Origin of the sequence: Pseudomonas sp. CFBP 13710, assembly GCF_014842235.1 — a bacterium.
Lineage (GTDB): Bacteria > Pseudomonadota > Gammaproteobacteria > Pseudomonadales > Pseudomonadaceae > Aquipseudomonas > Aquipseudomonas baltica.
The window spans coordinates 337237-448470 of sequence record NZ_JACYVJ010000003.1 but is presented as its reverse complement, the minus strand read 5'-3'; the positions used below and the strand labels follow the sequence as shown (position 1 = coordinate 448470).

Below are 111234 nucleotides of genomic sequence, written 5' to 3'. Positions count from 1 at the left end.
AACCAGCACCAGGCTGCCGTCGGCACACAGCAGGCGTGCGACCTCGGCGGTGCGGCGCACGTGTTCCAGCCGGTCGTCGTCGCTCAGGCCCAGGTCCCGGCAGAGTCCGCGGCGCAGTTCGTCGCCATCGAGCACCAGGCAGTGATAGCCGAGGGCGGCAAGTGCCGCCTGGGTAGCCTTGGCGATGGTGGTCTTGCCGGCAGCGGGCAGGCCCGTCAGCCACAAGACCGTGGGCCGGGTGCCCAGGCGCCGCCAGGTTGGCGGTCGGGAGATGTCGGAAGAAGGGCTATCCATCGCGTGCTCCATGGCCGGCGAGTGCTTCCAGCACCCGCTTCTGAATATCATGCACGGCATGTTCGCTGAAACCGCTGCGAGCCGTGTCCACCACCAACCGGCCACCGCTGTAGCCGTAGCTATGCAGACCTTTCTGGACACTTTCGCACAAGGGCAGGTCCTCTTCACGCACCACCGCCACGAAATCGATCACTGCCTGTTCCAGAGGGTCGGGGTGTGGGCTCTGGGTGAACCACTGCACACGCTGCTCACAGCGCTGCGCGCCCGTTGGCACGTGGTGCAACAGGTTCATGTAGCCGCCCGGATAGACCTCGATGCACAGGTTCGGCCAGACGTACCAGGCACCGAATTCGCCGCTGCGGGGTGCGTCAGGGTTGGTTGCGTAGCCTTGCCGTGCACCCTGATCGTTGCTCAGGTGGGCATGGAAGCCCGGGTGGATGTCGATCCGGTAGCTGCTCAGATCCAGGGTCTGGTGCGACAGACTGGGGTGGCAGCCGGGACAGTGATAGCACTCCGAATAGTTTTCCACCGAGACCTTCCAGTTCGCCCGCAGCGCATAGGTATGGCTGTAGCTGTGGTGCAGCGACTCGGGCGCGGGCGCGAAACTGCGCAGTTGCGCTTCGAGCCCGGCGAGCTGGCTGGCCAGGGGTGGGGCGTGCGCGTCCAGATTGACGAAGACCAGGCCACACATCACTTCCAGGCGCACGCCGGCGAGGTGCGCGCGGGCGGGTTCGAAGCCTGCCACGTCACAACTGTGCCTCGCGCTCTGCAATCTGCCGGCGTGATCGTAGCGCCATGCATGGTAGGGGCAGGTGATCGCGCCACGCAGCTGTCCGCAGCCTTCGAGCAGGCGATGCGCACGGTGCTGGCAAACATTGTGGAACGCCCTGAGCTGGCCGTCCTGGCCGTGCAGCACCAGCACGCTTTGCTCGCCGATCTCGCACACCAGATAGGCACCTTCCACGGCCAGCCTGGAGACATGACAGGCGTACTGCCAGGTGCGGTAGAAAATCTGCTGCAGTTCCTGCCCGTAGTGATTCGGGTCGAAGTAGAAAGCCCCTGGCAGGTTGTGCGAGCGTCCTGCGTCGGGGTGGAAGTCACCGCTGTCCAGGGGCATGGTTGCGGGCCTTGGCAATGAGTCATTCATGAATGGCCACCGCCTCGCCCAGTGCGTTCGGGCACAGGGTCAGCCCAAGCCCCGGCGTGTCGTCCAGGCGGGCGATGCCGCGGCTCACGTGGACGCCGCCCAGGGCCGTGACGATGCTGTGATGGCGGCAGGCATTCCAGCTGGCGCGCAGGTATTGATTGGAGGTGGCCAGGGCCAGGTGCATGGCCGCGGTGTCGGCGATCTGGCTGCCGCCGACGTCTTCGATGTTCATCTGGATACCCTGCTGGATGCAGTAGTCGCGCAGCTGCCGAGCCTTGGTCAGCCCGCCGACACGGGCGATCTTCAGGCCGATGGCCTGGGCCGTATTCGCGGCGCTGGCGCGGTACAGGTCGCCAGCGCCGTGAATGCACTCGTCCAGGATCAGCGGCTGCCGCGTCAGGCTGCGGACATGCTGGCACTGTTCCAGGGTTTCGCAGGGCTGCTCGAAATGCACATCGCACTCCCTGACGGCGTTCATCACGGCCACCGCCTGTGCCGGCAGCCAGGCACGATTGGCGTCGAAGGTCAGCTGATCGCCGTTCATGCGCTCGGCGAGCAGGCTCTGGATTCGCGCCAGATCCGCCACCACGCCCGATCCGACCTTGCATGAATGGGTCCGATAGCCTTCGGCATGCGCCAGGTGCATGTCGGCGACCATTTGCCGGGGCGTGGCGGTGGGGATGCTGCTCTGCAGGGTCAGCTCGGCGTTCAGGCGCCCCCCCAGCAGGGCGTGTACCGGCAGGTTGCTGTGGCGCCCGAGAATGTCCCAGCAGGCCATGTCGATCGCTGTCTTGACGTAGGGGTGGCCAGGCAGTGCCTGGTCCATGACCTGGTTGATCGCATTCAGGTTGAGCGGGTTGCAGCCCAGCAGGTGAGGTGCCAGTTCGGCCAGCCCGGCACGCACGCCGAGGGCGAACGCCGGCAGGTACGAGGCGCCCCACGGGCAGCTTTCGCCGATTCCGAACAGCCCCTGGTCGGTTTCGATCACCACGATGGTGCTGTCCAGCGCGCTGTAGTGCAGGCGCCCGCCGGACAGCGCGTAGGGTTTGTCCAGCGGCAGGTCGACCTGGTAGATACGCAGGCGGGTGATCTTCATGATGCATGCCTCACGGGGTCGACGACGGTGGCGAGGTTCAGCTGATGCAGCATGGGCAGGTGCAGCGAGCCCATCAGTTCGGGGAGGTCACGCAGCAGCGCAAGGTTCGGCCTGTAGTGGTCGCGGTGATCATCCACCCAGCTGGCGCCGCAACTGCGGCTGACCACCTGCTCGAGCAGCGACGGCTCCAGGCCCATGGCGCGCCCCAGTTGCAATGCCTCCTGCCGGAGGTTGTGGTTGATCCAGGCCATGACCTCCAGCAGGCACTGGGCGTAGCGACCGCAGGCGGGATGGCTGAGCGGGTAGCGAAAGCGTTCCGGCAAGCTGGGCTTGCGCCGCCCGCGCGCGTCGATGACAAAGGTGCCGGGATGGCGATAGGTGCGGTCGGCGCCATAGGGGGAGGGCGCGGTGAAACCGTCGATCAGCAGGCGGCGCTGGTTTTCCGTTTCCATCAGCGCCACCACCTTGAGGTGGTTGGCATGGGCCGGATAACGTTTGCCGGCCTGGCGATAGCGCGTCTCGATCCAGCGACCCAGCCGCAGCTCGACATCGAGTTCGTCGGCCAGGGCCACGGTCAGGGCCATGTCCTTGACGGTGATCTCCAGGGTGCAGGCGTGGTCATAGCTGCCGTCGAGGAGCATCGGTGTGACCTGGTCGACGACGAAGCAATCGGCTCGCGAGTCCTTCGCCACGTTCCACAGCCAGCGCAGGTCCAGGCCCTGGTTCTGTGCCACCAGCAACAGCTCGCCCCACGCCAGCGTGGCGCCGTAGAACAACAGGTTGGTCAGTAGCTTGACCGACTGGCCGTGACCAATGGCGCCGACGTGAAGCGTGTGTTGGCCCATCGCGTCCAGCACCGGGCGCGCGATGTCGCACGCCGCTTGCTCGCCGCCGACATAGAAGCAGACGTTGTTGAAGTCCACGCCCATGTGCGAGAGGTTGCTGACCGGTGCTTCCAGGCTCATGACCCCGCGCTGCCCGGCCAGTCGGGCGATATCCAGCGTGTTGTGGTAGTCGGTGGTCGAGGTGTCAATCCATACCGCGCCACTGCCCAGAGCAGCCAGGGCGCCGCTGTGACCGAGCATCGTTTCGCGTACGTGCCTGGGCAGCGGCAGGCAGGTGATCAGCACGGCGGCGCCTTCGGCCGCAGCGGCGGGGGTCGCTGCCCAGTGCGCACCTTGGCTGCGTACCCAGCGCTCGCAACCGGGGTCATGGTCGTGGACGGTCACTGTGAAGCCGTTGTCGAGCAATGCGCGAACGAATGGGCGGCCCATGTTGCCTGCGCCGATAAAACCGATAGAGGGGGTCATCGAACCAATCCTTGTGTGTTCAAACCAGTTGGCGGGCCCTTCCAGCGCCCTGCTTGCGTACCCAGATCGAATCGAAGTTCTCCAGCATCACCTCGGCCGTGGAGAAGCTTGGCCCGCCGCCGATGGGTGCGATGATCGCGTCGATATCCGGGTAGATGAAAAACGCCAGTGACACCCGTGGGCTCGGCTGACGATGCAGGACCTGATGCGCGGTGCTGACCAGGCGCTCGTTGGTCCAGCGCTGCAGCATGTCGCCCAGATTGACCAGTACCGCGCCCTCCAGGCACGGCACGTCGACCCACTGGCCACGGCTGTAGATGCGCAGTGAAGGCTGCGGCAGGGGTTGCTGGATCAGCAGGGTGAGAAAGCCGTTGTCGGTATGTTTGCCGGCCGTTCCCGCCCCGGCTGGATAATATGAAGCGCGCTGGATCAGGGTTGGCTGACGGAAGTGCGCATCGAACGCCTGCGCTGGCAGCTGCAAGGCGCTGGTGATGGCTCGGCGCAGCTGGGGAAACACCTGTTCCATGACGTTGTCCTGCAGGGCGTAGGCGCAAGCGTTCAGACCAGGCGCGAGCTCGTCGTCGGGCAGCAGGCTCGGGCCGCTGAACGGCGCGCCACCGGGCCGGTCGATGCCCCAGTCCAGGTGCTGCTTGTTGTCCGGGCCTGCATCGGGATGCAGCGTTTCGCCATAGGCCCCGACGTAACCCCGTGCAGTGTGCGGGTAGCCGGGCTGGTGAGCATGGCCGAAGGGCTGCTTGACCGGCTCTGGCAGCGCGAAGAACGCCTCGGCGGCACTCAGGTAGCGCTCGATCAACGCGGCCGGAAGCCCGTGATCCACCAGATAGAAGAAGCCGTCGTCGGCGCACGCTGCGCTCAGTTGCGCAATTGCCCCAGGCTCACCTGCCGCCAGTTGCGCCAGGGAGATGACAGGAAGAACCGGCATGTCGTAGACCCCGTTCATGCGACGTACAAGGCCAGGTAGTGGGCGCGCGCATTTTGCAGGTAGCGGGCCGACATCCGGGCTTCGAGCACGACAAGTCCCTGCTCGCGCCCCAGGCTTTGCAACAAAGGCTCGAAGCCGGCGGTGTCGAAGTAAGTCTCGCGAACACTCAGCACCACCACGCCGCCAGACCGGGTCATGGCGACCAGGCCACGCAGTGCGGAGGCAGGCAGGTGCCCGGGAATGAAGGCGCCGCAGCAGACTACCGCGTCGAAGTGCCGAAGCAGGGCCGGTGGCAACGGCTGGGTCAGGTCTATCTGGCTGTGCAGATGCTGGTAGGCCCGGGAAGCCTGAGCCTGGTCGAGCATGGGCCGGGACAGGTCGCAGCCGCTGATCTGCCGATAGCCGCGCTCCTGCAGGGTGCGTCCGACCAGGCCGGTGCCGCAGCAGGCATCGAGCACGCGACTGTTGTGACCGAGGTTGCCTCGCTGAGCCACGGCATCGAGCAAGTCGACGACCATCGTCGGCCCGCAATAGGCTTCGGCCTCGACATCGGCGTCATAGTGACGAGCCCAGTGATCGTAATAGCGCTCCAGGTTGTGAATGCTCTGGTGCGACAGCGCAGCGGCGATCGAGCGGGTGCTCGAAGCCTCTGGCGGCAAGGCCGGGGGTAGGGCGGTCGTGGCTGTATTCATGGATAGCGCCTCGAAGGAAAACTGACGGTCGGTGTCGCTGTCCTAAGAGTTAGCAGCGCGCCAAGGCACGGTCAATCGAGGCGCAACAGGCTTGGTTTGAAAGGATATTTACACTCGGGTTCCCACGGTCCGCACTCACCGGCCTGTGCTCGAAGCCCTTGCCGATCGATAGCGACAAGCGCCCGATGAATGCGGGTGGGCAGGCGTGAAAATTCCTGTACAGGCGTTTTCCCGGGCCGGTTGTGCACGTCCTACCCACGATATTTTCGAGGGCCATGCCGACCTTTTAATCGTGTCTGGCAAACGGGATTTTCCAGCTGCGGGAGTGTCCCGTGGTGACCCCTTCGACGCTTTGCGCTAACATCGGCGGCGGCCCATGCTGCCCGCCGCTCGCTCCGCAAGGAAAGGTGAAAGCATTTTTGCATCCTCACGCCTTCATACCTCTCTTGATGGTCGAGGCCTGGCAACGCGAGCACCAGCATGCATCGACTCGGGAGCTGTCATGTTTTCAATCGAGCACGCCAAGCAGATGGCCAAGACGCTGCGCGTCGCGCTGCAGGCGCAGGGTCACGACGTATCGCATTCCACCGCTCTGGAAATGGTTGCCCGGCAGATGGGGCACAAGGACTGGAACACCGCTTCGGCCAGCCTGGCGCCGACTGCCTCAGTGGTGATCGGTTTCGACAAGGCTATCCCCATCCTGCGGATTTTCGACGAAGCCAAGGCGCGCGAGTTCTATCTGGACTTCCTGGGTTTCACGGTCGAGTTCGAGCACCGCTTCGAGGCCGACCTGCCGCTGTACCTGGGTGTCGAGCGGGGGAATCTGCAGCTGCATCTTTCCGAACACCACGGCGATTGCTCACCGGGCTCGACCGTGTTCGTGCCGATGCACGGTGTCGAAGCGTTGCGTGATGAGCTGCTGGCCAAGCGTTATGGCTACGGCCGTCCGCAGATCGTCGAGCAGGGCTGGGGGCGGCTGTTGGAGGTGTATGACCCCTTCGGTAACCGGATTCGATTCTGCGAGGGGTGATGAGGGCAGGGTCGGGGCGGCCGCGGTGGAGTCTTCGTGGCCGATGACCGCTTTCACAGGGAGCGTGTTTCCGCTGCTGTTCGGTAGGAGCGGTCCGTGGCCGCGAAACAGGCGCTGCGGACTTTTCTCGGGGCATTAAAAAGCCGGCTTATGGCCGGCTTCTCGTCGACGATCTTGCCTTACTTTTGGTAAGCCGCAACCGCCTGCAACTGATGACCAGCCTGGGCTGGTGAGGGCCAAAGAATACGCAGGGCCGCTCGCCTGTGCAAATCTCTTTTCGCCCGATACCTTTGCAGCGCCCATGAAAAACCCCGGCCATGGCCGGGGTTTTTCGTACAACGACGGCTCAGCCCTTGAACGCGGCGACCGACTTGGTGATTTCGGCGCGGGCGGCGTCTGCGTTGCCCCAGCCTTCGATCTTCACCCATTTGCCTTTTTCGAGATCCTTGTAGTTCTCGAAGAAGTGCTTGATCTGTTCCAGCAGCAGCGGCGGCAGATCGGTGTATTCCTTGACGTCGACATACAGCTGCGACAGCTTGTCGTGCGGTACGGCGATGACTTTGGCGTCGCCGCCGCCGTCGTCGGTCATGTGCAGGATGCCGACCGGACGGGCGCGGATGACCGCACCAGGCGTGACCGGGTAAGGCGTGACGACCAGCACGTCGAGGGGGTCGCCGTCGTCGGCCAGGGTGTTGGGGATGAAGCCGTAGTTGGCCGGGTAGAACATCGGCGTGGCCATGAAACGGTCGACGAACAGCGTGTCGCTGTCCTTGTCGATTTCGTATTTGATCGGCGCGTGGTTGGCCGGAATCTCGATGGCGACGTAGATGTCGTTCGGCAGGTCTTTGCCAGCCGGAATCTTGCTGTAGCTCATTGGGCGTTGCCCCCGTGGTTTGGGCCAGTCTGAAGGCCATGCAGGCCGAAAATGTGGGCGCGATTATAGGCACATTGCAGGGGCGCATGCCATATGCGCCGTGGGCCGCGTGACATCAGGCGGTGACCGCCGACGCGGCTTGCGCCGCTGCTACAGGGAATGGTTTTGCCATCAAGCACGGCGTTGGGGAATGGGATTGGATGTCGACGGCCGACGCGGCGTGGATGAACGCGGTCCCTGTAGCAGCGGCGCCAGCCGCGTCACGGCGTTACGCAGGTCGGGGGAGGGCCGAGAGCCGTTCGAGCGGATCCTGGCGGTAGAACAGGCGCAACTGCTCGTAGACCTGTGGGTAGGCCTGGTGCAGCAAATCCGGCGCGGTGAAGAAATACTCGCTGGTGACGGCGAAGAATTCCGCCGGGTTTTCCGCGGCATAGGGGTCGATGGCGGTTTGCGCATCAGGATTGGCATCGAGCTGGCGATCGAGGTCGTCGTAGGCGTCCTGCATGGTGCGGGCCCAGTCGCTCACGCGCATGTCGCCATGCAGTGGCGGCAGCCCATTGGCGTCGCCATTGAGCATGTCGAGCTTGTGCGCCAGTTCGTGGATGACCAGGTTGTAGCCGTCCCAGCCGCCGCTGGCTGCCACACCGGACCAGGCGAGAATCACCGGCCCCTGCTGCCAGGCCTCGCCACTGTGCTCGCCGTCCCATTGATGCTCCACGCCGCTGGGGTCGCGGTAGCGCTGCGGGCTGACGAAATCGTCGGCGTACAGGACGATCTCGTGGAAACCCTGGTACCAGTCTAGATCGCCCAGCTGCAGCAACGGCAGTTGCGCCTGTGCCGCCAGGTGCAGGCGCGCCCGGTCGTCGAGTTCGACGCCGGGCAGGCAGGTCAAGGTCTTGGCCTGCAGGAACAGCACGCAGGCCTCGCGCAAACGGAGGTCCTGCTGCGCATCGAGGCCGTCGAGGATCGGCAGGTCGGCACGCACCGCCTGCCACAGCGATTCATCGATACGGTGGCGGTCCAGGGTTCGCTGTCGCCGCCAGGCCTTGTACGACCACATGGGCTCAGCGCGTCGGTGCGGTGCGGGCCGTGCGGCTGCGCAGCAAGCCGACGATCATCGGCAGCAGCGAAATCAGAATGATCGCGACGATCAGCAGGGTCAGGTTCTGCTTGATGAACGGCATGTTGCCGAAGAAGTAACCCAGGGTCACCAGACCACCGACCCACAACACCGTGCCCAGCACACTGAAGCCCAGGAAGCGCGGGTAGTGCATCTTGCCAACGCCAGCCACGAACGGGGCGAAGGTGCGCAGGATCGGCAGGAACCGCGCCAGGGTTACCGTCTTGCCGCCGTGGCGGGCATAGAAGGCGTGAGTCTGGTCCAGGTAATCGCGGCGGAAGATCTTCGAGTCCGGGTTGCTGAACAGCTTGTCGCCCACGGTACGCCCGACGATGTAGTTGGTGCTGTCGCCAAGGATGGCGGCGGTCATCAACAGGCCAGCGAGCAGAAACGGGTCCATGCCGCCACCTGCCGCCACCGCGCCGGCGATGAACAGCAGCGAGTCGCCAGGCAGGAAAGGCATCACCACCAGGCCGGTTTCGCAGAAGATCACCAGGAACAGGATCGCGTAGACCCAGGTGCCGTACTGGGTCACCAGCATGTTGAGGTACACATCCAGGTGCAGGATGAGGTCGATGAAGCTGAATTCCATGGGAGGTACCTGTGCGGATCCGGTCGTGAAGAATCCGCGCAGTATACCGATGGGTGAGGCAGGTTTGTTGGGCAGGCTCGTCACGCCGGGCAAACCGACGAACGGTCGCGCGCCGGACGTGCGCAACATCCCGTGTTCGCAGCGGCAGGCGACGGACGCCGGAGCGTCCCTGCGCCCTTTGGGTCAGAAAAAGCCCAGTGGGTTGATGTCGTAGCTGACCAGCAGGTTCTTGGTCTGCTGGTAGTGGTCGAGCATCATCTTGTGCGTCTCGCGGCCCACACCGGATTTCTTGTAGCCACCGAACGCGGCGTGCGCCGGGTACAGGTGGTAGCAGTTGGTCCAGACACGCCCGGCCTTGATGCCGCGGCCCATGCGCCAGGCACGGTTGATGTCGCGGGTCCAGACGCCGGCGCCCAGGCCGAACTCGGTGTCATTGGCGATGGCCAGCGCTTCGGCTTCGTCCTTGAAGGTGGTGATGCTGACCACCGGGCCGAAGATTTCTTCCTGGAAGACACGCATCTTGTTGGTGCCCTTGAGCAGGGTCGGCTGGATGTAATAGCCGGTCGACAGGGCACCTTCGAGCTTCTGCACCTGGCCACCGGTCAGCAGCTCGGCGCCTTCGCTCTTGGCGATTTCCAGGTAGGACAGAATCTTGTCGAACTGTTGCTCCGACGCCTGGGCGCCGACCATGGTGTCGGTGTCCAGCGGGTCGCCGCGCTTGATCTGCTCGACTTTCTTCATGACTTCTTTCATGAAGGCCGGGTAGATGGATTCCTGCACCAGTGCGCGGGAAGGGCAGGTGCACACTTCGCCCTGGTTGAAAAAGGCCAGCACCAACCCTTCGGCGGCCTTTTCGATGAAGGTCTGCTCGGCCTGCATGATGTCTTCGAAAAAGATGTTCGGCGATTTGCCGCCCAGTTCCACGGTCGAGGGAATGATGTTCTCGGCGGCGCACTTCATGATGTGCGAGCCCACTGGCGTCGAACCGGTGAAGGCGATCTTGGCGATGCGCTTGCTGGTGGCCAGGGCCTCGCCCGCCTCCTTGCCGAATCCTTGGACCACGTTGAGTACGCCCGGCGGCAGCAGGTCACCGATCAGCTCCATCAGCACGGTGATGCCCAAGGGGGTCTGCTCGGCCGGCTTGAGCACCACGCAGTTGCCGGCGGCCAGGGCCGGGGCGAGCTTCCAGGCCGCCATCAGGATCGGGAAGTTCCACGGGATGATCTGCCCGACCACGCCCAGCGGTTCGTGGATATGGTAGGCCACGGTGTTGCCGTCGATCTCGGCAGCGCTGCCTTCCTGGGCACGCAGACAGCCGGCGAAGTAGCGGAAATGATCGGCCGCCAGCGGGATGTCGGCGTTCAGGGTTTCACGGATGGCCTTGCCGTTGTCCCAGGTTTCGGTGATGGCCAGGGTTTCCAGGTTTTGTTCGATACGGTCGGCGATCTTCAGCAGGACCAGCGAGCGGGCCTGCACCGAGGTCGCGCCCCAGGCATCGGCGGCGGCATGGGCGGCGTCCAGCGCCTTGTCTATATCCTTGGCGTTGGAGCGGGGGAATTCGGCGATGGGCTGGCCGTTCACCGGCGAGGTGGTGGTGAAGTAGTTGCCGTCCACCGGCGCGACGAATTCACCGCCGATATAGTTGCCGTATTTGGTCTTGAATTCGACCTTGGCGCCTTCGGTGCCCGGGTGTGCGTAACGCATGGGGTGTCTCCTGCTGTTGTGGTTCTGTGGAGGACGCGCCGTGGCGCCTGGTAAGCGTAGAACAAAGGCGAGCACGGCGCCTTGAAACACCTGTAAACAGCAGGCCGAAGAGGAGGGATCACCAATCAAAGGATGCGATTTTTCCTACCCTACGCTACCCTGCCTCGACGTTTTACGAGGCCAATCATGCACATTCACATTCTCGGTATCTGCGGCACCTTCATGGGCTCCCTGGCAGTGCTCGCCAAGGAACTGGGGCACCGTGTCACCGGTTCGGACGCCAATGTCTATCCGCCCATGAGTACCCAGCTGCAGGCTCAGGGCATCGAGCTGACCCAGGGTTACGACGCTGCCCAGCTGGAACCTGCGCCTGACCTGGTGGTGATCGGCAATGCCCTGTCGCGCGGCAACCCGGCGGTCGAGCATGTCCTGAACAAGGGCTTGCCCTATGTATCGGGGCCGCAGTGGCTGGCCGACCACGTGCTGCAGGGACGCTGGGTGCTGGCCGTGGCCGGTACCCACGGCAAGACCACCACCAGCAGCATGCTGGCCTGGGTGCTGGAGCATGCGGGCATGGCGCCCGGCTTCCTGATCGGCGGCGTGCCGCAGAATTTCGCGGTGTCGGCGCGCCTGGGGCAGACGCCGTTCTTCGTGGTCGAGGCAGACGAGTACGACAGTGCGTTCTTCGACAAGCGTTCCAAGTTCGTCCACTACCGTCCGCGCACGGCGATTCTCAACAACCTCGAATTCGATCATGCCGACATCTTCCCCGACCTGGCCGCCATCGAGCGCCAGTTCCACCACCTGATTCGAACCGTGCCCAGCGAGGGCCTGGTGATCCACCCCACCACCGAGCCGGCACTGGGCCGAGTGATCGAGATGGGTTGCTGGACACCGGTACAGACCACGGGGGAGAACGGCCAGTGGCAGGCAAACCTGCTCAGTGCGGATGGGTCGCGCTTCGAGGTTTCCTTCGAAGGTGTCGTGCAGGGCACCGTGGAGTGGCCGCTGACCGGCCAGCATAACGTGGCCAACGCCTTGGCAACGCTGGCTGCTGCCCGCCACGTGGGCGTGGTCGCGCCGTTGGGTATCGAGGCGCTGTGCGCGTTCAAGAGCGTCAAGCGGCGCATGGAGTGGGTGGCCGAAGTGCAGGGCGTTACCCTCTATGACGACTTTGCCCACCACCCCACGGCTATCGCCACTACCCTGGACGGCTTGCGCAAGCGCATTGGCGATGCAGCGTTGATCGCCGTGATCGAGCCGCGCTCCAACTCCATGAAGCTGGGCGCGCACCGCGACGGCCTGCCCGAGAGTGTCCGCGATGCCGATCAGGTCATCTGGTATGCGCCGCCCAACCTGGGCTGGGATCTGGCCGCCACGGCTGCCCAGTGCCCGGTTCCGGCCATCGTCGCCGATTCGCTGGAAGCCATCATCGAGCGGGTCAAGAGCCAGGCACGGCCAGGCACCCACGTGGTGATCATGAGCAACGGCGGTTTCGGCGGCCTGCATCTGAAACTGGCGGAGGCCCTCAAGTGAGCGGCCCGCAGCGGATCACCCTGGCCATGACCGGCGCGTCGGGCGCGCAGTACGGCTTGCGCCTGCTCGACTGCCTGGTGCGCGAAGACCGCGAGGTGCATTTCCTCATCTCCAAGGCCGCGCAACTGGTGCTGGCCACGGAAACGGACGTCAGCTTGCCGGCCAAGCCCCAGGCCATGCAGGCCTTTCTCAACGAGTACACCGGGGCGTCCGCCGGACAGATCCGCGTGTATGGCAAAGAAGACTGGATGTCGCCGGTGGCATCGGGCTCCGGCGCGCCCAGCGCCATGGTGGTGGTGCCGTGCTCGACCGGCACCCTGTCGGCCATCGCCAGCGGCGCCTGCAACAACCTCATCGAGCGCGCTGCCGATGTAACGCTCAAGGAACGTCGGCAGTTGATCCTGGTGCCGCGCGAGGCACCGTTCTCGACCATCCATCTGGAGAACATGCTCAAGCTGTCGCAGATGGGCGCGGTGATCCTGCCGGCAGCGCCGGGCTTCTATCACCAGCCGCAGACCATCGACGACCTGATCGACTTCGTCGTCGCACGGGTGCTCAACCTGCTGGATATTCCTCAGGACATGCTGCCGCGCTGGGGCGAGCACCACCACGGCAGCGACGACTGACGCGCCGGCTGCGGGCTATTTGCCCAGGCGCCGCAGCTCGTCCGATTCCACCACGCGCACGCCGTCCTGCTCTTCGAGCGCCAGGCGCCACAGGGCGCGCGCCAGTTGCAGCGCTTCGATGCCGTGGTACTTGCCCGGAATCAGCTTCGACAGAGGTCCGGCAATACGCTCGGCCAGGCGTGCTTCGACGCGGTCGCCGATCAGCACCGACGGCCGGGCGATGGTCAGTTGCGGCCAGCCCTGGGCACGCAGCGCCTGCTCGGTCTCACCCTTGACGCGGTTGTAGAACACCGAGGATTGCGGGTCGGCATCGATGGCGCTGATCAGCAGGAAGTGGCGTGCGCCCAGTTCGCGGGCGCGCTGGGCATAGGCGACGATGAGCTGGTGGTCGACTTCGCGAAACGCTTCTTGCGAACCGGCCTGCTTGATGGTCGTGCCCAGGCACGAGAAGGCGATGTCCACCGGGCCCTGCAGATCCGCCAGCAAGGCCAGCAGTGGCCCCACCGGGTTGTCCAGGTGCGCGTGCTCGGCCAGAGGGCGCCGGGTGGGAGCCAGGACCCGTTGCACGGTCGGCTCGGCGAGCAGGCGGTCGAGCAAATGCTCGCCGGTCAGGCCGGTGGCGCCGGCCAGAAGGATGTGCTGCGGCGTCAAGTACATGCAATGTCTCCCTTGATACAGGCAGCGTGAAGCAGATGCCCTATTGCTTGTTGTCAGGCGCGGCGGCGTCGAGCAGCGCCCGCTTGGCCTGTTGTTGGCGCAATCGCTGCCAATGCGCGAGGACCCCTTTGGGCGCCCAGATCTGCGGCTGCGAGGCTTCGTAATTATCGGCGATCTCCCGTTCGGCAACGTGCCGGCTGGCAAGTTCGAAAGCCTGCTGCAGGTCGTCCGTCTGGTTGAAGGCCTGGGCGAACAAGGCGTCGCCGAAATAGGTGAAGTCGGCTTCTTCGGAGCAGCCGAAAGACACCCGGTCGGCCCGCGAAGCGGTCATGACCAGGGTTTTCTCGTCCCTGAGCGCGGGGATGAATCCGCCCGAATAGCAAGCCGAGATGACCACCACCTTGTCGCGGCCCTTGAGCGGCGCCAGCACTGCGGCGAGTTCATCGGCCGGCAGGTCGCCCAACTGCAGGCGTGGCTGATCGAGCACCAGTTCATGTTCGCTGGTGCCGTGACTGGTCAGGTAGATGAACACCAGGTCTTCCGGGCCGCTGCGCGCGGCCAGCGTCTGCACGCTGCGGCTGAGGGTCTCGCGGCTGGCCATCAGCCGATCGGCCAGATGATCGCGGTGGTTGGCCAGGGTGATCTGTCCGACCGCGCCAAAACGACTGGCCAGCATGCCGGTGACGTAGTCGGCTTCGCGCATGAACACGCTTTGCTTGCCGTCGCCGGCCAGCGCCAGGCTGTAAAGCTCGATCGCTGCAGTGGACTGCGGGATTGCCGCGAGCGCTTGTTCCAGCAGTTGCCCCTGATTGAGCAGCCCCAGTTCCAGCGGATCGGGCAACAGATGACCTTGCGCATCACGGATACGCTGGCCATTGAGCCAATAGCCGACCTGGCTGCTGCCGTCCTTCAGGGTCAGGCTGCCCTGGCCCTGGTAGGTGTCGTTCTCGAAGGTGCCGCTGTAGATGCTGCCGTCGGCCAGCGCCAGCCAGCCCTTGCCACTGAAGCGCCAATCGGCGAACTCGCCCTTGTAGTGGCTGCCGTCGCTGGCGAACATCTCGCCCTTGCCGCTGAGTACGCCTTCCTTGAACGTGCCGATCCACACATCGCCTGCGGCGTTTTCGTAGCGGCCGCGACCATGCAGCTGGTTGAGGTGGAAGTTGCCGATGTACTGATCGCCGTCGGCATTGCTGAACGTGCCGTGCCCTTCGAGCAGGCCATTGACGAAGGTGCCGCTGAACTGGTTGCCTGCGGCATCGCTGCGGGTGCCTTCGCCATTGGGCTTGCCGTGGGCGAACCAGCCCTGGTACTGGCTGCCGTCGTCGAGTTCGATGTGCCCGGCGCCCGAATACTGGTCTTCCTTGAACCCGCCGCGGTACGCCACGCCGGCTTCCTTGAAGGTCCCTTCGCCCTGGCGCCGACCCTTGACGAAGCCGCCGGTGTAGGTGGTGCCGCGAGCGATCAGGGTGCCTTGGCCATGGAACAGGCCATGATCGAAGCCGCCGGTGTAGACCTCGCCGTTGCGCCCATGCCACTGGCCCTGACCCTGCCACTGGCCGTCCTTGAACTGCCCGGCGTAGCCGCTGCCATTGGGATAGTCGACACGCCCCTGACCCTGCAATAGCCCATTGACCACCTCTCCGCGGTAGCGACCGCCATCGGGCAGTCGCGCGTCGGGCGGCGACAGTGGCTCGCCATCTCCGCAAGCGGCGATCAACAACGAAAGGGCGAGGGGGGCGAGAGGGCGCATGACGGGGTCCGGGCGATTGAGGCGCCGAGTATGCCGCAGATGCAAGGGTGCACAACAGATGCAGGGCGCTTTTAAGGCCAGAGCCGGATGACTGTCGGATGGGTGTACCGTTACCGGGTCCGATCATGGGGGTGCGCCATCTTGCATCACCCTGGGGCATGCCTTGGGGGCTTATAATGCCTGGCTTGCGAAGGAGACCTGCAATGTTGCTACGCGGTTTGACCTGGCTGGTCCTGTTCCAGCTGCTGGGCACTGCCCTCAATCATCTGTTGCTGCCCGTGTTGCCCGGTCCGATCATCGGCCTGGTGCTGCTGCTCATCTACCTCATGGTACGTGGCGAGGTCGGCGAGCCCTTGGGCCTGGCGGCCAACAGCCTGCTGCGCTACCTGCCGCTGCTGCTGGTGCCACCTGCGGTGGGCGTGATGGTCTATGCCCAGCAGATCGCCGATGACTTCTGGGCCATCGTCGGCTCGCTGGTGATTTCCGTCACGGTCTCTACCGTGTTCGTCGGTTGGTTGATGCAGCGGTTGATTCGCAGGCGTCGGCATGATCACCCGGTGCAACCATGATGCTGGACTGGCAAGGCACCCTGCAGGCGGTCATCCACCATCCGCTGTTCGGCATCGGCATCACCCTGGGCGCCTACCAGTTGGTGCTCGCCGGCTACGAAAAAACCCGCTGGATCTTTCTGCAACCGGTGCTGCTGTCCATGTTGCTGCTGGTTGCGGTGCTGGTAGGCTGCGGGATCAGCTATGCCGAGTACCGCAAGAGCACCGAGATTCTCGGCATCCTGCTCGGCCCGGCGACCGTGGCCCTGGCGGTGCCACTGTTTCTCAACCTGCGGCGCATTCGCCAACTGCTTTGGCCTACCCTGATCACCTTGGGCCTGGGCGGGCTGTTCGCGACCGTGCTGTGCCTGTTGCTGGGTTGGGGTTTGGGCGCAGACCACATGATTCTGATGACCATGGCGCCCAAGTCGGTCACCTCGCCGATCGCCATGCTGGTGGCGGAGCAGATCGGCGGCGTCGCGGCGCTGGCGGCCGTGTTCGTGCTGATCACCGGCGTCATCGGCGGAATCTTCGGCCCCGGCCTGCTGTCTTTGCTGGGCATCGACCACCCGGCGGCGCGGGGCATGGCATTGGGCCTCAACGCGCATGCCGTGGGTACATCGCTGGCGTTGCAGGAAAGTGAGGAAACCGGTGCCTTCGCGGCGCTGGCCATGAGTCTGATGGGGGTGGGTACCGCCGTTTTCCTGCCACTGGCCATCAGCGTATTCGCGTGAGGACACAAGCCATGACATTGCCACTCTTTCCCCTCAATACCGTGCTGTTCCCCGGTTGCGTGCTGGATCTGCAGATTTTCGAAGCCCGCTACCTGGACATGATCGGTCGCTGCATGAAGCAGGGCGCCGGCTTTGGCGTGGTCGGCATCATGGCAGGACGCGAAGTGGGCCAGGCACCCAGCGAACACGCCGCAGTCGGCTGCGAAGCGCTGATCACCGATTTCCAGCAGCAAGACAACGGTCTGTTGGGTATCCGCGTGCAGGGCGCTCGGCGTTTCCGTGTCGAGGCCACCCATGTGCAACGCGATCAATTGCTGACAGCAGACGTGCAGTGGCTGGAAGATCAGGCCGAGCAGCCGCTGGCCGATACCCACGCCGACCTGCAGGCACTGTTGCTGGCCTTGGCCGAGCACCCGATGGTGGCGGCGCTGGGCATGACCGCCGGCGCTCAGGGCCAGCAGTCGCTGGGCAACCAGTTGGCCTATCTGCTGCCGTTCACCGAGCAGGAGAAAGAACAGCTGCTCGCCGAAAGCGACCCAGGCCTGCGCCTGGTGGCGATCCAGGCCCTGCTCGACAGCCTGCAGGGCGACGCCCTGGTCTGAGACGAACAGGCCTGGGACGAACAGGCCCAGCGCGCCGGGTGCGCCTGGTTACATGTAGCGATACCCTTCGAGTGCCGACGGCAGCCCGTGCACCGCAAAAAAGCCCAGCAGCAACGCGCACGCCGGTACCACCAGCCACCAGACACGCAACGGCATCGCCGGCAGCGGCTGGCGATATTCCACGGCCGCCAGGCACGAAGCGCAGACGAAGCAGGCCAGCATGCTGCCGGCAATGATGTCGGTCGGCCAATGCGCGCCCAGGTACACCCGCGACAACGCAATCGACAGCGCCGGAATGCTTGCCAGGATGACCCACACCAGGCGCATGCGCGGTGTCTGCCGACGCCCGGCGAGTATGGCCAGGCTCAGAAAGAAGGCAAAGGCTGCCGAGCTATGCCCGCTGGGCATGCTGAACGTGGTCAGCGGTTCGAGCAGCACGTCGGGCCGCTGCCGGGCGACCAGGTGTTTCAACGAGCCGTTGAGCAGCGCCGTGATCAGCATGGTCGCGCAGGCGAACAGCGCCTGACGCCATTGCCGGGTGATCAGCAGCAGCGCGGTGAGCAGTCCGGCCACCATGAACTGGGTGCGGAAATCACCGATGCGCGTGACCAGCACCACGAAGGTTTCCGCCGCCTCACTGCGATGCTCCTGGACCAGCGCCTTGAGGCCGTTGTCCAGCGCGCTCAGGTGCGGGAAGCCGAAGAACAGGGCAATCAGCATGATCAGCGAGGCGAGGGCAATGAGCAGCGTGCCGCGTCTGCGATCGCGCCAGGTGGCATGCAGGCTCAGGCCCATCAGCAGGGCGATGCAGGCCGCAACGATACCGGCCTGTGGCCAGAAGTCCTCGGGCAGCGGCAGGCGGAAAGCGGCGCCCGTCGCCCAGCCCGGCAGCAGATAGGCCACCGACCAACCGGCGGCCGCCACCAGGCTGACCAGGATGAAGCGCGGCAACGGCATTTCCAGCATGCCGGCGACCATGGGCAGCATCGGCCGCAGCGGGCCGATGAAGCGCCCGATCAGAAGGCTCGCCACGCCATAGCGATGGAAGTAGCCTTCTGCGGTTTCCAGCCATTGCGGGTGCGTGCGCAGCAGCGGCAGGCCACGGATGCTCTGTTGAAACCGTCGACCCAGGGCGTACGAGATGGCGTCGCCGAGAAGGCCGCCGGCATAGCCCAGCATCAGTGTCTCACTGAGCGACAACGCACCGTTGCCGGCCAGTACGGCCACAGCGAACAACACCACGGTGCCGGGTACGACGATGCCGGCGATCGCCAGGCATTCGATGCAGGCGATGGCGAAGATTGCCACCCCCAGCCACTGTGGATGCAGCGTCAGCCAGCCTGTCAGACTGTCCAGCCATTCGCCCATGAGTCAGGTTCCTTGAAAGATCGAGAAGTAATCGCGGCCGTCTGTCTGGCCGCGACGCAGGGGGTTGCGTGTGCAGAAACGGGCGTAGCCGGCATCCACGAAGCGGTACGGCAAGTGTTCGTCGCGACCCAGGGGAATACCCAGGCGGGTGGTCTGCAGGATGTGCGGGACATCGGCACCGACGTCGTCGACGAACAGTTGTTCAGTGTCGAAGCGCTGGGCGTCCCACACCGGTACCTTCAGCCCCAGGGCCTTGCACAGCAGGGTCTGCCCGGCGCACAGGCGCTGGGCCGGGCGCGGCAGGCCGCTGGCGTCGGGGTTGTTGAGCTGCATCCGGGCGAAGGCATCGTCGCCGGTGTGCGCGTCGAGCCAGGGGTAGGCGGACTTGATCAGTACCGCATTGCCCGGACCTTGCGCGCTGAAGTTCAGCGAGTCGCCGCCACGGGCGTAGTACATATAGATGTGCCCGCCTTCGAGGAACAGCGCGCGGCGTTTGTGGGTATAACCCAGCGATGCATGGCTGCCGCGATCCGTGACGTAATACGCCTCGGTTTCGATGATGCGCGCCGACAACCAGTACGGACCCTGACGGTGGCGGATCACCTTGCCCAGCAATGCACGGGCGAGGGATTGCGCGTCGGTGTCGAAAAAGGCATCGGGCAACGGGTTGAACATAACGGGGTCCATTCGGTGTCGCGGTGGATGATAGCAATTGCACATCGGTGAGGCCCGCGGACATATGTTTAAAGAGGTGTTTTCGACCATCCGCCCGTCACCGCTGTTAGTGGGCGTACGTGACAGCTATAATCAGCCGCTTTCCTCTTTGCCAAGACCACAGAGACCATGACCGAGTCCGTTCTTGACTACATGACCCGCCTGGGTCGCGCTGCCCGTGAAGCCTCGCGGGTCATTGGCCGTGCCAGCACCGCGCAGAAGAATCGCGCCCTGCAGGCGGCGGCCAGTGCCTTGGACAGCGCCCGTGCCGAACTGGTTGCCGCCAACGAGCAGGATTTGGCAGCCGGTCGCGCCAATGGCCTGGACGCGGCCATGCTCGAGCGCCTGGCGCTGACCCCTGCGCGCATCGACGGCATGATCGTCGGCCTGCGCCAGGTGGCCAGCCTGCCGGATCCGGTCGGGGCGATCCGCGACATGAGCTACCGGCCCTCGGGCATCCAGGTCGGCAAGATGCGCGTGCCGCTGGGTGTGGTCGGCATCATCTACGAGTCGCGGCCCAACGTGACCATCGACGCGGCCAGCCTGTGCCTGAAGTCGGGTAACGCCACCATTTTGCGTGGCGGCTCCGAGGCCATCCACTCCAATCGTGCCATCGCCACCTGCATCCAGCGCGGCCTCGCCGAAGCCGGCTTGCCCGCCGCCGTGGTACAGGTCGTGGACACCACCGACCGCGCCGCGGTCGGCGCGCTGATCAGCATGCCCGAGTACGTCGATATCATCGTGCCAAGGGGCGGGCGAGGGCTGATCGAGCGCGTCAGTCGTGATGCCAAGGTGCCGGTGATCAAGCACCTGGACGGCATCTGCCACGTGTTCGTCGACGCTGGCGCCGACCTGGCCAAGGCGCAACGCATCGCTTTCAACGCCAAGACCTATCGTTACGGCATCTGCGGCGCCATGGAAACGCTGCTGGTCGACCAGTCGGTGGCGGCGAGTTTCCTGCCGCCGATGGCGGCGCAGTTCCGCGAGAAAGGCGTCGAGCTGCGCGGTTGCCCGCGCACCCGCGACCTGATCGAAGCCGTACCGGCCAGCGAAGAAGACTGGAACACCGAGTACCTGGCCGCCATCCTGTCCATTCGGGTGGTCGACGGCCTGGACGAGGCCATCGAACACATCAACCAGCATGGCTCCCATCACACCGATGCGATCGTCACCGAGCAGCAGGGCCATGCCCGTCGCTTCGTTGCCGAAGTCGACTCCGCGTCCGTGATGGTCAACGCGCCGACCTGTTTCGCCGATGGTTTCGAATATGGCCTGGGTGCCGAGATCGGCATTTCCACCGACAAGATCCACGCCCGCGGCCCGGTGGGCCTCGAAGGCCTGACCTGCGAGAAGTACGTGGTGATCGGCGATGGCCAGTTGCGCGGCCAGGAGCCGGTCTGAGTTGACCGCACCGAACCGGCCCGGTCCCTACGCTGTACAATCGCGCACTGCACGTCGAATCGGCGTGCTGGGCGGTACCTTCGACCCGGTGCACATCGGTCATCTACGCGGCGCCGTGGAAGTGGTCGAGGCCCTGGGCCTGGACGATCTGCGATTGGTGCCCAGCGCCCGGCCGCCGCATCGCGACCAGCCGCAGGTATCGGCCGAGCAGCGTCTGGCCATGGTGCGGGCCGCAGTAGAGGGGCTGGCGCCCCTGACCGTGGATGACCGTGAACTGGCGCGCGACAAACCGTCGTACACCCTCGACACGCTGGTGTCGATGCGTGCCGAGCTCGACCCGCAGGACCAGTTGCTCCTGCTGCTGGGGTGGGATGCCTTTTGTGGCTTGCCCTCCTGGTACCGCTGGGAAGAACTGCTGCAACACTGCCACATCGTCGTGTTGCAGCGACCTGATGCGGACACCGAGCTGCCGGATGCCCTGCGCAACCTGGTGGCGGCGCGTTCCATCAGCGACCCGCAAGCCCTCAAGGGGGCCTGCGGGCAGATTACTTTCGTCTGGCAGGCACCGCTCGCGGTGTCGGCCACCCAGATCCGTCAACTGCTGGCCAGCGGCAAGTCGGTACGTTTCCTGGTGCCCGACGCAGTATTGGCCTACATCGAGGCGCACGGGCTGTACCGTGCGTCCAATTGAACTGAACGAGTTTTTTTATGAGCAATAAGCAAGCAATCCCCGCTGAAGAAATCGTCGAGCTGACCCAGCTCGCCCTCGAAGACGTCAAGGCTCAGGACATCCTGGTCATCGACGTGCGTGACAAGAACAGCATCACCGACTTCATGGTGATCGCCACCGGTACCTCCAACCGCCAGATCAGCGCCATGCGCGAAAAGGTGCGCGAGCTGGTCAAGGCCAAGGGCGTCAAGCCACTGGGCGAAGAAGGCGCGGGCGACAGCGACTGGGTGCTGCTGGACCTGGACACCGTCGTGGTGCACATGATGACCGCGGCCGCGCGCCAGTTCTACGACCTGGAACGCCTGTGGCAGGGCGCCGAGCAGAGCCGTGCCGCCAGCGCCGCGCACCACACCCCTGGCAACGAATAAGCCCGGGCCATGCGTCTGCGTCTGATCGCGGTGGGTTCGCGCATGCCCAAGTGGGTGGAAGAAGGCTGGCATGAGTATGCCAAGCGTCTGCCCGCCGAGCTGGCACTGGACCTGGTCGAAATTCCGCTCAATACCCGCGGCAAGAACGCTGACGTGGCCCGCTTTATCCGCCAGGAAGGCGAAGCGATGCTGGCCAAGGTCGGTCCGGGGGAGCGCATCGTTACCCTGGAAGTGCACGGCAAGCCCTGGAGCACCGAGCAGTTGGCGGTGGAACTGGATCGCTGGCGCCTGGACTCGCGCACGGTGAACTTCATGGTCGGTGGCCCCGAGGGGCTGGCGCCGGAAGTCTGCGCCCGTGCCGAGCAGCGCTGGTCGCTGTCGCCGCTGACCTTGCCTCACCCGCTGGTACGGATACTTATCGGTGAACAGCTGTATCGCGCCTGGACCGTGCTGTCCGGGCACCCTTATCACAAATAGGCCGTAAACCAGCCGATGTCCCAGCCGATTCGCCTCAAGGACCACGAGAAAGACGCGCGCACCGTGCGCAGCCGCGTCGTGGTCGGTGCAGCGGCCATCCTGGTTCTCATCTGCGTGCTGATCGCGCGCCTGTATTTCCTGCAGGTGATCCAGTACGAATATCACTCCACGCTTTCGGAGAACAATCGGGTGCATGTGCAGCCGATACCCCCCACCCGTGGGCTGATCTTCGACCGCAACGGCGTGGTCGTGGCCGACAACCGCCCCAGCTTCAGCCTGAGCATGACCCGCGAACGCTCCGGTGACTGGCGTCAGGTACTCGATACCATCGTCGAAGTGCTGGAGCTCAGCGACGAAGACCGGCAACTGTTCGAACGTCGCATGAAGCAGGGACGTCGACCGTTCGAGCCGGTACCGATCCTGTTCGAACTCAACGAAGAGCAGATCGCCCGGGTCGCGGTGAACCAGTTTCGCCTGCCGGGTGTGGAGGTGGTCGCGCAGTTGGTACGGCATTACCCGCAGGGGGCGCATTTCGCGCACTCGGTGGGCTATGTCGGGCGCATCAACGAGAAGGAGCTCAAGACCCTGGATCCGGTGGACTACAGCGGCACGCACCATATCGGCAAGACCGGCATCGAGCGCTTCTACGAGCCGGAACTGCACGGCACGGTGGGCTACGAGGAAGTCGAGACCAACGCTCGCGGTCGTGTGCTGCGGGTGCTCAAGCGCACCGATCCGAAACCGGGCAAGGACATCGTCCTGAGCCTGGACATCAAGTTGCAGGAAGCCGCCGAAGAGGCGCTGGGCGGCCGTCGCGGCGCGATCGTGGCGATGGACCCGCGCACCGGGGAGGTGCTGGCAATGGTCAGCCAGCCCAGCTTCGATCCCAACCTGTTCGTCACCGGCATCGGTTTCCAGGCCTATGCCGACCTGCGCGATTCCATCGATCGACCGCTGTTCAACCGTGTGTTGCGCGGCCTGTATCCGCCCGGTTCGACGATCAAGCCTGCGGTGGCGATCGCCGGGCTGGACTCAGGCGTGATCAACGCCGGGTCGCGGGTGTTCGACCCAGGCTTCTATCAACTGCCCAACTACGACCATAAATACCGCAACTGGAACCGCACAGGCGATGGCTGGGTAGACCTGGACACCGCCATCATGCGTTCCAACGACACCTATTTCTATGACCTGGCGCACAAGCTGGGCATCGACAAGCTGGACAACTACATGGGCCAGTTCGGCATCGGCCAGAAGGTCTCGCTGGACATGTTCGAAGAGTCGCCGGGCCTGATGCCCTCGCGCGAATGGAAACGCAAGACCCGCCGGCAAGCCTGGTTCCCCGGCGAAACGCTCATTCTGGGCATTGGCCAGGGCTACATGCAGGCCACGCCGCTGCAACTGGCCCAGGCCACCGCCCTGGTCGCCAACAAGGGCAAGTGGAACCGCCCGCGGCTCGCGCGCACCATCGAAGGCGTGCCGCCGGTGGACGAGAACCCGGTGCCCGACATCGTGCTGCGCAATCCGTCCGACTGGGCCAAGGTCACCCACGGCATGGAGCAGGTCATGCAGGGTGCCCGCGGTACCGCGCGCAAGGCTGCCATCGGTGCCAAGTACCGAATCGCCGGCAAGTCCGGTACGGCCCAGGTCGTCGCCATTCGCCAAGGCGAGAAGTACGACCGCAGCAAGGTCCAGGAGCGCCATCGCGACCATGCCTTGTTCGTCGGCTTCGCGCCCGCGGACAACCCGCGCATCGTGGTCTCGGTCATGGTCGAGAACGGCGAGTCCGGCTCGGGCGTGGCGGCGCCGGTGGTGCGCCAGATCATGGACGCCTGGCTGCTCGGCCCCGACGGCCAGTTGAAACCCGAATACGCCAGCGCCACGGGCGCGGAGATCACCGCCCTTGAAGAGTAATTTCGACCGCATCCTCTCCAGTGAGGATGTGATGCGTCGCCGCGCAACATTTTTGCAGCGCATTCACATCGACGGCCCGTTGCTGATCCTGCTGCTGACCCTGGCGGCGGGCAGCCTGTTCGTCCTCTATTCGGCCAGCGGCAAGAACTGGGACCTGCTGATCAAGCAGGCCACGTCCTTCGGCCTGGGCCTGGTGTCGATGTTCGTCATCGCCCAGCTCGAACCGCGTTTCATGGCGCGCTGGGTGCCCCTGGCCTATGTGACCGGGGTGATACTGCTGGTGGTAGTGGACGTCATGGGCCACAACGCCATGGGCGCCACGCGCTGGATCAACATCCCCGGGGTCATCCGCTTCCAGCCCTCGGAGTTCATGAAGATCATCATGCCGGCGACCATCGCCTGGTACCTGGCCAAGCGGACCCTGCCGCCGACCCTCAAGCACGTGGTGGTGAGCCTGGCCCTGATCGGCATTCCCTTTGCGCTGATCGTGCGCCAGCCAGACCTCGGCACGTCACTGCTGATCCTGGCTTCCGGATCCTTCGTGCTGTTCATGGCCGGGCTGCGCTGGCGCTGGATTGCCAGCGTGCTGGCAGCGGCGGTGCCGGTGGCGGTCGGCATGTGGTTCTTCATCATGCACGACTACCAGAAGCAGCGGATCCTGACCTTTCTCGACCCGGAGAGCGATCCGCTGGGTACCGGCTGGAACATCATCCAGTCCAAGGCGGCGATCGGTTCGGGTGGCGTGTTCGGCAAGGGCTGGCTGCTGGGCACCCAGTCGCACCTGGACTTCCTCCCCGAAAGCCACACCGACTTCATCATCGCGGTGCTCGGCGAGGAGTTCGGCCTGGTCGGTATCTGCGCGCTGCTGTTGATCTATCTGCTGCTGATCGGCCGTGGGCTGGTGATCACCGCGCAGGCCCAGACCCTGTACGGAAAGTTGCTCGCCGGCAGCTTGACCATGACTTTTTTTGTTTACGTTTTCGTCAATATCGGTATGGTCAGTGGCCTGCTGCCGGTGGTGGGGGTGCCGTTGCCTTTCATTAGCTACGGCGGAACTTCGCTGGTGACCCTGCTGTCAGCGTTTGGCGTTTTGATGTCGATCCACACCCATCGCAAGTGGATCGCACAGGTTTGAATAAGGTGAGCAATTGCATGCAAGTAATGCGTAGCTGGGCAGCTCGGAACGTTCCCTGGATCGGCCTGATGGGCCTGTTGGGGTCGGCACAGCATGCCAGCGCCGGCGACTACGGTGGCTCGCCCCAGGTGACCCAGTTCATTGGTGAAATGACCCGCGACTATGGCTTCGCCAGCGAGCAGTTGAACGAAGTGTTCAGGGAAGTCGAGCGCAAGCAGTCGATTCTGGACGCGATCTCGCGTCCCGCCGAACGGGTCAAGCCGTGGAGCGAGTATCGGCCGATGTTCATCACCGATGCGCGCATCGCCCGCGGCGTGGATTTCTGGCGCCAGCACGAAGCGGTGCTGGCCCGTGCGGAACGCGAATACGGCGTACCGGCGCAGGTCATCGTCGCGATCATCGGTGTCGAAACCTTCTTTGGTCGCAACACCGGCAATTTTCGGGTGATCGACGCGTTGTCCACCTTGAGCTTCGATTACCCGCCACGCGCGGCATTCTTCCGCAAGGAGCTGCGGGAGTTCTTCCTGCTGGCCCGCGACGAACAGCTCGACCCACTGACCCTCAAGGGTTCGTACGCCGGCGCCATGGGCCTGCCGCAGTTCATGCCCAGCAGCTTCCGCGCCTACGCGGTGGATTTCGACGGCGACGGTCACATCAACATCTGGACCAACCCCGATGACGCCATCGGCAGTGTTGCCAGCTATTTCAAGGAGCATGGCTGGGTGGCCGGTCAACCGGTGGTCAGCCGTGCCGGCGTTTCCGGCCCGCAGGTCGACGACGGCTTGAGCCCGGGCATCGACCCGGTCAAGAATGTCGCGCAGTTGCGGGCGCTGGGCTGGTCGAGTCATGATGCGCTACGCGATGACCTGCCGGTGACCGCCTTTCGCCTGCAGGGCGCCGAGGGCCCGGAATATTGGCTGGGCCTGAAGAATTTCTATGCAATCACTCGCTATAACCGCAGTGTGATGTACGCCATGGCTGTGCACCAACTGTCGGAATCGCTGGTTCAAGCACGGGGCGTCAAGTAATGCGGGCAATGCCGATACATACATCCTCCGCCATCGCGGCCTGCGCGGCCTTGGGCCTGCTGCTCGCCAGCTGCTCATCGACGCCGCCGCCGTCGCGTACCGTGAAGCAGTCCGGCCCGACCGTCAAAGCCATGCCTGGCCTGAACATCAACCGGGCACACAAGGACGGCGCGCCGTGGTGGGACGTCGACGTGTCGAAGATTCCCGACGCCGTGCCCACCCTGCACACCGGACCGTACAAGGCCAACCCCTACACGGTACTGGGCAAGACCTACTTTCCGATCGCCGAGTCGCGTCAGTATCAGGCGACCGGCACGGCGTCATGGTACGGCACCAAGTTCCATGGCCAGAACACCGCCAACGGTGAGGTCTACGATCTGTATGGCATGAGTGCGGCGCACAAGACCCTGCCGCTGCCCAGCTATGTACGCGTGACCAACCTGGACAACAGCCGCAGCGTGGTGCTGCGGGTCAATGATCGCGGGCCGTTCTACTCCGACCGCATCATCGACCTGTCCTATGCCGCGGCGAAAAAGCTGGGCTACGCCGAGACGGGTACGGCGCGGGTACGTGTCGAAGGTATCGACCCGCAGGAATGGTGGGCGCAGCGCGGCCGTCCGGCGCCACTGGTGCTCAACCAGGGCCCGGTGGTGGCGCAGGCCCGGCCCAACATCACGCCGTCGGCTGGTACGGTCGAGCAATACACGCCGCCGCCGCAGCAGCACGCGGTCGCCACGCTGCCGGTGCAGATGGACGCAAAAAAAAACGGTTCTGCACAAGCGTCTGGCCTGTATCTCCAGGTGGGAGCGTTCGCCAACCCCGACGCTGCGGAGCTGCTGCGTTCCAAGCTGAGCTCGATGGTCAGCGCGCCGGCTTTCACCAGCCAGATCGCCGTCAACCAGCAGACGTTCTATCGGGTACGCCTGGGACCGATCAATTCCCAGGGTGAAGCCCAGCAGATTCAGGACAACGTGCGCATGGCCAATCTTGGCGTGCCCAAGTTGGTGACACTGGATTGAACCGCGCCGCCTGCGGGCGGCGCTGCAATGAGCGCCCGGCAACGGGCGTGCGACACCGGGCCGCCGCCCACAACAAGACTGCCCGCAAGGGCATGTGCCCATCAGCAATTTCGAGAGACGGATGAACATCACCACACTTGCCAAACGCCTGTGCCTGCTTGTACCGCTGATCATCGCCCCTGCCGCTTGGGCGGCAGATCAGATGATGCCAGCGCCGCCGCAACTGGCTGCCAAATCCTACGTGCTGATGGAAGCTTCCAGCGGTAACGTGCTGGTTGAAAACAACGGCGACCAGCGTCTGCCGCCAGCCAGCCTGACCAAACTGATGACCGCGTACATCGCGACCCTGGAAATCCGTCGTGGCCAGATCGGCGAGAACGACCCGGTCACCGTCAGCGAAAACGCCTGGCGCACGGGCGGTTCGCGGATGTTCATCAAGGTCGGTACCCAGGTATCGGTCAGCGACCTGCTGCACGGCATCATCATCCAGTCGGGCAACGACGCTTCGGTGGCGCTCGCCGAGCACATCGCCGGCAGCGAAGACGCCTTCGCCGACATGATGAACACCACGGCTGGCAAGCTGGGCATGACCAACAGCCACTTCATGAACCCGACCGGCCTGCCGAACCCCGAGCATTACTCCACGGCCCACGACATGGCGGTACTGGCCCGTGCCATCATTCACGAAGACCCGGCTCACTATGCGATCTACTCGCAGAAGGAGTTCTTCTGGAACAACATCAAGCAGCCCAACCGCAACCTGCTGCTGTGGCGCGACAAGACCGTCGACGGCCTGAAGACCGGCCACACCGAAGAAGCCGGCTACTGCATGGTGTCCTCGGCCGTACGTGACGGCATGCGCCTGATCGCCGTGGTCTTCGGCACCAACAGCGAGCAGGCCCGCGCTGCCGAAACCCAGAAGCTGCTGACCTACGGCTTCCGCTTCTATGAAACCCAGACCTTCTACCAGAAGGGCACCGAGCTGGCCAAGGCACCGGTATGGAAGGGCGACATCCGCGAAATCAAGGCCGGCCTGGCCGAAGACCTGACCATGACCCTGCCCAAGGGCCAGTTGAAGAACCTGGCTGCGAGCATGACCATGAACCCACAGCTGACCGCGCCTATCGCCAAGGGCGACGTGATCGGCAAGGTCGAAGTGAAGAACGGTGACAAGATCGTTCAGACCACCGACCTGATCGCGCTGGACGATGTACAGGAAGGTGGTATTTTCCGCCGCGTATGGGATAGCGTTCGTCTATTCTTCTACGGCTTGTTCAACTGATATCGCGACCGCGCGCCCTCGCCTTTGCAACAGGCGAGGGCGTTGTCGTTTTCACGGTTTACCCGAGGCCGTCATCGCCATGACCGATACCGAAGTAAAAGAGCCGAAAATCGAATTTCCCTGCGCCGACTACCCGATCAAGATCATCGGCGATACCGGTGTGGGCTTTCGCGACACGGTGGTGCAGATCGTCGAAAAGCACGCAGCCGTCAATCACGACAAGAATGCCGAGCGCCAGAGCAGCAACGGTAACTACACCACGTTGCAGCTGCATATCCTGGCCACCGGCCAGGAGCAGCTCTACAACATCAACAGTGAGCTGCGCGCCACCGGCATCGTCAAAATGGTGCTGTGATGCCGCAATGCCTGGGGTTTCGCGAACTCGGCCCGTTGCCTTACGAGCCGGTATGGCACGCGATGCAGCGGTTCACCGACCAGCGCGATGCAGAGACTGCCGATGAGGTCTGGCTGGTCCAGCACCCGGCCGTGTTCACCCAGGGCCAGGCAGGCAAGGCCGAGCACCTGCTGGTGCCCGGCGAGATCCCGGTGGTGCAGGTCGACCGCGGCGGCCAGGTGACCTACCACGGCCCCGGGCAGTTGGTCGTGTACCTGTTGCTGGACGTGCGCCGGCTGGGCTACGGGGTGCGAGAGCTGGTCACCCGCATGGAGCACACCCTGATCGATCTGCTGGCCTCCTACGGCGTGCAGGCTGCCGCCCGTGCGGATGCGCCCGGGGTGTACGTGGACGGGGCGAAGATCGCTTCGCTGGGCTTGCGTATCCGTCGCGGTTGTTCGTTCCATGGGCTGGCGTTGAACGTCGACATGGACCTTGCGCCGTTCCGGCGGATAAATCCATGTGGATATGCTGGCCTGCCGATGACGCAGATGTGCGATCATGTCGCACCCCTTGAATTTGCCGAGGTCAGTGCGAGGCTGCGAGCGCAGCTGGTCAAGCACCTCGACTATGTTGAGCAGACGACCCTTACGGGCGGAATCGACTGATATGACTACCGCGACAGAAGCTGTGCAAACGCTGATCCCCCTGCAGAACCTCGCCGAGGGTGCGCCCAAGGCCAATGCGCCACGGCCCAGGGTCGAGGCGGGCGTCAAGCTGCGCGGTGCCGAAAAGGTCGCGCGCATCCCGGTAAAGATCATCCCCACCGAAGAGCTGCCGAAGAAGCCCGACTGGATCCGGGTACGCATCCCGGTGTCTCCCGAGGTCGACCGGATCAAGCAACTGCTGCGCAAGCACAAGCTGCACAGCGTCTGCGAAGAAGCCTCCTGCCCCAACCTGGGTGAATGCTTCTCCGGTGGTACCGCGACTTTCATGATCATGGGTGACATCTGCACCCGCCGATGCCCGTTCTGCGACGTCGGCCATGGTCGCCCCAAGGCACTGGATGCCGACGAGCCGATGAACCTGGCCGTGGCCATCGCCGACCTGCGCCTCAAGTACGTGGTGATCACCTCGGTGGACCGTGACGACCTGCGCGACGGTGGTGCCCAGCACTTCGCTGACTGCCTGCGGGAAATCCGCAAGCTGTCGCCGGGCGTGCAGCTGGAAACCCTGGTCCCCGACTACCGTGGGCGCATGGACGTGGCCCTGGCCATCACCGCGCAGGAGCCGCCGGATGTGTTCAACCACAACCTGGAAACCGTGCCGCGCCTGTACAAGGCCGCGCGCCCCGGTTCTGACTACCAGTGGTCGCTGACCCTGCTGCAGAAGTTCAAGGAGCTGGTGCCTCATGTGCCGACCAAGTCGGGCCTGATGCTGGGTCTGGGCGAGACCGACGAGGAAGTGATCGAGGTGATGCAGCGCATGCGCGAGCACAACATCGACATGCTGACCCTGGGCCAGTACCTCCAGCCTTCGCGCAGTCACCTGCCGGTACAGCGCTTCGTGCATCCGGACATCTTTGCCTGGTTCGCCGAAGAGGGCCACAAGATGGGCTTCAAGAACGTCGCCTCCGGGCCGTTGGTGCGTTCCTCGTACCACGCCGATCAGCAGGCGCACGAAGCCAAGATCAAGCTCTGATCGACTAGATCATGTGGGCGCGGGGCGGGCGGCGAGCCGTCTGGTCGTGAAGCGCCCCCACGCGCTGCATAGCCTGAGGGCAGGGCGCGCCGCTCGTTCCTGCCGGGATTGAGAATTTCGACCATGCGATTACCCCCACGCCTGCCCGACCACGGCACGATCGCCTTGATCGCGCCCGCCGGTCCCATCGAGCTGGACGTAGAGGCAGCTTGTGCCTGGGTCCGCGCGCGTGGCTATACGCTGCGCATCTACCCCGGTGTCGCGCTGGCCCAGGGTTACCTGGCCGGCAGCGATGAAGCCCGTGTGCAAGACCTTCACGACGCTTTCGCCGACCCCGAGGTAGACGCCGTTCTTTGCCTGCGCGGTGGCTATGGCACCCCCCGCCTGCTGGACAAGATCGACTTCGCGCTGCTGGCGCGACACCCCAAGCCATTGGTTGGCTACAGCGATATCACCGCGCTGCATCTGGCCATCGCTCGCCACGCCGGGTTCGTCACCTTCCATGGGCCACTGTTCAAGGCCGATCTGCTGACGCAGAAGCGGGCGCCTACCGAGTCGTCGCTGTGGCAGGCGCTGCGTGGCGAGATCGGCGCAGGTGACCTGCTGCGTCATCCGCCCGAGTGGCCGTTGACCACGGTAGTGCCGGGGCAGGCCCAGGGTTGCTTGATGGGCGGTAACCTGGCCATGATCAGTGCCACGCTCGGCACGCCGTACGAGCTTCCCGGTGATGGCATCGTGCTGTTCATTGAAGACGTCAACGAGCCCTTGTACCGCGTGGATCGCTTTCTGACTCACCTGCGTCTGGCAGGCAAACTGAAGGGCGTGCAGGGCGTGATCGTTGGCGACTTCGCCGGAATCGCTGTCGAGCAGATGACTCCGTTGCTGCTCGAGACGTTCCAGGCCGAGGGTATCCCGGTCCTGGCTGGCTGGCGCAGTGGCCACTGCGACCCGAACCTGACCTTGCCGTTGGGCGTGCAGGTCAGGCTGGATGCCACTGCGCAGCAGGTCTGGCTGGAGCAGGATGTGGTGGCCTAGGCGAGGCCTGGGCCACCCGTGCAGGTCAGCGCGCTCACTGTTGCGTACGCAGCGCCTCGAGCAGCTTGTGGGTCGGGTACCCGTCGGCTGGCCAGCCCATGGCTTGCTGGGCACTGCGGATGGCCTTGCGGGTATTGGCACCGATAATGCCGTCCGCAGCGCCAGCATCGTGGTTGCGTGCGCTCAACAGGCTCTGCAGCTCGATGCGTTCGGTGCGCGTGAGTGGCATGTCATCCTTGGGCCAGGTGCCTTGGATGTAGCCCGACCCCTGCAGGCGCAGGGCCAGGAGGCTTACGCCCAATGCGTAGGACGAGGAATTGTTGTACTTGAGGATCGCACGGAAATTGTCGAAGACCAGGAAGGCCGGGCCCCGGTAGCCCGCCGGCAGAAGCAGCGCTGCTGCGGCATTTTCGCTGCCCGCCGGGACTGTACCGCCTGGCATCGCCGCAACGCCCAGGCGCTGCCATTCGCTGACCGGCCTGCGGCTGTTGCCGTCGGCCAGGGCGTAGTCGAAGCCCTCGGGCAGGCACACTTCCAGCCCCCACGTCTGGCCACTCTGCCAGCCCGAACTCTGCAGGTAGTGGGCGGTGGAGGCGAGGGCATCGGCGGCGCTGTTCCAGATGTCGCGCCGGCCATCGCCGTCGAAGTCCACGGCATGGGAATTGTAGGTGGTGGGAATGAACTGGGTCTGGCCCATGGCACCGGCCCACGAACCCAGCATGCGGTCGGGCTGGATGTCGCCGTTCTGCAGGATCTGCAACGCCGCCAGCAGCTGGCTCTGGGCGAATTCGGGGCGACGGCCTTCGTAGGCCAGGGTCGCCAATGAGCGGATTACCGATTTGTCACCCTGGATCTGGCCGAAGCTGCTTTCCATGCCCCATACGGCAACCAGTACCTGGCGTTCGACGCCGTAGCGCTGTTCGATGCTCGAGAGCACGTCGGCGTACTGCTCGAGCATGGCCTGACCACGGCGCAGGCGGGTCGGGGAGATCGCCCCGTCCAGGTATTCCCATACCGGGCGGCTGAATTCGGGCTGGCTGCGATCGGCCTTGATCACGCTCATGTCCGGTGTGACGCCCTCGAAGGCGCGGTCGAATAGCTGCGCGTCGACGCCGCTGCGCAGGGCTTGCTGACGAAAGCCCTGCTGCCATTCGGCGAATGTCTGGGTGGGCAGCACCGGGGTGTCGACGCTGCTTGGCGCGGGCGCCATGGGCACCGGCAACGCAGGCTGGACGATGGGGGCAGGCAGGGTATCGGCGACGGTGGGTTTTTCCGCGCAGGCGACCAGCAAGGCCAGGCAGGTAGTCACGGCGAACTGGCGCATGGGCCAGCCTGAGGTACGACGAGAAGACATTCACAAGTCCAGGGCTTTCGGGGCAGAGGCAAACCTTAACATGCCAGCCGAATCAGTAGCATGGGTTTAGCCTTGTCAGCGATCACCCCGACAGACCGCAGTGCAGCTTTCGCGGCCACGGACCGCTCCTACGGGGATCACGGTCACCCTGTAGGAGCGGTCATCGGCCGCGAAGGGTTCGGCGCGGTTGACCAGCCATACCGCACGCCGCTTTCGCGGCCACACCGCAGGTCACCTGTGGGAGCGGGCTCTGCCCGCGAAGGGGGCGCTGCTATTCTGCGGGCAGGCTCAGCCGTTGGCCGGCCATCAGCAACGACAACCGCGACAGGCCTATCCATACCGACCCTGGCGCCTGGCCCTTGATCTGCGCGTCGATGCGCTGGGCATCCTGCAGCAGCTGTGCCCAGCGCAGCGCCGAATGCCGCTGCAGGGCCTTGCTCATCAATGGCTTGCGCTTGTCCCACACTGGCGGACGGGCCTGGCTGAAGGCCTTGTCCAACGGTACGCCCTGGCTGTACTGCTGCGACAGGCTGGCCAGCAAGCGCAGCTCACGGGCCAGCGCCCAGAGAATGACCGGTGGCTCGACACCCTCGCCACGCAGCCCTTCGAGCATGCGCAAGGCGTGTTCGGCCTGGCCGTTGAGGATCGCGTCGATAAGGCCGAACACGTCGAATCGGGCGCTGTCGGCAACCGCCGATTGCACCGTCTCCAGCGTCACCTGACTACCCTCGGCGAGCAGCTTGAGCTTCTCGATTTCCTGCGCTGCCGCCAACAGGTTGCCTTCCACCCGAGCGGCGATCAGCTCGACCGCCTCCGGTTGCGCAGCCAGCCCAGCCTGGGCCAGGCGCTGGCGGATCCACTGCGGCAACTGCTGCGCATCGACCGGCCAGATCTGCACGAACTGGGTCTGCGCGCCATCGACCAGCGCCTTGCCCCACTTGGTTTTCTGCGCACTACCGTCCAGTTTGGGCAGGCTGATCAACAGCACGGTATCTTCGGCGGGCCGCGAGCAATACTCGATCAGCGCCGCAGCGCCCTTGTCGCCTGGCTTGCCCGACGGCAGGCGCAGTTCCAGCAGGCGCCGCTCGGCGAACAGCGACAGGCTGGCGCCGGCCTGCAGCAGCGTGCCCCAGTCGAAATTGTTGTCGGCGCTGAACACCTGGCGCTCGTCGAAGCCCTGCTGGCGCGCCGCCGTGCGAATGGCGTCGGCCGCCTCCTGACAGAGCAGCGGATCGTCGCCACTCACCACGTAGACGGGCGCGAGCGGCCCTTGCAGGTGCTTGCCGAGTTGGGCGGGGCTGATCTTCATGGACGCATCGACAGGATTCAAATCTTCACGGGGGCAATGACAGCGAAAAGGGCGCTTGAGCGCCCTTGTCTGCCTTACTGGTTGGGAATCTGGATCGGCGACTGCTGTGGCGTCGAATCCATCACGCGCTGAGCTTCGGCAGCAGCGTCGGCTTCAGCCTTGGCACGGGCGTTGGCGTCCACCTGGAGCTTTTCCAGCTGTGCAGGGGTGATCTGCTGCAGACGCAGCATCATGCGCTGCACCAGTTCGTTGCGCATTTCACGGCGCACCTGGCTCGCCTCCTGATCGGAGCCGGTCAGGTTGTTGCCGTCGTGAACGTAAACCTTCTGCACTTCGAGCTTGTCGTTGAGCAGCGTCAGGTTGTTCTGCCCGCGGATCTCGTACTGCAGCGTGTTGCTCAACTCGTACTCGGACGAGCGCGCCGAACCGCTGTAGCTGGCCGTGCGCTGGTCGCCACGCTCGTCCACCAGGTCCAGGGTGTATGGAGCGCCGCTGGCCACGTTGACGCCGCTGCCCTGCAGCGCCTTGCGCAGTTGCACCACGGTCTGGCCGTAGGCGTCGCGGGCAGTGAGGTTGAGTTCCTTGATGGCCAGCTGGTTGGTGCCGGTACCCCGGAGCTGGAAACCACAGGCGCTCAGCAGGACAGCCAGGCCCATAACCAGCAGATTGCGTTTGATCATCTTGTTGCTCCCTTGAAACCTTGTTGGCTGTGGCGTGCTTGACGGGCGCCCGATGAAGCGGGCGCCGGTCGATCAGCTGGCGACGATGTTGACCAGTTTACCCGGTACGACGATGACCTTGCGGATGGTCAGGCCGTCGGTGAAACGCAGCACGTTCTCGTTGACCCGTGCGGCGGCTTCGATCTCTTCGCGGCTGGCGCTGGCAGGCATGTCGATCTGCCCACGCAGCTTGCCGTTGACCTGGATGACCAATTGCAGGCTGTCCTGCACCAGCGCCGATTCGTCCAGCGTCGGCCAGTTGGCGTCGATCACGGCGTCGGTGTGGCCCAGTTGCTGCCACAGCTCATGGCTGATGTGCGGAGTGATCGGCGCCAGCAGCAAGGTCACGGCTTCCAGGCCCTCGTGCAGCAAGGCACGGTCCTGGTCGGTGGCCTGCGGGGCTTTTTCCAGCACGTTCATCAGGGTCATCACCTGAGCGATGGCCGTGTTGAACTTGTGGTTCTGGCCCACGTCCTGGCTGGCCTGCTTGATCGCCAGGTGAATGGCGCGGCGAATGGCCTTCTGCTCGTCATCGAGCGCGGCGACGTCGAGGGGCGCGTGCGAACCCTGGCCAACATGGGCCTGGGCCAGACGCCAGACGCGCTTGAGGAAGCGGTGCGAGCCTTCCACGCCGGAGTCGGACCATTCCAGGCTCATGTCGGGTGGCGAGGCGAACATCATGAACAGGCGGCAGGTGTCGGCGCCGTACTGGTCGATCATCGATTGCGGGTCGACGCCGTTGTTCTTCGACTTGGCCATCTTCTCGGTGCCGCCGATTTCCACCGGCAGGCCGTCGCTGATGAGCTTGGCCGAGATGATCTTGGCCTTGGCATCGCGTACCAGTTCGACGTCGGCCGGGTTGAACCAGGTCTTGCTGCCGTTGGCTTCGAGACGGTAGTAGGTTTCGGCGATGACCATGCCCTGGGTGAGCAGGTTCTTGAACGGCTCGTTGGAGCTGACCAGGCCTTCGTCGCGCATCAGCTTGTGGAAGAAGCGTGCGTACAGCAGGTGCAGGATCGCGTGCTCGATACCGCCGATGTACTGGTCAACGGGCAGCCAATGGTTGGCCGCTGCCGGGTCGACCATGCCGCCTTCATAGTGCGGCGATGCATAGCGGGCAAAGTACCAGGACGATTCCACGAAGGTGTCCATGGTGTCGGTTTCGCGCTTGGCCGGCGCGCCGCATTTCGGACAGCTGCACTCATAGAACTGAGGCATGCGCGCCAACGGCGAACCGGCGCCATCGGGGACGACGTCTTCGGGCAACACGACCGGCAGTTGATCTTCCGGGACCGGCACGTCGCCGCAGGCGTCGCAGTGCACGATCGGAATCGGGCAGCCCCAGTAGCGCTGGCGGCTGATGCCCCAGTCGCGCAGGCGGAACTGGGTACGCGACTTGCCCAGGTCCTTCTTGATCAAGGCCACTTCGATGGCATCGAAAGCGCCTTCGAAATCGAGCCCGTCGAATTCGCCGGAATTGATCAGCGGACCGTGCTCGTTGTAGGCCGCGACCCAGGGCGCAGGCGTCAGGTCGCCCGCGCTGGTGCGCACCACCGGCTTGATCGGCAGGTCGTACTTCAAGGCGAACTCGAAGTCGCGCTCGTCGTGGGCCGGCACGGCCATGACCGCGCCGTCGCCGTAGTGCATCAGTACGTAGTTGGCGACCCAGACCGGCAGCTTCTCGCCGGTGAGCGGGTGCTCGACGAACAGCGTGGTCGGCATCCCGCGTTTTTCCTGGGTGGCCACGTCGGCCTCGGCCACGCTGCCGCTCTTGCACTCGTCGATGAACGCCTGCAGCGCAGAATCGGAGCGTGCCGCCAGGGTGGCCAGGGGGTGCTCCGCAGCGACGGCCACGTAGGTGGCGCCCATCAGCGTGTCGGGACGGGTGGTGAAGACCTTCAGCGTGCCGGCTTCGCCAATGGAGGCCTGGTGATACGGGAACTGCACTTCCATGCCCTTGGACTTGCCGATCCAGTTGCGCTGCATGGTCTTGACCTGTTCCGGCCAGCCCGGCAGTTCGTCGAGGCTTTCCAGCAGCTCATCGGCGTATGCAGTGATCTTGAAGTAGTACATCGGTATTTCGCGCTTCTCGATCAGCGCGCCCGAACGCCAGCCACGACCGTCGATGACCTGCTCGTTGGCCAGTACCGTCTGGTCGACCGGGTCCCAGTTCACGGTGCCGTTCTTGCGGTAGATCACGCCTTTTTCGAACAGGCGGGTGAACAGCCACTGCTCCCAGCGATAGTAGTCGGGCTTGCAGGTGGTGACTTCGCGCGACCAGTCGATGGCCAGGCCCAGGCTCTTGAGCTGGGTCTTCATGTAGGCGATGTTTTCGTAGGTCCACTTGGCCGGCGCGACGTTGTTCTTCATGGCCGCGTTTTCCGCCGGCATGCCGAACGCATCCCAGCCCATCGGCTGCAGGACGTTCTTGCCCTGCATGCGCTGGTAGCGCGCGATCACGTCGCCGATGGTGTAGTTGCGCACGTGCCCCATGTGCAGTTTGCCGCTGGGGTAGGGGAACATCGACAGGCAGTAGTACGTGTCCTTGCCTGGCTGTTCACTCACTTCAAAAGACTTCTTCGCATCCCAGAAAGACTGGGCGGCGGCTTCGATTTCGCGGGGCTGATAGAGTTCGTGCATGGCTACTTTGCGCTGAGAAATGGGTGACCTTATCCGGCAGCTGCTAAATAGGCTGAGCCTGTTGGCAAGGTACGATGATATTAAACGCCGTAGCATACATGACCCCCCTCTATCGAGGGAAACCTTGATTGCAGCTGCCGGGAAGTGGCAGGCACTTGACGCATTCCGTTGGTCGCTGCAACCGGCTGATTTTCCAGCCAGCGCTAAGCTGATGAAGCAAAGAACGTTTTCTCTCAAGTGAGGTGAGCGAATGCTGGAGCCGCCTATCAAAGCCACGCAGCCCGATGTCTACGAGCGACTCATCGACCGCTTGGGGCTAGCCCTGGATGTGGCCCGCACTGCGGTGCGCCTGCGCGATGAAAAACCTGCGGAACTGGAGTTGCGCGGTTTGAGCCGGGCCGAATACGAACTGATCGATGCCTACCTGCACGCCTGCGGCGAACGCGCCTGCGTCGAGCCCCAGGCTCCGGCTCCGGTCGCGCCTGCGCTGAAGCCCTCGGCGAAAGTGTACTGGCTGCACGAGCACGATCGGCGCCGTTCGCCAATCGGCAAGCACGGTCACGGGTATTCGGGAAAGTCGTGACGGCAGTTGTTCGTCATCGTGGCAACCCTTAGGCTTCGGGCATCTTCTGGAGATGCCCGATGTTTTCCCGCTTTGTGCTCAAACAGCTGTTATTGCCCCCCGGTATCTTTCTCGTCCTATTGTTGGCGGGCTGGTGGCTGCGCCGTCGTTGGCCGCGCCTGGCCGGGGCCTGTTTCGTGGTCGGGCTGGGCGGGCTGTGGTTGATGAGCCTGCCGGTGGTGGTGCAGGGTGCGGCCGGCTGGCTGGAAGACCAGCCGACACTGCCTGTGCAAGAGTGGAGCAGCCTGGCGCAGCGTGCCGACGCCATCGTCATTCTCGGCGCCGGTCGCGAGCGCGGCGACCCGGCCTGGGATGGCATCGACCAGCCCACCGGCGTCGCGCTCGAGCGGGTTCGCTATGCGGCGCGGCTGGCCAAGGCATCCGGGTTGCCGGTGCTGACGTCCGGAGGCTTGCACTTCGGCTCGCCGCCCAGCGAAGCGTGGATCATGGCGCAGTCGTTGCGCGACGATTTCGGCACTTCCGCGCGCTGGATGGAAGAGCGCAGCCGCACGACCTGGGAGAACGCCCGGTTCAGCGCCGAACTGCTTGCCCAGTATGGCATCAAGCGTGTGGTGGTGGTGACCCAGGCCTGGCACATGCAGCGCTCGCGCTGGAGCTTCGAGCAGAACGGGTTGGAAGTGGTGCCGGCACCGGTGGGGTTCCTGGGCACCGACAATGCAAGGCCGCTGGGAGGCTGGCTGCCTGAGAGCAAAGCCATCTGGCAGAACGGCCAGCTGCTCAATGAAGCGGTGGGGTTGGTAGGGTACAAGATGTTTTATCGGTGATCTTGAGGGCCTCTTCGCGGGCAGAGGGCTCGCCGCCCGCCCCGCTCCCACAAAGAACGGGCTACAACACGAACCGGTGGGAGCGGGCTCTGCCCGCGAAGAGGCCAGCACAAACGCCATCAAACCCTGCCAGCAGCCCTTCTACGCAGCAACGCCCAACCCAGCAGCAATACGCACACTACTGTCATCGGCCACGAGCGCAGCAATAGATAAGGCGTCAAACCCTGCATGGGCGTCACCTCCCCATACAGCACCGCCTCTTCGAACTGCGGCACCTGAGTGGTGATGCTGCCGAACGGATCGATCAGCGCCGTGACCCCATTGTTGGTAGCGCGAATCATCCAGCGCCCGGCCTCCAGCGCGCGCATCTGCGCCATCTGCAGGTGTTGCAGCGGACCTATCGAGGTGCCGAACCAGGTGTCGTTGCTGATCGTCAGCAGCAGGTCGCTGCGCGCAGCCATGCTCGCCGCCAATTCCGGATACACCACTTCGTAGCAGATGAACGGCGCGATCCGATACCCCTTGGCCTGCAGCAACGGCTGGTCGGCCGGGCCGCGGGCGAAGTCGGACATGGGCAGGTCGAAAAACGCGATCAGGCCGCGCAGCAGATCCTGCAAGGGCACGTATTCACCGAAGGGTACGAGCTTCTGCTTGCGATACAGGCCTTCGCCTTCACCCGCCACGGTGATGCCGTTGTAGAACCGGCGCTGCCCGTCCTCGACCTGACGAATGGGGACGCCGGTGATCAGCGCCGAATGACGCTCGCTGGCAAACCGGCCCATCACGGCCAGATAGCCCTGGGCCGAGTCCATGAGCACCGGCACCGCCGTTTCCGGCCAGACGATGATATCCGCCGGCTTGGAGACGAACGTCTTGTCGCGGTACAGCTGCAGTTGATGGTCGACCGCTTCGGGGTTCCATTTGATGCTCTGGGCAATGTTGCCCTGCACTGCGGCCACCGTGAGTGGCTCGCCCGCGGGTGCCGTCCACCCGTGCCCCTTGAATGCCAGGCCCAACAGCCAGGGCGCCAGCAGCAGGATCACGCCTGCGGCCAACAACGGCTTGCGCTCGCGCAGGCGCGACAGGTTGCACAACAGCGCTGCGCTCAGAGCCAGGGCAAAGGACACCAGCCACATGCCGCCCATGGGTGCAAGGCCGGCGAGCGGGCCGTGCAGCTGGCTGTAGCCACTGTAGAGCCAGGGAAAACCGGTCAGAAACCAGCCGCGGAACGCTTCCTGGCCCAGCCACAAGGCAGCGAAGGCAAGCGCGTCGGCCAATGGCGCATCGGTGCGCCGGAACCAACGCGCCCAGGCCCAGGCGGGCAGGGCGAAGAACAGTGCCACGGCGGCGACGAAGCCGAGCATCAGCAGCGCCGCCAGCACCACCGACGCACCGCCGTAGGTGTGGATGCTGACGTAGATCCAGCTGGTGCCGGCACCGAACAGGCCGAAGCCATAGCACCAGCCACGGCCCAGCGCCTGGCGTGGTTTCAACTCGCGCAGACCAAGGTAGAACAGGGCCAGCGAAAGCAGGGCCAGCGGCCAGATATCGAATGGGGCCAGGAACAGCGGGGTCAACCCGCCGGCCGTCATGGCCAGCAGGTTACCGGGCCAGCCGGGGCGGGTGATCCAGCGCATTATTTTCCTTAACGAGGAGTCTGGGCAGAGGCCTCAGCGAGCGATTGGCGTAAGGCGCAGCAAATGGATGCGGCGGCTGTCGGCATTGAGGATGCGAAAGCGATAGGCACCGATCTCGGTCGTCTCGTTGCGCTTGGGCAGATGGCCGAAGGCACTCATCACCAGGCCGCCGACGGTGTCGAATTCGTCGTCCGAGAACTGGCTTTCGAAGAACTCGTTGAAGTTCTCGATCGGCGTCAGCGCCTTGATCAGGAAGTCACCGCTGGGCAGCGGCTTGATGTAGCTGTCTTCCTCGACGTCGTGCTCGTCCTCGATGTCGCCGACGATCTGTTCCAGCACGTCCTCGATGGTCACCAGGCCCGCCACACCGCCGTATTCGTCGATGACGATGGCCATGTGATTGTGGTTGGCGCGGAACTCGCGCAGCAGCACGTTCAGGCGCTTGGACTCGGGCACGAAGGTGGCCGGACGCAGCAGGTCCTTGATATTGAAGTTCGCGTGGTCGTTCTGCAGGATCAGCGGCAGCAAGTCCTTGGCCAGCAGCACGCCGATCACGTCGTCGTGATTCTCGCCGACCACCGGGTAGCGCGAGTGCGCAGCGTCGATGACCGCGGGCAGGAATTCCTGCAGCGTCTGGGTGGACTTGATGCTGATCAGCTGCGAGCGCGGCACCATGATGTCGCGCACTTGCAGGTCGGCGACCTGGATGGCGCCTTCCACGATGGTCAATGCTTCGCTGTCCAGGAGCTTGTTCTGGTGCGCTTCGCGCAGCAGTTCCAGCAGTTCCTGGCGGTTCTTGGGCTCATGGGCAAAAGCCTGGGTCAGTTTACCCAACCATGACTTCTGCCCGTTGCTCGATCGATCTTCGCTCATAGCCCTTTACTCGTGATCCTTGCCAATTGCTTTGGTGGGGGTGTCGTCGACGTGTTCGTCGGCGGCATAGGGGTCCGGATGACCCAATTGTGCAAGCAACTCTCGTTCCAGTGCTTCCATTTCCTCGGCCTCATCGTCGTCGATGTGGTCGTAGCCCAGCAGGTGCAGGCAGCCGTGCATCACCAGGTGCGCCCAGTGGGCGTCCAGGGCCTTGCCCTGTTCGGCGGCTTCGCGTTCCACCACCGGCACACAGATGACCAGGTCGCCCAGCAACGGGATGTCGAGCATCTCGTCCGGCACGTCCGCAGGGAATGAAAGCACGTTGGTTGCGTAATCTTTGTGACGATAGGTCAGATTCAGCTCGCGGCCTTCGGTTTCATCGACCAAGCGAATGGTCATCTCCGAATCGGCGCTGCGCTGGCGCAACGCCAGCTCGCACCAGCGGCGGAACTCGGCGTCGCTCGGGCCAGGCGCGGTGCTGGCCCGTTGCAGGTCAAGCTCAAGCATCGCGGCGTTTGTCCCCGGCCTCGTTGACGATGGCGGGCCGGGCGTCGAAGCGCTCGTAGGCCTCGACGATGCGCTGCACCAGCGGGTGACGGACGACGTCCTTGGGCTTGAAGTGGGTGAAGCTGATGCCCGGTACGTCCTTGAGCACTTCGATGACCTGGCTCAGGCCCGACTTGGTGCCCTTGGGCAGGTCGACCTGGGTGATGTCACCGGTGATCACCGCCGTGGAGCCGAAACCGATCCGGGTCAGGAACATTTTCATCTGTTCCACGGTGGTGTTCTGGCTTTCATCGAGGATGATGAAGCTGTTGTTCAAGGTGCGTCCGCGCATGTAGGCCAGCGGCGCGATCTCGATGACCTGTTTCTCGATCAGCTTGGCGACGTGTTCGAAGCCGAGCATTTCGTAGAGCGCATCGTAGAGCGGGCGCAGGTAGGGGTCGATCTTCTGCGCCAGGTCACCGGGCAGGAAGCCGAGCTTTTCGCCCGCTTCCACGGCAGGGCGCACCAGAAGAATGCGTCGGACCTGCTCGCGCTCGAGGGCATCGACGGCGGCGGCCACGGCCAGGTACGTCTTGCCAGTACCTGCCGGGCCGATCCCGAAGTTGATGTCGTTGCTCAGGATTTCCTTGACGTAGCGCTGCTGGTTCAAGCCGCGCGGCTTGATCATGCCCTTGCGGGTACGCAGCGCGACCGGGACTTCTCCGGACGCTGGATCGTCGAGTTCCTGGACCGCCGACTCCTGCAGAAACAGGTGGACCGTATCGGGGGACAGCTCGGTGGCCTTGGTTTCCCGGTACAGGCGGCGCAGCAGGTTTTCTGCTGAGCGCGTGTGTCGGGCGTCGCCGATCAGTTCGAACTGATTGCCACGGTTGCGGATTTCGATTTCCAGGCGCTGTTCGATCAAGCGCAGATGCTCGTCGAATTGCCCGCACAGGTTGGCGAAGCGGCGAGCCTCGAAAGGCTCGAGCAGGAAGCGATGTGGTTCGATAGGTGCGTTCAAGGTCGTATTCGGCCGCCCGACGGCAATTGAAATGAGTCCAAGGATAACCCCTGTCAGGGGCGGGGCGAAAGGGGTGGGCGGCGAATGGCCTTGGCCAGCGCCTGGCTGGCTGTCGGCGGTGCGGCTTTCGCGGCCACTGACCGCTCCTACAAGGATCGCGGTCACCCTGTAGGAGCGGTCATCGGCCGCGAAGGGTTCGGCGCGGTGAACCTGACATACCGCGGTGCCCCTTTCGCGGCCACGGACCGCTCCCACAAGGATCGCGGTCACCCTGTAGGAGCGGTCACCGGCCGCGAAGGGTTCGGTGCGTTGAACCTGACACACCGCGGTGCGGCTTTCGCGGCCACTGACCGCTCCTACAAGGATCGCGGTCACCCTGTAGGAGCGGTCATCGGCCGCGAACGTCGCGCCGCGGTGTGGATCTGTCAGGCCAGCAGTTCGCCGCGCAGCGAGTGGGGGCGGGCCTCGGCAATGTGGATGTCGACAAACTGGCCGATCAGCCGTGCATCCGAGCAGGTGAAATTGACGATACGGTTGTTCTCGGTACGCCCCTGCAACTGGCCGGGATCCTTGCGCGAATAATCGGTGACCAGAATGCGCTGGGTAGTGCCCACCATCTGACGACTGATCTCGAAGCCCTGCTGGTTCAGCCGATGCTGCAGCGCATCCAGGCGCTGTTTCTTCACCGTCTCGGGCGTGTCGTCGGCCAGATCCGCCGCCGGCGTACCAGGCCGCTGGCTATAGATGAAGGAGTACGAGAAATCCATGCCCACATCGGTCACCAGTTTCAGGGTCTGCTCGAAGTCTTTCTCGGTTTCGCCGGGGAAACCGATGATGAAGTCCGAGCTGATGCAGATGTCCGGTACCGCCGCCTTGAGCTTGCGCAGCTTGGATTTGTATTCCAGCACCGTGTGGCCGCGTTTCATGGCCGCCAGCACGCGGTCCGAGCCCGATTGCACCGGCAGGTGCAGGTGCTTCACCAACTGCGGCACTTCGGCATGGGCCAGGATCAGGCTGTCGGAAAACTCCAGTGGGTGCGAGGTGGTGTAGCGGATGCGCTCGATCCCGTCGATCTGTGCCACCACCCGGATCAGCTCGGCCAGGTCGGCCAGGCGACCGTCGTCGGTCTGGCCGCGGTAGCCGTTGACGTTCTGCCCCAGCAGGGTGACTTCGCGCACGCCGTTGTCGGCCAGGTGCATGACCTCGGCCAGGACATCGTCGAACGGTCGGCTGACTTCTTCGCCGCGGGTGTAGGGCACCACGCAGAACGTGCAGTATTTGCTGCAGCCTTCCATCACCGAGACGTAGGCGGTCGGGCCGTCGATGCGCGGTTCGGGCAGGTGGTCGAACTTCTCGATCTCGGGGAAGGAGATGTCCACCTGCGGCAAGCGGGTGATGCGCGCCGCGTCGATCATCTCGGGCAGGCGATGCAGGGTCTGCGGGCCGAACACCACGTCGACGTAGGGCGCGCGATCGCGGATGGCTGCGCCTTCCTGGCTGGCCACGCAGCCGCCGACCGCAATGACCATGTCCGGCTTGGCCAGCTTCAGTTCGCGCCAGCGGCCCAGTTGCGAATAGACGCGGTCCTGGGCGCGCTCGCGGATCGAGCAGGTATTGAGCAGGATCACGTCGGCGTCTTCTGCGCGTGCCGTGACTTCCAGGGCTTGATGTTCACCCAGCAGGTCGACCATGCGCGAGCTGTCGTACTCGTTCATCTGGCAACCGTGGGTTTCGATATAAAGCTTCTTGGCCATGGGGTGATCATCAAGTGGTTCAAAGAACCGCGCATTATAGTGCCCGTGGTCGGTGGTTCCTAGCATTGCCTGTCGGGCGGCTATGCTATAGTTTTCGCCCTCTTTCAAGCTCACGACCTTATATCTGCCGACGATGACCAAACGCGAAGCTCCAATCTACAAAGTGATTTTCCTCAACCAGGGCCAGGTATTCGAGATGTACGCCAAGCAGATCTACCAGAGTGATCTGTGGGGGTTTCTGGAGGTCGAGGAATTCGTCTTTGGCGAGCGCACCACCGTGGTCGTCGACCCCAGCGAAGAAAAGCTCAAGGCTCAGTTCGAAGGCGTGACGCGCAGCTTCGTGCCCATGCACTCGATCGTGCGGATCGATGAGGTCGAGCGTTTGGGCACGCCGAAGATCAGCGAGGCACGCATGACCGGCAATGTCATGCCATTCCCGATGCCGATGCCCGACAAGTAGTCATCTGTCGGGCCGCTGCCAAGCTCAGGGCAGTGGGGCGAAAGGCGAACGGCTGCCTTCGGCCGTCTGCAATTCGAGCAGGTACTTGCGGAAAATCTGCCCCAGCACTTGAGTGGCCACTTCGAGGTCTTCGCGGCGCATCTGCCCGGACACCTCGTCGGCGACGTCCAGTGCATCCTCGGCGCCATTGACCGCCGCCATCTTCAGCACGATATAGGCCTGGATGTTGTTGGCCGCCACGCCTTCGCCCTTGAAGAACATGGTGCCCAGGTGATACTGGGCCTCGGCATGGCCTTGCAGGGAGGCTAGTTCGAAGTAGCTGAGGGCCTGGTTCAAGTCGCGTTCGGTTCGAGTACCGTCGTAATAGAACTGACCGAGTTCGAATTGCGCCTGGGCGTCGCCGTCCTTTGCAGCCTGCTGACACGCAGTCAGCGCCGCGGGCAATGCCTGGGCAGAGGTATTGAGGGTGCAGCGACCCACCGCCGGAATCAACAACGAATTGCCGCCTGCGGTAGCCATTAGCGGCTGAAGAAGCAACAGGCAGCCCAATGCAAGGGCGCGGCCGGTGCGGTTCATGGGGATCGACTTACCTCTGCGAAATGCGGGCGGACCCGACGTCGAAACGTGGCGGGTGCTGCATTATGAAATAAGCGGGGGGGCTGTTACAAAGTCTTTACTCGTTTTTCTGCGATATCGCCCAGATGGCACTGTTTCACGGGGTGCCAGCCGCGGCAGCGGTCCGTGGCCGTAGACAATCCAGCACGCTGTGTCAGGCGCGCCGTGTTGCCTTCTTCGCGGCCGCTGACCGCTCCTACGGATTTAGATGCAACCCTCTGCGTAGGAGCGGTCCGTGGCCGCGAACGATGCGCTGCGGTCGGCCAGGCATACCGCAGCGTCCTTTTCGCGGCCGCTGACCGCTCCTACGGGAGTGAAGGTGGTTATTTCAGCGCAGCAAACGCTTTCTCGGCAGCATCCAGGGTAATCGCCAGCTCGGCATCGCCGTGGGCGATGGACGTGAAGCCTGCCTCGAATGCACTTGGCGCCAGGTACACGCCGCCGTCGAGCATCAGGTGGAAGAAGCGCTTGAAGCGATCGGCGTCGCTGGTCATGACGTCTTCGAAGGTGACGATGTCATCGGCGCCGCTGAAGTACAGGCCGAACATGCCCCCGGCCTGAGTGGTGACGAACGGGATGCCCGCGGCATCGGCACGCTGCTGCAGGCCGTCGAGCAGGCGTGCGGTGTAGTCGCTCAGCTCGTCATGGAAACCGGGGCGGCTGATCAGCTTCAGGGTGGTCAGGCCAGCGGCCATGGCCAGCGGGTTGCCCGACAACGTGCCGGCCTGATAGACCGGACCCAGCGGCGCAATGTGCGACATGATCTCGCGCTTGCCGCCGAAACAGCCGACGGGCATGCCACCACCGATGATCTTGCCGAAGGTGCTCAGGTCCGGCGTCACGCCATAGTAGGCCTGGGCACCACCGAGGGCCACGCGGAAACCGGTCATGACTTCGTCGAAGATCAGCACCACACCGTACTGGTCACAGAGGCGACGCAGGCCTTCCAGAAAACCGGGCGCTGGCGGTACGCAGTTCATGTTGCCCGCCACCGGTTCGACGATGATGCACGCCACTTCATCGGCGACTTCGGCGAGCATCTGCTCTACTGCGGCAATGTCGTTGAACGGCAGGGTCAGGGTGTGTTTGGCGAACGCCGCCGGCACGCCAGGCGAGCTGGGCACGCCAAGGGTCAGGGCGCCGGAACCGGCCTTGACCAGCAGGCTGTCGGAATGACCGTGGTAGCAACCCTCGAACTTGATGATGCTGTCGCGCCCGGTGAAACCACGGGCCAGGCGAATGGCGCTCATGGTTGCCTCGGTCCCCGAGCTGACCATGCGCACCATTTCCATGGACGGCACGATCGCGCAGACCAGGTCTGCCATCTGCGTTTCCATTTCGGTGGGGGCGCCGTACGACAGACCATGTTCAAGCTGCCTGCGCACCGCATCGAGCACGTCCGGGTGGCTGTGGCCGAGAATCATCGGACCCCATGAACCCACGTAGTCGACGTAGCGCTTGTCGTCTTCGTCGGTGACATAGGCGCCAGCAGCATGCTTGAAGAACAGCGGCGTGCCGCCCACGCTCTTGAAGGCGCGCACGGGCGAGTTGACGCCACCGGGGATGTGCTTCTGGGCGTTGGCGAACAGGGTTTCGGAACGGGACATAGATAAGCTCTCTTGCATCAGGCAGTTTCGAACAACGCGTTCAGCGCGCGGGCGCGGCGGGTGACTTCCTGGGCCGTGTCGGCGCCGAACAGCGCATGCACCACGGCCAGCAGGTTGGCACCCTGGGCCACCAGCGGGGCGGCGTTGTCCAGGGTGATGCCGCCAATGACGGCAATCGGCAATTTCAATTCGGCACGCGCCTGCGCCAACAGTTCCAGGCTGGCAGGCGATGCGTCGGGCTTGGTCTGGGAGGCGAAGAAGCGTCCGAAGGCCACGTAGCTGGCCCCTTCGCGGGCGGCCTGATGGGCCAGGTCGAGACGGTTGTGGCACGTGCTGCCGATGATCGCCCTGCGCCCAAGCAAGGCGCGTGCAGGCGTCAGTGGGCCATCGGTCTGCCCCAGGTGCACGCCGACGTTGAGCCGCGCGGCCAACTCGGCGTCGTCGTTGATAATCAGGTGCGCCTTGTAGCGCTCGCACAGCTGGCGCAATTTCTCGGCTTCGCGCAGGCGCCGGGCGTCGTCGTTGCTCTTGTCACGGTATTGCAGCAGGGTAATGCCGCCGTCCAGTGCAGCCTCGACGTACTTGAGGAACTTGCCGGCCAACAGCTGGCTGTCGGTGATGGCATAGACGCCACGTAGGTTCATCGCTCGGTCCTGAGGCAGGGGGCGGGGGTTCGGCTCAAGAGCAGAAATCCAGGGGCAGGCGGCGCGGCACGAATTGCCCGTGGCCCAACTGCTCGGCGTCGCGCAGGGTGCGCCAGGTGTAGTCGAGCGCCGACTGCACCGCGCTTTCCAGCCCTTCGCCCAACGCCAGGCGGCCGGCCAGGGCGCTGGCCAGAGTGCAGCCGGAGCCATGGTAGCTGCCAGGCAGGCGCTGGCAGGTGAACGTGCGACGACTGCCGTCGCGGCTGTACAGGCGGTTGTGCACTTCGTGCTCGTCGCCATGGCCGCCGGTGATCAACAGGTGCTTGCAGAACGGCAGCAGCTTCTGTGCGCATTCATCGGCGCTGCCGTCGGGCAGGTCGGCGAGAATGCGCGCTTCGGGCAGGTTCGGCGTCGCGATGGTCGCCAGCGGCAGCAGCTGTTCGCGCATCGCGTAGCCGACCTCGTCCTTGCCCAGGCTACCGCCACCACCGGCGCGCAATACCGGGTCACAGACCATCGGCAGATGGGGGTGGGCGGACAACAGCTCGACCACGGTTGCGACCATGTCTACCGAACCGAGCATGCCCAGCTTGACCGCCGCCACCGGCGAGTCGCTGAGCACGGCATTGGCCTGGGCCAGGATCCACTCGCGGTCGAGCACGCGGAAATCGCTGACATTGACCGTGTTCTGCACGGTCAGCGCCGTGATCGTCGGCGCGGCATGGCAGCCCTGCGCGAGCAAGGCTTCGATATCTGCCTGCAGGCCGGCGCCGCCACTGGGGTCGTGGCCGGAGAGACAGAGGACAACGGGGCGGGAACTATAGATATTCATGGTGCGCGAGCTTATCACGGCGCACGCCGTTGTAGCAGGGCCGCAAGCGGCGGTGCGCGTGTCTGACGGTCTGCGTTGGCGACCGGCGTTCGCGCTTTGCAGGGGGGGTATGTATCATATTGACACTACGCTGCAACACATCCCGAAGGCACCATGCGCTATTTGCTTATCTTGATAATGGCCTGGCTGCCCATGCTGGCAGGTGCGGTCGACTTCGACGAGACCACCCGCAGCCTCGCCCTGGGCCGCACGATGCAGGTCTACGAAGATGTGTCGGGCGACGCCACCATCGAGCAGATCACCACCGACCTGGCCCCTGCCTTTCGTCAGCATCACAGCGACGTGCTCAATGCCGGTTACTCGCAGTCCGTGTACTGGCTGCGCATCGATCTGCGCTATGTACCGCGCGCCGACGGATCGTCGCACAGCTGGTTGCTGGAGCTGGCCTATCCGCCCATGGACCATCTGGAACTGTTCTTGCCCGATGCCGTCGGCCAGTACCACTCGGTGCAGCGAACCGGCGATGCCTTGCCGTATGCCAGCCGCCAGATCAAACAGAACAACTACTTGTTCGAACTGCCGTTCCAGCCAGGTGAAGCGAAGACCGTGTATCTGCGCCTGCACAGCCAGGGCTCGGTGCAGGCGCCGGTCAGCCTGTGGTCGGCCAACGCGTACCTCGAGGCCCAACCTTCAAGGCTGTACGTGCTCGGGCTGATCTACGGCGTGCTGCTGGGCATGCTGGTGTACAACCTGTTCATCTTCCTCAGCGTGCGTGATCGCAGCTACCTGTACTACATCGTCTATATCGCGTCGTTCGGCCTGTATCAGGTGTCAGTGAATGGTGCCGGGGTCGAGTATTTCTGGCCCGACAACCCATGGTGGGCCAACGCGGCCACGCCGTTCTTCATTGGCGCGGCCGGCTTCTTCGGTTGCCAGTTCTCGCGCAGCTTCCTGCAGACGGCGCGGCACAGCCGCTGGATGGATCGACTGCTGCTCGGCCTGATGGTCTACGGCGCCGTGGTCATGGTGCTGTCGCTGTCGACCAGCTACGCCCTGGCATTGCGCCTGGCCACGTTGCTGGCGCTGTGTTTCACCGTGGTGATCTTCTCCGCTGGCATCCTCGCCTGGCTTCGTGGCATGCGGCTGGCGCGTTACTTCATCATTGCCTGGAGCGCGTTCCTGCTGGGCGGCATCGTCAATACCCTGATGGTGCTGGGCTATCTGCCCAATGTGTTCATCACCATGTACGCCAGCCAGATCGGTTCGGCGCTGGAGGTCGGCCTGCTGTCGCTGGCCCTGGCCGACCGGATCAATGTGCTGCGCGACCAGCAGGCGCAGACCTTGAAGGAAGCCGGGCTGAAGCTTGAGCAGGCGAACCAGGAACTGGCGGCCAGCAACCGGCTCAAGGACGAATTTCTCGCCACCGTCACCCATGAGCTGCGCACCCCGATGAATGGCGTGATCGGCTCCCTGGAACTGATGCAGACCGTGCCCATGGGGCCGGAGCTGGCGCAGTACCAGCACACCGCGGCAGGTTCGGCGCGGCACATGATGCGCATGGTCGACGACATCCTGATCCTCACCGAGCTGCAGGCTGGGCGGCTCTATCCGCGCAACGAACCGTTCAGCCTGCAGGCGCTGCTGGACAGCATGCAGATGCAATTCAGCCGCCAGGCCCAGAGCAAGGGGCTGGCGTTCACCGTGGAGCGCGTAGCCGGTCTGCCCGACCGCCTGCAGGGCGATTCGCAGAAGCTTGCCCTGTGCCTGGGCTGCCTGATCGACAACGGCATCAAGTTCACCCGCGAAGGCAGTGTCAATGTGCGCGTCAGTGGCGGCGAGCCAGCAAGTGATCACCTGCAGATAACCTTCACGGTCAGCGACAGCGGCATCGGTTTCAGTCATCGCGACGAAGAGACCCTCTACCAACGCTTCTACCAGCTCGATGGCTCGGTGACCCGCGAGTACGGCGGATTGGGTATAGGCCTGGCGATCTGTCGGCAGCTGGCCGAACTGGTAGGCGGGCAGCTTCATCATCAGTCCGAGCCCGGACGCGGCAGCTGTTTCGAACTGAGCGTGCGCCTGGGGGTTGTCGAAGCGCATCCGGGCCGTGCCTTGAGCACCCGCGCCGGTGCCCTTGGCGCGCAGCGCGCTGCCCATGAATGCACGGTATTGCTGGTGGACGCCAACAGCGTCGACCAGTTGGTGGTGCGGGCCATGCTGCTCAAGCTCGGCTACCGCGTGCGCACCGCCGAGGACGGCGCTGGTGCGCTGGCCCTGCTGGCTCGCGAGCGTTTCGATGCCGTGCTCATCGAGCACAGCCCGCCCGCAGAGAGCGCTCTGCACACCACCCGCGAACTGCGCAGCGTGCCGGGGTGCGAGCGATTGCCGGTGCTGGCGATCACCGAACCCGGCCAGGCCTGGCGCGAGGCGTGCCTGGCTGCCGGGGTATCGATCTGCCTGGCGCGCCCGGTACGCTTCGAAGAGCTTCAGGCGGTTCTGCACGGCTGCATCCTCAGCCATCCCAAGCCTGTGTCGCCACCGATTGCAGATGCGCCCCCCGGCGCTGCCCCGGCGTAACCAACGCCGTCGCACCGGGGGTGCCTTTCGTCGGCATTGCAGGCAAGATGCAAGCCTGCCAGATCAGCCAGGACACGCCCCATGAGTAATGCTCCAGACTTCGTAGTTGTGGAAACTGCCGAACAAGCCGTGGATCGGTTGGCAGAACTACACGAACGGGCCACTCGCGCCTTGAGCCAGGCGCTCAAGCGCTACCTCAAGGATCGCAGCGAGCCGGATGCGGCCGAGCGCGATCTGTTTCGCTACCCTGAACTGCGCCTGACCTACGCCTACGGCGGCGAACTGCCTGCCATCACCCGAGCCTACGCCAAGGTCAACCTGCCTGGCGTGTACTCGGTGACCGTGACCCAGCCGGCCGCCTTCCGCGGTTATCTGCTGGACCAATTGCGGCCGCTGATGCGCGACTTCGCGGTCACCATCGAAGTCGGCGTCAGCGAGCAGAACATCCCTTATCCCTATGTCGTCGATCAGGGCGACGAGCTGGCCGGCAGCGGTGTGACCGCGGCCGCCCTGGCGCGGGTGTTCCCCAGCACCGACCTGTCTGCCGCCACCGACGGCATCGCCGACGGCCTGTACGACTGGGCCACTGCCGATCCGCTGCCGTTGGCGCTGTTCGACGCCGCGCGGGTGGATTTCTCCCTGCGTCGCCTGATCCACTACACCGGCAGCGACTGGAAGCACGTGCAGCCGTGGATCCTGCTGACCAACTACCACCGCTACGTCGACCAGTTCGTCACCCACGGCCTGGAACAACTGCGCAACGACCCGCGCTTCGTGCGCCTGGTGATGCCCGGCAATGTGATCATCGAAAAGAGCATGGACAACGGCGAGGCCCAGGCGCTGGTTGCCAGCGTGGTGTGGCACCGCTATCAGATGCCGGCGTATCACCTGATTGCCGAGGACGGCGACGGCGTGACCCTGGTGAACATCGGCGTCGGCCCTTCGAACGCCAAGAACATCACCGACCACCTGGCCGTGCTGCGCCCGCATTGCTGGCTGATGATCGGCCACTGCGGTGGCCTGCGACAGTCGCAGACCATCGGCGACTATGTGCTGGCCCACGCCTACATGCGCCAGGACGGTATTCTCGATCGGGTCCTGCCACCGAACATCCCCATTCCGGCCCTGGCCGAAGTGCAGCTGGCGTTGCAGGAAGCAGCGGCGCAGGTCACCGGCGAGCGCGGCGACGACTTGAAGAAGCGCCTGCGTACCGGCACCGTGCTGACCTACGATGACCGCAACTGGGAGCTGCGCTGGGCCCAGGAGCGACCGCTGATCAACCTGTCGCGTGCCGTGGCGGTGGACATGGAGAGCGGCACCATTGCCGCCCAGGGTTATCGCCTGCGGGTGCCGTACGGCACTCTGCTGTGCGTGTCGGACAAGCCCTTGCACAGTGAGATCAAACTGCCGGGCTCGGCCAACGCGTTCTACAACCGCGCGGTCAGCCAGCATCTCAACATCGGCATCACGGCCTTGAACCTGCTGCGCAACCAGCTCAATTCGCTGCACTCACGCAAGCTGCGCAGCTTCGACGAGCCGCCGTTCCGCTGACAGGTTTGCCGTGGCTGGCAAGGGCCTCTAGCATGAGCGCCCTTGCCAGCCCGAAAGCCGCTTCGTCATGCCTCTTCCTCCTCGCTCCAACAAACGTCCACCCGCCAGCGGCCGCCGTGTGGCCAAAGCCCCGCCGGCCCAACCGCGGCTGGTGCTGTTCAACAAACCGTTCGATGTGCTGACCCAGTTCAGCGACGGTGAAGGGCGGGCGACGCTGAAGGATTTCATCGACATTGCCGGGGTCTATCCGGCCGGTCGCCTGGACCGTGACAGCGAGGGGCTGCTGTTGCTGACCAACGACGGCCAGTTGCAGGCGCGCATTGCCGACCCGAAGCACAAGCTGGCCAAGACCTATTGGGTGCAGGTGGAAGGCGTACCCGACGAAGACCAGTTGCAGCGTCTGCGCACCGGGGTCGAGCTCAACGATGGCATGACGCTGCCGGCGCAAGCGCGGCTGCTGGACGAGCCGGACCTGTGGCCGCGCGATCCGCCGGTGCGCTTTCGCAAGAGCGTGCCGACGCATTGGCTGGAGCTGGTGATCAAGGAGGGGCGCAACCGTCAGGTGCGGCGCATGACGGCGGCGGTGGGCCTGCCGACCTTGCGCCTGGTGCGGGTGCGCATCGGCGACTGGAGCCTCGAGGGCCTGGGGCAGGGCGAGTGGCGCGAGGTGCCGGCCAGTCTCTAGCCGGCCTGTCCCCCCTGTGGGAGCGGGTTCTACCCGCGAAGGTGTTTCAGGTCTGTAGCCGGCCTGCACCCCTGTGGGAGGGGTTCTACCCGCGAAGGAGCTTCAAGTCTGGCTCAGGCCTGAAGCTCAGCGCAGATGGGTCAACGGCAGTTCAGTGCTGGCCATGACCTGGTTGAGAACGAAGCTGGAACGCACGCTGGTGACGCCCTCGATCCGCGTGAGGTGGCCCAGCAGCAGCTTTTGGTAGTGGTCCATGTCCGGCACCACCACCTTGAGCTGGTAGTCGGCATCCATTCCGGTCACCAGGCTGCATTCGAGGACCTGAGGCAGTCCGCGAATCGCCGCTTCGAAGGTTTCGAAGCGTTCCGGCGTGTGCCGGTCCATGCCGATCAGCACGTAGGCGGTCAGGCTCAACCCCAGCTTCTTGCGGTCCAGCAGGGCGACCTGACGGGAAATGTAGCCGTCGTCTTCGAGCTGCTTGACGCGCCGTGAGCAGGGCGACGGAGAGAGACCGATGCGTTCGGCCAGTTCCTGGTTGGAAATGCGCGCGTCACGCTGCAGTTCCGCCAGAATGCTCAGGTCATAGCGATCAAGCTTGCTCATCAAATCTGCCTTCGTGTTTTGCGTTGCGGCAAATTATCTATCCGAAGGCAAAAATTGCGCAAGTGCTGTGTAAATCAGCAATGTTCGCAATCGGCTGCTGCGTCCGTGGCGCTATTGTTATTCACAGAATCACTGCCCGGACACACGTCCACTGCGATCCGCTGAATCAAGCGAATTGCGGCCACCGCCCCCACCGGGGTCGCGCTGGCCCCCGGGCTGCATGCGGCCCAGAAGGCAGCGTGAGGTGAGCCGACGTCACAAGCGTCGAGCAAGGACACAGTTTCGCGAGAGGAGGCCTGCGGGTCTCCTCTTTTTTCGTCTGCGAAATATGTGTGACCGGTGCCTGGCGTGCGGTCATGAACGCGCGGTACGTGCCGATATCCTTTGCAGGCACCTGACGGGATCTTCACAGAACCGCGTTCGGGTTTGTCAGTCTGATACTGGGTCGCCCCCTTTTTCTACGAGGAACAGCATGAACTTGCCCCTATGGCGTATGGCCGGTGTCGCTGTGCTCTGCCTGGCTGTGGGCGCGCCTGCGTATGCGGAAGGCCCGCAAGACCAGTTGCGCGGCAGTTCCAATGGTGGCCAGCGTGGGCAGGGAGGGGGTAATGCCGGGCCTGGGCAGCCGCAAGGCGGTGGGCAGTACCGCCCACAGCAAGGTGGCAATCAGGGTCAGTGGCAGGGGCGACCGCCGCAAGGCAATCAGGGCAATCAGGGCCAGTGGCAGGGGCGACCCGGTGGCGGCAGCCAGAACCAGTGGCAAGGCAACCAGCCGGAGCAGGGTCGCCCAGAACAAGGTCGCCCGGATCAGGGTCGCCCGGATCAGGGTCGTCCCGAAGGCGGCCAGCAGGACAATCGGCCGCCGATCATCGGCAAGCCCGACGCAGTGCGCCAGACCCAGGCGCCGCTGCGCGGCAGTTATCCGGACCTGCGTCGCGACAACGATCGGCGCTGGGAGGGCGGTCGAGACCGCTGGCCCGGCGAGCACGGTGGCGGCTGGGGCCCCGGCCCGCAGTACCGTCCGGGGCAGGTGATTGATCGCTTCCCCGGCCAGAATTATCGCGTGCCGTATCGGGGGCAGGATTATTACTACTCCGGTGGCTACTGGTATCGACCGCAGGGTCCGCGGTACGTAGTGATCGAGCCGCCGCGCGGCGTTCGGGTACGCGTCTTGCCCGACTACGCCCAGCGCATGTGGATCGGCAGTTCGGTGTTCTTCGTCGCGGCCGGCACTTACTATCAATGGGCCGACAATACCCAGGAATATGTGGTGGTGAATCCGCCAGTGAATGCCAGTATCCCGCAGCCAGCCCCGACTTTGACCAACTATGACGTCGCAGCCTATCCGGCCCAGGGTCAGAGTCCGCAGCAGATCGCCCAGGATCAATACGAGTGCAAGCGCTGGGCTGTCGAACAGAGCCGCTTCGACCCAGCCAGTGCTACCTATGCGCCGTCGCCGGAAGTGGTCAGCGTGTACCGGCAGAGCCTGGCCAATTGCTTCGCGTCACGTGGGTACACGGTGAATTGATAGGCCTTGCAGCGCTGCAATGGGGCACCGCGTTCTGGCTGACACATCGCATCCACCGCCGACGCGGCTCGCGCCGCTGCTACGGGGACTGCGTTTTGGCTGACATACCGCATCGGCCGCCGACGCGGCTTGCGCCGCTGCTACGGGGACTGCGTTTTGGCTGACATACCGCATTCGTCGCCGACGCGGCTTGCGCCGCTGCTACAGGTATCGCGTTTTGCCTGAGACACTGCATTCGTCGCCGACGCGGCTTGCGCCGCTGCTACAGGCATCGCGTTTTGTCGGCACGCGGCATGGGTTTACGTGGTGCCGAGATCCCCTGTAGCAGCGGCGCGAGCCGCGTCCGGGGACACTGCGGTTTTGCAGGCTGACCGCGCTTCTCTCAAATGGGGTCTGCGTGAACCAGCACTTCGGCACGTGGATACCGGCTTTCAATGGCAACTTCCACGCTCTCGCAGATGCCATGGGCCTCGGCCAGCGACAGCTGCCCCGGCAACTCGAGATGCAACTGCACGAACCAATGATTGCCCGACATGCGCGTGCGCAGGTCATGGGCGCCAAGCACGCCCGGCACATCGCACGCCAGGGCCAGCATCTGCTCACTGACATCCACTGGCAACTCCTTGTCCATCAGAATCGCCGTGCTTTCGCGAGCGATCTGCACCGCGCTCCACAAGATGTACAGCGCAATGCCCAGGCCAAAGAAAGCATCCAGCTGCGGCCAACCGTAGCTGGCCAGGACCAGCGCTACTAAAATGCTGCCATTGAGCAGCAAGTCGGAACGGTAGTGCAGCGAGTCCGCCCGCACGGCGGTCGAACCGGTTTCGCGAACGACCTTGTATTGCAGGGCCAGCAGCGCCACGGTCAGCGCCAGCGAAAGAATCATCACCGCGATGCCCACCCCGGCCGCGCCCAGCGGCTGCGGGTCCTGCAGCTGTTTCCATGCCTGGTACCCGATCAACACCGCGCTAGAACCGATGAACAACGCCTGGGCCATCCCCGCCAGAGCCTCGGCCTTGCCGTGTCCATACCGATGATCGTCATCGGCCGGACGCAGCGCATAGTGCACCGCCAGCAGGTTGAGAAACGACGCCGCGCCATCCAGCACCGAATCGGTGAGCCCCGCCAGCAGACTCACCGAACCACTGAGCCACCAGGCAACGGCCTTGGCCACGATGAGAATGCTGGCGACCGCCAGTGACGCCCTTGTCGCCAGTCGCAGCAGGCGTGCGTGTTCCTTGCTGGTTGCCATTACAAATCCCTAGATGACCGGCTTCAAGCCATACATGGCCAGCTGTTCGACGCTGCCGGTGTGCTGGATCAGGCGCGGATCGTCGAGCGGCAAACTGCGGCCCAGCTCGGTTTCCAGGATGGCCTGCAGCTTCAGGTTATCGACCTTGCCGTCGCGATCAATCGCATGCTGCAGCTTTTCCGGCGCTACCTGCGCGGTCTTGCCGTCGTTGAGGTAGATCGCGCCGGTGGCGAAGTCCACACCGAAGGCAATCAGCCCAGGCAGCACATAGAAGAGGATGCCGATGGCGTCCAGCGCGGCCACCACAGGGTCGATACGCCCTTCGATCTGCCCGCGCCGATCCGGCCAGAACAGGGTGCCGCAGGCGGTCAGTTGGGTTACCAAGGCAGCGACAACGGCGCCGCCGATCAAACGTGAAGGAATACGCATGGCAATCTCCGCAGAATAGGCCGCAACGATACAAGCAAATGGTCAAGCCGAGTAGATGGACCTTGTCACCTGAGGGTCGGTTCGCTGACCTTGGCGTGCTATCCATACGTGCTCGGCGCCTGCACCTCGGAGCGGCGTTATACTTCGCTCCCGACCTGGAGCCTTCATGATCTCGCTACCCATCGACGCCGTCCTGCCTGCCCTGCGCCAAGCCCTGGCCGAGCGCCATGAAGCGGTGCTCGAAGCCCCGCCCGGCGCGGGCAAGACCACTCGCGTACCTTTGGCGCTGCTGCACGAGCCTTGGCTGGCCGGGCAGACCATTCTCATGCTCGAACCGCGGCGCCTGGCCGCGCGGGCGGCGGCGGAGCGCTTGGCCAGCGAGTTGGGCGAGCGGGTTGGCGAGACGGTCGGCTACCGCATTCGGCTGGACAGCAAGGTAGGTCCGAACACCCGTATCGAGGTCGTGACCGAGGGTATTCTTACCCGGCGCCTGCAGGATGATCCGGCCCTGGACGGGGTGGGGCTGGTGATCTTCGACGAGTACCACGAACGCAGTCTGGATGCCGACCTCGCGCTGGCCTTGAGCCTCAACGGCCGGGAGCTGCTGCGCGACGAGCCGCCGCTGAAGATCCTGCTGATGTCCGCCACCCTGGAAGGCGAGCGCCTGTCCGCGCTGCTCGACGATGCCCCGGTGTTGCGCAGCGAGGGCCGCATGTACCCGGTGGATGTGCGCTGGGGGCGGCCGTGGCAGCCGGGTGAGTTCATCGAGCCACGAGTGGTGCAGACCTGCCTCGATGCCCTCGATGAACAGGCTGGCAGCCTGCTGGTGTTCCTGCCGGGGCAGGCCGAGATCCGCCGCGTGCATCAGCAGTTGGCCGAAGCCCTGGCTGGCGATGTAAATGTGCTGCTGTGCCCGCTGCATGGCGAGCTTGATCTCAATGCCCAGCGCGCCGCCATCGAGCCTGCGCCCGCCGGCAAGCGCAAGGTCGTGCTGGCGACCAACATTGCCGAAACCAGCCTGACCATCGATGGCGTGCGCGTAGTCATCGACGCCGGCCTGGCGAGGGTGCCGCGTTTCGACCCCGGCAGCGGCATGACCCGCCTGGATACCCAGCGCATCTCCCGCGCCAGTGCCACCCAGCGGGCCGGACGAGCAGGGCGCCTGGAGCCGGGCGTGTGTTATCGGTTGTGGTCCGAAGACCAGCACGCCCAGTTGGCGGCCTACGGCAGCCCGGAAATCCTCCAGGCAGACCTCGCCAGCCTGGCCATGCAACTGTCACGCTGGGGTGTCGAGCCGGCTCAATTGACCTGGCTGGACGAGCCGCCCAGCGCGGCGTATGCGCAGGCGCAGGACCTGTTGCTGCGCCTCGGCGCACGCCTGCCCGACGGCCGTCTCAGCCCTCATGGCCAAGCCATGGCGCAGCTGCCGGCGCACCCGCGCATCGCTCATCTGTTGTTGCGCGGCCATGCCTTGGGCCTCGGCGACATGGCCTGCGATGTGGCAGCATTGTTAGGTGAACGCGACATTTTGCGCGGTGCCGGTGCCGACCTGCACAGCCGCCTCGTGTTGCTGTCCGGCGAGCAGAAGGCCCAGCGCCAGAGCCATGGCGCCGTGCAACGCATACGGCAGTTGTCCCGGCAGTATCGGGGCTACTTGCGTGGCAGGCCGGCGACGCCGGTCGAGGACTCTGCGCACCCGCGCTGGCTGGGCTGCCTGCTGGCCCTGGCCTACCCGGATCGCGTGGCGCAGCAGCGTCGCGAAGGCGGCGCCGAGTACCGCCTTGCCAACGGCCGCGCTGCCTTGTTCGGCGAGGTGGACGGCTTGATGAAACAGGCCTGGCTCGTCATCGCCGACCTGGGCAGTCGTCAAGGGCAGCGTGAGGAACGCATCTACCTGGCTGCCGAGTTCGATCCCGGGTTGTTCGATACGGTGCTGGCCGAACAGGTCAGTCGCGTCGATCACCTGGAATGGGACGAACGTGAAGGTGTGTTGCGCGCCGAACGCCAGCGCAAGGTCGGTGAACTGATCCTCAGCCGCGAACCGCTGCCAGGGTTGGGCGCCGACGCCCGCGCCACCGCGCTGCTCGGACTGGTGCGCCGCAAGGGCCTGGAGCTGCTGCCCTGGACCCCCGAGCTTCGCCAATGGCAGGCGCGGGTCGCGCTGCTGCGCGCGCTGGACACCCAGAACCCTTGGCCTGACGTCAGCGACGCGGCGTTGTTGCAGCAGCTGGAAAACTGGCTGCTGCCCTACCTGGGCAAGGTCACACGCCTCAGCCACTTCGGCCAGCTCGACCTGTCCTCCATCCTGCGCAACAGCTTGCCCTGGCCGCTGCCACAGAAACTCGACGAGCTGGCGCCAACCCACATCGCCGTGCCGTCAGGCTCTTCGGTACGCCTGGACTACAGCGAGCAACCGCCAATTCTCGCGGTGCGCCTGCAGGAGCTGTTCGGCCTGGCTGAAACCCCGCGCATCGCCGGTGGACGACAGGCGGTGAAGTTGCATCTGCTGTCACCGGCGCGGCGACCGGTGCAGGTGACCCAGGATCTGGCGAGTTTCTGGGCCAACACCTACGAGGAAGTGAAGAAGGATTTGAAGGGACGGTATCCAAAGCATTATTGGCCGGAGGATCCGTTGGTGGCCGAGGCTACCGCTCGAGTGAAGCCTAGAAAATCCTGATAGGGGATGAGAATGTCGCGGGCGTCTCTCAGAAGAGATTGGCCGCATATTAAATGTGACTGCCGATGCGGTGAACTTTCACCTGCGCAATATCCAAAAAAAGCTTGGCGCCTGCAATCGAGTTCAAGCCGTCACCTATGCCGTAGCCCAAGGCCATATCTGATGCCCGAGGCATAGCGGCCTTGGCCGCTATGCCAGCACACGCTCAGATAAAGACGTTGATCGCGGCGCGCTCATACAACCAGCGCACCCCTGCGTGTACTTGCTCATTGTCGGCCTGCTCCGGTATTGCTTCAGCCAGAGTTATGGGCGCCTCGCCCTGCAACACAGTGATAAGCGTACGCACTTCCTGTAGATGCTGCACACTCAACATCGCGCCCCCGCAAACAGCAACTCTGGCTTTTTATCCAGCGCTAGCATGTACAAGGGGCTATCAGCCCTTGTGCGGATCACACGCTGCCAGCACTTGGCACTGCCGGGGTGCCCCCAGTGTGCGGTCACGAATAATTTCGGTCGTGGCAGTAATCATGATTCACCTTCAATCCGGGAAAGCATCAGGGTAAAAATCCTTGTAGATATTCTTGATCTGTTCATCGCGCATGCTCAGGACACGCACCAGTACCCCACTGAACATGCACGGCAGGGATGCCAGGACAATGAGAAAACCCAAGGCTGCCATGGCGTAGCCCACGCCTAGCGTTTCAGAAAAAGCCCCGCCGACCAGCGCCCCGAAGGGGATGACCATGCCGGAAACAAACGAGGTCGCAGACCCGATCCGGTTGCGGTAATTGTCGGGGGTGGCCAGCATTCGCACGGTCGAGGTGTTTACGGTCACCATGACTAGGCCGATGCCTGCGACAAACAGCAAGGGCACAGTTACTCCGGCGAACCAACCGGGCTTGACATGGAAGAATTGGCTGAAAAGCCCACAACCAAGCATGGCCAGCCCAACCAGCAGGAAACCGCCAAATACTACATAGGGCCGGCCACAACGCTCATTGGCGCGTTTCACTAGGAACAGGCTGCCGACCAGTAGGCCCAACGCGAAGGCGCCCTCGGTGACGGCGATCAACCATAAGTCTTGGGAGAAATAGCGATTGATCAGCACAGGGAACAGCACCGCGAAGAGCGGGTACAGCGAGAAGTTGACGATGAACGCCAGTAGGCTCAGGTTCCATTCAGGCTTGACCCGATAGAGCGCCGTAAAACCTTCGCAGGTGCGTGTATACCAAGTCGCCAGATAGGACATCTGCCGAGTGGTGCCAGGGCTGTGGCTGGCAGGGGGCGCCTTGACCAGCACTATCAGTGCTAACGCCACCATGACTGCCAAGGAGTTGAGCCAGAGAGTTCCTAACACCCCCATCAGCGCAGATGACGAGCCGACGATGCTTCTGAGGCGCACCGCATCGCTGATCCTGTGCGCGGCAACCAGTGTAGGTGTCAAGCTCATCTGGACAGGGTCGCGAATGCCAATGGTTACCCCGGAAATCGCCAGACAGCCCCCGATCACCCAGGGCAGGTAAAGATCCAGGGTGCCTAGGCAGGCCAGTACTAGAGTTATTGTTGCGCTGATGACGTAGCAGCCCACCAGCAGGCGGTGCCTGTCATACTGATCCCCCAGCCAGCCAAACACCGCTCGTGCCAGCACATCCGCCAGGGTGGCCACCGCGACATAGCCTGCAAAGGCAACGGGGTCTGCGGTTTTCCCCAGCACCCACCAAGCGATTGCGAATTGACCACAACGCGTTCCCACCGCGTTCAAGAACGCTGCCAGTTGGATCAGGTAGAAATCCCGTCCCAGCCCACCGAGGGAAGGATTGCTCATTGCCCCACCTCGGCGCGGCGCAGGCGCTCCTGGCAGCCGGCTGCAACGTAGGCGTCTAGTCCACCGGTCAAACTGCGGCAGCGGCGCTCGCCGACGGCGGTGCTGATTGCACGCAAGGCTTTCAAGCTGCGAATGCCACTTTTGCAGTAGACCACCGTCTCGACGCCAGCCACTGTCTCGGCCAGGCGTTGTGGCAACTCCCTCCAGGGAATGTTGATCCCGCCCAACGACAGCGTCAGATGATCGTGCCCGTCCCGTACATCAATTAATTGCAGCGCAGTTTCGCTCCACAAAGCAGTCACTCTCTCGTAAGACCTGTGTTACCTATTGGCTGTACATAAACAGCGCGTACGAAAGTCCCGCCGAAGCGGGACTTTTAATTTAGAGCGTGATTATTCGAAGTCGCTTTTTGGCATTTGGCAGTCTGGACATAGCCATGAGTCGCTCACATCGTCCCAGTGCGTGCCTGGAGGTACACCATTAGCCGGATCGCCCTTGGATGGGTCGTATTCGTAACCACAAACAGTGCAGGTCTTAATGTCATTTTCCGAAGCCATACCTCAATCCTTATCTATAATTATAAAATTACAGTCGAAATCAATCCGGCAGCGCCTAATATGAAACCTATCACTGCACCTTTCTTTGGTAACTCCTGCAGCATGGCGTAGATAACGATAGGTTCTAAGATAAGCAATAGAGTCAATGACGCTACAGTGACAACCCAAATATTGCCAGAAGCTTGATAGCCTAGCCAATAGGCAAATACCAAACTGACTCCTGCAATACATATCAGGAGTATGGGCTTGATAAACATACCCGGCGTTTCCAGAAGCTTTCCAGGTAGCTTGGCAGCATATACTTCACTGTAGATCGTCAAAATCTCCCCGAACACCATAAAAGCTAGCGCGAAAAGCATGTAGTATTCTTTTTTCACTAAGACCTCTTATCTAGTATTTGCAGGATCTCTCGTATCACTACATCGCCGACCTCATGATTATCTAGCAAGAAATGTGGTCCGTCGTGATCGAACAAGAAGGTGTTTTTATAATCTCCGCCTTCGAAGTTTGCGATCGTTCTAAGTACCTTTTCAGCCTCGTGTAGCCTGTGAGGGTAATAGGTTTTCAGGATCTTAATAGCATTGCCAAAGTGTACGGCTTCGTCAGCAATAAGATTCTTGATCCAAAACTTAAATCCATCGTGCCCAAAATCAGCATAGAAGGTGTCTTTTTTATAAGTCTTTACGGACACGTACTCATCATAGGCGAACATTAATAATAGATTGAACTCATTTGATAAGATATCCTCTAGACCTGTGAAGTCTGCAGTACGGTCATGCAAAACTCTCAATAGACTGACTTCTTCAGTTCCAAAAATAAGACGGTGTAGTTCAAAAAAACCGTCGGCATGATTGCGCTCATCAACATACCAGTAGTCAAGGTATTGGACAAAGTATGGTGAAAAGCTTTTCCGGTAAGGATAAAGAAAATTGTAGAGGTTGACGGAGTCGTATTCTGAGACAAGATCAGCCATAAAAAAATCTTGGAACGATTCTTTGATTCCCGGATTGATCCAACCACTAGCCGCAACTTCCTCAAATATCGCCTTAGAGCTCCAGTTCCTCTTTTTCAAAAAGTTTGTGGATGTCATCCTAATTCCCTTAGTTTTCCATTTGGTCGCGAAATTTTTTTATGATCGCTGGAATTATCATCGTTTCAATTTCTTCTTTGGTGATTGGGAAATCGGGAGCGTTGTGGTCCAAAACGAATGTACCGGTATAACTCTCTTTCTCGAAGTCGAGTATGAATATTTCGTCCAGGATTCTTGGCACCTCATGGAGTCTGTCGGGGAACATTTCCTTGGCTTTCTGTACGAAGGAAAAGAAATGTGTCACCTCGTCCTTTTTAGTCTTACGTATCCAAGTCGACAATTGCTGTGAGCCAAAATTGTCATAAATGTCGATGCTGCGATGATAGACGTGGGTCGTAATTATCTCATCGTAGGCGAGGGTCACTAGGAGTATCAGCGGATCTGTAGCTATTGACTCGATAATACTAAAGTCAGGCTTCCTCAGCTCGACACTCAACAGCACCTCATCGAAAGGGATCTTTGTATACGAGGAATAGATAACGGCAAAGCCATGTGCATGATCTATTTCATCCCTAAGCCAAGGGTTCAACACCTCGACGATACTAGAAAATACCTCCGGATGGCTTCCTTCCAAGTACCAGTAAAGACGCCTTGCATCATACTCAGTGATGATTGAGTCAAAAAACACGTCTTTCCATTCTTGACGAAGAGTGTCGGATAACTCCACATCCGGAAACTTAAAGCCAGCAAGAACCGTGGCTGCATCCGGTGTAGATCGAACTGCAAAGTGATTAGATGTTGTCATTTTCCCATCCTGGAATTGGTTCAGCTTCGAACTCTGAATTGTTCAAACTCCAACGAGTTGTTTGACTTAACAGGTCGCCAATCTACTTCTTGACAAATTATTGGCTGCCAGTATTTTTGAGCTATCCCGTAAATAAACTCCCAGTCGAGCATCTCTGTTTCAATAACGCCGGCATTCGGGTTGGATTCAGCCCACGCCATTCCAGCAATGATGCTCGATACGACCTGCAAGCTTGTAGCGCTATTGTACTTTGCCATTTTCCGAGCTTTTCCTATAGAAAGGTTAGATCCCATCCATAACGATTTATACGTATCGCTAATGAGAAATATACCTAGCTCGTCTATACCAGAACTTATACTGTCTTTCAAAACTTCTTTGGAACTAATATTTTTTTCTCTTCCGTCATTCAAAAGACCCATGGATGCCACCGCTTGATCGCATGGGTGATAGGCATAGTAGACAGTGGGTCGGTAATCGGGATTGGAGCTATCGCCTACGGTTAGATACTCAGCTATAGATAGAGACTCATTATGAGTGAGCAGATAACCTTCAAAGTCTAGATAGTTAGGTGTCCAGCTTCTCACCGATACCTCACGGCCCTGCTCGGTCATTGCTATTGCATACCGAGTGAGCTTGCTGCCATCAGGCAGTTTATTCTCGTGGCTTCCCCAGCCCATTTCCGCTGGCTGTAGACATTCGGTTATAAAACCGTCTACTGACCAGGTACACATAAAGTGTGCCGACGATCTTTCGGCTGAAGATATTTGCGTGTCACGCTCTGAAATCTGCACGACACGGATGCCCAGCTTTTGAGCGAGAATCGCCCAGTCTTGGTGAGCGACAGGAAAAAATTCGATTTTATTTAGATGTGCCATCGTCACTAATGCTTTTTTTAGAAGCACTGAGATAAATCCTGGATTTGCTCCATGTGCAACGATTGAGGTACTACCATTTATTTTCTGGGCAGTTGAAAATTTCTTCAGGCTTTCTCTGAGGTGGAAGTTACTTGTCAAGCTTGAGTCGTCTTCGCTCAAATATTCCCAAGGCTCTATGCATGTGTCGAGATATAGCGCTTCAAAACGTTGTGTCAGTTCGATCAACGCTTCGCTTGAAACAGATACTGCTAGATTTAGAAGAAAGGTTGTTTTGCTCAAATGCGGTGATATAAGCGCTTCCAAATTGTGCTTTGTTATTGTTCTATTTACTATGACCGCCTTAAACTCGCTCGCTATTTTTTCCTTTTCAGAATCGATATCCTTTTCAAAAATTGTTATTTTGCACTCGTATCGTTCCACCAATAGAGGAATCAGTGCCTGAGCGATGCTTCCAAACCCCACAATCATTATATTATCGATGGTTTTCATATTCGATCTCCTTTATGTTTCCAACGTCCATGCCCACAGATAGAAACCCAACCACCATCCAACTGCCTGTCTCCGCACATTCATTTCACAGAGGAATAACTCGGCGACCTTTGGTGGCATTCCCATATAATTAGCTAAGTGTACTTGGCTTTAACGAAGCACATCAGGTTGGTAATCTTTTTCGACTCGAGGTCTACTTTTTTTTCATATCATTCCCCTCGGATTCAATGGATGCCACTGTAATATTGCAGCTCGAGGTTAATATAGGGTTAGAAGAAGTCAAGTGATGATTGATTGCGCCTTGAAGGGTGGCGAGTTGGAATGAAAAACTGTACTGACTTTTAGAGCATATCTGTATCTTTTCTCGCTGTCGATCTATCCAAAAACGGCGTTAGCTTAATAGGCTAATTTTATCTAAGTCGTTGTTTTTCTAGGCCGTGCAAGTCGTTTATGCTCAGCGCGTCACTTTGTCTTCGGTACGGATCGCCACACAGCGGGTATATGTCTCTAAATGTGTCAGCTCGCGGATGACATTGATGCACGGTGCGTTCAGCGTTGCGCATTGGAGTCGATTGAGGAATAGGAGCGTTCGCGTTACTCGATCAACTGCGGGCTCCAGAGTCTGCTGATCTATTATGCTCGGTACTTGAGATCACCCGATCTCGCTACTAGGCGTACTGCCGAAAACGTCGGTATCCGGATGCCGGACGGGTCGTTTTGCGTAGCCGCGTGAACGTGCTGTTTACCCAAGGCCGAAGCACAGCGGGCAGCCGGAGCATCTTGCCGATGATGGAAAAGGGACGCCATGCAGATCGGACGATTCAAGGTACATAGGTTGATGCGCGAGATAGTGGGTTAGCGTTTCGCGCTGTTGGCAGGCCCCATTCCCGAGCGATCTTGTGCGCGAACTGCGCGATTGCTGAGATGCCTGGTCGGGGCCGTGAAAAGTCATGCAGTGGACTTTACCAAAGCAAGCCGAGTGCTACAGCTACGATGGAGGGAACATAACTAATAGCAAAGCATTATTGGCCGGATAACCCCCTGGTGGCCGAACCCACGGCGCGCATCAAACCCCGCAAGTAAAACCCCACCTACCACACCGCAATGTCATACGTCAGATACAGCCGATTGCTGTCGCGCCCACGCGCGGTGTCGGAGCGATAGACGTAGTTGCGCAGCTTCACCCCCAGGCCCTTCAAGGTGCCGGCCGGTACCACGTAGGCGAGTTCGATGTCGCGCTCCCACTCGTTCACGCCGGCAGGGCCCGACTTGCCGTCCGAGCCGCTGATGTAGCGGGTCATGAAGCTCAGGCCGGGCATCCCAAGCTGCTTGAAGTCGTAGCCGTAACTGGCGAGCCAGGTCTTTTCATCTTCTTCGATGAATTTGCCGATGCCGACGTTGCTGAACGAGTACACGGTAGCACCGTTGATGTAGGGCAAGCCGCCGTCGCCGTGCAGCTGCTGGTAGCCGGCGGCAACGGTGTGGCCCGCAATCGCGAAGCTCAGCTGACCGCTGAGCATGCCGTTGTCGATCTGTCCGGAATAGTGGTTGCCTTCGTCCCGGCTGAGGAAATACCGCAGGTCGCTGGTCAATGTGCCGGTGCCCAGCGGCAGGGTGTGCAGCAGGCCGAAGAAGTCCTGGCTGTAGAAGTCATCGAGCTGGCCGCGAAAGTAGCTGAGTCGCAGCTGCTTGTTCACCGTGTAGTCGGCGCCGGCATAGGTGAAGTCGCCACCTTCTTTGCCGGAATAGCCGTCGGGGATGATCGAACGGCTGTCGGTGGAGTCACGCAGCTTGAACCGATCGAGTTGGCCGGCGGTGAGCAGCCAGCCCTCGAAGTCCTTGCTGACGAGTTGAGTGCCTTGATAGGTCTGCGGCACCAGGCGTGCATCGTTGTAGACCAGTACCGGGGTCTTGGGCAGCAGGGTGCCATGCTTGACCACGGTTTGCGCGACGCGGGCCTTGGCGGTGAGGCCAAGGCTGGTCGACTCGTCGGCGGCGCGGCCATCGCTGTGCACGGGCAGCAGCCCTGTGCCGCTGCGGCCGCGACCGGAGTCGAGCTTGACGCCCAGCAGGCCCAGGGCATCGAAGCCCACGCCGACGGTGCCTGGGGTATAGCCGGATTGGAAGTCCAGCAGCACGCCCTGCGCCCATTCGGTTCGCTCGCTTTTGGCAGTGGCGGCGGCGCGCGGGCTCAGGCCGTTTTCATCGCGAAAGTTTTCGTTGAAGTACACGTTGCGAAGTTGCAGTTTCAGGGTGCTGTCTTCGATAAAACCTTGGGCCAGGGCCGAGCCTTGGAGCAATACGCTCAGGCACGGCAAGGCGAACCCGCCGATCAGGGTTGTACGCATCAGATGGACTCTCTTCTTGTTATGAATAGCGGGGGATCAGGTTCACGCGAACAAGGTGATTGCACCGGTCATCAGTGCCAGGGCGGTCACTACCAGGGAGGTCAGCACCGCCCATTTGACGGTCGCCTTCTGAAAGTCGCCGATGTCGCGGTCGACCATGCCGACCAGCAATAACGTGGACGCCACCAGCGGGCTCATCAGGTGCACCGGTTGGCCAAGGATGGAAGCTCGGGCGATTTCCACGGGGGAGATGCCATAGGCGGCCGCAGCGTTGGCCAGGATCGGCACTACGCCGAAATAGTAGGCGTCGTTGGACAGCACGAAGGTCAACGGCATGCTGGTGACCGCAACCACCAGCGGAAACAGGTGACCCCAGGACGGCGGAATCATGTCGACCAGCGACTGTGCCAGGGCGTCGACCATCTTGGTGCCGCTGAAGATGCCCGCGAATACGCCCGCCGCAAACACCAGCAGCACCACCGTCATGGCGTTGCCGGAATGGGCGAGGATGCGTTCTTTCTGGATGTCGAGTTGCGGGTAGTTGATCATCAGTGCCAGCACGAAGCCGATCAGAAACAGTACCGCCGAGTGAGCCAGGCCCATCACCAGCGCCACCATCACGCCGATCACCAGCAGCAGGTTGATCCAGACCAGCTTGGGCCGCTTGTACGGTTGATCGCCAAGGATCGCCTCGATATAGCATTCGCCGCCGCCGCTTTGCAGCTGCACGCTGCCGATGCGCTTGCGCTCGGCCCTGCCCAGCAGGTACGCCGTGAACACCACCCAGGCGGCGCCCCCGGCCATGGTCGGCAGCAACGGAATGAAATACTCGCTCGCGTCGATGCCCAGCACGGCGATGGCTCGGGTGGCAGGGCCACCCCAGGGCGACATGCCGCTCATGATGCCAAGCGCCAGCATCGCCACGGTGGCCAGGACCATCGGGCTCATGCCGATGCGCTTGTACAGGGGCAACATGGCCGCGCAGGTGATCATGTAGGTGGTGGTGCCATCGCCATCCAGCGCAACGGTCAGCGACAACAGCGCGGTGCCGATGGCGATCTTCACCGGGTCGCCATTGACCTTCTTGAGGATCTTGCGGATCAAGGGGTCGAACAGGCCGGAGTCGATCATCAGACCGAAGAACAGGATGGCGAACAGCAGCAGTGCAGCGGACGGGGCGACCACTTTCAGGCCATCGAGGATCATCTTGCCGGTGGATCCGCCGAACCCGCCAATGACGGCGAACACGATCGGCACCACGGTCAGTGCAACGATGGGCGACAAGCGTTTGGACATGATCAGGTAGGTGAACACGATCACCATGGCTAAGCCTAACAGCGCCAGCATATGAGTTATCTCTTGTAGTTATTTGAGGAGTTGCGCTGATGCAGAAGCAGGTCGATCAGGGTGAAGCGGGTATTGCCTCAACCGGCCAGCCGGTGAGCATTGGGAACATGGACACTGCCTGAGAACAGCCTGCGCGCGGTTCTGACCACCGACGCCCGGACGATGCTGGCATTGTGCCCGACGTAGGACAGGCCGACTTCGATGGCGCCACTGGGGTGTTCGAGCTTCACGGTGGTCAAACGCTTCTCATGGCGCTGGCCGAGCATGCGTTCCAGCACCGTGCCGTCGGTGACACAGGCGGTCGCCAAGCCGATCGAACCGGTAATGGCCAGTGCCGTGTGGCAATTGTGCGGCATGAAGTAGCGCACCTGCAGCGTACCGCCGGCCTGGGCCGGGGCAACCAGAACAGGCTTGGGAATGACTTTGTCGGTGACGTCACCCAGCCCCATCAGTTGCCCGGCGCGCAGGCGAAGGGTTTCCAGTTTGTGCAGGAAGTCCTTGTCGGCGTCGAGTTCAGCCGGGCTTTCGCTGCCGGTCTTGCCCAACTGAGCCGCTTCGACCAGCATCATCGGCATGGCCATGTCGATACAGGTGACGGGCACGTCGCCCAGCCAGTCCACCGTGGCACCGGTGGGAAACAGCTTGCCGGTCTTGCTGCCGGCGGCATCGAGAAAGGTCAGCCCCACCGGGGCGGCCGTACCGGGTACACCGTCGATCGCGGTATCGCCTTCGTAGGTGACCTTGCCGTCGGGCGTGCACACATCGGCGCAGACGAACGTACCGGTATTGAGGTTGCGAATGCGTACCTGGGTCACGCCCGACTGCGCCTGGACCAGGCCTTGGTCGATGGCGAACGGGCCGACTGCGCAGAGCATATTGCCGCAGTTGGGCGCGGTGTCCACGCGTCGTTGCGAAACCATCACCTGGACGAACAGGTAGTCCACGTCTGCGTCCGGGTGATCGGAGCGCGACACGATGGCCACCTTGCTGGTCTGCGGGCTGCCGCCGCCAATGCCATCGATCTCGAGCTCATGCCCCGAGCCCATCGCGTCCAGCAGCATCTCGTCGCGCTCGTCGGATCTGGCCGGTAAATCGGACGCCAGAAACACTGGCCCTTTGGAGGTCCCGCCACGCATCAGTACGCAAGGAATCAGTTGCATAAGTCACGACTCTGGTAATCAATGGACGTCATTGATGTATTGGAGTGAAGATTTACACAGCTTGAATTGCTAGATCCAATGCAAAGATCGTAGCGATTATTCCATCAAACGAAATAAACAAGCGGCTGGAGCGTTCCGGCAGGGGAGAGCGAAATTCATGCAATATGAGCTGGTCGACATTCGATCATTCGTGAAAATCGCCGAAGTGGGCAGCTTTCACGAGGCGGCGGATCAGCTGCACATTTCTCAGCCGGCACTGACCCGGCGTATCAAGAAGCTTGAAGAAGGTCTGGGCACATCACTGCTCGACCGGACCACTCGCCGAGTCAGCCTGACCAGCGTCGGGCGCGACTTCCTGCCCAAGGCACGGCGCCTGCTCGACGATTTCGAAGACTCCATTCTCAACATCAAGGAGTTGGCCGAGCGGCAGGTAGGGCAGGTGACGTTGGCGTGCATTCCCACGGCGGCGTTCTATTTCCTGCCTTCGGTCATTCGTATCTACAACCAGCAATACCCGCAGATTCGCATCAGGCTTCTGGACCTCAGTGCCAACGAGGGGCTGGAGGCCGTTCTGCGTGGCGAGGCGGATTTCGGTATCAACATGATGAGCGGCCAGCATCCGGACATCGAGTTCCATGCCCTGGTCAAGGAGCCGTTCGTGCTGGCTTGCCGGCGCGATCATGAGCTGGCGAGCCGCAAGTCGGTGAAGTGGACCGAACTGGCGGGCCATCAACTGATCGGGGTCGGCAGGCTGAGCGGCAATCGCATGCTGCTCGACAACGCCCTGGCAGGCTTGCCCTGGCGCTTGAAATGGTTCTACGAGGTGCAGCATCTGTCCACGTCGCTGGGCTTGGTGGAGGCCGGCTTGGGTATTTCAGTGATGCCCAGCCTGGCCATGCCGGCCGGGGAGCATCCCACCCTGGTGAGCGTACCGCTGATCGAACCGGTCGTGGACCGAACCCTGGGCCTGGTCACGCGACGGGGCAGCTCGCTGTCGCCCGCCGCCGAGAAGTTCGTCGCGATCTTGCTGGAGCAGTGGCCGCAATAAACACCTCGGCATGGGCAGCCCCGACAGAGCTAGAACTGGTACTTCACCAACAAACTCGCGGTGTCTTGGTCGGTGGTGAAAGAGCCGTCATCCTTGATGCCATATTTGTCGGACCAGTAATCGTATTCCACGCCGACATACAGATGCTTTGCCTCATAACCCAGGCTTTTGCCAAGGTCATATTTGATCTGGGGGTTGAAATGCAGGTTGGCGTGGTAGTCGGACTGGTTGTTGCCATGGCCGCTCTTGTTGTTCACCACCCAGTCGATGAAGCCATCGATCAACAGGTTCGAGTTGCCCAGCGGCAGGGTGTAGGACCAGGCCGGAGTGATCTGCCAGGCGCCTGACGGGACGCGGTTGCCATCGGGTTTGCGGTAGTAGAAGTTCAACTGGAAATAGTCGAAGCCGGGAATGGCCAGATCGAAGCCCGGACCTATCAGGTAAGCGTCTACGTCGTCATCGCCGAACTCGTAGGTGGTGGCCAGCAGTATGTCTTTCACCGGCCCGAACGACAGGTCCTGGCCCAGCAGCTTGCCGGCGCTGAAGCGCGGGCTGAACTCGCCATACAAACTGTAATTGCCGTTGCCGGACCGGGCGCCGTTGTACCAACTGTTGTCGACGAAGGCGAACAGATCGCCCCACGTCCATGCGCTGGCATGTTCCAGTGTAATGGTTTGCTGGATGGCCGGATCGACGTTGTAATTCTTGCCATACAAATACGACACACTTTCGCCATGCCATAACAGTGGTCCTTGTGCATGAACGCTGCCTGCTCCCAGCAGACCCAACATGCACAGTGATGCTCCCCAAGCGTTTTTCATGTTTTACCCATCAATCAATGTTTTATTCAGAGCGCACCGGTATTGGTTGGACGCATGTCCAGGACCGGGCGCCGTATTGGTGGGCAGACCACGCAGTTCGATAGCTGAACCTGCACAACGCGCAGGGGTGTAGCGCAATGGCGTCTTGAAAACCGAAACCGGTTGTACGACGCTTCTTGTTCAATCGCGGTCAATCGCGAAGGGTCCCCAGGCTTGGCGCACGGGGACCATTTCCAGGCGGTTGATATTGATGTGGGCGGGCAGTGTGGCGACGTGGAAAATCTGCTCGGCGATATCGTCCGCCGTCAGTGGGGTCGTACCTTGATACACCTGGCCTGCAGCCTTTTCGTCGCCCTGGGTGCGCACCAGGGTGAATTCGGTTTCGGCGATGCCGGGGGCCACGTCGGTGACGCGTACGCCCGTGCTGAGCAAATCGCAGCGCAGGTTATAGGAAAACTGTTTGACGAACGCCTTGCTCGCGCCATACACGTGACTGCCGGGATAGGGGCATGCACCGGCGATCGAGCCAATGTTGATGATGCTGGCGCCGGCGCCGGTTTCCAACAGCGCCGGCAGGACCGCGTGGGTAACGTTGACCAGGCCGGTGACGTTGGTGTCGATCATGGTGTGCCAGTCGTCGAGGCTGGCCTGCTGCGCCGGCACGGGTGCCAGGGCCAGGCCGGCATTGTTGATCAGCGCCGTCACGCGCTGGAAAGCCTCGGGCAAGCCGGTGACCACTGCGGCGACGGCCGCGGCATCGCGCACATCCATGGCGGCGACATGCACCGGCACGCGCGCACCCAGTTCATCCTGCAGGGCATGCAAGCGCTCCAGGCGCCGCCCGGTGAGAATCAGCGACCAACCCGCCCGGGCAAAACGACGGGCCGTTGCCCGGCCGAAACCGGACGTCGCGCCGGTGATGAAAACAGTACCGCTCATGTTGAAACCTCGACAGGTGAAAATCGGTCAACGTCGCTCTTCGCGAACATAGGGCTCACCCAGCGCGCCGGGCTGGCTGACGCCCGCACGCTTGCTGGCGGCAACCCAGACCATGACCGCCAGGGTCACGGCATAGGGCGTCATCAGCATGAAATATTGCGGCAGTTGCACCCCGGCGGCGGCCAGTTGCGGAATCAATGCCTCGATGCTGCCGAACAGCAGGGCACCGGCGAAGGCGCGCCAGGGCGACCAGCGGGCGAAGATCACCAGCGCAATGGCGATCCAGCCACGGCCGCCGGTCATGTCGGCGATCCACATCTTGGTACTGAGCACGGCGATGAACCCACCGGCCAACCCCATCAGCGCACTGCCGGCCAGAATCGCGGCCAGTCGATAGCGCAGCACTGGCAGGCCCGCGGCATCGGCAGCCTGGGGGTTCTCGCCAACGGCCCGCAGCTTCAGCCCCGTGCGCGTTCGATTCAGAAACCAGACCACCGCGACAAAGATCAGCACGGTCAGGAACACCATCGGGTTCTGCCTGAACAGACCGCCGACCACGGGTAGCTCGCTCAATGGCCAGAGCTCCACGGCCTGCAAACCGCTGACCGGGCGATTGGTCCAGCCCAGCAGGGTGCCGAGCAGCCCGGTCAGGCCCTGGCAGAAAAACACCAGGGCCAGGCCGGCGATCACTTGGTTGATGCGCAGCACCAGCACCATCAGCGCGAACAGCAGCGAGACCGCACTGGCGGCAAGCATGGCGGCGAGCATCGACAGCCCCGGCAGGCCGAGCGTCAACTGCATGCCGATGCCTGCCAGGGCGCCGACCAGCATCATGCCTTCGGCACCCAGGGCCAGCACGCCTGCGCGCTCGATGATGATCAAGCCCAGCGCCGCGAGGGCGAAGGGCACGGCAAATTCCGGAACGCTGCCCAGCCAGTAAGTCACCAGATCCATCACTGTTCTCCTGCCTGGATGCGCCGCAAACGGTGGCGTATGAAGAAGTCCGACGAGGCTACGCAGATCACCAGGATGGCCTGAATCAGCTGCACCATCGAAAAGGGCACCTGGTAGAACACCTGCAGGTTGCGCCCGGCGACGAACAGCATCGCCACCAGAAGCGCGACCACGGCGGCCGCGAACGGGTTGTTGCGGGCCAGGAACGCAATGAGGATTCCGGAGAAGCCGTAGCCCTGGTAGAACGACTGGGTCAGCCGACCTTCCTGGCCCGCGCTGACGATGAAGCCTGCCACCCCGGCCAGAGCGCCGGAGAGCAACACGGTGCCGAGGATCATCCGCCGTACGGGGACGCCGACCGCGCTGGCGACCTTGGGGTTGGCATCGACGAAGCGCAGGTACAGTCCGGCGCGCGATACGCTGATGAACCACACGGCCAGGGCCATGATGACCAGGGCGATAACGATCGCCACGTTGTAGCCGGCGAACAGGTCCGGCAGGCGTTCGAACGGCTGGAAGGCCGGTGAGTAGGGGAAGTTGTCCCGCGGGTCTTTCCAACTGCCGTAGAGCAGGTGCAGCAGAAAGTTGGCGGCGATGTAGTTGAGCATCAGGGTCGAGATCACTTCGTTGACCTTCAGGCGCAACTTCAGCAGAACCGGAGCCAGGGTCCAGAGCATCGCGCAGGCGATGGCAGAAGCCATCATCAACGGCAGGCGCAATGCTTCGGGGCCGATCTGGAAGATCGAGACGGCCGCGGCGCCAATGCCACCCCAGATCATCTGGCCTTCCAGGCCCAGGTTCCAGAACCTGGCGCGGAATGCCAGGCAGCCAGCCATGCCGACCAGGATCATCGGCGCCGCCTGGAACAGCACGGCCTTGAAGTTGCCGGCATCGAGCAGCGTCTGCCCGACGAACTCTTCCAGCAGTTGATCGGCCGGCATGCCCGCTGCCACCAGAATGGCTGTGCTCAAGGCCAGGCCGACGATCACCGCGAGGCCGATCACCAGGGCTTGGCCGCTCCAGCCCATCTGCTGGCGCAGCTCCAGGGTGTAGCGTCTGCCGAGCAAGGGTTGGCGTGGCGCCTTGGCCAGCGGTTGGGAGAGTTCAGTCATGGCTTACCATCGCTTTGCCAATGGCCTGGCGGTCTGCCGGGCAGTCGAATTCGGCGACGATGCGGCCGCCATTCATCACACCGATGCGATCGGCCAAGGCCATGACCTCGTCAAGGTCTTCGCTGATCACCAGCACGGCGGCCCCGGCGTCACGCGCGGCGCGCAGGCGTGCATGCACCGCCTGGCTCGCGCGCACGTCCAGGCCACGGCTGGGGCTATGCACCAGGATCAGCCGCGGATCACGGCTGAACTCGCGTGCGATCACCAGCTTCTGGGCGTTGCCGCCCGACAGCAGCGCCGCTTTCTGCTGCAGCGAGCGCACACCCTGCACATCGAAATCGGCCACGGCCTGGGCGGCATCGTCCAGCATGCGTTGGCCGCGCAAGCGCAGGAAGGAGCCGTAGCGCCCATCGTGCAATTGGCCGATGGCGAAGTTTTCCGCTACCGAGAGCGAGCCGGCCAGCGCGGCGCCGTATCGATCGGCAGGGATGGCAGCGATACGCAGGGCCCGGCGCTGTGCCGCGCTGGCGTTGCGCAGGTCGCCGAAGGGCTGCAGATGGATATCCCCTTCGGTGGGCTGTTCAAGGCCCATCAGGGCATTGGCCAATTCGCCCTGGCCGTTGCCACCGACGCCGGCAATGCCGTAGATCTGCCCGGCGCAGAGCGTCATGTCGACACCCCGCAGCGCGCCGGTGCCGGCCACGCTGGTGAGGTTCCTGACCCGCAGCAACGGCTCGCCAGGCGTTGCCGGCAACACCGCGCCGCGGGGCGCCGACTCGCCCACCGTCAGGCGCACCAGTTCTTCGATGCTGACGCCTTGCGGGTCCAGGGTCTTTATCGTGCGGCCGCCGCGCATGACCGTGACCCGGTCGGCGTAGCGTTTCACATCGGCCATTTTGTGCGTGACCAGCACCACGGCGGCGCCCTGGCGGGCAAAGGACTGCACGGTGCTCAACAAGCGCTCTGCTTCCTGGTCGGTGAGCACGGCGGTCGGCTCATCGAGAATCAGGATGCGCGCCCCGGCCAGCAGCACCTTGAGGATTTCCACGCGTTGCTGCTCGGCCACCGACAGGGTGTCTACCACTTGGCGCGGATCGAGGACGAAGCCCAGTTCCTCGGCCTTGCTGGCGATGGTCTGCTCAAGCGCTGCAAGCCGCTTGCGATAGCTGCCTTCGCCCGGTTGCTCGGGCAGGGCCAGCAGGATGTTCTGCGCCACGGTGAAGGGGCGCACCAGTTTGAAGTGCTGGTGAACCATGCCGATGCGGTGCCTGCTGGCATCCTTCGGGCTGTTCAGCCGCACGCTGTTATCGTCGATCAGCACGCTGCCGGTTTCCGGTGCGTACAGGCCTGCGGCAATGTTCATCAGGGACGACTTGCCTGCGCCGTTCTCGCCGAGCAGGGCATGCACCTCGCCCCAGCGTGCGCTGAAGTCGGCTTCGCTGAGCGCCTTGAAACCGTCGAACGATTTGCTGATACCGGTGAGTTGAAGCGCATTGGCCTGGCTCATTTCTGGGTCATCACGCCTTTGACGAACCAGTCCATTTTCCACAGGTCCGGATCGCTCATGACCTGGTCCGCAGCAAGCCGCTGTTGGCCATCGCGGTCGGACATCGGGCCTTTGTAGAGGGTTTTTGTGCCTGCCAGCAGTTCAGCTCGGGCCGCTTCGATCTTCGCCCGATTCTCGGGGCTGATCGCGGCGTCCTTGGTCAGGCTGATATCGGTGCCGCCCTGCTGCATCGACAGCAACGCGCCGTTGGCCTCGGGTACCCAGTTGCCCGCCATGATTTTCTTGATTTCAGGCGTCAGGAAGCGATCCCACACCCACATCGACGAGCACACCGTGGCTTTGGGCGCGAACTCGCTCAGGTCCCGATGATGACCGGTGCCATGAATACCGCGCTCTTGCGCCACGATCTGCGGAGTAGGGCTGTCGACATGCTGGCCGATCACGTCGATGCCGTTGTCGATCAGCGCCATGGTCGCGGCGCGCTCCTTCACCGGGTCGTTCCACGCACCGGTGTAGATGACGGTGACCGTGGCGGCGGGATTGATTTGCTGAGCGCCCAGTTCGTACGCGTTGATCGTCCAGTTGACCTGGCCGAAGGGGTTGGCGGCAACGAAGCCCAGCTTGCCTGACTTCGACGCCGCCCCAGCCGCCATGCCGCACAGGTACTGGCTTTCGTAGGTGCGGCCGTAGAAGGATTCGAGATTGGCGGCGTTGGTGGTGCCCGAACCATTGAGGAAGGCTACCTCGGGGTATTTCTTCGCCAGCGCCAGGAAGGTGTCGGAGTAGCCGAATGCGGTGCCGATGATGATGTTGGCACCGCGCGCGATCAGCCGGTCGACCACGGGGGTGACGGCCGCAGCGTTTTCAGGGACGCTTTCGACGTACTGGATTTTCTGATCCAGGCTTTTTTCCAGTTTGAGGCGAGCTTCGTCGAAAGCCTGGGTCCAGCCACCGTCGTTGCGTGGGCTGATGTAGACCATCGCGATCTTGGCCGGGCCCTTGAGGGTCAGGCCCTCGGCGTATGCCGCACTCCCTGTCCCGTAGGCCGAAGCGGCGAGCAGCATTCCTGGCAGCAGTGTCTTGAGCATGAGGCGCCTTCCTGAAATATGAGCGTGGGGCAGCAGGGCGCTGCCAGGGCCAGAAATCTGCCCTTGGCCGCCCGAAGCTCGAAAGCAGCATCCGTGCCATATCAGAAAAACGCTTGTTTAACAGTTGCTTGAGTTATTCATCCAGCTTAATTCAGAGCAGTTGGTCCGAAGTAGAGCACTTGGTTTGTGCGCTCGGCACGATTACGGGGCGCTCAGCTGGCTCGGGGTCGCACGCCATCGAGTATCAACCCGCGCAACCCCACCAGGACCTCTTCGAAGAACACCGGATCGTGCAAGGTCTTGCCGGTCACTGCCTCCACCTGGGTGCGGAAGTCGGCGTAGTGCTGGGTGGTTGCCCACAGCGAAAAGATGAAGTGGTGCGGGTTGACCGGCGCCAGTTGGCCCGTCGCGATCCAGTGCTCGATCACCGCAACCTTGGTGTCGACGGTTTCGCGCAGGGGCTGCTGCAGTTCACTGAGCATCAGCGGGGCACCCTGCATGATCTCCATGCAGAACAAGCGCGATTCCGCTGCGTGATCCCGGGACAGTTCGAGCTTGGCTTTTATATAGGCACCGATGGCCTCTACCGGGTTCTTGTCGGCAGTGAAGTACTGCAGGGGGCTCAGCCAGACCTCCAGCAACTGCCTGAGCACGCTCAGGTAAAGGTCGTCCTTGCTGGAAAAGTAGTACAGCAGATTGGTCTTGGACACGTCGGCCCGGGTGGCTACCTGATCAAGACTGCTGCCGTGCAGGCCATAGCGCGAGAACACATCCAGTGCGGCGCCCAGTATCGCGGTGCGCTTGCTTTCCATCAGTTGCAGCCGGCGCTTGAGTGCCGCGGCGCTGGGCTCTCGGGTCGCCTTGACCGCAGGCTTGGGCTTGACGTTGCGCGCGCGCTTGGCACGGGGCTCGTTGGCGGGTGGCTGTTCTTTCACGCGACTGGAACCTGCAGCTGGATGTAGGCGGCCATGATAACGGGCGAATGTCTGCCGACGATACAGGCAGGGCAGCGGCGTGCATCGTTTTGCACCGGCAGCCGGAAAAGCGCACAAACCAAGTGCTCTACTTCGGACCAATTGGTCCACCAATACGCCTGTTTAATTCATAAGTTTATGAAAAGCATAGCTTAATCAAACCTGGCCCGATCCCTGCTAAGTACCCTTTCATGCGCAACCTGTCCGGTGCGTAACGCTCATTACTCAGAGAGGGACCCACATGGATATCGGTGTTTTCACTCCTATTGGCAACAACGGCTGGCTGATTTCCGAAAACGCGCCGCAGTACCTGCCCACCTTCGAATTGAACAAGCAGATCGTGCAGAAGGCCGAGCACTATGGCTTCGACTTTGCGCTGTCGATGATCAAACTGCGCGGCTTCGGCGGCAAGACCGAGTTCTGGGAACACAACATGGAGTCGTTCACGCTGATGGCTGGCCTGGCCGCCGTGACCAGCAAGATCCAGTTGTTCGCCACCGTAGCCACCTTGACCATTCCGCCGGCCATCACCGCACGCATGGCGGCAACCATCGACTCGATTTCCAATGGCCGCTTCGGCGTCAATCTGGTCACCGGCTGGCAGAAACCGGAGTACGAACAGATGGGCCTGTGGCCCGGCGACGAGTTCTTCGGTACCCGCTACCAGTACCTGGGCGAATACGCGCAGGTCCTGCGCGACCTGTGGAGTACCGGGCGCAGCGACTTCAAGGGTGAGCACTTCACCATGCAGGACTGCCGAGTCAGCCCGCGTCCGCAGGCCGACATGAAGCTGATCTGCGCCGGCCAGAGCGAAGCGGGCATGGCCTTCTCGGCGCAATACGCCGACTACAACTTCTGCTTCGGCAAAGGCGTCAACACCCCGACCGCGTTCGCCCCCACTGCCCAGGCGCTGGTCGAGGCCAACAAGAAGACCGGGCGCCATGTGACCTCCTGCGTGTTGTTCATGATCATCGCTGCCGACAGCGACGAGGCAGCACGTGCGCGCTGGGAGCACATCAAGGCCGGCGCCGACCAGGAGGCCATTGCCTGGCTGGGCGAGAAGGGCTCGGCAGACAAAAGTGCCAGCTCCAACCTGCGGCAGATGGCCGACCCCACCTCGGCGGTCAACATCAACATGGGCACCCTGGTCGGCTCGTGGGCCAATGTGGCGCGCATGCTCGACGAAGTCGCCAGCGTGCCGGGCACCCAGGGTGTGATGCTGACGTTCGACGATTTCGTGCAAGGCATCGAAGACTTCGGGCAAAAGATACAGCCGCTGATGAGCAGCCGTCGCCACGTGCTGCGCACCCTGGAGGCCGTGTGATGAATACGCCCGTGAACGTTTCCGGCGTGTCCCTGCCGCTGGACCCGCACCCCGCCCGTGAACTGCCCGCCCGCCCCGAAGCGCTGCGCATGAAAGCCAGCGAAACCGCGCTGGTGGTGGTCGACATGCAGAACGCCTACGCCACGCTGGGTGGCTACCTGGACCTGGCCGGCTTCGATGTGTCGAGCACGGGGCCGGTGATCGCCGCCATTCAGCGATCCATTTCGGCAGCCCGCGCCGCTGGCATCCCGGTGATTTTCTTCCAGAACGGCTGGGACCCTGCCTACGTCGAGGCCGGCGGCCCCGGCTCGCCCAACTGGCACAAGTCCAATGCGCTAAAAACCATGCGCAAGCGCCCCGAGCTGCAAGGCCAGCTGCTGGCCAAGGGCGGTTGGGACTATGCCCTGGTCGACGAGCTCAAGCCCCAGCCGGGCGATATCGTGGTTGCGAAGACCCGTTACAGCGGCTTCTTCAACTCCACGTTCGACAGCACGCTGCGCGCGCGCGGTATCCGCAATCTGGTGTTCACCGGTATTGCCACCAACGTATGCGTCGAGTCGACCCTGCGCGACGGCTTCCATCTGGAGTATTTCGGTGTGGTGCTGGCCGATGCCACCCACCAGGCCGGGCCGGCATTCGCGCAGCAGGCAGCGTTGTTCAACATCGAAACCTTCTTTGGCTGGGTCTCCAGCGTCGATGACTTCTGCACCACCTTCGCCCCTGTCGGGCAACCCTCCTGAGGACGCACAGATGACCAAGCAATCGATTATCCCTGCAGGCACCGGCAAGCCCCTGGCGCCGTTCGTTCCGGGTTCGCTGGCCGATGGCGTGCTGTACGTCTCGGGCACCCTGCCGTTCGACAAGGACAACAACGTGGTGCACGTCGGTGACGCGGCAGCGCAGACCCGTCACGTGCTGGAGACCATCAAGGGTGTGGTGGAAACGGCCGGCGGTACCCTGGATGACGTGACCTTCAACATGATCATGATCCGCGACTGGGCCGACTACCCCAAGGTCAACGAGGTGTACGCCGAGTACTTCGCCGGCGAGAAGCCTGCGCGTTATTGCATCCAGTGCGGTCTGGTCAAGCCCGATGCGCTGATCGAAATCGCCAGCATCGCTCACGTCGGCTGACGCTCAACCCGGAGGTTTCCATGTATCACTCCATTCAAGGTCGCCAGGACCCCAGCGCGCCTACTTTGCTGCTCAGTTCCGGTCTCGGCGGCTCGGCCGGGTTCTGGGCCGGTGACCTGGCGGTGCTCGGCGAGCATTTCCGCGTCGTGACCTACGATCACGCCGGCACCGGGCGCAGCCCTGCGCAACTGCCCGAAGGCTACTGCATCGCGCACATGGCCGAAGAGCTGCTGGCACTGCTCGATGAACTCGACATCGAACAGTGCCATTTCATGGGCCATGCCCTGGGTGGACTGGTTGGGCTGGAACTGGCAGCGATGTGCCCGGAGCGGTTGAGCAGCCTGGTGCTGATCAACGCCTGGAGCAGCCCCAATCCGCACAGCGCCCGTTGTTTTGCGGTACGCAAGAACCTGCTGCGCCACTGCGGCTCGCAGGCTTACGTACAAGCGCAGGCGTTGTTTCTGTATCCCGCCGACTGGATCGCCAGCAACGGCGCGCGTCTGGCCGAAGACGAGGCCCATGCTCTGGCCCACTTTCCCAGCCATGACAACCTGCTGCGGCGGATCAACGCGCTGGAAACCTTCGACATCGAATCGCGGCTGCAAGGCATTCACACGCCCACGCTGCTGATCGCCAACAGGGACGACATGCTGGTGCCGTGGCAGCGTTCCCGGCACCTGGCCGATCGGTTGCCCAATGCCACGCTGGTGGTACTCGAATACGGCGGGCACGCGTCAAGCGTCAGTGACCCGCAACCCTTCCATCATGCTGTGCTGGACTACTTTCAAGGACTTTCACTATGACCGTGCCTCATTCGCTGCCCGTCGAGCGTCAAGCCTTCCGTGACGCCATGGCCGGCCTGGCCGCCGCCGTGAACGTCATCACCACCGACGGCCCCCATGGGCGCGCGGGTTTCACTGCCACGGCGGTGTGCAGCGTGACCGACCAGCCGCCGACGCTGCTGGTGTGCATCAATCGCACTGCATCGGTGTACCAGTCGTTCACGGGCAACGGCACGGTGTGCGTCAACACCCTGGGCAATGGCCAGCAAGCCTTGTCCAATGCCTTTGGCGGCAAGACGCCCCAGGAGCAACGCTTCGAGGGCGGCTGCTGGAGCCAGGGGGTCACCGGTGCGCCGATACTGGAAGGTGCCAAGCTGTCTTTCGACTGCAAGATCACCAGCAGTACCAGCGTCGGTACCCACGACATTCTGGTGTGCGAAGTACTGGATATCCGCCAGCAGGACGAAGCCGATGTGCTGGTCTACTTCGCTCGGCGTTATCACGAGCTGGCCGGCACCCAGGCCAGCGCCTGAACGCAGTGGTCAGTCAGGCTTGCTCATCAACATGAACAGGCGAAACAACACCACGCTGGGCAGCAGCTGCAGGAAGCTGTTGACGCTGTCCACCAGCAGCCGCACCAGCGTGGGCTGGGTGTCGGTCCAGGCCATGGCGCTCAGGCCGTCGAGCAGCCACAGCGGGATCATGATCGCCAGCAGGGTGAACAGGATCGGCCAGAACTTGCCCTTGGTCATGTCGAAGCTTTCGCGCATGGCCTGCAAGGGGGTGATGTTGCGCAGCACCAGCAGGTATTCCGAGAACGACAGCTTGATCATCAGGTACAGGCCCGGCAGCACGAACAGCCACATGCCGAACATGATCAGCAGTGTGCTGAGGGCAGCCATCAGGGCGAAGCGTGGCCACAGGTGCAAGGCCTTGCCCAGCAGGTGCCGACCCTGCGGCTCGTAGCCGTCGGTGCGGGCGTCGAGAAACAGGATCAGTGCGGCGGTGTACAGCGGGTAGAACAGCAAGCCCACCGCCACGTCGTACATGACAGTGGCGTCGGGGCCACTGGCGCGCGCCACCAGTTCGCGCGCCAGGGCCTCGCAGACCACCAGCGGCAGGCACAGGCGCAGAATCGCCCACAGGTTGATGCGGAAGAAATAGAACGAGTCGCGCAATACGATCAGCGGGTTCATGGGGCCGGGTCACAGGTCAAAAAGCAGGTCGACACTTTAGCCGATGGTGGCGCTTTTCAACACCCGGCCCGCAGGCTGCGAACGGCGGCAACGGGGGAGGGTGAACAAAGTTTAATCGCGGCCGGTCATTGAAAGGCGGGGCGCCAGCCCCATCATTGAAGCAGAACCGACGCACTGTGCGCCGGCTGTACCCATTTTGTGGGCAATCGAGCGAGGTCGCCATGAACACTGATGAACAAAGCTTGATCGACGGTCTGTTCACCCGCCTCCAGCAGGCCGAAAAAGACGGCAGTGCGCGCGATGCGCAGGCTGACGAACGCATCAAGGGGCATGTGGCCGCCCAGCCGGCCGCGCCTTATTACATGGCGCAGGCGATCCTGGTCCAGGAAGCGGCGATCAAGCGCCTGAGCGAGCAGAACCAGCAGCTGCAGACCGAATTGCAACAGGCGCGCAGCCAATCGGCAGCACCGGCACAGCAGGGCGGTGGTGGTTTCCTGTCGAGCATTTTCGGCGGCGGCAATCGCGAAGCACAACAGCCTGCGCGAGCGGTTCAGCCGCAGGGCAATGGCTGGCGTGAGCCGGCTCGCCAGGCGCCGGCGTACCAGCCACCGCCACAGCAGAACTACGCCGCCCCAGGTGCTCAGGCGCCGGCCGCAGGTGGCGGTTTCATGCGCGGTGCCCTGCAGACGGCCGCGGGTGTGGCCGGTGGTGTGATGCTGGCGCAGGGCATCAGCAGTCTGTTTCATCACGACAATCCGCAGGAGGTCGTCGAGGTGATCAAGGAAGAGCCCGCCCAGGCCAGCGACGGCGGTGGCTGGAACGAAAGCGGTGATGCCCAACAGGTCAGCAATGACAGCTGGAATGAACAGGGTGGTTTGGCGGATGCCGGTTATGACAGCGGCGATGACGGCGGCTTCATGTCCGAGGATGATGATTTCGTGTAAAGGCCGAGGGCCTCTTCGCGGGCAGAGGGCTCGCCGCCCGCCCCGCTCCCACAGGATCGCGCACAACCCTGTAGGAGCGGGTCTCTGCCCGCGAAGAGGCCGGCACAGTCACCCCCATCTCCACCCCATCCTTGCCCCAACACTGGCATACTGGCTATCCAGAAGCTCAGGCGCCCAGCGCGACGAGGAAGTGCGGTGAAGAAGATCGCGGTGTTCGCCGATGTACAGAACCTTTACTACACCGTGCGCCAGGCCTACGGCTGCCATTTCAACTATGCCGCGCTGTGGGCCGACATCGGCCAGCGTGGGCAGATCGTCGAAGCCTATGCCTACGCCATCGACCGTGGCGACAGCAAGCAGCAGCAATTCCAGCAGATCCTGCGCAACCTCGGCTTCACGGTCAAACTCAAGCCCTATATCCAGCGCAGCGATGGCTCGGCCAAGGGCGACTGGGACGTGGGCATCACCATTGATATCATGGACGCCGCCGATCACGTCGACGAAATCGTGCTTGCCTCGGGCGACGGCGACTTCGACCTGCTGCTCGACCGCATTATCGGCAAGCACGGGGTCGAGGCCGTGGCCTATGGGGTTCCGGGCCTGACCGCCAACTCACTGATCCGCGCCGCCACCCGCTACGTGCCCATCGAAGGCGCGTTGCTGCTGAAGAACTGAGGTTTCACCGCTTTGGAACGCATTGCTGTCATCGACTTCGAAACCACTGGCATCTCGCCGAACATGGGCTGTCGCGCCACGGAAATCGCCGTGGTCATGCTCGAGCGCGGCGAAATCGTCGGGCGCTACCAGAGCCTGATGAACGCCGGCCTGCCCGTGCCTGGCTTCGTTGCCAGCCTGACCGGCATCACCACCGCCATGGTGCGCAAGGCACCACCGGCCGCCGAGGTCATGGCCGAAGTGGCCGAGTTCGTCGGCAGCACGCCGTTGCTTGCGCACAATGCTTCCTTCGACCAGAAGTTCTGGGACCACGAGCTGAGCCTGCTGCGCCGGGCACGGGTGCAGAGTTTCGCCTGCTCGATGTTGATGGCCCGGCGCCTGTTCCCTGGTGCGCCGAATCACAAGCTGGGCACCTTGACCCAGTGGGCGAAACTGCCACACACCGGCCAGGCTCACCGGGCCATGGCCGACGCCGAGATGGCCGCCAACCTGACCCAGCACCTGGCGCTGGAACTGCGCGAACGCCACGGGCTGGCCGAGGTGTCCCATGGGTTGTTCTGCACGCTGCAGAAAGTGCCGATGGCGAAGATGCGCGAGGTGTTGCAGAAGCATCGGATGGGCTAGGGCTGGAGGGCCTCTTCGCGGGTAGAAGGGAGTGCCGCCCGCGCCGTTCCCATCAGGAAAGAATAAAAACACACCATGGATGACCTTTGAAATGCCTGCCAAGTCCCGCTTCCCCCTGCTGCTTATCGGCGCTTTTCTGGCCCTTTACTTCGTCTGGGGCTCGACGTACCTGTTCATCCGTATCGGCGTCGAGTCCTGGCCACCGTTGCTGATGGCCGGGGTGCGCTTTCTCATCGCCGGAACCCTGCTGTACAGCTTCCTGCGCCTGCGCGGGGCGCCCAACCCCAGCTGGCCGCAATGGCGCGCAGCCGGGTGCGTGGGCATCCTGCTGCTCAGTTGCGGCAATGGCGGGGTCACGGTCGCCGAGCACGCCGGGGTGTCCTCCGGCGTGGCGGCGCTGGCCGTGGCCACCGTGCCGCTGTTCACCCTGTTCTTCGGCCTGTTTCGCGGCCAGCGCAATACTCGTCTGGAGTGGGCCGGCATCGTCCTCGGGCTGATCGGCATTGGTCTGCTCAACCTGGGCTCCAACCTGCAGGCCAGCCCGCTGGGCGCCGCCTTGCTGATTTTCGCAGCGGCCGCCTGGGCCTTTGGCTCGGTATGGAGCCGCAGCCTGCCATTGCCCCAGGGCGCCATGGCAGCAGCGGCGGAAATGCTCATCGGCGGCGCGGTGCTGCTGCTCGGCAGCCTGATTTCCGGCGAGCGCCTGCAGCAATGGCCGACCGCCGCCGGCTGGGGCGCGCTGGCCTACCTGGTGTTCTTCGGTTCGATCGTGGCCTTCAGTGCCTATATGTACCTGCTCAAGCACGTGCGCCCGGCAGCCGCCACCAGTTATGCATACGTCAACCCTGCAGTGGCCGTGCTGCTGGGCATTCTCTTCGCCGGCGAGCACATCGGCGTCGAGGAGTGCGTGGCGATGGCGGTGATCATCGGTGCGGTGGTGTTGATCGGGGTGCCGCAATGGCGCAAGGCGAAAGCGCTGCCGACAGGGTAAACTGCCGGCCATTGCGAAACATCTTCTGACGGTAGACCCATGACATTCGCCACCCTTGGCCTGATCGAACCCCTGCAGCGCGCCCTTAAAACGCTTGGCTACCAGACGCCGACCCCGGTGCAGACCCAAGCCATTCCGGCAGTGCTGGCCGGCCGCGACCTGATGGCTGCGGCCCAGACCGGCACCGGCAAGACCGCCGGTTTCGCCCTGCCATTGCTGCAGCTGCTGGCCATGGAAGGGCCCAAGGTGGCGAGCAATTCGGTGCGCGCGCTGGTGCTGTGCCCCACGCGCGAGCTGGCCGAGCAGGTCCACGCCAATATCGTCGAGTACGGCGAGCACCTGCCGTTGAGCACTTATGCCGTGTACGGCGGGGTCAGCATCAATCCGCAGATGATGAAGCTGCGCAAGGGCGTCGACCTGCTGGTGGCGACGCCTGGGCGTCTGCTCGATCTGTATCGGCAGAACGCGGTGAAGTTTTCCCGGCTGCAGACCCTGGTGCTGGATGAAGCGGATCGCATGCTCGACCTGGGCTTTTCCGAGGAGCTGCGCGACATCTATGCGGCCTTGCCGAAGAAGCGTCAGACCTTGCTGTTCTCGGCGACCTTTTCCGATGCCATTCGCTTGCTCGCCGGGCAGATGCTCAACGACCCGCTGAGCATCGAAGTCAGCCCGCGCAACGTGGCGGCCAGCTCGGTGCAGCAGTGGATCGTGCCAGTGGACAAGAAGCGCAAGGCCGAGCTGTTCTGCCATCTGTTGAAGAAGCAGCGCTGGAAACAGGTGCTGGTGTTCGCCAAGACCCGTAACGGCGTCGACGCGTTGGTCGAGAAGCTGCAAGGTCTGGGTGTCAACGCTGATGGCATCCACGGCGACAAGCCCCAGGCCACGCGCCAGCGCGCCCTGGATCGCTTCAAGGCCTCGGAGGTGCAGATCCTGGTGGCCACCGATGTTGCCGCGCGCGGCCTGGACATCGAAGACCTGCCGTTGGTGGTCAACTTCGACCTGCCCATCGTCGCCGAAGACTACATTCACCGCATCGGTCGCACCGGTCGCGCCGGGGCCACCGGTGAGGCTATCTCGCTGGTCTGCGCCGACGAAGTGCAGTTGCTGTCGGCCATCGAAACGCTCACCCGGCAGACGCTGAAGCGCGTCGACGAGCCTGACTTCGTGCCCGACCACCGCGTGCCGGACACCGATGCCAGCGGCCAGGTGGTGAAGAAACCGAAAAAGCCGAAGAAGCCCAAGGTCAGTGGCAGCAAGAAGAACCTGGGCAAGTGGGTCGACAGCGGTGACTCACCGGTGGATGCGGTGCCGGTGGTCAAGCCGGTGCGCAAGGTCCCGGTGTTCAATACCGGGCCGCGCAAGCGCAAGCCTTGAGGTGTGTGGGGACCTCTCGGGCCTCTTCGCGGGCAAAGCCCGCTCCCACAGGGTCAGCATTCTCTTTAACTTGTGGGAGCGGGGCGGGCGGCGAGCCCTCTACCCGCGAAGAGGCCCTCGAGGCAAACATCACCCCCGCGCCAGCCACTCCAGCACGCCATCCGCCGCGCGCCGCCCGCTGGCGAAACAGGCTGTCAGCAGATAGCCGCCGGTAGGCGCTTCCCAGTCCAGCATTTCACCCGCGCAGAAGGTGCCTGGCACAGCGTTGAGCATCAGGTGCCGATCCAGCCCTTGCAAGTCCACACCGCCCGCCGTGCTGATGGCCTCGTCCAGCGGCCGCGCGCGCACCAGCGTCAGCGGCAGGGCCTTGATCGCCAAGGTCAGCGCATCGAGGTCGGCAAAGGCTTGCGCATCGGTCAACTCCCGCAGGAGGCCGGCCTTCACTCCTTCCAGGCCCAGTTGCCCCTGCAGGTGCCGGGCCATGCTTTTAGAGCCCCGCGGCTTGTGCAACGCGGCCCGAACCTTATCCACAGGACGGTCCGGCAGCAGGTCCAGATGCAGGGTCGCTTTGCCTGTGCGGTTGATCGCCTCGCGAATCCCGGCTGACAGTGCATACACCAAACTGCCTTCCACCCCCGTTTCGGTCAGCACGAATTCACCCCTGCGCGATGGCTCGCCAGCCAGCCCGAGGGCAACGTTCTTCAGCGGTGCGCCGGCGAACTTCTCCCGCAGCAGCGCGCTCCAGCCCGGCACTTCGAAGCCGCAGTTGGAGGGTTGCAGCGGCTTGATCGGTACACCGCGATCATGCAGCCACTGCACCCAGGCGCCGTCGGAACCCAGCCGCGCCCAACTGGCGCCACCCAATGCCAACACCGTGGCATCTGCACGTACGGCCAACTCGCCTTGTGGATTGGCAATGCGCAAGCTGCCATCGGCATTCCAACCCAGCCAGCGGTGGCGGGTGTGGATAACCACGCCGGACTCGCGCAGGCGCTTGAGCCAAGCCCGCAGCAACGGTGCGGCCTTCATGTCGGCGGGGAACACCCGCCCGGAGGTGCCGACGAAGGTGTCGATACCCAGGCCATGAATCCATTCGCGCAGCCGTTGCCCATCGAATGGGTCCAGCCATGCTCGAACGTCCTGCGCACGTTCCGCATACCGCGAAACGAAAGCAGGGTAGGGCTCGGAATGGGTGATGTTCATGCCGCCGACGCCTGCCAGGAGGAATTTGCGGCCCACCGAAGGCATGCCGTCGTAGACGTCGACGGCCACGCCGGCAAGGCTCAGCACTTCGGCGGCCATCAGGCCCGCCGGGCCGCCGCCGATCACGGCGACGCGAGGGGAAGAAGAGTGCATGTATGCGGATCGACAGGGAAAGAACGAGAATTCTACACGGCTCGTTCCGCTCCTGTATCCACAGCCGTCGCTGATCAAAATGTGATCACATCACTGAAAGCCCCACAGCGCAAGGCCTGCAGCCTGTTTTGCGCAGGTTATCCACATGCGGTTGCACAGCGGATGTGGGTAACTGGCGCGTGCGCTTGCAAAACCGCTCGACATCACTGATCAAAAAATGACCGCTTCGCTCGTACCCCCGCCTGCACGGCACGCCAGGCGCTTATGCGCAGATTATCCACAGGCAGTTGCACAGCGATTGTGCGTAACTTATCCACCGCTGCGCCGGTGTGCATAACTCATACGGTCAGGAAGAACACCATCAACAAGGGCCCGACCACCGTCAGCAGAAAACCGCTGACCAGGGCCACCGGGAGCAATTGTGGCGGGCACTTCTGCTTGATGATCGGCAAGGTCGAGTCCAGGGATGTGGCACCGCCTGCAGCGATGCATTGCAGCGGACGCCGCGCGCCCAGGCTGTAGAGCAGACCGATGGCGAGGATCTCGCGGAACAGATCGGTCAGCAGGGCCATGGCGCCGAAGGCTTCACCGGCATGGTGGCCCACCAGCACGCCGGACAAGGTGAACCAGCCAAAGCCACTGGACAGCGCCATGGAAATGGCCAGCGGCTGGCCGGTGGCCCAGGCTGCGAGCAGGCCGCCCAGCAACGAGCCGATCACCACCATCGCGGGAATCTTCAGCGTGCGCAGCGAGTACCACGACGGGTCGGGCCGGACTCCGTAGAGGTCCAGCCCAACCAGCACGATCAGTACATAGAGGAAGTAGCTGGTCGAAGGCCAGGCGAAACCCGAGCCGTCGGCCGCGCCCCACAGGTGATACATGCCGACGCCCAGCGCCAGGGCGAGCAGCGCGATCAGACACTCCTTGAGCGGTGGGACAATGCCCGCCAGCCCCTGACGCGCCGACGCTGGGTGGGCCACTGCAGCAGCGGTGCCCCACGACAGCATCAACCAGGGCACGGCGGTGGTGAGCAGGGCGAAGACCAGCGCGGTGAGCGCCGATTCGCGTGCCGAGTTCAAGGCGCCCAAGACATTGCCGAATTCGTAGCCGATCGAAAACAGCAGCAGCCAGATGAATGGGGTGATCAGCTTCACCAGCCGCTGGCGCAGTGCGGGGCTGATGAAGATTGCCAGCAGCCAGCCGCCGGCCAGCGCCAGCAGAATGGGCAGGAGTGAAGCGACGATCGAAAGCATTGTTGCAGGCCTTGTGCAAAATCCATGGAGTGGTGCGGGTGACGAAGGCCGGCATTATTCCAGATGCGCAGCGCGTTCGGCTGGGCTTTTTCCAGGTAACGGCACCTGGGCCATGACCCGGTGCCGCCTGCTGCCATGGGTCAGTCGTCGGCCTGGATACGACCGATCACGGCGCCTGCCTCGAAGTAGTCACCGGCCTGCTGGCTGATGCGTACACGGCCTGCACACGGGGCCAGCACCGAGCTTTCCATCTTCATCGCTTCGACCACTGCCACTACCTGGCCGCTGGACACCGTCGCGCCGTCTTCCACTACCCAGGTGTGCAGGTTACCCGCCACCGGGGTGAGCAATGCCTGCGGATCCAGGTCTGCAGCGGCCGTTGCGTGCGGTGGGGCCGCGGCCGGCGCATTCAGGCTCATGCCACGCAACAGCGCGCTTGGCAGGCCGAGGGCGTGGCGCTTGCCATCGATCTCGACGAAGGTGCGCAGAATGTCCGTGTCGGCCACGGGTGCGGCCCGCGGCGCAAGGCTGATGGTCTCGGCGAAGTCGGTTTCGATCCAGCGCGTGTGCACGGCAAAACCGTCGCTGCCGGTGAAGTCCGGGTGATCCATCACGGCGCGGTGGAACGGCAGCACCGAGGCGATCCCCTCGATACGGAACTCGGCCAGGGCGCGCCGGGCGCGGGCAATCGCCTGCTCACGGGTGGCGCCGGTGACGATCAGCTTGGCCATCATCGAATCGAAGTGGCTGGGCACGCTCGACCCGCTGGTCACGCCGCTGTCCAGGCGCACGCCTGGGCCGAACGGCGGCATGAACTCGTCGATCTCGCCGGGAGTGGGCAGAAAACCCTTGCCCGGATCCTCGGCATTGATGCGAAATTCGAAACTGTGACCGCGCGGCGCCGGGGTTTCATCGAACGACAGCGGCAAGCCGTCGGCGATGCGCAGTTGCTCGATCACCAGGTCCACGCCGGTGGTCTCTTCGGTGACCGGGTGTTCGACCTGCAGGCGCGTGTTGACCTCCAGGAACGACAGGGTGCCATCCTGGCTGAGCAGGAATTCGACCGTGCCGGCGCCGACATAACCGGCCTTGACGCAGATGTCGCGGGCCGATTGATGAATACGCTCGCGCTGCTGTTCGGTGATGAACGGCGCGGGCGCTTCTTCCACCAGCTTCTGGTTGCGGCGCTGCAGGGAGCAGTCGCGCGTGCCCACCACCACCACCTGGCCATGCTTGTCGGCCAGTATCTGCGCTTCGATGTGCCGGGGCCGGTCGAGAAACTGTTCCACGTAGCATTCGCCACGGCCGAAGGCCGCTTCTGCCTCGCGCACCGCCGAGGCGAACAGCTCAGCCACCTCGTCGAGGCGCCAGGCGACCTTCATGCCGCGTCCGCCACCCCCGAATGCGGCCTTGATGGCGATGGGCAGGCCGTGCTGTTCGGCAAAGGCCAGCACCTCGTCGGCGCTTGCCACCGGCCCCGGCGTACCGGCAACCAGAGGCGCGCCCACGGCCTGGGCGATCTTGCGCGCTTCGACCTTGTCGCCAAGTATGTCGATGGTCTCGGGATTGGGGCCGACCCAGATCAGCCCCGCGTCGATGACCGCGCGGGCGAAATCAGCCCGTTCCGAGAGAAAGCCATAGCCGGGATGCACGGCGTCGGCGCCACTGCGGCGGGCCACGTCCAGGAGTTTCTGGATGTTGAGATAGGTCTCGGCGGGCCGCTGGCCATCGAGCCCGTAGGCTTCATCGGCGTGGCGAACATGCAGGGCGTCGATGTCGGCATCGGCGTACACCGCCACGCATCGCACGCCATGGTCGCGGCAGGCACGGGCAATGCGCACGGCGATCTCGCCGCGGTTGGCAATCAAGAGCTTTTTCATGGAAGTCTTTCCACATCGGCAGAGGAAGAAGGGGCTGGCGCGGTGGGCTGGATGTCTTCGAAGGCGGCCACCGGGTTGAAGCGGATCCGTGCATTGACCGGTATCTGCCCTGCCAGGTCGAGGTGGTAGCTGGCGACCACGGCGATGACCGGGTAGCCGCCGGTCAGCGGGTGGTCGGCCAGGAACAATACGGGCTGGCCGCTGGCCGGCACTTGGATCGCGCCCACGGCGGTGCCTTCGCTGGGCAGCTCCTGGGGGTTGCTGCGCGTAAGCGGCGTTTCACCGGCCAGGCGGATGCCGACGCGGTTGGATTGCGGGGTGACCTGCCAGAGCTGGCTGCTCAAGCGCTCGATGGCGTCGGTGGTGAACCAGTCACTGCGTGGCCCCATCAGCACATCCAGGGTGACGATGTCGGCCGTCTTGGGCAGGGCGAACGCCGGGGCTTCGCTCAGCGACACGCTGGTGCCGCCCTTGGGCGGGGTGAACCCCAACCGGTCTCCCGCAGCCAGGGCGGGCGGGCCGACCTGGGCCAGGGTGTCGGTCGACAGGCTGCCGAGCACCGGCGCCACGTCGAAGCCGCCGCGGATCGCCAGGTAGCTGCGCAACCCGGCGCTGGGCGTACCCACGGTGACCGTGTCACCCGGTACCAGTTCGATGGGTCGATAGTTGTCCACAGGCCATTGCAGGCCACTGGCGCTGGTCAGGGTAACCGGGGTTTGCGCGCCGGTGACGGCGATCACGGCGTGGCCGTGGCAGACGAAGCGCAGGCCGCCGAGCACGGTTTCCACGCAGGCCATGTCCGAGCGGTTGCCGACGGCGCGGTTGGCGGCCCGCAACGCGCCCAGGTCCAGCGCACCGGAGCGGGACACGCCCTGGCCGGTCTGGCCAATGCGGCCGGTGTCCTGCAGCACGCTGTGCAGGCCGGGGCTGAGGATCTGCAGGTACGCGCCGCTCGGTGGCAGGGCCGCAGCGGGCTGGCTGGGCACCGGCAAGCCACCTACAGGCAGCGGCCCGGCATCGATGAAACGTACCTTGTAGCCGGGGCGCAACAGAGCCGGTTCGGCGCGGTCCAGGTCCCACATCTGCAAGGGCGTGACGCCGATGATCTGCCAGCCACCGGGGCTGGCCTTGGGGTAGATGCCACTGAATTCGCCGGCCAGCGCCACGGCACCGGCCGGAATGCGCGTGCGCGGCGTCTGCCGGCGCGGTACCTGGAACCCGGCGCCGCCGGTCAGGTAGCCGAAGCCTGGCGCAAAGCCGCAGAACGCCACGCTGTAGTCCTCGGCGGTATGGCGGCGGATCACTTCGTCGCGGCTGATCTGCAGCAGCGCGGCGACCTCGTCGAGGTCTTCGCCGTTGTAGTGCACGGGAATTTCCACCCGGCGCTGCTCGGCGGCCCGGCGTTGGCCCAGGTCCTGACGGGCGACGTGGTCGACCAGCGCCTGGCGGGTGATGGCGCTGGGGCGGAACTGGATCAGCAGCGTCCGCGCGGCCGGGATGATCTCTTCCACCCCCAACAGCGGCTCGGCGCTCAAGGCGTCCAACAGGGCCAGGGTCTGCTCCAGGTCGCTCAGCTCGACCAGCAGGGTGTCCAGGTTGACCGGTAGAAAACGCACGGCAATCTCCTAGACGTGGTACGTGCTGTCAGGCACGTCGGTGATGAACATATGGCCCGGCGAATGGGTGATGGCGAACGGCACGCCCGACGCCATGACCGCCGCCTGGGGCGTGACGCCACAGGCCCAGAACACCGGCACCTCGCCCGGTTCGATGCGCACGGCTTCGCCGAAGTCGGGATGGGCCAGGTCGGCGATGCCCAGCAGCGCTGGATCACCGACGTGCACCGGCGCGCCATGCACCGAGGGATAGCGGGCGGTGATGGTGCAGGCTTCGGCCACCCGGTCGGCGCGGATAGGGCGCATGGACACCACCATGTCACCGCGCAGTCGCCCGGCGGGGCGGCAGGCACGGTTGCTCAGGTACATCGGCACATTGCTGCCGTCGGCGATGTGCCGGACTTCGATACCGGCTTCCTGCAGCGCGGTTTCGAAGGTAAAGCTGCAGCCAATGAGAAAGGTCACCATGTCGTCGTGCTCGGCCCAGGCGGGGCGGGCGTCGCTGATCTCTTCGGCCAACTGGCCGTTGCGCCAGACCCGGTACAGCGGCAGATCGGTGCGCAGGTCGGCGCCTTCTGCCAGTACGGTGTGCGGGCTGCCCGCATCGGTGACGTCGAGGATGGGGCAGGCTTTCGGATTGCGCTGCGCGTACAGCAGGAAGTCATAGGCCCAGTCGCGGGGCAGGGCGATCAGGTTGGCCTGGGTCATGCCCGGCGCGATCCCGGCAGAAGGTGCAACCAGACCACCACGGTAGCCCGCGCGCGCTGCGCGGGCGGCGTCGACAGCGCGCCGGGCGGCAAGCTTCAGGGCGCTCATGGTCGATCTCCGGCAAACGCTTGCAGGCGCATGTTCGCCTGCTCCAGTACCCGGCGCAGCTCGCGGGCCATGGCCACGGCGGCCGGGCTGTCGCCGTGCACGCAGATCGAGTCGGCCTGGATGCGCGTGATGCTGCCGTCGATGGCTTCCAGGGTGCCGTCTTCGACCAGGCGCAGCATGCGCTGGGCGATGAGTTGCGGATCGTGCAGCACCGCGCCCGGCTCACGGCGTGAAACCAGCGTGCCCTGCGGGGTGTAGGCGCGGTCGGCGAAGGCCTCGGCAATGCAGGTCAGGCCTTGCTCACGTGCCAGCTCGATCAGGCTCGAGCCGGCCAGAGCCACCAGCACCAGGCGCGAGTCGACGGCGCGGATCGCGGCGATCACCGCCAGCGCCTGACGGCGGTCGTGGGCGATGGTGTTGTACAAAGCGCCATGGGGCTTAACGTAGCTGACGCGGGTGCCGGCGGCCTGGGCCAGGCCCTGCAGGGCACCGATCTGGTAGATCACGTCGGCGGTCAGCTCGTCGCTGGCCACATCCATGTTGCGGCGGCCGAAGCCGACCTTGTCCGGGTAGGATACATGGGCGCCAATGCTGACCTGCCGGGCCGCGGCAGCCTTGAGAGTGCGCAGGATGCCGGCCGGATCGCCGGCGTGGAAGCCGCAGGCAACGTTGGCGCTGGTGACGATGTCGAGCATGGCATCGTCGTCGCCCATGCTCCAGGCGCCGAAGCTTTCACCCAGGTCGCTGTTGATATCGATGCTTGGCATTGCAGAGATTCCTTGTAATTGTTCTGGCTCATACGACCTTGAGGAAGGCAAAGATCGGCCCGACCGATTTGATCGCCATGTACCAGGTCAGCAGGCACGTCAGCAGGCCCAGCACCAGCAGCCAGCGAGGGTAATGGTAGCCGCCCATCAGGTCGGACCGGCGCCAGCCCACGTAGATGAAGATGCTCAAACCGATGGGCAGGATCAAGCCATTGAAACCACCCGCGAAGAGCAGCAGCGCGGCAGGCGCCGTGCCCATCAGGACATAGATCAGCAGCGACACGGCAATGAACACGGTGGTGGCGCGGTTGCGTGCCTTTTCGCTGATAGTGGGCGAAAACACAGTGATGAACGAGATGGAGGTATAGGCCGCACCGATCACACTGGTGATGGCGGCCGCCCAGAGAATCAGGCCGAAGATGCGCAGGCCGAACTCGCCTGCGGTGGCCTGGAAGGCCTGCGCCGCCGGATTTGCGCCCTGACCCGAAATGTCGATGACCACGCCACTGGCTACCACGCCAAGAATGGCGAGGAACAGGATGTAGCGCATGAGGCCGGTGACCAGGATGCCGCTCAAAGCCGCCTTGTTCACCGCCTGTAGATTCTCGATCCCGGTGGTGCCGCGATCGAGCAGGCGATGGGCGCCGGCGTAGGTGATGTAGCCCCCCACCGTGCCACCGACGATGGTGGTGATGATGGCGAAATCCACGGTTTCCGGCAGGATGGTTTGGTACAACGCCTGACCCAGCGGCGGGTTGGAAGCGAAGGCGACGAACAGCGTCATGCCAATCATCACCAGGCCCAGCACCACAATCATTCTGTCCACGGCCAGGCCTGCACGGCGAGACAGGAAAATGCCGATGGCCATCAGCGCACTCAAGGCGCCCCCCCATTTCGGATCCAGCCCCATCAGTGCATTCAGGCCCAGGCCTGCACCGGCAATGTTGCCGACGTTGAACACCACACCGCCGAAGATGACCAGTACGGCCAGCAAGTAGCCGCTGCCTGGAATCGCCTTGTTGGCGATGTCGGCCGCCCGCATGCGCGTCAGCGTGACGATGCGCCAGATGTTCAACTGGACCACGAAGTCGATGAGAATCGACGCCAGGATGCCGAACGCGAACGCCGCGCCCATTTTTGCCGTGAACGTGGCGGTCTGAGTGATGAAGCCCGGGCCGATGGCCGAGGTCGCCATCATGAAGATCGCGGCGATCAGGGAAGAGCGACGCGCCTTGGTGAAATCCTTGGCGGTCTGTGTCGCGGCTGTCTGTGTCACGGCATCGTTCCTGCGATGGGAGATGACAGGGACAGAGCAATGAACATGCCAGAGCCGGCCAATGCGGCGGAAGGTGTTGATCCGTATGCTTTGGATTGTTCAACAATACGTTTTACAGTAACCCACAATGTGCACCAGTTTGTAACGCTTGCAAGGAGCGCTGTTACTTAATGATGCACAGAAGTGCCATTCGCCTTGCCTGAGATCTGGCAGTGGGTGAACATCGAATCGACTTTTCCGACCCTGGACCGTACATGAACGACCTCTCACTCTCTGCGCCTCGTTCCCTGGGTGAATCCATTACCCAGGAGATTCGCCGGATGCTGGTGGAAGGTGAACTGGTCCCTGGCCAGCGCCTGTCCGAGGCCGCCTTGGCGGAAACCCTGCAGATCTCGCGCAATACCCTGCGCGAGGCCTTCAGAGGCCTGACCCGTGAAGGCTTGCTCAAACACGAGCCAAACCGCGGCGTGACCGTGGCGGTGCCGGACATGGCGTCGATCATCGACATCTACCGGGTACGCCGCTTCATCGAGTGCCAGGCCCTTGCCCAAGGCTATCCGCTGCACCCAGGCACAGTGCGCATGCGCGAAGCGGTTGCCATGGGCAAGCAGGCTGGCGAGGCCAAGGACTGGAAGGCCGTGGGCACGGCCAACATGATGTTCCACCAGGCGGTCGTCGAACTGGCCGACAGCCCGCGCCTGGAGGCGTTCTATGCGCAGATATCGGCGCAATTGCGGCTGGCCTTCGGCTTGCTCGACGATCCGCGCTTCCTGCACATGCCCTACCTGGACATGAACGGTTGCATTCTGCATTGCCTGGAAGAGGGGCGTGCGCAAGAGGCCACGCAGTTGCTCGAGGCCTATCTGGTGCGTTCGGAGCGTACGGTGCTGGCCGCCTGGGAGCGCAGTACCCGGCGCTAGCCCGCCAGGCCGAGCGAAACGCGTCCGGTCGAAATGGCTGCTCGACATGCCTGCATGCGCCGTTGGTCTTGCCGTGAAAACTCCCTTGCCACCTCGCGTTCGAAATGAGCGGGAAGGTGCTTGCCAGGCCGAATCGGGTCGGGGCGGGCGGGTATCGACAAGGAATCAGCAATGAGCGGGATCCTCCAACTTGAAAGTGCGCGACTGATCTTGCGTCAGTGGCGTGACAGCGATCTGCCCGCGTTTGCCGACATGTGCGCCGATCCGCGGGTCATGCGTTATTTTCCCGAAACCTTGGGACGGCTGCAGAGCGCAGCGGTCATCGGTCGTGTGCGCGGTCACTTTGCCGAATTGGGCTATGGCCTGTGGGCGCTGGAGCGCAAGGACAGTGGGCAGTTCATCGGCTTCGCCGGGCTGGGCCAGGTAGGTTTCGATGCGCCGTTTGCCCCGGCTACCGAGATTGGCTGGCGTCTGGCCTATGAACATTGGGGGTTGGGTTTTGCCAGTGAAGCGGCCTGGACCTGCCTGGCTTGCGCCTTCGATCGCTTGGGGCTGGATGAGGTGGTGGCGTTCACTGCGGTGGCCAATGTGTCGTCGGAAAAGGTGATGCAATCGATCGGCATGTTGCGCGACCACGAGGGCGACTTCGACCACCCGAACCTGCCCGGGCATGAATTGCAGCGGCACATGCTGTACCGCATCACCCAGGATCAGTGGCAGCACAACCGTTAGCGCCCCCGCAGGTGTCCGCAGTACAAGTGTCCGCTATCATTGCGCCCATTTGGTTCTGCCTATGTGGGTGTTGCCTATGCCGAGGAGTTTTGAATGAGCCATGTGTTGGACGATCTGGTTGAGCTGCTGAGCCTGGAACCCATAGAAGAAAACCTGTTCCGCGGCCGCAGCCAGGACCTGGGCTTTCGCCAGCTGTTCGGTGGCCAGGTGCTGGGCCAGTCGTTGTCGGCCGCCAGCCAGACGGTGGAGCCCGATCGCCACGTGCATTCGCTGCATGGCTACTTCCTGCGCCCCGGCGACGCCCAGCTGCCGGTGGTGTACATGGTCGACCGAGTGCGTGACGGCGGCAGTTTCAGCACGCGGCGGGTGACCGCCGTGCAGAAGGGCCAGCCGATCTTTACCGGCACCACCTCGTTCCAGTACGACGAAGAAGGCTTTGCCCACCAGAGTGTGATGCCCGAGGTGGTCGGCCCGGAAAACCTGCCCACCGAGCTCGAGCTGATGCAGCAGGTGGCCCATCTGATCCCTGCGCACATGCGTGACAAACTGCTGTGCGGCAAACCCATCGAGATGCGCCCGGTGGCCGAGCGCGACCCGTACAACCCCACGCCGACCGACCCGATCAAATACATCTGGTTTCGCGCCGACGGCGCACTCGCCCAGACCCCGGCCTTGCACAAGTACGTCATGGCCTATGCCTCGGACTTCAACCTGTTGACCACCTCGCTGCTGCCTCACGGCAAGTCGGTGTGGCACCGTGACATGCAGATCGCCAGCCTCGATCACTCGCTGTGGTTCCACGGCAACCTGGTCGCCGACGACTGGCTGTTGTATGCCCTGGACAGCCCCTGGGCGGGCAACGCACGTGGTTTCGCCCGCGGCAGCGTGTACAACCGCGCCGGCCAGTTGGTGGCCTCTTCGGCCCAGGAAGGTCTGATCCGCCATCGGCAGGACTGGTCATGAGCCTGGCGCGGGTTCGCCATTGGGTGTTCGATCTGGACGGCACGCTGACGGTGGCCGTGCACGACTTCGCCGCCATCCGCCGTCATCTGGAGATTCCGCAGGAGGCCGACATCCTTGACCACCTGGCCACCTTGCCGGCCGAAGAATCACATGCCAAGCATGCCTGGTTGCTGGAACACGAGCGCGCATTGGCGGTAGCGTCGACGGCAGCACCGGGCGCGGTGGAACTGGTCCGCGAACTGGCCGACCGTGGCCATCGCCTGGGCATCCTCACGCGCAACGCGCGCGAACTGGCACACATCAGCCTGCAGGCGATCGGCATCGCCGACTGCTTTCAGGCCGACGATGTGCTGGGCCGCGACGAAGCTGTGCACAAGCCCGACCCGGCCGGGCTATTGCACCTGGCCGACGCCTGGGGCGTACGCCAGCCGGAGATGGTCATGGTGGGGGATCATCGAATGGACCTGCTGGCAGGTCGGGCGGCGGGCACCGCCACGGTGCTGGTGAATCAGCCAGAAAACCTCTGGCCGGAACTGGCGGACTGGCATGCGCTGGACTGCACACACCTGCGCGAACTGATCTGAACCCGCCACCACCTGCTGGGCAGGTGGTGGTGGGCAAACCATTCAGAGGCTCTTGGCCGCAAACGTGTCGCACTGGGCGATCTGGCCTTGGGCGAAGCCGGCCTTGAACCAGCGTACGCGCTGTGCCGAAGTGCCGTGGGTGAACGAATCGGGCACTACCCGCCCCTGGCCCTGCTGCTGCAGACGGTCGTCGCCAATGGCATTGGCGGCGTTCAAGGCTTCTTCGATGTCACCCGGCTCCAGCCAATTCAAGCGCTTCTGCCCATTGAACGCCCAGACCCCGGCGAAGCAATCGGCCTGCAGTTCCTGACGCACCAGCAAGCCATTGGCACCTTCCATGCGCTGGCCACCCTGACGCGCTTTCTGCACCTGATCCGACACACCCAGCAAGGTCTGCACGTGGTGACCCACCTCGTGAGCGATCACGTAGGCCTGGGCGAAATCACCGGCGGCGCCGAAACGCTGGGACATCTCGCGGAAGAACGCCATGTCCAGATACACCTGCTGGTCGGCCGGGCAATAGAACGGTCCGCTGGCTGCCGTCGCGTGGCCACAGGCCGATTGCACCTGGCCGCTGAACAGCACCAGCTTGGGTTCCTTGTAGGTCTGGCCGCCTTGCTGGAAGATCTGCTTCCAGGTGTCCTCGGTATCGCCCAGTACCGTGCTGACGAATTCGGCCTGCTCATCGTTGGCCGGTGGCGCCTTGCGCTGGCTGGTGTCGACCGGCGCGGCCTGCTGGCCCTGGCCGGTCAGTTCGCCGAGAATCTGCATGGGGTCCTGCCCGGTCAGCAGGCCGAAGCCGACGATCAGCACCACGGCGGTCAGGCTCAGGCCCTTGCCGCCCATGCGCATCCCGCCGCCGCCACTGCCGCCACCATCACCGCGGGCATCCACGACGTTATCGCTGCGTCGGCCTTTCTTCCATAACATGGCAAATCCTCACTCGATTCATGCATAACCATTCGGGTATGCCTGTGACCGTGTTTTTCAATATTCGTTGTCGACCATTTCCTTGAGACTAGTACGAAGCCTGAAAACAGGTCCTCTATAAATCGAATAACAGGAGAACGGCATGTCTTCCCAAGACAGCAGTCGCTTCATCATCCGTGATCGCAACTGGCACCCCAAGGCGCTGACGCCGGACTACAAGACCTCGACCATGCGCTCGCCGCGCCAGGCCTTGGTGAGCATTCCGCAGTCGGCCAGTGAAAGCACCGGCCCCAATTTCGCCCACCTCAAGTTCGGCGACTTCGACAATGACCTGCTGCTCAACTACAACCATGGTGGCTTGCCGATCGGTGAGCGGATCATTCTGGCCGGGCGCGTCTGCGACCAATTCGGCAAACCGATTGCTAACACCCTGGTGGAAATGTGGCAGGCCAACGCCGGTGGCCGCTACCGGCACAAGAACGACCGCTACCTGGCGCCCCTGGACCCCAACTTCGGCGGCGTCGGTCGCACGCTGACCGACAGTCAGGGCTACTACAGTTTCCGTACCATCAAGCCGGGCCCGTACCCATGGCGCAACGGGCCGAACGACTGGCGCCCGGCCCACGTGCATTTCTCGGTGAGCGGCCCGTCGATCGCCACCAAGTTGATCACCCAGCTGTATTTCGAAGGCGACCCGTTGATCCCGATGTGCCCCATCGTCAAGTCGATCAACGACCCCGAGGCGGTGCAGAGCCTGATCGCCAGGCTGGACATGGCCAACGCCAATCCCATGGATTGCCTGGCCTACCGTTTCGACATCGTGCTGCGCGGTCAGCGCAAGACTCACTTCGAAAACCGTTGAGGGGAATCGACATGCCTATCGAACTGCTTAAAGAAACCCCGTCACAAACGGCTGGCCCCTACGTTCACATCGGCCTGGCCCTGGCGGCCGCCGGCATCGAGCCGCGCGAGCATGAAATCTGGAACCAGATGGCCAAGCCCGAAGCGCCGGGTGAGCACATCCTGCTGTTGGGCAATGTCTACGACGGCAATGGCCATCTGGTGCGCGACTCGTTCCTGGAACTGTGGCAGGCCGATGATCAGGGCCACTACCACATCGATTTCGACCAGGAACAACCCTTCAACAGCTTTGGCCGTACCGCCACCACGTTCGATGCCGGCGAATGGGCTGTGCAGACGATCAAGCCAGGTGTGGTGAACAACGCCGCTGGCGTACCGATGGCGCCGCACATCAACATCAGTCTGTTCGCCCGCGGGGTAAACATTCACCTGCACACGCGGCTGTATTTCAGCGACGAGGCGGAAGCCAACGGCAAGGATCCGGTGTTGAATCTGATCGAACAACCCGCGCGCCGGGAAACCCTGATTGCAACGCGCTGCGAGGTGGACGGCAAGCTGGCCTACCGTTTCGATATGCGTATCCAAGGGGAAGGGGAGACGGTGTTTTTCGATTTCTGATCGGATACTGCGGTGCCTTCATTCGCAGCCACTGGCCGCTCCTACACGGTTTGTGTTCCCCTGTAGGAGCGGTCAGTGGCCGCGAAGGGCGCACAACACTATCCAGCCCTGCCTCAATCCCACTTCGGCGCAAAATCCGGGCTCACCAACCGCTGATCCTTGGGCAACGCCGCAATGATCCGGCGATCTTCATCGTCCAACTGCACCTTCAGCGCATCCAGGTTGCTCTGCTGGTTGGCTTTGCTCGCCGCCTTCGGAATTGCCGCCACGTTCTCCTGATCCAGCAGCCACTTGAGTGCCACCTGGGTCGGCAGCACACCGTGCTTGCTGGCGATCTGCTGCAGCTCGGGAATCTGCGACACCTGGTTGCGCACCAACGGGCTGTAGGCGGTCAGCGCCATGTCATGTTTGCGGGCGTAGTCGAGCAGGGCGTTCTGGCCCAGGGTCACATGGTATTCAACCTGGATCGCCGCCAACGGGGCGTTCAAATCCTCCATGACATGGCGCAGCAGCGGCAGTGGAAAGTTCGCCACGCCGATGTTCAGCGCACGGCCGTCCTGCTTGAACGACACCAGGGTGTCGATGGCCGCTTTCACATCCCAGCCCTCCTGGCCGGGCCAGTGGATCAGGAACAGGTCGATGTAGTCGCTTTGCAGCGCGCTCAGGGTGTTCTGGAACGATTCGCGCATGGCGTCGGGCGCCAGCTTGTCCCACCAGACCTTGCTGGTGACATGAATGTCCCCGCGTGGCACGCCGGACTCGGTCAAGGCACGGCCCACCGCGGCCTCGTTGTTGTAGCCAGCAGCCGTGTCGATATGTCGGTAACCCAGGTCCAGGGCTTGAATCACAGCTGTGGTGCATTCGTCGCCGAGCATTGGCCACGTGCCAAGCCCCAGTTTCGGCATCTTCAGGTGCTGCGCGTTGGTGATGAGTTGCATGTCGGTCTCCTGTTCCGCTGGCGGTCATTCGTGATGGGTGGCCCCGGCCATGTGCCGGGCGGCGATATAGCCGAAGGTGGCGGCAGGGCCCAGGTTGATGCCCCCGGCCGGGTAGTGGCCGCCCATGATGCTGGCCATGTCGCTGCCCGCGGCGTACAGCCCGGCAATCGGCAGGCCTTGCTTGTCGAGCACCTGCGCCTGTGCGTTGGTCTTGAGCCCGGCGAAGGTGCCGAAGCTGCCCGCTTCAACCTTGACCGCATAGAACGGCCCCTGTTCGATCGGTGCCACGCACGGGTTGGGCCGGTGCAGCGCATCGCCCTGCTTGCGGTTGTAGGCGCTGCCGCCGCGGCCGAACTGCGGGTCTCGGCCTAGGTGCGCGTGCTCGTTGAAGTGGTCTACGGTAGATCGCAGCCCGTTCGGGTCGATGCCGCATAGAGCGGCCAGCGCCTCCAGCGTGTCGCCCACCTTGAGATAGCCGCTGTCGATGTGCGGCTTGAGCGGTAGCGGAAACGGCCGTGAGATGCCCAGCCCGTAGCGGCGCTGGAAGGTGTGACTGCAGATCAGCCATGAGGCAACTTCCTCGCCGGGGGCATGGGCTACCATGGCTTTCACGTAATCATAGTAGCCGTCGGCTTCGTTGACGAAACGCTTGCCGTTGGCCAGCACGGCAATGATGCCCGGCTTCGCGCGCTCGATGATGTGCGGGAAGTGGCCGATGCTGCCGTCGCGGTAGGGCACTCGGGACACCGGGCACCAGGCTGCGGCCGAGGCCAATCCGGTGGCCACCTCGCCACCGGCGGTCTCGCCCAGGCGCAGGCCATCGCCGTTTACGCCCAGCGGCGGCAGAGCCAGGTGTTCGTGGCCGCTGGGCGTTCGCGGGAACAGTGCCCGGCGTCGGTCGATATCATGAGCGAAGCCGCCGGTGGCCAGCATCACGGCCTTGCGCGCCTTGATCACCACTTCGCCCTCGGCAGTCTCGATCACGGCGCCGCAGACGCGTGAGCCTTCCTTCGACAGGCGCCGGACAGGCGCGGACTCCCACAGCAGCACGCCCAGGTCATCGGCCGACTTGGCCAGGCGTGCGACCAGTGCCACCCCGTTGCACAGCTGCATGGCGCGGCCGTGTCGGGCCAGGTCCAGCATATGTCGAGCCACGCGCCGGCTCACGTGCAGCAGCGAGCGCCACGAGCGGGTCAGGGTCAGAAAGGCGGTCAGGTCGGCGCCGGCCATGATCGGCATGCCCAGGAAGGAGGTTTCGCGCATCGTTCTGCGCAGTCGCTTGAGCAACGGCTTGTCCAGTTGGCGTGCGTCGTAGGGGGCCGCGATCACCGAACGGCCACCGGTGCCGGCCCCCGGTCTATCGCCGTGGATATCGGCGATGGCATTGCCATCGGCGAACTGCAGGCTGGTGTGTTTCTCGAAAAACGCCACCATGTGCGGGGCCGCCTCGAGAAAGGCATCGATGCGTGCCGGATCGAAGTGCTCACCCAACTCATGTTGCAGGTAGGTGCGCGGCAACGCCGGATCTTCGTCAATGCCGGCGCGGCGCGCCAGCGGATTGCGTGGCACCCACATCCAGCCGCCGGACCAGGCGGTTGCGCCGCCAAAGGTGCTGTCCTTTTCGACCACGATCACACGCAGCCCGTGGTAGGCGGCGGTCACTGCGGTGGCCAGACCAGCAGCGCCGGAGCCAATGACCAGCACGTCGCAATCCACGCTCTTCGTTTCGCTGTCAGGCCCCTGCATTGGATGAATCTCCGAGGTATACACGTCCGATGAATTGTAATTTTATGGAACCGAGTTCCACATTCTATGGATTGCCGCCCGAATCGCCAAGTGTAGAATCAGCGGAATTTTTCATCGCGTTCCAACTTTACGAGAGCCTCACCATGGCCGGCAGTCAGATCGAACGGGCGTTCAGCGTGCTTGAAAGCCTTGCCAACGAACCACGCGGCCAAGCCTTGCAAGCCCTTGCCGAACAGCTGGGAATGCCCAAAAGCGCGGCTCACCGCATGCTCACCGAGTTGGCCCGACTGGGCTATGTACGGCAGAGCGCGGAAACCCTGCGCTATCACTTGTCGACCAAGTTGGTGGCGCTGGGTTTTCAATACCTGGCCGGCAGCGGCGCCGATATCGTCCAGCCGATTCTCGATCGCCTGGCCCAAGCAACCGGTGAGCTGGTCCGGCTGGGCGTGGTCGAGGGCGACCGTCAGACGTGGATCGCCAAATCCCAGGGCGCTCGTTCCGGCCTGCGCTACGACCCGGAAATGGGGCGTGATGCGCCTTTGTTCTACACCGCTTCAGGGCATGCCTGGCTGGCTTCGCTCAGTGATGCCAAGGCACTGGCGTTGGTGGAGCAGCAGGGGATTACCGCTGGTGAAGACTTCGGGCCCAATGCGCCGCGGTCCAATGCCGATCTGCTGGAGCGTCTGCGCCTGGCCCGCGAGGCCGGCTATGCCTGGGTCGTCGAGAGTTCGGCATTGGGCACCTCGGCGCTGGCGGCGGTGATACGGCATCCGCGGGACGGCCATGTGGTGGGCGTACTGAGTGTGGCCGGGCCCAGCGCGCGACTGTCCGAGACACGCATGCACGAATTGGCGAATGGGCTGTTGGCTGCGGCACAGGAGCTGTCTCAGGTCAGCCTGGCGTCGGAGCTGTTCAGCTGAGCACTGGAACCTGCGGGGTGGTCTCGGTCCACCGATTCCTCGCCAATCCGTTATCCGTGACTTGAAATATTTCGGAACTCGGTTCTAAATAAGTGGAGAGAATAATAAACAAAGGACTTCATCGTGACCGTCCCCCTGCGAATTGCTCTGATCGGTGCCGGCACTATGGGCCGGCAGCATTACCAGCACCTGCGAGAGATGCACGCAACCCAACTCTGCGCCATTGCCGACCCCGGCCCCCACGCTGAGGCCTTTGCCGCTGAATGCGCGGTCCCGCATTTCACCGATCATCGGCAGATGCTGGCACAGGTAGCGCCCGCAGCCGTCATCGTGGCCAACCCCAATGCTCAGCATGTGCGCACGGCACTGGATTGTTTGGCAGCCGGTGTGCCCGTGCTGTTGGAAAAACCGGTCGGGGTCGATCTGGACGAAGTGGCCGCGCTGGTGGCTGCCAGCGCCGCCAGCGGCGTACCGGTCCTGGTCGGTCATCACCGGCGGCACAACCCGATGATCAGCCGGGCCCGACACGTCGTGCAAAGCGGCGTGCTCGGCCGCCTGACCACGGTGACGGCGCTGTGGCAGCTGCAGAAGCCCGACAGTTACTTCGACATCGCCTGGCGTCGCGAACCAGGGGCGGGAATGCTGCTGACCAACCTGATTCATGACCTCGATCTGCTGCGCTATCTGTGCGGCGAAGTCCGCCAGGTGCAGGCCTTCGGCAGCAATGGTATTCGCGGCTTCGGCAACGAAGACAGTCTGGCGGTGTTGCTGCAGTTCGAAAACGGCGCGCTGGGCACCTTGACCGGTTCCGACGGTGTGGCTGCGCCCTGGAGTTGGGAGCTCGGCTCGGGCGAGAACCCGGTCTATCCCCGCCAGGCCGATCAGCCGTGCTACCTGCTGGCTGGCACTGCCGGTGCGCTGAGCGTGCCGCAACTCAGGCGCTGGCATTACGCTGAACCGGGTGCGGGTTGGCATGAGCCGTTGCTGCAGGTGCAGGAAACCTTTGATTCCGCAGAGGCGCTGCGCGTGCAGCTGGAGCATTTCGTCGAGGTCGCGCATGGGCGCGCCGAGCCACTCGTGAGCGCAGCGGATGCCGCGCGCACCCTGGCGTTGGTCGACGCCATCGGCGAAGCGATGCGTAGCGGATGCGCCTGTGCGCCACGCGCCTTGGGCTAGCCCGGTTGCTTGGCTGACATCCTCGTGCCCTGGCCACCGTCGTCCCTTTCACGCCCCAAGGAGCCGCCCATGACTCACCGCATCCTGTCCCTGGCCGCATTGACCGTGCTCGAGCTGTCGCCCCCCGAGATGGTCGAAGTCGCTGCCCGCGCCGGCTACAGCCACGTCGGCCTGCGTACCGAGCCGGCTACCGCCGAAGAGCACCATTATCCTTTGCTGCGCGACAAGCCATTGCAACGCCAGACTGCCGCACGGTTGCGTGACACCGGCATCAAGGTGCTGGACATCGAAATCCTGCGGCTCAAGCCGTTTACCCGCGTGGCGGAGTTCGAAGCTCACCTGGCCTTGGGCGCCGAGTTCGGCGCGAGCGAGTTGCTGGTGGCGGGTAATGATCCAGACCTGCAAAGGGCCAGCGACAATCTGGCCCAGCTGTGCGACCTGGCGCGGCCCTATGGCATCCATCCGCACCTGGAATTCATGCCTTGGACCGACTGCCCGGACCTGGCCAGCGCGATGGTCATGCTCGACAAGGCCGGTCGCGAGAATGCCTGCATCCTGGTCGATGCCTTTCATTTCGACCGCTCCAACTCGCGACTCGAAGACCTGCGCAGCCTGCCAGCGCACCGCTTGCGTTATGCCCAGCTGTGCGACGTGGCGGGCCCGCGTCCCGATGACATGGCGGAGATACTGCGCCAGGCGCGCCAGGAACGACGTTTTCCCGGAGACGGTGATTGCGACCTGGTCGGCCTGCTGCGGGCACTGCCTGACGATGTGCCATTGAGCCTGGAGATACCCACGGCGCGCCTGCTGGAACAGGGTGTGAGCGCTTATGAAAGAGCGCGGACGGCCCTCGAGAAAACCCAGGCGTTATTGGCTGGGATCTAGGGTGATGCCACTGGCCTCTGTGGGAGCGGGCTCTGCCCGCGAAGAGCTCCACCGCAAATCCGCGCCTGGCTCAAACCCCCTGTGGCACCTTGCGCGGTGCCATCAGGTACAGCCACACCAGGGCAATGAAATACATCGCCGGAATGATCGTGAACAACACCGTGTAGTTGTTGTTGGTCACCGTCAGGATGTAGCCCACCACCTGGGTCATGAACATCCCGCCCACCGCCGCGCACATGCCGCCGAAGCCGAACACCGTGCTCATCATGTGCTTGGGCGTGTAGTCCATCACCACGCTCCAGATGTTGGCCGTCCACGCCTGGTGCGCGGCAATGGCCAGCGAAATCGCCGCCACCGCCACCCACAGGTTGGCCGCGCCAGCGGCGAACACCACGCTGATGATCGCTAGAGCAAACACCAGCATCGACAACAGCCGCGCCTTTACCGGCTGCATGCCGCGGCCGATCAGGAACGACGACAGCACGCCACCGCCTACGCTGCCGACATCGGCACTCAGGTAGATGATGATCAACGGAATGCCCATCTGGGTGACGTTGATGCCCAACTGGTATTGTTGGTTGAGGAACGGCGGCAGCCAGTACAGGTAGAACCAGAACACCGGGGCCGTCATCATGAACGCCCCGGCGAAGGCCCAGGTGCCGCGCATGGTCATGATCTTCCAGAACGGCACGCCCGCTTGTTCAGGCGCTTCCTGATCCTGAATGTATTCCAGTTCGCTGGCCTTGACCCGGGGGTGCTGGTCAGGGTCGAAGTACTTCAGGCCCCAGAACACCGCCCAGGCCAGGCCCAGCAGGGCGATGGTGAGAAACGCCGCCTGCCAGCCCCAGACGCTGAGGATCAGCGGCAGCATCATCGGCGTCAGCAGGGCGCCCACGTTGGTGCCGGCATTGAAGATGCCGGTAGCCACCGCGCGCTCCCTGGCCGGGAACCACAGCCGGGTGGTCTTCACGCAGGCCGGGTAGTTGGCCGCCTCGGTGAGCCCGAGAATGAACCGGCAGACCATGAAGCCCACCGCCGAAGTGGCCAGGCCATGGGCGCCGGTGGCCAGGCTCCAGAGCAGCACCGCGCAAAAGAACACGCGCTTGACGCCGATCCTGTTGATCAACCGGCCCTGCAGCAGGAAGCCGATGGCGTAGCCCACCTGAAACCAGAAATTGATGTTGGCGTAGTCCATCGCCGTCCAGTTCATCTCCTTGGCCAGAATCGGCTGCATCACGCCCAGCGCGGCGCGGTCGATGTAGTTCAGGGTAGTCGCGAAGAACACCAGGGCGAGCATGCCCCAGCGAGTCTTGCCGACCGCGGCGCCGGCTTTGACCATGTCCCGGAAACCGACTTTGGCATCGGGCGCCTGTTGGGCGCGGGGCAGGGCGGAACTGTGGGGTTGTGTCATGGTTGGGGCCTTCCGTACAGGCGCGGTGGGCAGGAGCCACCGCCGAACTTCGACTGAGCGCGGCGCAGTCCGATACAGGGGCGTGCACGGTATCAGAGACGTCGCCGTCAGGGGTGCGCTCGGTGGGGTCAGACAGGTGCGTCTTGGTAGTCTTCGACGCAACCGGGGGCGGGTACGGACACGGCGCAGGAGCAGATAGGGGTGTGCATGAGCGATTACCTGGGTTCTTGAAATTCTTATGGGGTGTTGACCGGCGGTGCTGACGGTCCGCGCTCGGTCGATTGGCAAAATGTGCATCGACCAGCTTCACTGTCGGGAACGATGGTGGGCACACGGCCCCGGCGAATCAATCGACCTATGCGGTAATTGGTCGATAATCGCACGCAAAACTAACTGGTTGGTACGTGCTCGGGTAGAGTAGCAAGCTGATACAACCACTTCTTTCATCACGGTTTTGCCTGCTCGCAAGGGCATGGCAGAACTGCAGAAAAGGCTCGTTTCGAGGCCTCCCCGTAAGCCCTCGAACAGCCATTGGAGCGTGCCATGCAGCGTTCGATCGCCACTGTGTCCCTGAGCGGTACCCTGCCGGAAAAACTCGAAGCCATTGCCGCCGCCGGTTTCGATGGTGTGGAAATCTTCGAAAACGACCTGCTGTACTACGACGGCAGCCCCCGGGAAGTTCGGCAGATGTGCGCCGACCTGGGCATCGCCATCACCCTGTTCCAGCCGTTCCGTGACTTCGAAGGCGGCAACCGTTCGCGCATGGCGCGCAACTTCGACCGCGCCGAGCACAAGTTCGACTTGATGCAGGAACTGGGTACCGACCTAGTGCTGGTATGCAGCAATACCGCTGCCGACTCCCTGGGCGAACAGCAGATTCTCGTCGACGACCTGCGCCAATTGGCCGAACGCGCCGACAAGCGTGGCCTGCGCATCGGCTACGAAGCCCTGGCCTGGGGCCGCCACGTCAACACCTACCAGCAGGTCTGGGACATCGTTCGCCAGGCCGACCACAAGGCACTGGGCGTGTTGCTCGACAGCTTTCACACGCTGTCGCTCAAGGGCGATCCGCGAGCGATCGCCGACATTCCCGGTGACAAGATCTTCTTCGTGCAGATGGCCGATGCGCCCATTCTGGCCATGGACGTGCTGGAGTGGAGCCGACATTTCCGCTGCTTCCCCGGGCAGGGCGAGTTCGACCTGCCGGGCTTTCTCGCGCCGATCATCAAGACCGGCTACAGCGGG

The 111234-nt window shown here is 63.3% G+C and carries 107 protein-coding genes and 2 pseudogenes (2 of these 109 cut by a window edge); 50 read left to right on the top strand and 59 right to left on the bottom strand.

The window, feature by feature from the left end; genetic code table 11:
• The 6 genes in view from cysC to IFT44_RS10540 are tightly spaced (at most 19 nt apart) and all read right to left on the bottom strand, a layout consistent with a single transcriptional unit that may run on beyond the window.
• A protein-coding gene (gene cysC, locus IFT44_RS10565) for an adenylyl-sulfate kinase (RefSeq protein ID WP_244652140.1) crosses the window boundary here: on the bottom strand, positions 1-294 show its 5' portion. 291 nt of this gene lie to the left of the window's left edge; the window shows 294 of its 585 coding nt (coding positions 1-294); the start codon lies at positions 292-294; its stop codon lies beyond the left edge, outside the window.
• Positions 287-1441 carry an aromatic ring-hydroxylating oxygenase subunit alpha gene (locus tag IFT44_RS10560; RefSeq protein ID WP_192175873.1) on the bottom strand — a complete coding sequence of 385 codons (1155 nt, stop codon included), beginning with the start codon at positions 1439-1441 and terminating at the stop codon, positions 287-289. The genes cysC and IFT44_RS10560 overlap by 8 nt, the downstream gene beginning before the upstream one ends.
• Positions 1434-2537, bottom strand: coding sequence for a mandelate racemase/muconate lactonizing enzyme family protein (locus IFT44_RS10555; protein WP_192175872.1), 1104 nt, complete (start codon positions 2535-2537; stop codon positions 1434-1436). The genes IFT44_RS10560 and IFT44_RS10555 overlap by 8 nt, the downstream gene beginning before the upstream one ends.
• Positions 2534-3847 (bottom strand): NAD(P)-dependent oxidoreductase, encoded by a 1314-nt coding sequence (locus tag IFT44_RS10550; protein WP_192175871.1) that lies wholly within the window; start codon positions 3845-3847, stop codon positions 2534-2536. The genes IFT44_RS10555 and IFT44_RS10550 overlap by 4 nt, the downstream gene beginning before the upstream one ends.
• A gap of 19 nt (positions 3848-3866) precedes the next feature.
• Positions 3867-4790: an isopenicillin N synthase family dioxygenase gene (locus tag IFT44_RS10545; RefSeq protein WP_192058429.1), complete on the bottom strand. Its 924-nt coding sequence runs from the start codon at positions 4788-4790 to the stop codon at positions 3867-3869.
• 14 nt (positions 4791-4804) lie between these two features.
• Positions 4805-5482, bottom strand: coding sequence for a class I SAM-dependent DNA methyltransferase (locus IFT44_RS10540; RefSeq protein ID WP_192058430.1), 678 nt, complete (start codon positions 5480-5482; stop codon positions 4805-4807).
• Between the two features lie 502 nt (positions 5483-5984).
• On the opposite strand from IFT44_RS10540, the gene IFT44_RS10535 reads away from it, so the two are divergent.
• Entirely contained in the window at positions 5985-6512 is a 528-nt protein-coding gene (locus IFT44_RS10535) for a glyoxalase superfamily protein (RefSeq protein WP_192058432.1), read from the top strand.
• 346 nt (positions 6513-6858) lie between these two features.
• Here IFT44_RS10535 and ppa read toward each other — a convergent pair whose 3' ends face one another.
• The 4 genes from ppa to exaC form a co-directional block, all read right to left on the bottom strand.
• Entirely contained in the window at positions 6859-7386 is a 528-nt protein-coding gene (gene ppa, locus IFT44_RS10530) for an inorganic diphosphatase (RefSeq protein ID WP_122475569.1), read from the bottom strand.
• 268 nt (positions 7387-7654) lie between these two features.
• Entirely contained in the window at positions 7655-8446 is a 792-nt protein-coding gene (locus IFT44_RS10525; RefSeq protein WP_192058434.1) for a M90 family metallopeptidase, read from the bottom strand.
• A 4-nt stretch (positions 8447-8450) separates the two neighbouring features.
• Positions 8451-9098, bottom strand: coding sequence for a DedA family protein (locus IFT44_RS10520; RefSeq protein ID WP_122475565.1), 648 nt, complete (start codon positions 9096-9098; stop codon positions 8451-8453).
• Positions 9099-9281: 183 nt separating this feature from the next.
• Entirely contained in the window at positions 9282-10802 is a 1521-nt protein-coding gene (gene exaC, locus IFT44_RS10515; protein ID WP_122475563.1) for an acetaldehyde dehydrogenase ExaC, read from the bottom strand.
• A gap of 186 nt (positions 10803-10988) precedes the next feature.
• Here exaC and mpl point away from each other — a divergent pair, with 186 nt between their 5' ends.
• Positions 10989-12338, top strand: coding sequence for a UDP-N-acetylmuramate:L-alanyl-gamma-D-glutamyl-meso-diaminopimelate ligase (mpl, locus tag IFT44_RS10510; RefSeq protein WP_192054848.1), 1350 nt, complete (start codon positions 10989-10991; stop codon positions 12336-12338).
• A complete protein-coding gene (ubiX, locus tag IFT44_RS10505; protein ID WP_122795472.1) occupies positions 12335-12964 on the top strand; it encodes a flavin prenyltransferase UbiX in 630 nt (209 codons plus the stop codon). The genes mpl and ubiX overlap by 4 nt, the downstream gene beginning before the upstream one ends.
• Before the next feature lie 15 nt (positions 12965-12979).
• On the opposite strand, the gene IFT44_RS10500 is transcribed toward ubiX, so the two are convergent.
• Together IFT44_RS10500 and IFT44_RS10495 are read right to left on the bottom strand one after the other, a co-directional pair.
• Entirely contained in the window at positions 12980-13621 is a 642-nt protein-coding gene (locus IFT44_RS10500; protein ID WP_122475557.1) for an oxidoreductase, read from the bottom strand.
• A gap of 40 nt (positions 13622-13661) precedes the next feature.
• Positions 13662-15371: a C13 family peptidase gene (locus IFT44_RS10495; RefSeq protein ID WP_192102704.1), complete on the bottom strand. Its 1710-nt coding sequence runs from the start codon at positions 15369-15371 to the stop codon at positions 13662-13664.
• Between the two features lie 203 nt (positions 15372-15574).
• Between IFT44_RS10495 and IFT44_RS10490 the strand changes: the two genes are divergently transcribed.
• From IFT44_RS10490 to IFT44_RS10480, 3 genes are read left to right on the top strand one after another with little or no spacing between them, the layout of a single operon-like run.
• Positions 15575-15940, top strand: coding sequence for a CidA/LrgA family protein (locus IFT44_RS10490; protein ID WP_122475553.1), 366 nt, complete (start codon positions 15575-15577; stop codon positions 15938-15940).
• Positions 15937-16653, top strand: a complete 717-nt coding sequence (locus tag IFT44_RS10485; RefSeq protein ID WP_122475551.1) for an LrgB family protein — start codon at positions 15937-15939, stop codon at positions 16651-16653. Before IFT44_RS10490 ends, IFT44_RS10485 begins: the two co-directional genes overlap by 4 nt.
• An 11-nt stretch (positions 16654-16664) precedes the next feature.
• Positions 16665-17255: an LON peptidase substrate-binding domain-containing protein gene (locus tag IFT44_RS10480; protein ID WP_192058438.1), complete on the top strand. Its 591-nt coding sequence runs from the start codon at positions 16665-16667 to the stop codon at positions 17253-17255.
• 48 nt (positions 17256-17303) lie between these two features.
• Here IFT44_RS10480 and IFT44_RS10475 read toward each other — a convergent pair whose 3' ends face one another.
• Together IFT44_RS10475 and IFT44_RS10470 are read right to left on the bottom strand one after the other, a co-directional pair.
• On the bottom strand, positions 17304-18623 hold the full coding sequence (locus IFT44_RS10475) for a bifunctional DedA family/phosphatase PAP2 family protein (RefSeq protein ID WP_185795132.1): 1320 nt from the start codon (positions 18621-18623) through the stop codon (positions 17304-17306).
• A gap of 3 nt (positions 18624-18626) precedes the next feature.
• Positions 18627-19298 (bottom strand): DNA-3-methyladenine glycosylase, encoded by a 672-nt coding sequence (locus tag IFT44_RS10470; protein WP_122475545.1) that lies wholly within the window; start codon positions 19296-19298, stop codon positions 18627-18629.
• Positions 19299-19466: 168 nt separating this feature from the next.
• Between IFT44_RS10470 and IFT44_RS10465 the strand changes: the two genes are divergently transcribed.
• From IFT44_RS10465 to IFT44_RS10405, 13 genes are all read left to right on the top strand, one after another.
• Positions 19467-20738, top strand: a complete 1272-nt coding sequence (locus IFT44_RS10465; RefSeq protein ID WP_185795134.1) for a glutamate-5-semialdehyde dehydrogenase — start codon at positions 19467-19469, stop codon at positions 20736-20738.
• The gene (nadD, locus tag IFT44_RS10460) at positions 20707-21429 is read left to right on the top strand and encodes a nicotinate-nucleotide adenylyltransferase (RefSeq protein WP_122475541.1); all 723 of its coding nucleotides are present in this window, start codon (positions 20707-20709) and stop codon (positions 21427-21429) included. Before IFT44_RS10465 ends, nadD begins: the two co-directional genes overlap by 32 nt.
• Positions 21430-21446: 17 nt before the next feature.
• Positions 21447-21836 (top strand): ribosome silencing factor, encoded by a 390-nt coding sequence (gene rsfS / locus IFT44_RS10455; protein WP_122475539.1) that lies wholly within the window; start codon positions 21447-21449, stop codon positions 21834-21836.
• Between the two features lie 9 nt (positions 21837-21845).
• Positions 21846-22313 carry a 23S rRNA (pseudouridine(1915)-N(3))-methyltransferase RlmH gene (gene rlmH / locus IFT44_RS10450; protein WP_043192648.1) on the top strand — a complete coding sequence of 156 codons (468 nt, stop codon included), beginning with the start codon at positions 21846-21848 and terminating at the stop codon, positions 22311-22313.
• 15 nt (positions 22314-22328) lie between these two features.
• On the top strand, positions 22329-24224 hold the full coding sequence (gene mrdA, locus IFT44_RS10445; RefSeq protein WP_122795465.1) for a penicillin-binding protein 2: 1896 nt from the start codon (positions 22329-22331) through the stop codon (positions 24222-24224).
• A gap of 31 nt (positions 24225-24255) precedes the next feature.
• Positions 24256-25359, top strand: a complete 1104-nt coding sequence (gene rodA, locus IFT44_RS10440; protein ID WP_163007397.1) for a rod shape-determining protein RodA — start codon at positions 24256-24258, stop codon at positions 25357-25359.
• Positions 25360-25376: 17 nt separating this feature from the next.
• A complete protein-coding gene (gene mltB, locus IFT44_RS10435) occupies positions 25377-26387 on the top strand; it encodes a lytic murein transglycosylase B (protein ID WP_122475533.1) in 1011 nt (336 codons plus the stop codon).
• The gene (locus IFT44_RS10430) at positions 26387-27406 is read left to right on the top strand and encodes a septal ring lytic transglycosylase RlpA family protein (protein WP_122475531.1); all 1020 of its coding nucleotides are present in this window, start codon (positions 26387-26389) and stop codon (positions 27404-27406) included. Before mltB ends, IFT44_RS10430 begins: the two co-directional genes overlap by 1 nt.
• 121 nt (positions 27407-27527) lie before the next feature.
• Positions 27528-28688 (top strand): D-alanyl-D-alanine carboxypeptidase family protein, encoded by a 1161-nt coding sequence (locus IFT44_RS10425; RefSeq protein ID WP_122475529.1) that lies wholly within the window; start codon positions 27528-27530, stop codon positions 28686-28688.
• Between the two features lie 79 nt (positions 28689-28767).
• A complete protein-coding gene (locus tag IFT44_RS10420) occupies positions 28768-29043 on the top strand; it encodes a DUF493 domain-containing protein (RefSeq protein WP_122475527.1) in 276 nt (91 codons plus the stop codon).
• The gene (lipB, locus tag IFT44_RS10415; protein WP_122475525.1) at positions 29043-29690 is read left to right on the top strand and encodes a lipoyl(octanoyl) transferase LipB; all 648 of its coding nucleotides are present in this window, start codon (positions 29043-29045) and stop codon (positions 29688-29690) included. Before IFT44_RS10420 ends, lipB begins: the two co-directional genes overlap by 1 nt.
• 1 nt (position 29691) lies before the next feature.
• Entirely contained in the window at positions 29692-30723 is a 1032-nt protein-coding gene (gene lipA, locus IFT44_RS10410) for a lipoyl synthase (protein WP_122475523.1), read from the top strand.
• A gap of 123 nt (positions 30724-30846) precedes the next feature.
• Complete coding sequence (locus IFT44_RS10405) at positions 30847-31758, top strand: S66 peptidase family protein (protein WP_192137664.1); 912 nt, start codon at positions 30847-30849, stop codon at positions 31756-31758.
• A gap of 34 nt (positions 31759-31792) precedes the next feature.
• Here IFT44_RS10405 and IFT44_RS10400 read toward each other — a convergent pair whose 3' ends face one another.
• The 4 genes from IFT44_RS10400 to leuS form a co-directional block, all read right to left on the bottom strand.
• Positions 31793-33112, bottom strand: a complete 1320-nt coding sequence (locus IFT44_RS10400) for a lytic murein transglycosylase (protein ID WP_192175870.1) — start codon at positions 33110-33112, stop codon at positions 31793-31795.
• Positions 33113-33383: 271 nt separating this feature from the next.
• A complete protein-coding gene (gene holA, locus IFT44_RS10395) occupies positions 33384-34421 on the bottom strand; it encodes a DNA polymerase III subunit delta (protein WP_192058446.1) in 1038 nt (345 codons plus the stop codon).
• A gap of 74 nt (positions 34422-34495) precedes the next feature.
• Positions 34496-35101, bottom strand: coding sequence for an LPS-assembly lipoprotein LptE (locus IFT44_RS10390; protein WP_122475517.1), 606 nt, complete (start codon positions 35099-35101; stop codon positions 34496-34498).
• Positions 35102-35173: 72 nt separating this feature from the next.
• On the bottom strand, positions 35174-37780 hold the full coding sequence (gene leuS, locus IFT44_RS10385) for a leucine--tRNA ligase (RefSeq protein WP_192175869.1): 2607 nt from the start codon (positions 37778-37780) through the stop codon (positions 35174-35176).
• 250 nt (positions 37781-38030) lie between these two features.
• Between leuS and IFT44_RS10380 the strand changes: the two genes are divergently transcribed.
• A complete protein-coding gene (locus IFT44_RS10380; RefSeq protein WP_192137667.1) occupies positions 38031-38363 on the top strand; it encodes a hypothetical protein in 333 nt (110 codons plus the stop codon).
• A 59-nt stretch (positions 38364-38422) separates the two neighbouring features.
• Positions 38423-39187 carry a YdcF family protein gene (locus IFT44_RS10375; protein WP_192175868.1) on the top strand — a complete coding sequence of 255 codons (765 nt, stop codon included), beginning with the start codon at positions 38423-38425 and terminating at the stop codon, positions 39185-39187.
• 119 nt (positions 39188-39306) lie between these two features.
• Here the strand turns inward: IFT44_RS10375 and lnt are convergent, their stop codons facing one another.
• The 5 genes from lnt to miaB form a co-directional block, all read right to left on the bottom strand.
• Positions 39307-40824, bottom strand: a complete 1518-nt coding sequence (gene lnt / locus IFT44_RS10370) for an apolipoprotein N-acyltransferase (RefSeq protein ID WP_192175867.1) — start codon at positions 40822-40824, stop codon at positions 39307-39309.
• A gap of 33 nt (positions 40825-40857) precedes the next feature.
• On the bottom strand, positions 40858-41697 hold the full coding sequence (locus IFT44_RS10365) for an HlyC/CorC family transporter (protein WP_122475507.1): 840 nt from the start codon (positions 41695-41697) through the stop codon (positions 40858-40860).
• A 6-nt stretch (positions 41698-41703) separates the two neighbouring features.
• Positions 41704-42204: an rRNA maturation RNase YbeY gene (gene ybeY, locus IFT44_RS10360; protein ID WP_185795146.1), complete on the bottom strand. Its 501-nt coding sequence runs from the start codon at positions 42202-42204 to the stop codon at positions 41704-41706.
• Positions 42197-43204 (bottom strand): PhoH family protein, encoded by a 1008-nt coding sequence (locus tag IFT44_RS10355; protein WP_192175866.1) that lies wholly within the window; start codon positions 43202-43204, stop codon positions 42197-42199. The genes ybeY and IFT44_RS10355 overlap by 8 nt, the downstream gene beginning before the upstream one ends.
• A gap of 425 nt (positions 43205-43629) precedes the next feature.
• On the bottom strand, positions 43630-44958 hold the full coding sequence (gene miaB, locus IFT44_RS10350) for a tRNA (N6-isopentenyl adenosine(37)-C2)-methylthiotransferase MiaB (RefSeq protein WP_122475500.1): 1329 nt from the start codon (positions 44956-44958) through the stop codon (positions 43630-43632).
• Positions 44959-45091: 133 nt separating this feature from the next.
• On the opposite strand from miaB, the gene IFT44_RS10345 reads away from it, so the two are divergent.
• Positions 45092-45418: a DUF1820 family protein gene (locus IFT44_RS10345; protein ID WP_043192686.1), complete on the top strand. Its 327-nt coding sequence runs from the start codon at positions 45092-45094 to the stop codon at positions 45416-45418.
• Between the two features lie 24 nt (positions 45419-45442).
• Here the strand turns inward: IFT44_RS10345 and IFT44_RS10340 are convergent, their stop codons facing one another.
• The 4 genes from IFT44_RS10340 to IFT44_RS10325 all read right to left on the bottom strand — a co-directional run bounded on the left by IFT44_RS10340 (position 45443) and on the right by IFT44_RS10325 (position 49116).
• Positions 45443-45994, bottom strand: a complete 552-nt coding sequence (locus IFT44_RS10340; RefSeq protein ID WP_122475498.1) for a tetratricopeptide repeat protein — start codon at positions 45992-45994, stop codon at positions 45443-45445.
• Between the two features lie 362 nt (positions 45995-46356).
• Positions 46357-47640, bottom strand: coding sequence for a glutamate-1-semialdehyde 2,1-aminomutase (gene hemL, locus IFT44_RS10335; RefSeq protein WP_122475496.1), 1284 nt, complete (start codon positions 47638-47640; stop codon positions 46357-46359).
• A 17-nt stretch (positions 47641-47657) separates the two neighbouring features.
• A complete protein-coding gene (gene thiE, locus IFT44_RS10330) occupies positions 47658-48284 on the bottom strand; it encodes a thiamine phosphate synthase (RefSeq protein WP_122475493.1) in 627 nt (208 codons plus the stop codon).
• A 34-nt stretch (positions 48285-48318) separates the two neighbouring features.
• Positions 48319-49116, bottom strand: coding sequence for a hydroxymethylpyrimidine/phosphomethylpyrimidine kinase (locus IFT44_RS10325; RefSeq protein ID WP_192175865.1), 798 nt, complete (start codon positions 49114-49116; stop codon positions 48319-48321).
• A gap of 153 nt (positions 49117-49269) precedes the next feature.
• Between IFT44_RS10325 and IFT44_RS10320 the strand changes: the two genes are divergently transcribed.
• From IFT44_RS10320 to IFT44_RS10310, 3 genes are all read left to right on the top strand, one after another.
• On the top strand, positions 49270-51693 hold the full coding sequence (locus IFT44_RS10320) for a hybrid sensor histidine kinase/response regulator (RefSeq protein WP_192175864.1): 2424 nt from the start codon (positions 49270-49272) through the stop codon (positions 51691-51693).
• Positions 51694-51774: 81 nt separating this feature from the next.
• Positions 51775-53244: an AMP nucleosidase gene (gene amn / locus IFT44_RS10315; protein ID WP_122715037.1), complete on the top strand. Its 1470-nt coding sequence runs from the start codon at positions 51775-51777 to the stop codon at positions 53242-53244.
• A gap of 118 nt (positions 53245-53362) precedes the next feature.
• Entirely contained in the window at positions 53363-53929 is a 567-nt protein-coding gene (locus IFT44_RS10310; RefSeq protein WP_192175896.1) for a pseudouridine synthase, read from the top strand.
• A 126-nt stretch (positions 53930-54055) separates the two neighbouring features.
• On the opposite strand, the gene IFT44_RS10305 is transcribed toward IFT44_RS10310, so the two are convergent.
• Positions 54056-54532, bottom strand: coding sequence for an Lrp/AsnC family transcriptional regulator (locus IFT44_RS10305; protein ID WP_122475484.1), 477 nt, complete (start codon positions 54530-54532; stop codon positions 54056-54058).
• Positions 54533-55004: 472 nt separating this feature from the next.
• On the opposite strand from IFT44_RS10305, the gene IFT44_RS10300 reads away from it, so the two are divergent.
• A complete protein-coding gene (locus IFT44_RS10300; RefSeq protein ID WP_192175863.1) occupies positions 55005-56060 on the top strand; it encodes a DUF6515 family protein in 1056 nt (351 codons plus the stop codon).
• A gap of 382 nt (positions 56061-56442) precedes the next feature.
• Here the strand turns inward: IFT44_RS10300 and IFT44_RS10295 are convergent, their stop codons facing one another.
• Complete coding sequence (locus IFT44_RS10295) at positions 56443-57312, bottom strand: cation diffusion facilitator family transporter (protein WP_122475480.1); 870 nt, start codon at positions 57310-57312, stop codon at positions 56443-56445.
• 9 nt (positions 57313-57321) lie between these two features.
• The gene (locus IFT44_RS10290; protein WP_192058461.1) at positions 57322-57741 is read right to left on the bottom strand and encodes a polyribonucleotide nucleotidyltransferase; all 420 of its coding nucleotides are present in this window, start codon (positions 57739-57741) and stop codon (positions 57322-57324) included.
• A 166-nt stretch (positions 57742-57907) separates the two neighbouring features.
• On the opposite strand from IFT44_RS10290, the gene hrpB reads away from it, so the two are divergent.
• Both hrpB and IFT44_RS21345 read left to right on the top strand, forming a co-directional pair.
• Positions 57908-60418 (top strand): ATP-dependent helicase HrpB, encoded by a 2511-nt coding sequence (gene hrpB / locus IFT44_RS10285; protein WP_192175862.1) that lies wholly within the window; start codon positions 57908-57910, stop codon positions 60416-60418.
• 31 nt (positions 60419-60449) lie between these two features.
• Positions 60450-60581 (top strand): annotated as a pseudogene (locus IFT44_RS21345) (LuxR C-terminal-related transcriptional regulator); the annotation flags it as partial.
• A gap of 375 nt (positions 60582-60956) precedes the next feature.
• On the opposite strand, the gene IFT44_RS10275 reads toward IFT44_RS21345, so the two are convergent.
• The 7 genes from IFT44_RS10275 to IFT44_RS10245 all read right to left on the bottom strand — a co-directional run bounded on the left by IFT44_RS10275 (position 60957) and on the right by IFT44_RS10245 (position 65999).
• Entirely contained in the window at positions 60957-62243 is a 1287-nt protein-coding gene (locus IFT44_RS10275) for an MFS transporter (RefSeq protein WP_192175861.1), read from the bottom strand.
• Complete coding sequence (locus IFT44_RS10270) at positions 62240-62545, bottom strand: rhodanese-like domain-containing protein (RefSeq protein ID WP_192175860.1); 306 nt, start codon at positions 62543-62545, stop codon at positions 62240-62242. Before IFT44_RS10270 ends, IFT44_RS10275 begins: the two co-directional genes overlap by 4 nt.
• A gap of 90 nt (positions 62546-62635) precedes the next feature.
• Positions 62636-62800 (bottom strand): rubredoxin, encoded by a 165-nt coding sequence (locus tag IFT44_RS10265; RefSeq protein ID WP_192152171.1) that lies wholly within the window; start codon positions 62798-62800, stop codon positions 62636-62638.
• Between the two features lie 20 nt (positions 62801-62820).
• The gene (locus tag IFT44_RS10260) at positions 62821-63159 is read right to left on the bottom strand and encodes a hypothetical protein (protein WP_192152232.1); all 339 of its coding nucleotides are present in this window, start codon (positions 63157-63159) and stop codon (positions 62821-62823) included.
• Positions 63160-63176: 17 nt separating this feature from the next.
• Positions 63177-63890: a hypothetical protein gene (locus tag IFT44_RS10255; RefSeq protein ID WP_244652139.1), complete on the bottom strand. Its 714-nt coding sequence runs from the start codon at positions 63888-63890 to the stop codon at positions 63177-63179.
• Positions 63891-63900: 10 nt separating this feature from the next.
• Positions 63901-64635 (bottom strand): hypothetical protein, encoded by a 735-nt coding sequence (locus IFT44_RS10250; RefSeq protein WP_192175859.1) that lies wholly within the window; start codon positions 64633-64635, stop codon positions 63901-63903.
• Positions 64636-64655: 20 nt separating this feature from the next.
• Positions 64656-65999: a saccharopine dehydrogenase C-terminal domain-containing protein gene (locus IFT44_RS10245; RefSeq protein ID WP_192175858.1), complete on the bottom strand. Its 1344-nt coding sequence runs from the start codon at positions 65997-65999 to the stop codon at positions 64656-64658.
• 585 nt (positions 66000-66584) lie between these two features.
• On the opposite strand from IFT44_RS10245, the pseudogene IFT44_RS21155 reads away from it, so the two are divergent.
• Positions 66585-66849, top strand: a pseudogene (locus IFT44_RS21155) (IS3 family transposase); the annotation flags it as partial.
• A 241-nt stretch (positions 66850-67090) separates the two neighbouring features.
• Here IFT44_RS21155 and IFT44_RS10240 read toward each other — a convergent pair.
• The 3 genes from IFT44_RS10240 to IFT44_RS10230 all read right to left on the bottom strand — a co-directional run bounded on the left by IFT44_RS10240 (position 67091) and on the right by IFT44_RS10230 (position 70854).
• Positions 67091-68347, bottom strand: coding sequence for an OprD family porin (locus tag IFT44_RS10240; protein ID WP_192175857.1), 1257 nt, complete (start codon positions 68345-68347; stop codon positions 67091-67093).
• A gap of 42 nt (positions 68348-68389) precedes the next feature.
• Positions 68390-69694, bottom strand: coding sequence for a CitMHS family transporter (locus IFT44_RS10235; RefSeq protein WP_192175856.1), 1305 nt, complete (start codon positions 69692-69694; stop codon positions 68390-68392).
• A 77-nt stretch (positions 69695-69771) separates the two neighbouring features.
• The gene (locus IFT44_RS10230) at positions 69772-70854 is read right to left on the bottom strand and encodes a 4-oxalomesaconate tautomerase (protein ID WP_192175855.1); all 1083 of its coding nucleotides are present in this window, start codon (positions 70852-70854) and stop codon (positions 69772-69774) included.
• Positions 70855-71011: 157 nt separating this feature from the next.
• Between IFT44_RS10230 and IFT44_RS10225 the strand changes: the two genes are divergently transcribed.
• Positions 71012-71902, top strand: a complete 891-nt coding sequence (locus IFT44_RS10225; protein ID WP_043192710.1) for a LysR family transcriptional regulator — start codon at positions 71012-71014, stop codon at positions 71900-71902.
• A 29-nt stretch (positions 71903-71931) separates the two neighbouring features.
• Here IFT44_RS10225 and IFT44_RS10220 read toward each other — a convergent pair whose 3' ends face one another.
• The 7 genes from IFT44_RS10220 to rutR form a co-directional block, all read right to left on the bottom strand.
• Positions 71932-72723: an outer membrane protein OmpK gene (locus IFT44_RS10220; protein WP_185795160.1), complete on the bottom strand. Its 792-nt coding sequence runs from the start codon at positions 72721-72723 to the stop codon at positions 71932-71934.
• A 180-nt stretch (positions 72724-72903) separates the two neighbouring features.
• Positions 72904-73662, bottom strand: coding sequence for an SDR family NAD(P)-dependent oxidoreductase (locus IFT44_RS10215; protein ID WP_122475465.1), 759 nt, complete (start codon positions 73660-73662; stop codon positions 72904-72906).
• Between the two features lie 27 nt (positions 73663-73689).
• Positions 73690-74616, bottom strand: a complete 927-nt coding sequence (locus tag IFT44_RS10210; protein ID WP_122475463.1) for an ABC transporter permease — start codon at positions 74614-74616, stop codon at positions 73690-73692.
• Positions 74616-75728 (bottom strand): ABC transporter permease, encoded by a 1113-nt coding sequence (locus IFT44_RS10205; RefSeq protein WP_192058475.1) that lies wholly within the window; start codon positions 75726-75728, stop codon positions 74616-74618. Before IFT44_RS10205 ends, IFT44_RS10210 begins: the two co-directional genes overlap by 1 nt.
• On the bottom strand, positions 75721-77235 hold the full coding sequence (locus IFT44_RS10200) for an ABC transporter ATP-binding protein (RefSeq protein WP_192175854.1): 1515 nt from the start codon (positions 77233-77235) through the stop codon (positions 75721-75723). The genes IFT44_RS10205 and IFT44_RS10200 overlap by 8 nt, the downstream gene beginning before the upstream one ends.
• Positions 77232-78323: a BMP family ABC transporter substrate-binding protein gene (locus IFT44_RS10195; RefSeq protein WP_192175853.1), complete on the bottom strand. Its 1092-nt coding sequence runs from the start codon at positions 78321-78323 to the stop codon at positions 77232-77234. Before IFT44_RS10195 ends, IFT44_RS10200 begins: the two co-directional genes overlap by 4 nt.
• A gap of 212 nt (positions 78324-78535) precedes the next feature.
• The gene (rutR, locus tag IFT44_RS10190) at positions 78536-79258 is read right to left on the bottom strand and encodes an HTH-type transcriptional regulator RutR (protein WP_192058478.1); all 723 of its coding nucleotides are present in this window, start codon (positions 79256-79258) and stop codon (positions 78536-78538) included.
• A gap of 280 nt (positions 79259-79538) precedes the next feature.
• Between rutR and rutA the strand changes: the two genes are divergently transcribed.
• The 5 genes from rutA to rutF are packed head-to-tail and all read left to right on the top strand — an operon-like array spanning position 79539 to position 83070.
• Positions 79539-80621: a pyrimidine utilization protein A gene (gene rutA, locus IFT44_RS10185; RefSeq protein ID WP_122475453.1), complete on the top strand. Its 1083-nt coding sequence runs from the start codon at positions 79539-79541 to the stop codon at positions 80619-80621.
• Positions 80621-81361 (top strand): pyrimidine utilization protein B, encoded by a 741-nt coding sequence (gene rutB / locus IFT44_RS10180; protein WP_185795166.1) that lies wholly within the window; start codon positions 80621-80623, stop codon positions 81359-81361. Before rutA ends, rutB begins: the two co-directional genes overlap by 1 nt.
• 10 nt (positions 81362-81371) lie before the next feature.
• A complete protein-coding gene (gene rutC, locus IFT44_RS10175; RefSeq protein ID WP_122475450.1) occupies positions 81372-81755 on the top strand; it encodes a pyrimidine utilization protein C in 384 nt (127 codons plus the stop codon).
• Positions 81756-81775: 20 nt separating this feature from the next.
• Positions 81776-82558, top strand: coding sequence for a pyrimidine utilization protein D (rutD, locus tag IFT44_RS10170; RefSeq protein WP_192175852.1), 783 nt, complete (start codon positions 81776-81778; stop codon positions 82556-82558).
• Positions 82555-83070 carry an NADH-dependent FMN reductase RutF gene (gene rutF / locus IFT44_RS10165; protein WP_192175851.1) on the top strand — a complete coding sequence of 172 codons (516 nt, stop codon included), beginning with the start codon at positions 82555-82557 and terminating at the stop codon, positions 83068-83070. Before rutD ends, rutF begins: the two co-directional genes overlap by 4 nt.
• Before the next feature lie 9 nt (positions 83071-83079).
• On the opposite strand, the gene IFT44_RS10160 is transcribed toward rutF, so the two are convergent.
• Positions 83080-83733, bottom strand: a complete 654-nt coding sequence (locus tag IFT44_RS10160) for a YciC family protein (protein WP_122475444.1) — start codon at positions 83731-83733, stop codon at positions 83080-83082.
• Between the two features lie 221 nt (positions 83734-83954).
• Here IFT44_RS10160 and IFT44_RS10155 point away from each other — a divergent pair, with 221 nt between their 5' ends.
• The 5 genes from IFT44_RS10155 (at position 83955) to IFT44_RS10135 (ending at position 88341) form a co-directional block, all read left to right on the top strand.
• Positions 83955-84677, top strand: a complete 723-nt coding sequence (locus tag IFT44_RS10155) for a DUF2076 domain-containing protein (protein ID WP_192175850.1) — start codon at positions 83955-83957, stop codon at positions 84675-84677.
• Positions 84678-84872: 195 nt separating this feature from the next.
• Entirely contained in the window at positions 84873-85352 is a 480-nt protein-coding gene (locus IFT44_RS10150; RefSeq protein WP_043192734.1) for a LabA-like NYN domain-containing protein, read from the top strand.
• A gap of 12 nt (positions 85353-85364) precedes the next feature.
• On the top strand, positions 85365-85976 hold the full coding sequence (locus IFT44_RS10145) for a 3'-5' exonuclease (protein ID WP_192054806.1): 612 nt from the start codon (positions 85365-85367) through the stop codon (positions 85974-85976).
• Between the two features lie 91 nt (positions 85977-86067).
• Entirely contained in the window at positions 86068-86967 is a 900-nt protein-coding gene (gene yedA, locus IFT44_RS10140) for a drug/metabolite exporter YedA (RefSeq protein WP_192054804.1), read from the top strand.
• A gap of 39 nt (positions 86968-87006) precedes the next feature.
• On the top strand, positions 87007-88341 hold the full coding sequence (locus tag IFT44_RS10135; protein WP_192175849.1) for a DEAD/DEAH box helicase: 1335 nt from the start codon (positions 87007-87009) through the stop codon (positions 88339-88341).
• Between the two features lie 129 nt (positions 88342-88470).
• On the opposite strand, the gene IFT44_RS10130 is transcribed toward IFT44_RS10135, so the two are convergent.
• The 7 genes from IFT44_RS10130 to IFT44_RS10100 all read right to left on the bottom strand — a co-directional run bounded on the left by IFT44_RS10130 (position 88471) and on the right by IFT44_RS10100 (position 97305).
• Entirely contained in the window at positions 88471-89697 is a 1227-nt protein-coding gene (locus IFT44_RS10130; protein WP_192175848.1) for a TIGR03862 family flavoprotein, read from the bottom strand.
• A 338-nt stretch (positions 89698-90035) separates the two neighbouring features.
• Positions 90036-90950 (bottom strand): lysine exporter LysO family protein, encoded by a 915-nt coding sequence (locus tag IFT44_RS10125; RefSeq protein ID WP_192058488.1) that lies wholly within the window; start codon positions 90948-90950, stop codon positions 90036-90038.
• Positions 90951-91090: 140 nt separating this feature from the next.
• A complete protein-coding gene (locus IFT44_RS10120; RefSeq protein WP_192175847.1) occupies positions 91091-92830 on the bottom strand; it encodes an acetyl/propionyl/methylcrotonyl-CoA carboxylase subunit alpha in 1740 nt (579 codons plus the stop codon).
• On the bottom strand, positions 92827-94446 hold the full coding sequence (locus tag IFT44_RS10115; protein ID WP_192175846.1) for a 5-oxoprolinase/urea amidolyase family protein: 1620 nt from the start codon (positions 94444-94446) through the stop codon (positions 92827-92829). Before IFT44_RS10115 ends, IFT44_RS10120 begins: the two co-directional genes overlap by 4 nt.
• A 9-nt stretch (positions 94447-94455) precedes the next feature.
• Positions 94456-95262, bottom strand: a complete 807-nt coding sequence (locus IFT44_RS10110; RefSeq protein ID WP_122475424.1) for a putative hydro-lyase — start codon at positions 95260-95262, stop codon at positions 94456-94458.
• On the bottom strand, positions 95259-96029 hold the full coding sequence (locus tag IFT44_RS10105) for a LamB/YcsF family protein (RefSeq protein ID WP_192175845.1): 771 nt from the start codon (positions 96027-96029) through the stop codon (positions 95259-95261). Before IFT44_RS10105 ends, IFT44_RS10110 begins: the two co-directional genes overlap by 4 nt.
• A gap of 28 nt (positions 96030-96057) precedes the next feature.
• Entirely contained in the window at positions 96058-97305 is a 1248-nt protein-coding gene (locus IFT44_RS10100; protein WP_185795177.1) for an NRAMP family divalent metal transporter, read from the bottom strand.
• Positions 97306-97559: 254 nt separating this feature from the next.
• On the opposite strand from IFT44_RS10100, the gene IFT44_RS10095 reads away from it, so the two are divergent.
• The 4 genes from IFT44_RS10095 (at position 97560) to IFT44_RS10080 (ending at position 100504) form a co-directional block, all read left to right on the top strand.
• Positions 97560-98225, top strand: a complete 666-nt coding sequence (locus IFT44_RS10095; RefSeq protein ID WP_185795178.1) for a GntR family transcriptional regulator — start codon at positions 97560-97562, stop codon at positions 98223-98225.
• Between the two features lie 171 nt (positions 98226-98396).
• A complete protein-coding gene (locus IFT44_RS10090; protein WP_192175844.1) occupies positions 98397-98957 on the top strand; it encodes a GNAT family N-acetyltransferase in 561 nt (186 codons plus the stop codon).
• Between the two features lie 93 nt (positions 98958-99050).
• Positions 99051-99920: an acyl-CoA thioesterase II gene (tesB, locus tag IFT44_RS10085; RefSeq protein ID WP_122475415.1), complete on the top strand. Its 870-nt coding sequence runs from the start codon at positions 99051-99053 to the stop codon at positions 99918-99920.
• Positions 99917-100504 carry an HAD family hydrolase gene (locus IFT44_RS10080; RefSeq protein WP_192137680.1) on the top strand — a complete coding sequence of 196 codons (588 nt, stop codon included), beginning with the start codon at positions 99917-99919 and terminating at the stop codon, positions 100502-100504. The genes tesB and IFT44_RS10080 overlap by 4 nt, the downstream gene beginning before the upstream one ends.
• Before the next feature lie 42 nt (positions 100505-100546).
• Here IFT44_RS10080 and ypfJ read toward each other — a convergent pair whose 3' ends face one another.
• On the bottom strand, positions 100547-101434 hold the full coding sequence (gene ypfJ / locus IFT44_RS10075) for a KPN_02809 family neutral zinc metallopeptidase (protein ID WP_122475412.1): 888 nt from the start codon (positions 101432-101434) through the stop codon (positions 100547-100549).
• A gap of 142 nt (positions 101435-101576) precedes the next feature.
• Between ypfJ and pcaH the strand changes: the two genes are divergently transcribed.
• Both pcaH and pcaG read left to right on the top strand, forming a co-directional pair.
• Positions 101577-102296 (top strand): protocatechuate 3,4-dioxygenase subunit beta, encoded by a 720-nt coding sequence (gene pcaH / locus IFT44_RS10070; RefSeq protein ID WP_192175843.1) that lies wholly within the window; start codon positions 101577-101579, stop codon positions 102294-102296.
• An 11-nt stretch (positions 102297-102307) separates the two neighbouring features.
• Positions 102308-102913: a protocatechuate 3,4-dioxygenase subunit alpha gene (pcaG, locus tag IFT44_RS10065; RefSeq protein ID WP_192175842.1), complete on the top strand. Its 606-nt coding sequence runs from the start codon at positions 102308-102310 to the stop codon at positions 102911-102913.
• A gap of 113 nt (positions 102914-103026) precedes the next feature.
• On the opposite strand, the gene IFT44_RS10060 is transcribed toward pcaG, so the two are convergent.
• Positions 103027-103851: an aldo/keto reductase gene (locus IFT44_RS10060; RefSeq protein ID WP_192137681.1), complete on the bottom strand. Its 825-nt coding sequence runs from the start codon at positions 103849-103851 to the stop codon at positions 103027-103029.
• 24 nt (positions 103852-103875) lie between these two features.
• Positions 103876-105597, bottom strand: coding sequence for an FAD-dependent oxidoreductase (locus tag IFT44_RS10055; protein WP_192175841.1), 1722 nt, complete (start codon positions 105595-105597; stop codon positions 103876-103878).
• Positions 105598-105740: 143 nt separating this feature from the next.
• Between IFT44_RS10055 and IFT44_RS10050 the strand changes: the two genes are divergently transcribed.
• The 3 genes from IFT44_RS10050 (at position 105741) to IFT44_RS10040 (ending at position 108578) form a co-directional block, all read left to right on the top strand.
• On the top strand, positions 105741-106517 hold the full coding sequence (locus tag IFT44_RS10050) for an IclR family transcriptional regulator (protein WP_192058504.1): 777 nt from the start codon (positions 105741-105743) through the stop codon (positions 106515-106517).
• A 123-nt stretch (positions 106518-106640) separates the two neighbouring features.
• Positions 106641-107693 (top strand): Gfo/Idh/MocA family oxidoreductase, encoded by a 1053-nt coding sequence (locus IFT44_RS10045; protein WP_192175840.1) that lies wholly within the window; start codon positions 106641-106643, stop codon positions 107691-107693.
• Positions 107694-107762: 69 nt separating this feature from the next.
• Complete coding sequence (locus tag IFT44_RS10040; RefSeq protein ID WP_192175839.1) at positions 107763-108578, top strand: sugar phosphate isomerase/epimerase family protein; 816 nt, start codon at positions 107763-107765, stop codon at positions 108576-108578.
• Between the two features lie 70 nt (positions 108579-108648).
• Here IFT44_RS10040 and IFT44_RS10035 read toward each other — a convergent pair whose 3' ends face one another.
• A complete protein-coding gene (locus tag IFT44_RS10035; RefSeq protein WP_192175838.1) occupies positions 108649-109989 on the bottom strand; it encodes an MFS transporter in 1341 nt (446 codons plus the stop codon).
• A gap of 543 nt (positions 109990-110532) precedes the next feature.
• On the opposite strand from IFT44_RS10035, the gene quiC reads away from it, so the two are divergent.
• On the top strand, positions 110533-111234 hold the 5' end (the start) of the coding sequence (gene quiC, locus IFT44_RS10030; RefSeq protein WP_192137686.1) for a 3-dehydroshikimate dehydratase QuiC. It continues 1209 nt past the right edge of the window; only the first 702 of its 1911 coding nucleotides appear in the window; it begins with the start codon at positions 110533-110535; the stop codon falls past the right edge of the window.

What these genes read in the sequence shown, in the direction of transcription:
- IFT44_RS10560 (WP_192175873.1), bottom strand. Translation starts at nt 1,441, where the DNA reads ATGAATGACTCATTGCCAAGGCCCGCAACCATGCCCCTGGACAGCGGT.
- IFT44_RS10555 (WP_192175872.1), bottom strand. Translation starts at nt 2,537, where the DNA reads ATGAAGATCACCCGCCTGCGTATCTACCAGGTCGACCTGCCGCTGGAC.
- IFT44_RS10550 (WP_192175871.1), bottom strand. Translation starts at nt 3,847, where the DNA reads ATGACCCCCTCTATCGGTTTTATCGGCGCAGGCAACATGGGCCGCCCA.
- IFT44_RS10545 (WP_192058429.1), bottom strand. Translation starts at nt 4,790, where the DNA reads ATGCCGGTTCTTCCTGTCATCTCCCTGGCGCAACTGGCGGCAGGTGAG.
- IFT44_RS10540 (WP_192058430.1), bottom strand. Translation starts at nt 5,482, where the DNA reads ATGAATACAGCCACGACCGCCCTACCCCCGGCCTTGCCGCCAGAGGCT.
- IFT44_RS10535 (WP_192058432.1), top strand. Translation starts at nt 5,985, where the DNA reads ATGTTTTCAATCGAGCACGCCAAGCAGATGGCCAAGACGCTGCGCGTC.
- ppa (WP_122475569.1), bottom strand. Translation starts at nt 7,386, where the DNA reads ATGAGCTACAGCAAGATTCCGGCTGGCAAAGACCTGCCGAACGACATC.
- IFT44_RS10525 (WP_192058434.1), bottom strand. Translation starts at nt 8,446, where the DNA reads ATGTGGTCGTACAAGGCCTGGCGGCGACAGCGAACCCTGGACCGCCAC.
- IFT44_RS10520 (WP_122475565.1), bottom strand. Translation starts at nt 9,098, where the DNA reads ATGGAATTCAGCTTCATCGACCTCATCCTGCACCTGGATGTGTACCTC.
- exaC (WP_122475563.1), bottom strand. Translation starts at nt 10,802, where the DNA reads ATGCGTTACGCACACCCGGGCACCGAAGGCGCCAAGGTCGAATTCAAG.
- mpl (WP_192054848.1), top strand. Translation starts at nt 10,989, where the DNA reads ATGCACATTCACATTCTCGGTATCTGCGGCACCTTCATGGGCTCCCTG.
- IFT44_RS10500 (WP_122475557.1), bottom strand. Translation starts at nt 13,621, where the DNA reads ATGTACTTGACGCCGCAGCACATCCTTCTGGCCGGCGCCACCGGCCTG.
- IFT44_RS10495 (WP_192102704.1), bottom strand. Translation starts at nt 15,371, where the DNA reads ATGCGCCCTCTCGCCCCCCTCGCCCTTTCGTTGTTGATCGCCGCTTGC.
- IFT44_RS10490 (WP_122475553.1), top strand. Translation starts at nt 15,575, where the DNA reads ATGTTGCTACGCGGTTTGACCTGGCTGGTCCTGTTCCAGCTGCTGGGC.
- IFT44_RS10485 (WP_122475551.1), top strand. Translation starts at nt 15,937, where the DNA reads ATGATGCTGGACTGGCAAGGCACCCTGCAGGCGGTCATCCACCATCCG.
- IFT44_RS10480 (WP_192058438.1), top strand. Translation starts at nt 16,665, where the DNA reads ATGACATTGCCACTCTTTCCCCTCAATACCGTGCTGTTCCCCGGTTGC.
- IFT44_RS10475 (WP_185795132.1), bottom strand. Translation starts at nt 18,623, where the DNA reads ATGGGCGAATGGCTGGACAGTCTGACAGGCTGGCTGACGCTGCATCCA.
- IFT44_RS10470 (WP_122475545.1), bottom strand. Translation starts at nt 19,298, where the DNA reads ATGTTCAACCCGTTGCCCGATGCCTTTTTCGACACCGACGCGCAATCC.
- IFT44_RS10465 (WP_185795134.1), top strand. Translation starts at nt 19,467, where the DNA reads ATGACCGAGTCCGTTCTTGACTACATGACCCGCCTGGGTCGCGCTGCC.
- nadD (WP_122475541.1), top strand. Translation starts at nt 20,707, where the DNA reads ATGGCCAGTTGCGCGGCCAGGAGCCGGTCTGAGTTGACCGCACCGAAC.
- rsfS (WP_122475539.1), top strand. Translation starts at nt 21,447, where the DNA reads ATGAGCAATAAGCAAGCAATCCCCGCTGAAGAAATCGTCGAGCTGACC.
- rlmH (WP_043192648.1), top strand. Translation starts at nt 21,846, where the DNA reads ATGCGTCTGCGTCTGATCGCGGTGGGTTCGCGCATGCCCAAGTGGGTG.
- mrdA (WP_122795465.1), top strand. Translation starts at nt 22,329, where the DNA reads ATGTCCCAGCCGATTCGCCTCAAGGACCACGAGAAAGACGCGCGCACC.
- rodA (WP_163007397.1), top strand. Translation starts at nt 24,256, where the DNA reads ATGCGTCGCCGCGCAACATTTTTGCAGCGCATTCACATCGACGGCCCG.
- mltB (WP_122475533.1), top strand. Translation starts at nt 25,377, where the DNA reads ATGCAAGTAATGCGTAGCTGGGCAGCTCGGAACGTTCCCTGGATCGGC.
- IFT44_RS10430 (WP_122475531.1), top strand. Translation starts at nt 26,387, where the DNA reads ATGCGGGCAATGCCGATACATACATCCTCCGCCATCGCGGCCTGCGCG.
- IFT44_RS10425 (WP_122475529.1), top strand. Translation starts at nt 27,528, where the DNA reads ATGAACATCACCACACTTGCCAAACGCCTGTGCCTGCTTGTACCGCTG.
- IFT44_RS10420 (WP_122475527.1), top strand. Translation starts at nt 28,768, where the DNA reads ATGACCGATACCGAAGTAAAAGAGCCGAAAATCGAATTTCCCTGCGCC.
- lipB (WP_122475525.1), top strand. Translation starts at nt 29,043, where the DNA reads ATGCCGCAATGCCTGGGGTTTCGCGAACTCGGCCCGTTGCCTTACGAG.
- lipA (WP_122475523.1), top strand. Translation starts at nt 29,692, where the DNA reads ATGACTACCGCGACAGAAGCTGTGCAAACGCTGATCCCCCTGCAGAAC.
- IFT44_RS10405 (WP_192137664.1), top strand. Translation starts at nt 30,847, where the DNA reads ATGCGATTACCCCCACGCCTGCCCGACCACGGCACGATCGCCTTGATC.
- IFT44_RS10400 (WP_192175870.1), bottom strand. Translation starts at nt 33,112, where the DNA reads ATGTCTTCTCGTCGTACCTCAGGCTGGCCCATGCGCCAGTTCGCCGTG.
- holA (WP_192058446.1), bottom strand. Translation starts at nt 34,421, where the DNA reads ATGAAGATCAGCCCCGCCCAACTCGGCAAGCACCTGCAAGGGCCGCTC.
- IFT44_RS10390 (WP_122475517.1), bottom strand. Translation starts at nt 35,101, where the DNA reads ATGATCAAACGCAATCTGCTGGTTATGGGCCTGGCTGTCCTGCTGAGC.
- leuS (WP_192175869.1), bottom strand. Translation starts at nt 37,780, where the DNA reads ATGCACGAACTCTATCAGCCCCGCGAAATCGAAGCCGCCGCCCAGTCT.
- IFT44_RS10380 (WP_192137667.1), top strand. Translation starts at nt 38,031, where the DNA reads ATGCTGGAGCCGCCTATCAAAGCCACGCAGCCCGATGTCTACGAGCGA.
- IFT44_RS10375 (WP_192175868.1), top strand. Translation starts at nt 38,423, where the DNA reads ATGTTTTCCCGCTTTGTGCTCAAACAGCTGTTATTGCCCCCCGGTATC.
- lnt (WP_192175867.1), bottom strand. Translation starts at nt 40,824, where the DNA reads ATGCGCTGGATCACCCGCCCCGGCTGGCCCGGTAACCTGCTGGCCATG.
- IFT44_RS10365 (WP_122475507.1), bottom strand. Translation starts at nt 41,697, where the DNA reads ATGAGCGAAGATCGATCGAGCAACGGGCAGAAGTCATGGTTGGGTAAA.
- ybeY (WP_185795146.1), bottom strand. Translation starts at nt 42,204, where the DNA reads ATGCTTGAGCTTGACCTGCAACGGGCCAGCACCGCGCCTGGCCCGAGC.
- miaB (WP_122475500.1), bottom strand. Translation starts at nt 44,958, where the DNA reads ATGGCCAAGAAGCTTTATATCGAAACCCACGGTTGCCAGATGAACGAG.
- IFT44_RS10345 (WP_043192686.1), top strand. Translation starts at nt 45,092, where the DNA reads ATGACCAAACGCGAAGCTCCAATCTACAAAGTGATTTTCCTCAACCAG.
- IFT44_RS10340 (WP_122475498.1), bottom strand. Translation starts at nt 45,994, where the DNA reads ATGAACCGCACCGGCCGCGCCCTTGCATTGGGCTGCCTGTTGCTTCTT.
- hemL (WP_122475496.1), bottom strand. Translation starts at nt 47,640, where the DNA reads ATGTCCCGTTCCGAAACCCTGTTCGCCAACGCCCAGAAGCACATCCCC.
- thiE (WP_122475493.1), bottom strand. Translation starts at nt 48,284, where the DNA reads ATGAACCTACGTGGCGTCTATGCCATCACCGACAGCCAGCTGTTGGCC.
- IFT44_RS10325 (WP_192175865.1), bottom strand. Translation starts at nt 49,116, where the DNA reads ATGAATATCTATAGTTCCCGCCCCGTTGTCCTCTGTCTCTCCGGCCAC.
- IFT44_RS10320 (WP_192175864.1), top strand. Translation starts at nt 49,270, where the DNA reads ATGCGCTATTTGCTTATCTTGATAATGGCCTGGCTGCCCATGCTGGCA.
- amn (WP_122715037.1), top strand. Translation starts at nt 51,775, where the DNA reads ATGAGTAATGCTCCAGACTTCGTAGTTGTGGAAACTGCCGAACAAGCC.
- IFT44_RS10305 (WP_122475484.1), bottom strand. Translation starts at nt 54,532, where the DNA reads ATGAGCAAGCTTGATCGCTATGACCTGAGCATTCTGGCGGAACTGCAG.
- IFT44_RS10300 (WP_192175863.1), top strand. Translation starts at nt 55,005, where the DNA reads ATGAACTTGCCCCTATGGCGTATGGCCGGTGTCGCTGTGCTCTGCCTG.
- IFT44_RS10295 (WP_122475480.1), bottom strand. Translation starts at nt 57,312, where the DNA reads ATGGCAACCAGCAAGGAACACGCACGCCTGCTGCGACTGGCGACAAGG.
- IFT44_RS10290 (WP_192058461.1), bottom strand. Translation starts at nt 57,741, where the DNA reads ATGCGTATTCCTTCACGTTTGATCGGCGGCGCCGTTGTCGCTGCCTTG.
- hrpB (WP_192175862.1), top strand. Translation starts at nt 57,908, where the DNA reads ATGATCTCGCTACCCATCGACGCCGTCCTGCCTGCCCTGCGCCAAGCC.
- IFT44_RS10275 (WP_192175861.1), bottom strand. Translation starts at nt 62,243, where the DNA reads ATGAGCAATCCTTCCCTCGGTGGGCTGGGACGGGATTTCTACCTGATC.
- IFT44_RS10265 (WP_192152171.1), bottom strand. Translation starts at nt 62,800, where the DNA reads ATGGCTTCGGAAAATGACATTAAGACCTGCACTGTTTGTGGTTACGAA.
- IFT44_RS10260 (WP_192152232.1), bottom strand. Translation starts at nt 63,159, where the DNA reads ATGCTTTTCGCGCTAGCTTTTATGGTGTTCGGGGAGATTTTGACGATC.
- IFT44_RS10255 (WP_244652139.1), bottom strand. Translation starts at nt 63,890, where the DNA reads ATGACATCCACAAACTTTTTGAAAAAGAGGAACTGGAGCTCTAAGGCG.
- IFT44_RS10250 (WP_192175859.1), bottom strand. Translation starts at nt 64,635, where the DNA reads ATGACAACATCTAATCACTTTGCAGTTCGATCTACACCGGATGCAGCC.
- IFT44_RS10245 (WP_192175858.1), bottom strand. Translation starts at nt 65,999, where the DNA reads ATGAAAACCATCGATAATATAATGATTGTGGGGTTTGGAAGCATCGCT.
- IFT44_RS10240 (WP_192175857.1), bottom strand. Translation starts at nt 68,347, where the DNA reads ATGCGTACAACCCTGATCGGCGGGTTCGCCTTGCCGTGCCTGAGCGTA.
- IFT44_RS10235 (WP_192175856.1), bottom strand. Translation starts at nt 69,694, where the DNA reads ATGCTGGCGCTGTTAGGCTTAGCCATGGTGATCGTGTTCACCTACCTG.
- IFT44_RS10230 (WP_192175855.1), bottom strand. Translation starts at nt 70,854, where the DNA reads ATGCAACTGATTCCTTGCGTACTGATGCGTGGCGGGACCTCCAAAGGG.
- IFT44_RS10225 (WP_043192710.1), top strand. Translation starts at nt 71,012, where the DNA reads ATGCAATATGAGCTGGTCGACATTCGATCATTCGTGAAAATCGCCGAA.
- IFT44_RS10220 (WP_185795160.1), bottom strand. Translation starts at nt 72,723, where the DNA reads ATGAAAAACGCTTGGGGAGCATCACTGTGCATGTTGGGTCTGCTGGGA.
- IFT44_RS10215 (WP_122475465.1), bottom strand. Translation starts at nt 73,662, where the DNA reads ATGAGCGGTACTGTTTTCATCACCGGCGCGACGTCCGGTTTCGGCCGG.
- IFT44_RS10210 (WP_122475463.1), bottom strand. Translation starts at nt 74,616, where the DNA reads ATGGATCTGGTGACTTACTGGCTGGGCAGCGTTCCGGAATTTGCCGTG.
- IFT44_RS10205 (WP_192058475.1), bottom strand. Translation starts at nt 75,728, where the DNA reads ATGACTGAACTCTCCCAACCGCTGGCCAAGGCGCCACGCCAACCCTTG.
- IFT44_RS10200 (WP_192175854.1), bottom strand. Translation starts at nt 77,235, where the DNA reads ATGAGCCAGGCCAATGCGCTTCAACTCACCGGTATCAGCAAATCGTTC.
- IFT44_RS10195 (WP_192175853.1), bottom strand. Translation starts at nt 78,323, where the DNA reads ATGCTCAAGACACTGCTGCCAGGAATGCTGCTCGCCGCTTCGGCCTAC.
- rutA (WP_122475453.1), top strand. Translation starts at nt 79,539, where the DNA reads ATGGATATCGGTGTTTTCACTCCTATTGGCAACAACGGCTGGCTGATT.
- rutB (WP_185795166.1), top strand. Translation starts at nt 80,621, where the DNA reads ATGAATACGCCCGTGAACGTTTCCGGCGTGTCCCTGCCGCTGGACCCG.
- rutC (WP_122475450.1), top strand. Translation starts at nt 81,372, where the DNA reads ATGACCAAGCAATCGATTATCCCTGCAGGCACCGGCAAGCCCCTGGCG.
- rutD (WP_192175852.1), top strand. Translation starts at nt 81,776, where the DNA reads ATGTATCACTCCATTCAAGGTCGCCAGGACCCCAGCGCGCCTACTTTG.
- rutF (WP_192175851.1), top strand. Translation starts at nt 82,555, where the DNA reads ATGACCGTGCCTCATTCGCTGCCCGTCGAGCGTCAAGCCTTCCGTGAC.
- IFT44_RS10160 (WP_122475444.1), bottom strand. Translation starts at nt 83,733, where the DNA reads ATGAACCCGCTGATCGTATTGCGCGACTCGTTCTATTTCTTCCGCATC.
- IFT44_RS10155 (WP_192175850.1), top strand. Translation starts at nt 83,955, where the DNA reads ATGAACACTGATGAACAAAGCTTGATCGACGGTCTGTTCACCCGCCTC.
- yedA (WP_192054804.1), top strand. Translation starts at nt 86,068, where the DNA reads ATGCCTGCCAAGTCCCGCTTCCCCCTGCTGCTTATCGGCGCTTTTCTG.
- IFT44_RS10135 (WP_192175849.1), top strand. Translation starts at nt 87,007, where the DNA reads ATGACATTCGCCACCCTTGGCCTGATCGAACCCCTGCAGCGCGCCCTT.
- IFT44_RS10130 (WP_192175848.1), bottom strand. Translation starts at nt 89,697, where the DNA reads ATGCACTCTTCTTCCCCTCGCGTCGCCGTGATCGGCGGCGGCCCGGCG.
- IFT44_RS10125 (WP_192058488.1), bottom strand. Translation starts at nt 90,950, where the DNA reads ATGCTTTCGATCGTCGCTTCACTCCTGCCCATTCTGCTGGCGCTGGCC.
- IFT44_RS10120 (WP_192175847.1), bottom strand. Translation starts at nt 92,830, where the DNA reads ATGAAAAAGCTCTTGATTGCCAACCGCGGCGAGATCGCCGTGCGCATT.
- IFT44_RS10110 (WP_122475424.1), bottom strand. Translation starts at nt 95,262, where the DNA reads ATGAGCGCCCTGAAGCTTGCCGCCCGGCGCGCTGTCGACGCCGCCCGC.
- IFT44_RS10105 (WP_192175845.1), bottom strand. Translation starts at nt 96,029, where the DNA reads ATGCCAAGCATCGATATCAACAGCGACCTGGGTGAAAGCTTCGGCGCC.
- IFT44_RS10095 (WP_185795178.1), top strand. Translation starts at nt 97,560, where the DNA reads ATGAACGACCTCTCACTCTCTGCGCCTCGTTCCCTGGGTGAATCCATT.
- IFT44_RS10090 (WP_192175844.1), top strand. Translation starts at nt 98,397, where the DNA reads ATGAGCGGGATCCTCCAACTTGAAAGTGCGCGACTGATCTTGCGTCAG.
- tesB (WP_122475415.1), top strand. Translation starts at nt 99,051, where the DNA reads ATGAGCCATGTGTTGGACGATCTGGTTGAGCTGCTGAGCCTGGAACCC.
- IFT44_RS10080 (WP_192137680.1), top strand. Translation starts at nt 99,917, where the DNA reads ATGAGCCTGGCGCGGGTTCGCCATTGGGTGTTCGATCTGGACGGCACG.
- ypfJ (WP_122475412.1), bottom strand. Translation starts at nt 101,434, where the DNA reads ATGTTATGGAAGAAAGGCCGACGCAGCGATAACGTCGTGGATGCCCGC.
- pcaH (WP_192175843.1), top strand. Translation starts at nt 101,577, where the DNA reads ATGTCTTCCCAAGACAGCAGTCGCTTCATCATCCGTGATCGCAACTGG.
- pcaG (WP_192175842.1), top strand. Translation starts at nt 102,308, where the DNA reads ATGCCTATCGAACTGCTTAAAGAAACCCCGTCACAAACGGCTGGCCCC.
- IFT44_RS10060 (WP_192137681.1), bottom strand. Translation starts at nt 103,851, where the DNA reads ATGCAACTCATCACCAACGCGCAGCACCTGAAGATGCCGAAACTGGGG.
- IFT44_RS10055 (WP_192175841.1), bottom strand. Translation starts at nt 105,597, where the DNA reads ATGCAGGGGCCTGACAGCGAAACGAAGAGCGTGGATTGCGACGTGCTG.
- IFT44_RS10050 (WP_192058504.1), top strand. Translation starts at nt 105,741, where the DNA reads ATGGCCGGCAGTCAGATCGAACGGGCGTTCAGCGTGCTTGAAAGCCTT.
- IFT44_RS10040 (WP_192175839.1), top strand. Translation starts at nt 107,763, where the DNA reads ATGACTCACCGCATCCTGTCCCTGGCCGCATTGACCGTGCTCGAGCTG.
- IFT44_RS10035 (WP_192175838.1), bottom strand. Translation starts at nt 109,989, where the DNA reads ATGACACAACCCCACAGTTCCGCCCTGCCCCGCGCCCAACAGGCGCCC.